The following is a 113,386-nucleotide window of genomic DNA, read 5'->3' as shown; positions in this document are numbered from 1 at the left end:
GAATCGCTTTTTGCTTGAGCGCGGGCGTCATGGTCGGGCTTGCCCCGACCATCTCGTGCGGCTTGGGCGAAGGCCCAGGTCACGAGATTCTCGGGTCGCCGCGGAGTTTATCCTTGGGCCGATCGAAGATCGGCCCCGAGGGCGGCGCCCGAGAATGACGGCTTCGTGGCTTACCGCTCAACCTCGCGGTTCCAGCGCTTGGTCCATTCCTCGCGCTTGGCGTTGGCGATGTCCCAATCGACCGCCTTGAGCTTCTTCACATCCTCGCCATAGGGCAGGCCCTTCTGCTCCGCGGTCGTCAGCGTCACCGTGGTGTTGGCCGGGCCGAAGCCGGCTCCGGTCGCCATCACCTTCTGGATCGGCGGCGAGAGCATGAACTGGATGAAGGCGTTGGCCTCGGCCGCGTTCTTGGAGCCCTCGATCGGGCAGGCGGCAACGCCGAGCGCATAGCCGCCTTCCTTGGGATAGACGAACTCGACCGGGAAGCCGGTATCGGCGAAGGCCTTGACGCGGCCCGAACCCCAGACGCCGAGCACGGCCTGCCCGTTCTGGAAGAGCTCGGTCATCTTCGCCGGAGAGGGCTCATAGGCGACGATGTTGGGGTTGATCTCGTCCTTGAAGGCCTTGAAGCCGGGCTCGATGTTGCCCTCGCCGCCGCCGCCGAGCTGCGCGAAGGCGATGAGGGCGTGCAGGCCGTAGGTGTTGTTGATCGGCGGGACCACGATCTTCTTGCCGTAGGTCTTGGCCTTGAGATCGTTCCAGGAGGTCGGAGCCGGCCATTTGTTCTCGTCGAAGACCTTCTTGTTGTAGAACAGCCCGGTGCCGACGAGGCCGAGCCCCACGCCCTTGTTCGACTTGAACTTCATCACCGGCGCGACGTCCTTGTAGACGGGGCCGTCGGTCAGCGTGCCGCAGAAGCCCAGCGCCACGGCCTGATAGGCCGGGCCGTCATCGACGATGGCGACGTCGATCTGCTGGTTGCCCTTCTGCGCCTGCAGCTTGGCCAGCGTGTCGGTGGAGTTGCCGGCGACGTATTCGATCTTGACGTTGGCCTGCTTCTCGAAGGCCGGAATGACCTCCTTGCGCATCGTCTGCTCATAGGAGCCGCCATAGCCGGCGACGAACAACGTCTTCTGCTGCGCCATGGCCGCTCCGGCCGTGCCGAGCGCCGTGGTGGTCAGCAGCAGTCCTACCCAAGCGAATTTCATAGACCCCTCCTCATTTTTTGAGTGATGCGGGAGGGTCTGCGACAGTTTCGACTTGGTCAAATCGAATGATTCGTTCAATCCATGCCAAAATGTTATGGTCTGTGGAGGGCTGGGTCGTCACATGCTAAATCCGCGCCAGATCGAGGCTTTTCGCGCCGTGATCGTCACCGGCGGCGTGACAGCGGCGTCGCGCGCGCTCCACATCACCCAGCCGGCGGTGACGCGGCTGATCCATGATCTGCAATATGCGCTCGGCCTGCGCCTGTTCGAGCGGCGCGGCACGCGCCTGGTTCCGACCAACGAGGCGCTCTCGCTCTATCGTGAGGTCGAGCGCCAGTTCGTCGGCCTGGAGCGCATCGAGAGCGCGGCGAAGAACCTGCGCGAAGGCCGCTCCGGGCGGCTGCGGATCGCGGCGCTGCCGACCTTCAATGTCGGATTCCTGCAGCGTATCGTCGGCATTTTCCTCAAGGAAAAGCCCGAGATCGAGCTCTCCATCTATGGCAGCATCTCGTCGCAGGTCGTCGAGTGGGTCGCGAGCGGTTTCTGCGATATCGGCTTTGCCCAGGGGCCGCTCGACTTCCCCAATATCGACGTCGAATGGCTGCCGCTGGTGCAGAGCGTGGCGGTCATTCCGGCCGGTCACAGGCTGGCGGCGAAGGCAGTGCTGGGGCCGCGGGATTTCGTCGACGAGCCTTTCGTCTCGCTCGAACAATCGACACAGACGCGCTACCGGATCGACGCGATATTCGCGAGCGCGGGCGTGACCCGGTTGACGCGGGTCGAGACGCCGCTGTCGATGATCGCGTGTTCGCTGGTGGCGGCCGGCGCTGGGCTCTCGATCGTCGATCCGTTCACGGCGGCCGAATACGACGGACGCGGTATCGTGGTGCGCCCGTTCACACCGGCGTTGAAATACGATATCGGCGTGGTCTGGGCGACCGGGCGCTTGCGGTCGGCGCTGGCGCTGGAACTCGCCGACAAGGTCCGCACGGCGATCGCCGAACTCGCGCGCGCTGCCGATGCCGGCGTTGCGGGACTGCCGCCCTCGGGCTTGCCTGTTTCCTGATTGGGGCGCCCCGCGCCATGCGCGGTGAAGCGGTCATTCCGCCGGTTCGTATTGTCGCAACGCGTCGCGGACGATCTGCAGGAAGCCGTCGACGAGGACATTGGCTTCGTGATGGGTCGGAAACAGCGCATTGCCCTCGAAGACGATCGCGGGCTTGAACGGTCGGAATGTGATCCCCGTATGCCGATAGTCGTCGGCGACGATCGGGTTGACGATGCCGATGCCGAGGCCCTGCCCGACCAACGCGCAGATCGTCGCCCCGAAGGGCGATTCCAGCGCGAGCTGGCGCTTGACGCCCAGCCGCTCGAAGACGCGGTCGACACGCGCCCGGGCGCCGTCCTCCAGCGCCAGCGAGATGAAGGATTCGCCCTCCAGATCCTCGGGGACGATGACCTCGCGGCTCGCCAGCCTATGTCCCGGCGGAAGGGCGCAATAGCCGGGCAGGCTGTAGAGATGGCGAACCTCGATCGAGGGCGACCCGACGATGTTGGCGACGAAGCCGATGTCGCAATAATGCGAGGACGACCAGCGCGTCACCGTCGCCTCGCTGCGCATCTGCAGCGAGATCGTCACATTCGGATAGCGCTCCTTGAAGACACGGATGCAGCGCGGCACGAAGCCCAGCGCCACCGCCGGCATCGCCGCGATGCGCAGACGCCCGGTGCCGAAGAAGCGGATGTCCTTGGCCGCCTGCGCCAGGTTCTCCAGGCCGAGGAAGCTGCGCTCGACCTCGCGGTAGAAGGTCAGCCCCTCGTCGGTCGGCGTCAGGCGGCCAGCCTTGCGCTCGAACAGCCGCAACTCGGTGGAGGCTTCGAGTTCGGCGATCAAACGGCTGATGCTGGGTTGCGAGGTGTGCAGCTCCTGCGCCGCCGCTGTCATCGAGCCGCGCAGCATGATGAGGCGAAAAGCCTCGACTTGCCTCAGGTTCATGCCGGACCCCATATCAAGAATGAATAGCAACCCGAAAAAATGAGATTTGACCAGATGGGGGCGGGCCTCAATACTTTTTACCCATGGTCATGCCCTCAGCCCAAGCCTTGGCCCCAGCCCGCAATCCGCGTTTGACAGCTCTGGCCTGTCTGCGCTGCGACCTGGCTTTGCCGGTCGCGACGCATGAGGGTGGCTGTCCACGCTGTGCGCGCGACGGGCACGCCTCCAATCTGCGCCTGGTCTATGCGCGGGATGGAGAGGCGCCGGCGACAGGGATCGCGCTGCCATTTCCCGAGGCGCTCTCGCTGGGCGAGGGCGGGACGCCCTTGGTCGAGGTCCCGGAGCTTGCCGCGGCTGTCGGCGTCGGCCGGCTGTCGCTGAAGCTCGAATGGTGCAACCCAACCGGCTCGCACAAGGACCGCATGAGCGCGCAATTGCTGGCGCGGGCGCAGGATCGCGGCGCGCGGCTGGTCGTCGCCGCGTCCAGCGGCAATGGCGGCTTGTCGGTCGCGGCTTACGCAGCGCGCGCCGGCCTCGCCGCCGAGATCGCGGCGACGGATGAGCTGCCGGCCGCCTATCGCCGGGCGATCGGCGCCTATGGCGCCGGCATCGTGACCTTCGCCGACAGCCTGGAGCGCTGGCGCCATCTCGCCATCCGCGTCGCAGAGGGGGCGTTCGCCGCGACCAATTATCATCTGCCGGCGGTCGGGACCGACCCGTTCGGGATCGAGGGATACAAGACGGTCGCCGCCGAGATCGCCGCATCCGCCATGCCCGATCTCGTCGTCGTTCCCTGCTCGCGCGGCGATCTGCTCTCGGGCCTGTCGCTCGGCTTCGCCGAGATCGGGCGCGGCATGCCGCGGCTGGTGGCGGCCGAGCCCTTCCCGCGGCTTTCGCGGGTGATGGCGGGCGAGGATTATCGCGGCGACTTTGCCGGCGAGACCACGCAATTCTCGATCGCCGGGAGCACCGTCACCTGGCAGGCCGTCCAGGCCTTGCGGGAGAGTGGCGGCTGCGCCGTCCCGGTCGGCGACGATGCGGCACGCGCGGCCGGCGCAAGACTTAGCGCGATCGGCTTCCATGCCGAGCTGTCGGCGGCAGCGGCACTGGCTGCGCTCACCGAACTGGCGCGGGACGGCTCGCTTGGCGGGCGCCACGCCGTGCTGGTCCTGACCGGATCGGGCTTCAGGGACCCGACGGGGACAGCGGACGACGATTTGGGCCTCCGCGCTGCGGATGGCGCGGCGAGCCGGCCTCAGTCGGAACGGAATCAACAACAGGCCAAATGGCCCAATCAGAGGGATAACGGATGACCATGACTCAGTTTCAGACTTGGACACAGTTTCAGAGCCGGATGCAGTCTCACAGCCGGCGCCTGCCGGTGCTTTCGACGCTCGCGGCCCTTGCCGCGACCGTCTTGTCCGCCGGGCTCGCGAGCGCACAGTCCCTGCCGCCGCTGCCCGCGGCGATCAAGGCCGCAGGCCTGCTCAAGGCTGGGGTGCGCTGCGACCAGCCGCCCTATGGCTACAAGGACGAGACCGGCAAATTCGCCGGCGTCGAGACCGACATGGCGATCCAGATCGCCGCCTGGGCCTTCGGCTCGCCCGACAAGATCGAATTGACCTGCGTGACCGCGGAGAACCGCATCCCGCAGCTCTCCGGCAAGAAGGTCGACCTCCTGATCGCGACGCTTGGCGTCACGCCCGAGCGCGCCCGCGTCATCGACTTCTCGAAGCCCTATCGCTGGGGCGGCAGCGACATGCTGGTCGCCAAGGACAGCCCGATCAAGAAGCTCGACGATGTCGCCGGCAAGATCGTGATCATGCTGAAGGGCTCGACCCAGGCGAAATGGTTCGAGGACAACATGCCGAAGGTCGACAACCTCAGGCTCAACACGGCTTCCGACGCCTTGCAGTCGCTGAAGCAGGGGCGCGGCGACGCCTATACCCATGACGCGGCGACGCTGATCGTGATCGCGGCCAAGGACCCGTCCCTGCGCCTCGTCGGGGAGCCCTTCGCGATTTCCGATGCCGCCGTCGGTGTGCGCAAGAACGAGGCGGAATGGCTTGCCTATGTCGATGCCGCGCTCGACCGGATGAAGGCCGAGGGCCTCTACGCGAAATGGGTCGAGAAGTGGATTCCGGCCGATATCCGGCCTTTCTACACCGAGGCCTTCGAGAAGCCGAAGCCGACCGCGCGCTGAGGCGCGATCGCGATTGCCGGGGCGGCGTCGTCGCTCCGGCCGTTTCTTCCGGCCTTCTCTTCGTCGCGCAGGGATATCCGCAGGATGGAATTCGACCTCGCCTATCTGATGGCGCAAGGGCCGGCGCTGATGCGCGGCCTGTGGCTGACCGTGCAGGTCAGCGCGATCTCCATCGTGCTGTCGATCGTCATCGGCTTGATGGGCGCGGCGGCCAGGGTGCTGAAGCTGCCGGTGCTGGACAAGCTCGTCATCGGTTACGTCGAGTTCATCCGCAACACGCCGCTGCTCGCCCAGCTCTTCTTCATCTTCTACGGTTTGCCGACGATCGGGCTCAAGCTCTCGCTGTTCTGGTCGGGCGTGCTGAGCCTGACGCTCTGGGCGGGCGCCTATCAGGTCGAGAACATCCGCGGCGGGCTGGAGACGGTCGCGAAAGGCCTGCGCGAGGCGGCCTTCTCGCTGGGGCTGACGCCCTGGCGCTTCTTCCGCCTGATCGCGGCGCCGATGGCGATCCGGGTCGGCCTGCCCTCGATGCTCAACACCTCGATCTCGCTGTTGAAGAACTCCTCCTATCTCCAGGCGATCGGCCTGGCCGAGCTGACCTATGTCGCGATCGACCGGATCTCGATGGATTTCCGCACGATCGAGATGTTCGCGGCGATCTGCGTGATCTATCTCGCGCTCGTCCTGGTGCTTTCCGTCTTCGCCAACCGCCTCGAGAACCGGCTGAACAAGCCGTTCCGGGTTTGAGGAGGCGAGCATGACACTCCTCGTCAAGAACCTGCCCTTCATCCTCCAGGGCATCGGCATGACCCTGGCGCTGGCGCTGGCGACGCTGCTGATCTCGACCGTGATCGCCTTCATCCTGGGCATCCTGGCGACCTTGCGCTTCCGCTGGCTGCGCTGGCTGGTCAAGGCCTATGTCGAATTGTTCCGCGACATCCCGCTGATCGTGAACATCTTCTTCGTCTTCTTCGTCGCACCGCTGTTCGGCATGGAGCTGTCGCCTTTCGCGGCCGTCACGGTCGGCCTCTCGCTCTGGGGCAGCGCCAACGGCACCGAGATCGTACGCGCCGGCTTCGCCGCGGTGCCCCGGCATCAGTGGCAAAGCGCAGCCGCGCTCGGGCTGAAGCCCTGGGAGGTGTATCTCTTCATCACCGGCCCGCAGGCGCTGCGCTCGATCCTGCCGCCCTTCGTCGGCTTGCTGACCTTGCTCGTGCAGGCGACCTCGCTGGGCGCCCTCGTCGGCGTCAGCGAGTTCTTCAAGGTCGGCCAGATCATCGTCGAGCGCACCACGATGATGGAAGGCTGGAATCCGGCCTTCACCGTCTATGGCGCGGTGCTGCTGATCTATTTCGTCATCTGCTCGGCGCTGACCTGGTTCGGCCGCTGGCTCGAACGCCGCCTGAAGAACGACCAGCGCAGGCCCGCCTCGGCGGGCCCGCTGCTCGTGAAGCCGCTGACGCAGCTGCCCTGACGCTCACCCGCACAACACGACAACGCCCGAGGATATCGCCATGGAATCGAAAGTCAGCCGCCGCTTGACCGAGACGGTCGCGCAGGAAGTCTGCGACCATATCTACGGGCCGCGCCTCGCCCGCGATTTCCGCGCCGTCTTCGGCTACATGACCGATCTCAACCAGGCCCATGTGCTGATGCTGGCGCGCTGCGGGCTGATCTCGCCAGATGCCGCCAGGACGCTCGCGGCCGGCCTGCTGCGCATGGAGGAGGAGGGGCCCGAGGTCGTCGAGCTCGATCCGCAGCGCGAGGATTCCTACTTCAACTATGAGGCCCATCTGATCAAGCTGATCGGCACGGATGCGGGCGGTCGCATGCATATCGCCCGCAGCCGCAACGACCTCACCGCCGGGCTCGATCGCTTACGCGCCCGCGATCTCCTGCTCGACGCAGGCCAGGCTTTGCTCCAGGTCGAGGAGCATGCGCTCGATGGCGCCTTTCGCTTCCGCGATGCGGTGATGCCGGGCTACACCCATCTGCAGCCGGCCCAGCCAGTGACCTATGGCTTCTATCTCGCCGGCGTGGCGCAATCCTTCGAGCGCGATTTCGGCCGGCTCTCCGACGCGTGGGCGCGCACCAATATCAGCCCGCTCGGTGCGGGCGCGCTCGCCGGCACGACCTTCGCCATCGACCGGCATGCGGTTGCAGCCACGCTCGGTTTCGAGGGGCTGATCGAGAACACGCTCGACGCGGTGGCGACGCGTGATTTCGGCCTCGAGATCCTGGCCGATCTCTCGCAGATCGCGATCGGCTGGAGCCGCGTCGCGCAGGATTATCACGTGCTGGTCTCGCATGAATTCCAGACGATCGAATTCCCCGATCGCGTCACCGGCACCTCCAGCATCATGCCGCAGAAGAAGAACCCGGTCGTGCTGGAGCACCTCAAGGGCAAGGCAGGCCATCTGCTCGGGCTCTATGTCGCCTCCGCCACGGCGGTGAAGGGCACGCATTTCACCAACACGATCGACGGCAACCGCGAGGGCATGCGCGGTGTCTGGGAGGCGGGCGAGGAAGCCCTGCGCTGCCTTGCCCTGTTCGACCTGATCATCGCCACCGGCCGGCCCAACGCCGCCCTGATGAAGCGCCGCGTCACCGAGGATTTCGCCTCGGCGACGGATCTTGCCGATGTGCTGGTGCGCGACGCCGACCTCTCCTTCCGCGAGGCGCATCACATCGTCGGCGCCGTCGTGCGCGCAGCGATGGACCGTGGGCTCGCGGCCGACGGTATCACGACCGAAATGGTCGATGACGCGGCCCGCGACCAGCTCGGCCGGCCGCTCGGACTGTCGCCGGAGCTCGTGCGCGTCAGCCTCGACCCGACCGCAAGCGTCGCGGCCCGCACCCTGCCGGGCGGCCCGGCGCCCGAGGCCGTGGCGCGCTCGGTCGAGGCGGCTCAAGTGCGGCTGGAGACGCGCCGCGCCGATCTTGCGGGCAAGCGCGGCCGCCTGCAGCAGGCGCGCGAGGCCCTGAAGCGCGACATGCGCCAGCTCGCCTCATGAGCAAGGCCAGCCCGCTGATCTCGCTGAAAGGCATCGGCAAGCGTTTCGGCGCCCATGCCGCGCTTCAGGGCATCGATCTCGATGTCGCGGCCGGCAGCGTCGTCGTGCTGATCGGGCCGAGCGGCTCGGGCAAGAGTACGCTGATCCGCTGCATCAACGGGCTGGTGCGGCCCGATGAGGGCTCGTTGACGGTCGCCGGCCGGGCCGTCGACATCCATGACGAGGGCGCCTGGCAGGGGCTGCGGACGCAGATCGGCATGGTCTTCCAGGACTATGCGCTGTTTCCGCATCTCACCATTCTGCGCAACATGACGCTGACGCCGCAGCGCCGCCGCAAACTGCCGCGCGCGGTCGCGGAGGAGGAGGCGCGCAAGCTGCTCGCGCGCGTCGGCCTCGCCCACAAGGCCGAGGACTATCCCTCGGCGCTGTCGGGCGGGCAGCAGCAGCGTATCGCCATCGTCAGGGCACTCGCCATGCAGCCCAAGGCGATCCTGTTCGACGAGCCGACCTCGGCGCTCGACCCCGAGACCATCACCGGCGTGCTCGACGTGATGCGCGATCTCGCCCGCGAAGGCACGACCATGGTCGTCGTCACCCATGAGATGGGCTTTGCCCGCGAGGTCGCCGACCGCGTCGTCTTCATGGCTGACGGGCGCATCGTCGAGCAGGGGCCGCCCGTCGAATTCTTTGCCAACCCACGGCATGAGCGCACGCGCGCGTTCCTGTCCAACATCAGATCTTTTGGGGAGGCGAACCATGCCTGACCAGACCAGCGTGCTGGCGCCGAACTTCACCACCGATCCCTATTGGTGGGATGCAGCCCCGCCCGAGGCTGCGCGCGATCCCTTGCCCACGCAGACCGACGTGCTCGTCGTCGGCTCCGGTTATTGCGGGCTCTCGGCCGCAGCCGAGCTTGCCCGCAACGGGGTCGACGTGACCGTGGTCGACGCCGAGGAATTGGGGGCGGGCGCCTCGACCCGCTCCGGCGGCATGGTCTCCAGCGGCCAGAAGCTCGTCATCGGCGGCGCGATCAAGGGTGTCGATGCCGCGCGGATGGAGCGGCTGCTGGAGGATTCGCTCGCCTCCTACGATCATCTGAAGACATTGATCCGCGAGCAGGGGCTCGATGCGGATCTCGCCGTGCTCGGGCGCTATTTCGGCGCGCATGTGCCCAGCCATTACGACCGCTTGCGCCGGCAGGGCGAACTCCTGGCGAAGCATACCGGCGTCACCGTCCACGACATCCCCAAGGCCCGCCAGCACGAGATCACCGCGACGGATTTCTATCATGGCGGCATCGTCATCGACGATTATGGCGGGCTTCACCCGGCGAAATACCACCGCGCGCTGCGCCACCTCGCCGCCGCCAATGGCGCGACCCTGCGCTCGCATGCGCCGGTGCTGAAGGTCGGCCCTGCCGAGGGCGGTTTCCACATGGTCGAGACCGGTCGCGGCATGATCCGCGCCCGCAACGTCTTCTTCGGGACCAATGGCTACACCGACAAGGCGCAACCCTATCTGCAGAGGCGCATCGTGCCGGTGCGCAGCTACCAGATCGCGACCGAGCCGCTGCCGCCGGAACTCATGGCCGAGATCAATCCCGGCCGGCGCATGATCACCGACAGCAAGCGCGAGCTGATCTATAGCCGCCCCTCGCCGGACGGCACGCGCATCCTCTTCGGCAGCCGGCCGGGCATGTTCAGCATGGCGGAGGGCGAGGCCGCACTGAGGCTCCATGCGATGATGCTGAAGGTCTGGCCGCAGCTTGCGGGCTACAAGGTCACGCATTGCTGGAGCGGCAAGGTCGGCATGACCGCCGACAAGATCGCCCATATGGGCCGCCGCGACGGCGTCGATTTCGCCATCGGCTGCAACGGCAACGGCGTCGCGCTGATGAGCTATCTCGGCCATCAATCAGCGCTGAAGCTGCTGGGGCGGCAGAACCGGGCCTGTGCCTTCGACGATCCGGCCTTCCCGGCGGTGCCGCTCTATAACGGCACGCCCTGGTTCCTGCCCATCGTCAGCGGCTGGTATCATCTGCAGGACGCGATCGACCGGCGCATGGCGCGGTTTTAGGGCGCGAGCAGGCCCTTAGAGCCATTGGCAACATCAGCCCATCCTGAGGAGCGCCGCAGGCGCGTCTCGAAGGATGCACCAGCTTGCACGGGAGCCTCCTGGAGCATCCTTCGAGACGCCATTCCCAGGGGAATGGCTCCTCAGGATGAGGGCTCACGGAGTTTCAAGCAGGCGCTCAGATGTGGATGGCGTGGCCCAGCGCCATCAAGGCCGCTTCCTGTACGGCTTCGCCGAGCGTCGGATGGGCGTGGATCGTGCCGGCGATGTCCTCCAGCGTCGCGCCCATCTCGATGGCGAGGCCGAAGGCCGAGGACAGCTCCGAGACGCCCTGGCCGACCGCCTGGACGCCAAGCACCAGCTGCGTCTGCGCCTGCGCGACGATACGGACAAAACCCTCCTCGCCATGACGAGTCATGGCCCGGCCATTGGCCGCGAACGGGAATTTCCCGGTCTTGATCTCGATCCCGGCCTTGCGGGCCTCCTCCGGCGAGAGCCCGACCGAGACGATCTCGGGGTCGGTGAAGCAGACCGCCGGAATGCAGCGCTTGTCCCAGGCGCGGGCCAAGCCGGCTGCGATCTCGGCCACCATCTCGCCCTGGGCCATGGCGCGATGCGCCAGCATCGGCTCGCCGGTGACGTCGCCTATGGCATGGATGCCGCGCATCGAGGTCTCGCAGCGCTCGCCGATGCGGATGAAGCGGCCATCCATGTCGAGCACGAGTTCCTCGAGGCCGAGCCCGGCGGTGACCGGCGCCCGGCCGACCGTGACGAGGACCTTGTCGGCTTCGATGCGCTTTTCTTCACCGCCTGCGGTTTCGATGAGCAGCGCGTCGCCCTTCGGCGTCATACCGCGGGCTTTCGCGCCGAGCAGCACCTCGACGCCGAGCGCGGCGAGATGTCTTGCGACGGGCGCGGTCAGTTCGGTGTCATAGAGCGGCAGGATGCCTGCCTGAGCCTCGACGACCGTGACTTTCGCGCCGAGCTTGGCGAAGGCCGTGCCGAGTTCCAGCCCGATATAGCCGCCGCCGACCACGGCAAGGCGCCTGGGAACCTCGGTCAGCGCCAGCGCCCCGGTCGAGGAGATGACATTGCCGCCGAAAGGCAGGAAGGGCAGTTCGACCGGAGCCGACCCCGTCGCGATCACGATCGTCTCGGCCTTGATCGTTCGCGGCCCGGTTTCGGTCTCGACGATGACGGTCTTGCCGTCGCGGAAGCGGGCGCGGCCATGGACGATCTTGACCTTGGACTTGCGCAGCAGCGCCGCGACGCCGTTGTTGAGGCGCTGGACGATGCCGTCCTTCCAGGCCACGGCCTGCTTCAGGTCGAGCTTGGGAGCCGAGGCCGTGAGGCCGAAGGGCGTCTTGCCAGCCGCGGCATGGGCTGCCTTCTCGAACTCCTCGGCGACATGGATCATCGCCTTGGACGGGATGCAGCCGACATTCAGGCAGCTGCCGCCGAGCTTGGTGCTCTCGACGATGACGGTGTCGAGGCCGAGCTGGCCGGCGCGGATGGCGCAGACATAGCCGCCGGGACCGGCGCCGATGACGAGCAGCTTGCAGGTGATTTCTGTCATGGCGCGCTTCCGTTATCCGAGGTCTCGCGGTCGTCCGAAGCTTTGCCCGTCATTGCGAGCGAAGCGAAGCAATCCGGAGGCGGCAGCGCTCCATGTCGCCCTGGATTGCTTCGCTGACGCTCGCAATGACGAAGGGACGCGCGGCATATCATCGAGGACGTCATCACTCAGACATCGATGAACAGCGTAGCCGGATTCTCCAGCAGCTCCTTGAGGCGCTGCACGAAGACGGCGGCGTCCCAGCCGTCGACGACGCGGTGGTCGAAGCTCGACGACAGGTTCATCATCTTGCGCGGCACGAAGGTGGTGCCGTCCCAGACGGGCCGGATCATCATCTTGTTGACGCCGATGATCGCGACCTCCGGATGGTTGATCACCGGCGTCGTCGCGATGCCGCCGAGCGCGCCGAGCGAGGTGATGGTGATGGTCGAGCCGGTGAGTTCGTCGCGCGTCGCGCTGCCGTCCCGCGCCCGCTCGGTGATGCGGTTGAGCTCGATGCCGCAGCCCCAGATGTCGCGCGCCTCGGCATGCTTCACCACCGGCACCATCAGCCCTGTCGGCGTCTGCGTCGCGATGCCGATATGAATGCCGGCATGCTGGTGGATGATGCCCGCATCGTCGTCATAGAGCGCGTTGAGGTTCGGCTGCTCGGAGATCGCCTTCACCATCGCCCGCATCAGGAAGGGCAGCAAGGTGAGCTTAGGGCGTTCGGGCGCAGGCTTCTTGTTCAACGTCGCGCGCAGATCCTCGAGCGGGGTGACGTTGATCTCCTCGACGATGGTGATGTGCGGGATGCGCGACTTCGACAGCGCCATCTTCTCGGCGATCCTGCGCCTGAGGCCGACGACCTTGATGTCGGTGACGGCACTCTTCTGGGACAGGCCAGGCGCGCGCTCGGCCTCGGGACCGCGCAGCAGGAAGGCGTCGAGATCCTCATGCAGGATGCGGCCGGCGGGGCCTGTGCCGGAGAGCTGGCGCAGATCGATGCCGGCCTCGCGCGCCTTCAGGCGCACCGCCGGCGAAGCGAGCGGCTTTTCGCCGGGCGCGCGCCGCGGTGCAGTGTTTTGGGCGGTCGCCTGGACTACGCCGCGCGTGGGCTTGGGCACCGTCATCGCCTTGGGCGGTTCGACGGTTGGTGCGGGTTTTGGCGCTTCGGCTTTCGCGGCCGGGGCTTCGGGCACTGCGACTGGTTTTGAGGCGGGCGTGGGCGCTTCCTTGGGCGCTTCGGGCTCGGCTGCCGGTTCCTCCGCGCCGGCTGCGCCCGCGACCTTGAGCTTCACCAGGGCCGAGCCGATCGCGACGGTGTCGCCGATCTCGGCGCCGATCCAGGTGACCTCGCCATCGACGGGTGAGGGAATCTCGACGGTTGCCTTGTCGGTCATCACGGCGGCGAGCAGATCGTCCTCGCGGATGATGTCGCCGATCTTGACGTGCCATTCGACCAGTTCGGCCTCGGCGATGCCCTCGCCGACATCGGGCAGCTTGATGATGCGCTCGGCCATCAGCGGCTCTCCATGATCTGGCGAAGGGCCGCCCCGACGCGGGCCGGGCCGGGGAAATAGTCCCATTCCTGCGCGTGCGGATAGGGCGTGTCCCAACCGGTGACGCGCATGATCGGCGCTTCGAGATGGTAGAAGCAGTGCTCCTGCACCAGCGCGGTCAGCTCCGCGCCAAAGCCCGAGGTCAGCGTCGCCTCATGCAGCACGATGCAGCGGCCGGTCTTCTGGACCGAGGCCACGATCGCGTCGAGGTCGAGCGGGAGCAGCGTGCGCAGGTCGATCACCTCGGCATCGATGCCGCTCTCCTCGACGGCCGCGAGCGCGACATGGACCATGGTGCCATAGGTCACGATGGTGACGGCTGCGCCCTCGCGGCGGATCGCGGCCTTGCCGAGCGGCAGGACGAAATGCCCGTCGGGCACCTCGCCCAGCTCATGCTTCGACCAGGGCGTCACCGGCCGGTCGTGATGGCCGTCGAAGGGGCCGTTATAGAGCCGCTTCGGCTCGAGGAAGATCACGGGATCCGGATCCTCGATCGCCGCGATCAGCAGGCCCTTGGCGTCATAGGGATTTGACGGCACCACGGTCTTCAGGCCCGAGACATGGGTGAAGAGCGCTTCGGGGCTTTGGCTGTGGGTCTGCCCGCCGAAGATGCCGCCGCCGGTGGGCATGCGGATGACCAGCGGGCAGGTGAAATCGCCGGCCGAGCGGTAGCGCAGCCGCGCCGCTTCCGAGACGATCTGGTCATAGGCCGGATACATGTAGTCGGCGAACTGGATCTCGACGCAGGGGCGAAGGCCATAGGCCGCCATGCCGATCGCGGTGCCGACAATGCCGGCCTCGCTGATCGGCGCGTCAAAACAGCGATTGACGCCATATTTCTGCTGCAGCCCATGGGTGCAGCGGAAGACGCCGCCGAAGAAGCCGACATCCTCGCCATAGACCACGACGTTCTCGTCGCGCCCCATCGCGACGTCCAGGCCTGAGCGGATCGCCTCGATCATCGTCATGCGCGGCATCAGACGAGACCTCCGTCGGTGAGCGCAACAGCCCCGTCATTGCGAGGAGCGAAGCGACGAAGCAATCCAGGCGGACGTCGAGTACTGCCGCTCCTGGATTGCTTCGCTTCGCTCGCAATGACGGGGAGGTTCACACGCGAAACAGCCATCTCACACCCCGATCTGCTGGCGCTGCCGGCGCAGATGCGGCGGCAATTCGGCGTAGACATCCTCGAACATGTCGCGGGCCGAGGGTTTCGAGCCGGAATGCAAGGTGCCGAAGCTCTCGGCTTCCTTCTGGGCTGCGATGACAGTCTCGAGGATCTCGGCCTCGGTCTGCTTGTGGCGCTCCTCCGACCAGGCCCCCGCCGCGATGAGATGGTTCTTCAATCGGATCAGCGGATCGCCCAGCGGCCAGCCATCCGATTCATGTTTCGGCCGGTAGGCAGAGGGGTCGTCGGAGGTCGAATGTGCGCCGGCGCGATAGGTCACGTATTCGACCAGCGTCGGCCCGAGATTGCGCCGCGCCCGCTCGACCGCCCATTGCGCCACGGCGTAGACCGCGAGGTAGTCATTGCCGTCGACCCGCAGCGCCGGGATACCGAAGCCAAGGCCCCGCGCCGCGAAGGTGCCCGAGCCGCCGCGCGCGATGCCCTGGAAGGTCGAGATCGCCCACTGGTTGTTGACGACGTTAAGGACGATGGGCGCCTTGTAGGTGGAGGCGAAGACGAGAGCGGCGTGGAAGTCGGATTCCGCCGTCGAGCCGTCGCCGACCCAGGCGGCCGCGATCCTGGTGTCACCCTTGATGGCCGAGGCCATCGCCCAGCCGACGGCCTGGACGAACTGGGTGGTGAGATTGCCCGAGATCGAGAAGAAGCCGTGCTCTTTCGATGAATACATCACCGGCAATTGCCGACCCTTCAGCGGGTCGCGCTCATTCGAGTAGATCTGGCACATCATGTCGACGAGCGGGTAGTCGTGGGCGATCAACAGCCCGGCCTGGCGATAGGTCGGGAAGTTCATGTCGCCGGGCGAGAGCGCAATGCGGAAGGCGCAGCTCACCGCCTCCTCGCCGGTGTGCTGCATGTAGAAGGAGGTCTTGCCCTGGCGCTGGGCCATCTGCATGCGGGCGTCGAAGCTGCGCAGCGTCATCATATGGCGCAGGCCGCGGATCAAATCGTCATGGCCGAGCTCCGGAACCCAGGGACCGACGGCCTGTCCCTCGCGATCGAGCACGCGGATGATCGAATAGGCGAGGTCGCGAATCTCCTTGGGGTCGACATCGACCGGCGGGCGGCGCACCGAGCCGGCCTCCGGAATCACGACATTGGAGAAATCGGGCTTGCCGCCGGGCCGGCTCGCCGGCTCCGGCACATGGAAATGCAAGGGCGTTTGCGAGCTGGGCGTTTGCGGGCTCATGGGTGTTTGCGAACTCATGGTCGCACTCCTGCAAGGGCGGGCAACATGCCTCGCCGCCGGTCCCGGGGCAGATCAAACGCCCGCTCACGGCCGATGTCCACGGGGACCGGCGCGACGCGGCGGCGTGGAATGGCGAGGGCAAAGCGTATGGTGTTGGTCGTGAACCACGCCGTCATTCCGGGGCAGGCCGTAGGCCTGAGCCCGGAACCCAGAGCCGATGCGCTTTGCCGCGGGGGCGATGATATCCACGAACCTCTCGAGCACCCGCATCGGTTCTGGGTTCCGGGCTCTTCGCTCCGCGAAGCCCCGGAATGACGGAGAGGTTCCACGACAAGACTGTAATGTCTGGAGAGGTGTGGGCAGACGACAGCGCGGTACGCGGCGTCGGCAGCGCTGCCGGCCGGTTCCATGATCACGATCCGCCTCTGCGTGCGCTTCGTCACCGTTCTCTCCCCTCGGCCAAAAGGCTAGCCCGTCCCAGGAAAAGAAACCTCCCGTAAATGCCCGCCTCATGGCATTCTGGCAGAATGATCTTCTGTAGCTTGCACTTTTGACAGAATGGATTTCCGATGGCTGCGAAACCCAAGCGCGCTGACGATCTCGACGCCATTGACCGGCGGATTCTGTCGGCGCTGCGGGCCGATGGGCGCCTGACCACGCAGGCGCTGGCGGAGAAGGTCGGGCTCTCGCCCTCGCCCTGCTGGACGCGGGTCAAGCGGCTTGAGGAGAGCGGCGTCATCGAGAACTATGTCGCGGTGCTCAACCACGGCGCGCTCGGGCTCAGCAACACCGTCTTCGTCGAAGTGACGCTCGACAAGCATGACGACAAGGTGCTCGACCTGTTCGGCGAGGCGCTGGCGCGGACGCCGGAGGTCGTCGAGGCCTATCTCGTCACCGGCGACTATGATTTTCTGGTCAAGGTCATGGTCAGCGGCACCGACCATTACGAGCGCTTCCTGCGCGAGACGCTCTATCGCCTGCCCGGCATCCGGCAGACGCGGACGACCTTCGGGTTGAGGGCGTTGAAGCGCGCCATCTCGGTCGACCCGCTGCAGATGCGTTGAGCGCCGATCTGCTTGGAAAGGTGAGCCCTCATCCTGAGGAGCCATTCCCAAGGGAATGGCGTCTCGAAGGATGTTCCGGGAGGCTCCGTAACCATCTGGAGCATCCTTCGAGACGCCGGCGCGCGGCTCCTCAGGATGAGGGCTCAGGACATGTCCAAACGGTTTCTGAGCGGCTTACGCCCACTCGCCTTGTCTGAAGACCGGCACGGCGGTGCCGTCGGTATGCAGGCCGTCGATGTCGACCTGGTCGGAGCCGATCATCCAGTCGATATGGATGAAGCTCTTATTGCCGCCCTGCTCGGCGATCTGCTCCGGCGTCAGCTTCGCGCCGTCGATGAAGCATTTCGAATAGCACTGGCCGAGCGCGATATGGCAGGCGGCGTTCTCGTCGAAGAGCGTGTTGAAGAACAGCAGCCCGCTTTTCGAGATCGGCGAGGAGTGCGGCACCAGGGCGACCTCGCCGAGGCGGCGCGAGCCCTCATCGGTATCGAGCACCTTGTTGAGGACCTCCTCGCCGCGCGTGGCCTTGGCCTCGACGATGCGGCCCTGCTCGAAGCGCACCGCGATGTTGTCGATCAGCGTGCCCTGATAGGAGAGCGGCTTGGTGCTGGAGACATGGCCCTGGACACGCCGGGCATGGGGCGTGGTGAAGACCTCTTCGGTCGGAATGTTGGCGTTGCAGGTGACGCCGTTCCTGGCGGTAGAGGAGCCGCCCTGCCATTCATGGCCGTCGCCCAGTCCGACCGTCAGATCCGTACCGGGCCCACGGAAGCGAAGCGCCTGGAAGCGCTGCGCGTTGAGCCATTCCCTGCGATGGCGCAGCGCGGCGTTATGGGCGGTCCAGGCCGCGATCGGATCGTCGAGATCGACCCGCGAGGCCGCGAAGATGGCGTCGGCGAGCTTGGCGACCGCGATCTCCTCGGCATCGCCGGGAAAGACCTGCCTGGCCCAGGACGCGCTGGGATAGGCGAGGATGTTCCAGTTGATGTCGAAGCCGGTGATCTTCTCCAGGGCGGGACGATAGGCGATGGAGTTGGCCTTGCTGGCGCGCCCGACCTTGGCTGCGTCCTCCCCCGAGAGCAGCATCGGATTGTCGCCGACGACGGCGAGCCGCGCCGTATTGCTGGCGAAGGCTTTTGCAACGCCCTCATAGAGCCAGCCGGCGGCACGGTCGAAGCTCTCATCGGGCGCGAAGCGGTAGCGCGCCAGCGTGATCTCCTCATCCGAGAAGATCGGCGTCACCAGGCCGGCGCCGGCCCTGTAGGCATGCTCGGCGATGCGGCGCACCAGCGGCAGCGCGGCGATCGGCGCCGTCAGGAACAGATCCTGGCCGGGCTGCAGGTTGAGCCCGACCCGGATGGCGACTTGGGCGAGCTTGTCGAGCTTCACGGGGTCGATCGCAGGAGAGGTGGCGGTCTGGTGCATGGTCATGAAAGATGGTCCGGCTCAGATTCGGGCAAGGCGCCCATTGCTCGTGGAAATCGCCGCGGGGTCAACCTCGCTGCGCCCCGGGCCGGCGGCTGAAAGGCGGCGCTGCGATGAAAAGCGCGTGAGCGCCGGATCAAGCGCCTTGTCGATGCGTTGCGTCTTCCGACAACTGAAATGCGCCGCGACGACTATCGAGGCGGACGCGCAGGGCCGGGCGGCGGAACAAACGAAGGCGCTGCCAGACAGGCGCAAAACAGGAGGCTCGGCATGGGGACGACACTAGCTGGGTGGAGCGAGGCGCGATGAGGCTGAAGCCCGCATTGTCGCTGGCGCTCTTGCTGGCGCTGTTCGCCGCGCTTCCGGCGACTGCGCAACTTGTCGGGACGCCTGGCAATGGTCCGCTCACGCCCGATGGACCTCGGCGCGGGCTCGGTCCGCCCTCGATCACCGATCATGTGCCTGATCTTCGATTGCATTCGGATGGAGGCGGCATTCCCGGCGCGGGGCCGCCGATCGATTACGGCCGCCGCGACAGCAGCCCCTATGGGCGCCCGCAATCGCTGGGGCATTTCGGCGCCGGGACAAACCAAGCCGCGCGGCTCGGTCGTCGCTGCCAGAGCGAGCGGCGGGTTTGCGTCCTGGCGAGCCCGGCGCCTGTCGGAACCGGATGCTCATGCCGTGTGCCAACTGGCGGGCGGGCGCGAGGTCAGGTTGTCCGGTGAGGTCTGGAACGTGGCCAGAGGTTCGCATCGGAGTCGAGCGGCGGCCGTTAAGGCGCAGGCCGCGCCGAGGTCACCAAATGAATGATTGTGAGATAGCGCACCGCTTGTGGAAGCCGCGTGGCGGACTATCTCTCATTCAAAGGGGTCACTTGGCGGAGGGATAGAATGCTCCACGAGAGACTGAGGGAGTTCCGGTGCAAATCGGTCGAGAAAGCGCGGGAAGCAGGCATCCCGGCTTATTTTCTCGATGAATCCGAGGGCGTTCTGCGTGTCCTGCCGGACGGCAGGAAAGAGCGCATCCTGGTCAGCGAAGGGCTGCCGGTCGTCCTGCCGGTAGGCCAGATGCCATTTCGGCAGGTCAGGCCAAGCTGATGGCCGTCAGCCCATAGCAGTGCTCTGCACGCGGCCGCGTGCGTCGTCGAGGTTCGCCTGTGACGGCGCAATTTGGCTAAAGAGAGAGGCGGGCTGCGAACGGCGACGATGGGCGCCATGTCTACGCTATAGGACCGGGAGGTAGCCAGGACGCTACTGTCTTTGGATCGATCAACCTGATGGCATGATAAAGAGGAAGCCGGGTGCGCGTAGCAATCGAGACACTCGGCACCAGAGGCGACGTGCAGCCCTATATCGCGCTTGCGTTGGGGTTAGTCGGGCGTGGTCATGAGGTACAGATAGCAGGACCCGTCCAGTTCGACGTCATGGTTCGCGAATACGGCATCGCCTTTGCTGCGCTTCCAGGTGAGTTCCTGGCGCTGATGGACTCGCCGGAAGGCAAAGCTGCGATAGCTGGCGGTCGAGGCTTCAGCGCCGGGCTCAAACTCTTGAAGCATGTGCGTCCGCTGATGCGGCGCCTGCTGGATGACGAGTGGGCCGCCGTCAAGGCTTTCGACCCCGATGTGATCGTCCACCATCCCAAGTCGATTGCGGCGCCACACATTGCCGAAGCCCTTGCATGTCCGCACATGCTTGCATCGCCGCTGCCGGGCTTTACGCCAACCTCGGCCTTTCCCAGCCCCATGCTTCCGTTTGCTTCCCTGGGGCCGCTGAACCGCGCCAGTCATGCGCTAGCGATCAAGGGGGCGGATTTCCTGTTCGGCAAGCAGATTCGCGACTGGCGGGAAACATCGCTGGGGCTCGCGCACCGCCGTTCTGATGCTGGCGCGTCCTTGGGCTCTCTCTATGCCTATAGTCCGCATGTCGTTCCGGTTCCGCCCGATTGGGGCCGCGATGTGCTCGTCAGCGGCTATTGGTTCCTCGACAGCGAGACGTGGCGACCGCCCGACGCGTTGACGGCATTCCTCGATGCCGGTGAGCCGCCGATCTATATCGGCTTCGGCAGCATGCCCGGGCTCGATCCCGGGAGAATGACTACGATCATCATCGAGGCTCTCGCGAAAACCGGCAAACGCGGTTTGCTAGCGACTGGTGGCGGGGCACTGGAGGCGCGGGACGTACCTGGCAACGTCCACATCATCGCTGGTGCGCCGCACGACAGGTTGTTTCCGCGGGTTGCAGCGACCATCCATCATGGTGGCGCTGGAACCACCGCGGCGTCTCTCCGCGCAGGTAAACCCACTGCCATCTGTCCGTTCTTCGGCGATCAGCCGTTCTGGGGAAGGCGTATCGCGGAGCTGGGCGTAGGCCCTCAGGTTCTCAACCGAAAAACTTTGTCAGTCGAAAGCCTCGCGGCGGCGATTGCCGCGATGGACGACCAGCAGATGCGCCACCGGGCATCCACTCTCGGCATCGCGATCCAACAGGAAGATGGAATCACCGCTGCGGTGAAATTCATCGAGAGCAGAGCAACCGGGCAAACCGTCTAACCAGCTGCCCATAAGACGGCGATCGGCAGTGAATGGCGGACAGGGAGGGATTTGAACCCCCGATACCCTTGCGGGTATGCCGCATTTCGAGTGCGGTGCATTCAACCACTCTGCCACCTGTCCGCGGTCGCACTTCGTCGAAGCGGGCTGGTTACTACACGCCACATCGGGCGGAGACAAGCCTAGGCAGCGTCATAAATCGGCAAGCTCGGCGTGCTTTTGCTTGACCTCGCCTAGCCCAAGGACTATCGAGCCTCGTCCGGCGTGGGGAAACCCGCGCCCGATCTCTTTTGGCGTTCTGGTTTCGCGTTTCGCGTGCCGCACCCGACAGAGCAAACCAAACCACGCAACCGACTGCCAAAAAGCTGTCCCGCGTGCGCCCCCTCCGGGGGCCATGACAGGGCAGGGCTGAACATGGAGAACAATGATGTTCGCAGTCATCAAAACCGGCGGCAAGCAGTTCCGCGTCGCCGCGAACGATGAAATCACCATCGCCAAGCTCGTTGGAGAGCCTGGCGACACCGTCGCCTTCGGCGAGGTGCTGATGCTGACCGATGGCGAGAAGTCGACCGTCGGCGCGCCCTTCCTCGGCGACATCACCGTCGCCGGCGAGATCGTCAAGCAGGCGCGCGGCGAGAAGGTCATCGCCTTCAAGAAGCGCCGCCGCCAGAACTCGAAGCGCAAGCGCGGCTTCCGCGCCGAGCTGACGATCGTGCGCATCACCGACATTCTCACCGGCGGCAAGAAGCCGGAGATGAAGAAGGGCGATGCTTCGGCTGTCGCGCTGAAGGCTGCCTCGCCCGCGACCAAGGGCAAGGCCGAGCCGAAGGCCGCCAAGAGCGCTGCCAAGGCCGAGGGCCTCGACGCTTCGAACCTCTCGCTGATCTCGGGCGTCGGCCCGACCATCGAGAAGAAGCTGCGCGCCGCCGGCATCGTCTCGTGGAACGAGATCGCCGCCTGGAGCGAGGCCGATGTCGCCAAGTGGGACGAGGAGCTGAAGCTCCGCGGCCGCGCCACCCGCGAAGAATGGGTCGAGCAGGCCAAGGAACTCCTGGCCGGCAAGCCCCCGCGGGCCAAGGCTGATCAGGCCGAACTGGCGTCCGGCGAGGATTACTGACAGCTCCTGTCAGGCATCCCCGCAGTTTCATCTCCGAACCCGGTGGCTTTTGCCGCCGATTCGGGTTAAGCAGGCTACAGAGTTTTTGAGGTAGGGCGTTATGGCTCACAAAAAGGCAGGCGGTTCGTCCCGCAACGGTCGCGACTCCGAAAGCAAACGCCTCGGCGTGAAGCGCTTCGGCGACCAGGCGGTCGTTCCCGGCAACATCATCATCCGCCAGCGCGGAACCAAATGGCACGCGGGCGTGAACGTCGGCATGGGCAAGGATCATACCTTGTTCGCGCTCACGTCCGGCCGCGTCCGATTCATTACGAAGCTCGGCCGAGCTTTCGTGAACGTAGTCCCGGCCCAACAGGCCGCAGAATAAACGGCGGATAGGGAATTTCCTCGATCCGCCGGTTCCACCGAACCGGATCGGATCAAGGGTCTAAACCCTAAGCGGGTTTCCCGAAGGTCAAGGAAAAGGGGAGGTGGGACAAAATCCCAGCTCCCTTTTTCGTTTGCGCCGACGGAGAGACCGATGTTCCCCGAATTGACCCGCGACGATGTCTTCCGGCTCGAGACCCGCCGTCTCTGGCTGCGCTGGACCCGCATGGCCGATGCGTCCGCCATCCTGCGTCTCGCGGGGGAAAAAGCCGTGGCCGAGATGACGGCCGCGATTCCGCATCCTTATCCGGTCGAGGCGGTCGAACCCTTCATCTTCGCGATGCGCAAGGGCAATGCGCTGGGTGAGCACCTCGTGCTGGCGATCACGCCGCGCGCCAAGCCCAACGAGCTGATCGGCATGATCGGCGCGCATAAGCAGGCGACGGGCATCCCCTTCATCGGCTACTGGCTCGGCACCCCGTATTGGGGCAAGGGCTTTGCGACCGAGGCCGTGCAGGCGCTGATCGACACGCTGTTCACGCTTGTCGACGTGCCGGCGATCGATGCCGACACCCGCGTCATCAACCCGGCCTCGCGCCGTGTGCTGGAGAAGTCCGGCTTCCGGCAGGAGGGCTCGTTCCTCAAGTCGCTGCCGGCGCGTGGCGGGCTCTTCCCCTGCGAGCAGTTCCGGCTCGACCGTTCGACCTGGTCGGCGCTGAAGAGCTGGGGCTCGAGCGGCTGGGCGCATGCGCCCGACCTGACGCCGGAGATCGAGGCGGCATCCGGCGAGCCCTGCCCGGCATGACAACAGGAAAGGCCCCGGAGCGATCCGGGGCCTTTCTCTTGCTTGGGTGCCTGACCTGCGCGGAGACAGGCGGCTTTACCTGACGAAGTTTCCGCCCAGTTCGTCCTCGATATGGATGCGGATGATCTCCTCGAAGCTCGATTCAGCGGTGAAGCCGAGCGCGGTCGCCCGCTGCGGATCGAAATTGCGCGGCCAGCCGGCGACGATGCCATCGATCACCGGATCGGGCACGCGCTTGATGCGCGCTACGACGCCATCACCCGCGACCTTGCGCAAGGCCTCGATCTGCTCGGCGACGGTGCAGGAATAGCCGGGCATGGTCAGGTTGCGGCGCGGGCCGATCGCGGCTGTATCCATCGTCGCGGCATGAGTGAGGAAGCCGACCGCCGAGCGCGGCGAGGCGTGCCAATGGCGCACCTGGTCGGAAACCGGCAACACGGCGTCGATGCCGTTGAGTGGTTCGCGGATGATGTTGGAGAAGAAACCGGAGGCCGCCTTGTTGGGCGTGCCCGGCCTGACGCAGATCGTCGGGAAGCGGACGCCGACGCCGTCGAAGAAGCCGCGGCGGCTATAGTCCGACAGCAGCAATTCGCAGATCGCCTTCTGCGTGCCGTAGCTCGTCAGCGGCGTGGTGAAGAACTCGTCTTCGATCTTGTCGTGGAAGGGCGCGCCGAACACGGCGACCGAGGATGTGAAGACCAGGCGCGGCTTGTAGCCGTCGCCGGCCTTGCGGATCGCCTCGAAGAGATGGCGCGTGCCGTCGAGATTGATGCGGTAGCCCTTGTCGAAATCGGCCTCGGCTTCGCCGGAGACGACGGCAGCAAGATGCACGATCAATTCCGGGCGCGAGGCGATCAGCGCTTCGGCCTCGCCCTCATTGGCGAGGTCGGAGACCACGGCGTCGAAGATGAAGGGGCAGGCCGCAGGCGCAGTCGCGGCGACGACGTCCTGCGCCGTGACCTTGTCGATCGGCTTGCCGCCGAGCTCGCCGCTATGGGCCAGGCGTTCGATGAATTTGCGGCCGACCATGCCGGCGCCGCCGAGAACGAGAATATGCATCGTCTTGTCCTTCAGTTCGTGCCGCGCGTCAGAGCGCGAAGCCGCCATCGGCAAGATGGATCTGGCCGGTGGTGTAGCTCGCCTCGTCGGAGGCAAGATAGACCGCAAGCCAGGCGATCTCCTCGGCCGTGCCGAGCCGGCCCATGGGCTGGCGATCGATGAAGGCCTGTCGGGCCGCAGCCTCGCTGGTCTTGGTCAGCGCAGCCAGGTCCTTGATGCGGTGATCGAGCGAGGGCGACTGGATCGTGCCCGGGCAGATCGCGTTGGCGCGAATGCCCTTCTTGATGTAGTCGGCCGCCACCGCCTTGGTCAGGCCGATCACGGCTGCCTTGGTCGCACCATAGACATAGCGGTTCGGAATGCCGCGCACCGAGCCGGCGCCCGAGGCGATGTTGACGATCGAGCCCTTGCCGGCGGCGAGCATGCCGGGGACGAAGGCCTTGATCGTGCGGTGCATCGACTTGACGTTGAGGTCGAAGGAGAACTCCCAGGCCTTGTCGTCGCATTCCAGGATCGTGCCGTGATGCACGAAGCCGGCGGCATTGACGAGGATGTCGATGGTGCCGACCTTCTCGGCGAAGGCCTCGACCGCCTTGGTCGAGAGCACGTCGAGCTTGCGCTTCTTCGCTTTCGGAATGCCCTCCAGCAAGGCGACATCCTTGTCGGTCGCATAGACCGTCGCGCCCTCGGCGACGAAGGCTTCGGCGATTGCGCGGCCGATGCCCTGTCCGGCCGCGGTGACGACCGCAACCTTGCCCTTCAAACGTCCTGCCATGGTATTTCGTCCCTGTTCAGCCGGCTTTTTGCAGTTGCTTGCGCATATGAGTGAGCCGCCGGTCGGCCAACTCCTGATGATGGGTGATCACGTAGCCGAGCCGCTCGTACCAGCTGATGCGCTGGGTCAGCTTGGCGTGGGTGTAGAGGTGGACCGCGTCGAATTGCAGCGCCCGGGCGCGCGCATCGGCAAAGTCCATGAGCGCGCGGCCGAGCCGGCGCCCGGCCGCTTCGGGCGCGACAGCGATGCTCCAGAGCGTGAACTTGCCGTCCTCGATCTCAAGCACGAGCGCCGCCTCGAGCCCGCTTGCACCGTCGGCCAGCCAGACTTCGTGCTCGGCGACGACCTGGGCATAATCGGCGATGCGCGGCAGCGAAGGCACGCCGATGATGCTCTCATTGGGCGTGTAGGCCGCGTTCTTCAGCGCCAGGATTGCCGGAATGTCGTTCGTGGTGGCGCGGCGCAGCGGGACCGTGCCGGCAAGCGCCGTCGGCTGGTTGAAGGCGGAGAGGGAGAGCTTCTGCGCGCCGTTCGCTTCGAAATTCTCCGGCGCGAGCCAGCGCCGGAAGCCCTGTGCGCGGACCGGCCACTCGCTGTCGAGGATCGAGAACCAGGCGGTGTCGCGGTTCCTGCCCTTGACCACCATGTGCTGGCGGAACAGCCCCTCATATTGGAAGCCGAAGCGCAAGGCGGCGCGCTTGGAGGGCTCGTTCAGGTTGTTGCACTTCCATTCGAAGCGGCGATAGCCGAGCGAGAAGCCGTATTCGCCGCAGAGATAGATCGCCTCGGTGGCGACGCGCGTCTTCTGCAGCAGCGGTGAATAGGTGATGTAGCCGACTTCGAAGACGCCGTGCTCGGGACGAATCTCCATCAACCAGAGATGGCCCTTGGCCTTGCCGTCAGCCTTGTCGATGACTGCGAAGGGCACGATGCCGGCCTTGCTCGCCATCATCTCGAGCAATTCGCGATAGCTCTCGCGCGATTGCGGCGGATGGGCCGGCATCCAGTCCCAGATGTGGTCGTGACCCTGGTTCACCGCCCAGATGTCGTCGAGATGGCGGGCGGGATCGATCGGCTCGAGCCGGCAATACTGGCCTTCGAGCACCTTGGCGGGCGGGAAGGGCGGGGCCTTCCAGTCGAGCAGCGTCGTCATGGTTGGGTCGTCTCCCGCCAGCCGTTCAAATCCGTCGTCACCGTCCAGCTCGCACCGAGCTCCTCGCGGATCGCCTCGGCCAGCGCTATGCCCTCGGCCTCCCAGGCCAATTGTTCGACGGCGTCGGGAAAGCGCGAGCGGGCTTCGTTGTCTTCTTCATAGATCGCGTCAAAGGCATCCATCCAGGCCTCCAGCCTGTCCGCAAGGTCCTCGGACAGGCCGATATCCTCGGCATCGACCGGTTTGCGCTTGCCCCTGGCGTCGAGCGTCCAAAGGCCGCTCAGGCCGAGCCAGGCCGGTGCGATCAACAGCGTGCCGCTCACGAGCGGGCCTTCAGGTCAGCGGTGAAGAACGGGTTCAACGGCGCGGAGGGCCCGTTGCCGGCAAAACCCTTGAAGCTGCCCTCGTCCCGAATCAGCCGGGTTGCCTCGATGAAGGCGGCCCAGGCTGCGCGCGCCAAGGCTCCGCCGATCGAAATGCGGCGAATGCCGAGCGCGGCGATCTCCGGCACGGTGAGGCCGAAATCGCCATAGATCAACTGGTTGACCGGCTTGCCACCGGCAGCCGCGACGATCGTCGCGATCTCGTCCTTCGTCTTCGGGCCCGGCGCATAGAGCACGTCGGCGCCGGCCTCGGCATAGGCCGCGATGCGCCGCGCCGCTTCGGTCAGCGCATCGGGGTGGCCGGTGAGGAAGCATTCGGCCCGTGCCGTCAGCACCACGCCGGAGCCGGTCTCGTCGATGGCCCGCCGCGCCGCCTTGATGCGCTCGAGCGCCAGTGCGAACGGGTAGAGCGGTTCATCCGGCCGGCCGGTCGCGTCCTCGATCGAGAGGCCGGCGACCCCGGTCGCGATGCACAGCTTGGTGTTGGCCGCGACGCCGTCGGGCGTATCGGCATAGCCGTTCTCGAAATCGGCATTGACCGGCAGATCCGGCACCGCCTTCACCATCTCGGCGATGTGGGCGAGCATCATGTCGCGCGGTACGTCCTGGTCGGCGCGGCCTTGCGTGAAGGCGAAGCCCGCGCTCGTCGTCGCCAGCGCCTTGAAGTCCTGGCCACGCAGCCAGCGCGCCGAGCCGAGATCCCATGGGTTGGGCATCACGAAGCAGCCGGCCTCGTGCAGCTTGCGAAAGGCGTCGACCTGAGGGGAGTAGGCCATTTTAAATCGTTTCAAATCGGCTTGTTCGGGGCAGCCATACTGTCCGGCAAGAGCGCTCTTGTCAGCCCTTCCTTTCATGCGCAAGCGCTCGCCCCGAATGCGCCTCAGGCATGAGCCTCAATAGGCGAGGATCAGATCATAGACGCTGCGTTCGAGCACCGGCCCACTCAGGCGATTGGCGATCGATTTGAGCGTGGCCGTCAGCCTGGCGCCATCGGTTCCGCTCAGCATCGCGGCCGCGTGCCGGACCGAGGCGGCGGGGTCGGGGGCGAAGGCGGGATGAGGCAGGGTGTCCTGGGAGGCTCCGATGCGCAGCGCGGCGATGCCGCTTTGCCCGATCATCGCCGCGAGAGCCGCGATGTCGTCCTGGACGCCATCCTCGCGCGCCACCCAGCGCAGAAAGCCGAGATGGCTGCCGCAGCCGGCGCCGAAGCGGGCGCGCTCGCGATAGACGAAGCGGCGGAAGTCGCCCATCAGCGGGCGCATGAGGCGCGAGGCCGGCGTCGGATTCGCCAGCAAGTGACGATATTCCGGGGTTTCCAGCGCGCCGGGGCTGTCGAGATCGTAGAGCGTCAGGAAGCGGCGGTCCTGTCCGCGGCCGCGCACGAAACGCCGGCCGCCGAGGAAGCCGGGCATGGTCAAACGCTCCGGCACATGCTCGAAGCTGTGCCAGGCCTCGTAGTCTGCGAGCGCCGCCGGCTCGACCGAATTGGCGATGACGAGGAAGCCGGCTCCGCGCCAGTCCATGCCAGCTCCGTTCGCGGTCATGGCCGCAGCATGATCTTGGAAGCGGATCGGTTCTTGGCGCGCGCGAAGGCAGCCGGCGCCTGCGCCAGCGCGACCTCCTCCGTGATCATGTGGGAGACGCGCGCACCATGCGCGGCGAGGTAGCCGAGCACGCGCGGCCATGTCGCCAGGGGCGCGCGATAGGAGCCGCGGATCTGCTGGTGGCGCCTGACCAATGTCGTCAGATCGACAGTGGCCGGGTTGTCATGGATGCCGCAGATCGTCAGGACCCCGCGCAAAGCGAGCAGGTCGAGCGCCTCGCCGACAAGCGTCGGCACGCCGGCGGCCTCGATGATCCGGTCATAGGACAATGGCAATCCGGCCCGTTCCAGGCCCTGGCGCAGCGAGATGCCGGCCGTGTCGAGCGTATCGCCGAAGCCCATCTCGCGCAGGGTCGCCAGGCGCGCGGCGTCGTCATGTCCGGCGATGACGATGCGGCTGGCGCCGGCCGCCTCGGCGAAGAGCGCGATGCCTTGGCCGATCGTGCCGGGGCCGATGATGAGCACGCTGTCGCCTTGCTTCACTCCGGCGGTATCGACAGCCTCGGCCGAGACGGTCATCGGCTCGGTCAAGGCGGCGAGCGCGTCGGTGAGTGCCTCGGGCACCGGCACGCAGTTCTCGGCAGGTATGCAGGCGAAGGCGGCGAAACCGCCGTCGCGCATGATGCCGATGCCGCGCCGCGTGACGCAATCCTCCGCCCGTCCGGTGCGGCAGCGCTGGCATTGGCCGCAGACCACAGAGGGCCGGATCACGACCCGGTCGCCGAGCTTGAGGTCCGAGACGTCCTCGCCCAGACGGGCGATGCTGCCGGCGAATTCATGGCCCATCGTCACCGGCATCGCCTGCGCCATCGCGGCATAGCCGGCGGTCCAGCCGGCGATGTGGAGGTCGGTGCCGCAGATGCCTGCGGCCGCGACCGCGACGACGACTTCGTCAGGGCCGGGCGCGGCCGGTTCGGGAACCTCGCACAGGGCGATCCCCGGCTCGGGCGCGAGTTTTCGAAGCGCTAGCATGCCCCCGTCCCTGTCGAAATCGCTCTAGGCCTTTGTTTGAACGCGTTTTCTTGACGCGAACCGGTATCCGCTTCGCGCGAAAACGCTCTATTCGCCCTTGATGCCGGCTGCCTTGATCACGCCGGCCCAGGTCTGCGCATCCCTAGCCATGAAGCTTGCGAGCGCCTCGGTGGTGTCGGGCGCAGGTTCCGCGCCGATCTCGATCAGCCGGGCGGTGATCTCCGGCTTGGCAAGGGCGCCGTTCACCGCCGCGTTGAGGGTCGCGACCACGGCGGGCGGCGTGTTCTTCGGCGCCACAAGCGCGACCCAGGCGGAGAGGTCGTAGCCGGCATAGCCCTGCTCGGCGACGGTCGGGATATCGGGCAGCAGGCGCGTACGCTTGGCCGTGGTGACGCCGAGCGCCCGCAAGGTCCCGGCCTTCACATGAGCGGAGGCGCCGGCCAGCGTCGAGAACATCACGTCGATATTGCCGCTCATCGCATCGGTCAGGGCCGGAGCCTCGCCGCGATAGGCGACATGCAGGACCGGAGCGCCGGAGACGAGCCCGAAGACCTCGCCGGCGAGATGCGCCACGGTGTTGGCGCCGCCCGAGCCGAAGGTGATCGGCGTGCCGCGCGTCTTGCCCAGCGCCTCGAGCTCCTTCATCGTCGTGGCCGGCAGTTTCAAGCCCGATGTCACCACGAAGGGCAGCTTGGCGATCATCGCCACGGGGACGAGATCGGTCTTCCAGTCGAAGGGCAGGCTGGTGCGCAACGCCGGGTTGATCACCATGGTGGTGGGCGCGGCGAGCAGCGTGTAGCCGTCGGGCTCGGCCTTGGCGACGGCCTGCGAGCCGAGCACCGTGCCGGCGCCGCCGCGGTTCTCGATGACGAGGCGCTGCTTGAGGATGTCGCCGGCGGCTTCCGCCACGACACGCACTACGACATCGACGCCACCGCCGGCTGCGAAGGGCACGATCAGCTGCATCACGCGCGTGGGATAGGTCTGCGCAAAGGCGGGCCGCGCTGTCGCGCTCCCCAGGATCGCCAGGGCGCCGGTCAGAGCCGCGCGGCGTGAGATCGTATTGCACCCATGGGCGCCGTCGCATTCGGTCATGGTCATCCTCCCCGGATCAGTTCTGTTTTTCGCTAGAACAATTTCCGATCCGATTGGATCATTCAGTTGCTCCAGCTCTTTGTTTTGACGCGTTTTCTTCACGCGAACCGGTGCCCACTTCGCTTGAAAACGCTCAAGAGCCGGATGATTTCAGCTGGGATCATCGAGTGATCTCAGCTGAAATCTGAATCCGTCTCTCATCTAAGAGTTAGAGCAGGATCGGTGCGAAAAACCGGTACCCACTTTTTCGCATCCTGCTCTAGCGGCGAGAAAGCCAGCGATGGCGAGTTGCTACAAGGGCGAAATCTGGAGTGCGATATAGCCAAAGGCTATGGTTGCGCGCTGAGTTCTGCCGCTTGTTGCCGCAAGGCCATCTCGAAATGCTGCATCAATTGGCTGCGCGCGCGCTCGATCGGCCGATGCAGATAGATGTCGTAGGGCGGGGGATGGTCGAGCCGCCTGACCGCGACCCGGCTCCGGTCGGCTGCGAGCGCGCTGAACGCATCGACGATCGCGACGCCGATGCCGGCTTCCGCCAGGCCGATCGCGGTTTCGGCGAAGCGCGCGACATGGGTGCGCGTCGGCGTGACGCCGCCCGCCCGCAAGACGGCGTCGACGGCGAGACCATGCACGGAATGCGGCTCGAACACGATGATCGGTTTTTCAGCCAGGCAGGACGGCGCCAGCAGGTCGTCGCCGGCCGGCAGCCAGTCCCTTGGCGCGACCGCCATGACCGGAGCCTTGGCGACAGGCACGCTGCGGATTCCGGCATGCAGGATCGGGAACAGGGTGACGGCGCATTCGCCCTGGCCCGAAAGCAGATAGTCCATCACCTGGCTGACGAAGAGGATATCGACATGCAGGCTCAGGCCCGGATGCTCCTTCAGCAGATCGGCTGTGGCGAGCGGGACCAGGAGCCGCCCGACGCTGGGCGAGGCTCCCAGGCGCAGAGAGCCGCCATCGGCGCGGGTGATGCGCAGGGCGCGGGCGAGCGCGCCCTCCATCTGCTCGAAGGCGAGATCGACTTCGCCGAGCAGCCGGTGCGCTTCCGCCGTCGGCACAAGCCGGCCGCCATGCCGGTCGAAGAGGGCGAGCGCGCAAACGTCCTCGATGCGCCGGATCGTCTTGGTTACGGTCGGCTGGGCGATGCGCAGCTCCCTGGCGGCGCCGACCACGGTGCGGCAGCGCATCAGCGCCCGGAACACCTCGATCTGGCGCAGCGTGAGCTGCATCGGGCAGGCCTCCGACGACGTTGAAGCGTTCCTGCACGGAAACACCGGGTCATCCCGGACAAGCCGCGTCGCGGCGTCGATCCGGGATGACGGTTTGGTTCCCCGTGATGCCGTTGACGTTCAGTGGTTGTCGCGCGGCACGCCGAACTTCTTGTGGATCTTCTGGTACTTGACCGCCGGCTTCAGCACCATGCCCTCGGAGAGTTCGCCGACGATCTTGCGCTGGATCTCCTGCCAGGGGGTCTGGCTCTTGGGGTATTTGTAGCCGCCGGCAGCCTTCAACGCGGCGCGGCGTTCCTCGAGCTCCTTGTCGGAGATCAGGATGTCGGCGCTGCGCTTGTTGAGGTCGATGCGGACCTTGTCGCCGGTCCTGAGCAGGGCGAGCCCGCCGCCGGTCGCCGCTTCCGGCGAGGCGTTCAGGATCGAGGGCGAGCCGGAGGTGCCCGATTGCCGGCCGTCGCCGACGCAGGCCAAGGCGGTGACGCCCTTCTTGATCAGGTAGTCCGGCGGCCGCATGTTCACGACCTCTGCCGCGCCGGGATAGCCGACCGGACCGACGCCGCGGATGAACAGGATCGAATGCTCGTCGATCGCGAGCGCCGGGTCGTCGATGCGGTGGTGGTAATCCTCCGGCCCGTCGAAGACGATCGCCTTGCCTTCGAAGGCGTTGGGGTCCTTCGGGTTCTCGAGATAGCGCTTGCGGAATTCCGGCGTGATCACGCTGGTCTTCATGATGGCGGAATCGAACAGATTGCCGCGCAGATTGAGGAAACCGGAATGGGCCTTCATCGGCTCGTCATAGGCCTTGATGACGCGGCGATCCTCGGCGAAGAAGCCCTCGCAATTCTCGGCCAGCGTCTTGCCATTGGCGGTGATGGCGGGTTTGATCTTGCCCTTGGCGACGAGCTCGGCGACCACGGCGGGAACGCCGCCGGCGCGGTAGTAATCCTCGCCGAGATATTCGCCGGCGGGCTGCAGGTTCACCAGCAGCGGGATGTCATAGCCGATTGCCGTCCAGTCCTCGTTGTCGAGGGGAACGCCGATGTGCTTGGCGATGGCGTTGACCGAGATCGGCGCGTTGGTCGAGCCGCCAATGGCGGAATTCACGACGATCGCGTTCTCGAACGCCTCGCGCGTCATGATCTTCGATGGGATCAAATTCTCCCAGACCATGTCGACGATGCGAAGACCGGTGAGATAGGCCATCTCATAGCGGTCGCGGTAAGGCGCGGGGATCGCGGCCGCGCCGGGCAGCGTCATGCCGAGCGCCTCGGCGATCGAGTTCATCGTCGTCGCCGTGCCCATGGTGTTGCAATGGCCGGCAGATGGAGCCGAGGACGCGACCAGATCGACGAAGCCCTTATAGTCGATCTCGCCGGCGGCCATCATCTGGCGCGCCTTCCAGACGATCGTGCCGGAGCCGGTGCGCTCGCCACGGAAATTGCCGTTCAGCATCGGGCCGCCGGGCAGGGCGATCGCCGGGATGTCGACAGTCGCCGCGGCCATCAGCTGGGCCGGCGTGGTCTTGTCGCAGCCGGTCGTCAGCACGACGCCGTCGAGCGGGTAGCCGTAGAGGATCTCGACGAGCGAGAGATATTGCAGGTTGCGGTCGAGGCTTGCGGTCGGACGCTTGCAGGTTTCCTGGATCGGGTGGATCGGAAACTCGAAGGGCACGCCGCCGCGCTCGCGGATGCCGTCGCGAACGCGATGGGCGAGCTCGATATGGTGGCGATTGCAGGGCGCGATGTCGGAGCCGGTCTGGGCGATGCCGATGATCGGGCGGCCGGACTGCAATTCGTCACGCGACAAGCCGAAATTCATGGTGCGCTCGATATAGAGCGCCGTCATGTCGGCATTGGCGGGGTTGTCGAACCAGGCCTTCGAGCGCAGCTGTTCGGGCTTGATCTTGCGGACCGGCTTCTTGCCGGCAGGTGCTTTGGCCATCCTCGTCTTTTCCTCTCGCGCGGCGCGGCGCTGATGGCCGCTTGCCGGTCTCTTTAAAACGATTTGAGACACGCAACTTTGCCGATGATCCGCGGCGCGGCAAGAGGCCTGGACGCAGATAATCATACTATTGGAGATTGCTGCATACAGCATGCAGAAACGCTCGCCAATGCCGGGCGCTCGATCTCGCGAACCTGCAGGAAAGGCCCGGCGGCCCAGCGTGACAAGTGCCGGGGATACGGGGGCGGGCCAGCGACTGGCGCAATCCTGCGGCTCGCATGCGCCACTTGCGTCGCACGCGGCTTTGCGGCCAAGACAAAGCCAAGGCCCCGATGAGAGCTGGCCGCATCGACCACTATCTGCCCTAAGGAAACGCCGTCATGACGCTCCATGTCGTCCCGTCCTTCGCCCGCCTCGGCGAGGAAAACGCCTTCGCCGTGCTGGCGCGTGCGACCGAATTGCAGCGCCAGGGCAAGGACATCATCAATCTCGGCATCGGCCAGCCCGATTTCCCGACGCCGGACCACATCGTCGAGGCGGCGGTGAAGGCTTTGCGCGACGGGCATCACGGCTATACCCCGGCCAACGGCATCCTGCCCCTGCGCGAGGCGGTCGCGGCCGATCTGTACAAGCGCTTCCAGGTCGAGGTCTCGCCGGAGGCAGTGATGATCGTGCCGGGCGGCAAGGTCACCATGTTCATGGCGATCCTGATGTTCGGCGAACCCGGCGCCGAGATCCTCTATCCCGATCCCGGCTTCCCGATCTATCGCTCGATGATCGAATACACGGGAGCCACTCCGGTTCCGGTGCCGATCCGCGAGGAGAACGGTTTTGCCTTCTCGGCGGAGGAGACGCTCTCGCTGATCACGCCGAAGACGCGGCTCCTGATCATCAACTCTCCGGCGAACCCGACCGGCGGCGTCACGCCGAAAGCGGAAGTCGACAAGCTCGTCGCCGGGCTGGCTGATTTCCCCGATGTCGCGGTGATGTCGGACGAGATCTACGACCAGATGCTCTATGACGGCGAGAAGCATGTCTGCCTGCTGAGCTATCCGGAAATCCGCGATCGATTGATCCTCCTGAATGGCTGGTCGAAGACCTATGCCATGACCGGCTGGCGCCTGGGCTTCTCGGTCTGGCCCAAGCCGCTTTACGAGAACGCCCGCAAGCTCGCGGTGAACTCGCATTCCTGCGTCAACGCGCCGGCGCAATGGGCCGGGCTCGCGGCCCTGACCGGCCCGCAGGACGCCGTCCATATGATGCTGGCCGAGTTCGATCGGCGCCGGAAGGCCGTGGTCAAGGGGCTGAACGCCTTGCCCAACGTCTCCTGCGCCGTGCCGAAGGGGGCGTTCTACGCTTTCCCGAACGTCTCGCAGACCGGCTGGAAGGCGAAGAAGCTGGCTTCGGCGCTGCTCGAGGAGGCTGGCGTCGCCACCATCGGCGGGCCCGATTTCGGCGTCCATGGCGAGGGCTATATCCGGCTGTCCTATGCGAACTCGCTGGAGAATATCGAGCGGGCGCTGGTGCGGATGGGCGACTTCCTCACGAGTGCGAAGGCGAGCTGACAATGATCACCTGCCATCTGCGCTATATCGTCGACCCCTATCAGCTGCCCGCCTTCGAGGCCTATGGCAAGCTCTGGATCCGCCTCGTCGAGAAATTCGGCGGCAAGCATCACGGCTATTTCATGCCGTCGGAGGGCGTCTCCAACGTAGCGCTGGCGATGTTCAGCTTCCCCTCGCTGGCAGCCTATGAGGACTATCGCAAGCGCTCCTTCGACGATCCCGAATGCCAGGCTGCCTTCGCGATGAACGAGAAGGACCGCTTCATCCTCAGCTATGAGCGCTCCTTCTTCAGGCCGGTCTTCGAGGATGATCAGGGCACGCGCCGCGCGCCTTGATCGTCCCACGGGTCGACGCAAGACATCGTCCCATGCCCGGATGTCCTGGGCGCTGATGGCTGCGCCTCTTCCTGAAGACCACCGAGCGCTCGCGGAAGCGGGCCAGGAGTTCGGCCGCATGAGCTATCTCTATCTCGCGATCGCCATCGTCAGCGAGGTCATCGGCACCTCGGCGCTGAAGGCGTCGAACGAGTTCACGCGGCTCGTGCCTTCGCTGATCACCGGGATCGCCTTCGCCAGCGCCTTCTACTTCCTGTCGCTGACCTTGCGCACCATCCCGGTCGGCATCGCCTATGCGATCTGGTCCGGCGTCGGCATCGTGCTGATCAGCCTGATCGCGCTCGTGCTGTTCGGCCAGAAACTCGATGCCCCGGCGATGATCGGCATGGCCATGATCGTCGCCGGGGTGATCGTCATCAACCTGTTCTCGGAATCCGCGGCCCACTGAGCCGCCAGTCGTCATTGCGAGGGGCTCGCGCGGCGAAGCCGTTCGGGGCGCCACGCGCACCGGAGTGACGCTTCGCCGGGCTTATGGCGCTCACTCCGCGGCCAAAGGCCGTCGCCCGACGCGTCCGGGCACCAGCCGCACATGTCGCGGCGCCGCCAGCCAGATCGCCGCCGCCGAGACGAAGCAGCAGGCGATCGCCAGCAGGAAGGCCAGGCGGTAGCTGCCGGTCGCATCGTGAATCGCGCCCGCCAGCCAGGGCCCGACAGCGCCGCCACCGAGCAGCGCCACGGTGACTGTCCCGAAGATCGCCCCGAAATGTGGCCCTTCGAAAATTTCGGCGACGATCGCGCCCATCACCGAGGCGAGTGCGTAACCCAGGAAACCCTGCGCGATCACCATTACATAGAGCAGGACGGGCGACGGGCTGTGCTCCAGCGCGATCAGCGCGGCATAGCAGATGGCGAAGCCCAGGCAGCCCACCATCCAGATCCATTCGCGGCCGATGCGATCGGACAGGGCGCCGAGGCCGATCTGACCGGGGATGGCGACGGCGCTGACCAGCCCGAGCGCCCAGGCGGCCGTGAGTGGGGTGAAGCCGACCTCGATCAGGTATTTGGTTTGATGGACCTGCACGGCATACCAGGCAACCAATGCGCAGAAATAGCCGAGCATGATCCACCAGAGGCGCGCCGTGCGCAGCGCCCGCGCCAGCGTCCATTCGCTGGCGACCCAGGCCGGATCGACCACGGCCGCCGCACGCCGCGCCGCGCCGGTGCCGGCTGTGCCCGTCTCGCCATCCGGCAGCAGGCCGAGATCCTGCGGCCGTCGCCGAACGAGCAGGTTGAGCGGACCGAGGACCAGCAGCACGAGCAGGCCCATGATCCAGCAGGCGGCGCGCCAACCCTCCCGGCTGATGATCGATTGCAGCCAGGGCAGCAGCAGCACCGCACCGACGCCGACGCCGGAAAAGGCGATGCTGATCGCAAAGGCCCGGCGGCGCACGAACCAGTTCGGCAGGAACAGCGACTGTGCCGAGAAGCTCATCAGATTGGCGCCGCAGCCGACGAGCACGCCGAGCGTCAGGTAAAGGTGCCAGGCCGCGCTGATCGCGGGTGCGACCAGCATGCCCGCTGCCAGCATCGCCACGCCTGTCTCGATCACGACGCGCGGGCCATGCTTGTCCATGACGCGGCCGACAAATGTGCTGGTCGCGGCCGAAAGCAGGAAGCCAAACGAGAAGGCGCCCGATGCCAGCCCGCGATCCCAGCCGAACTCGTCGATCAGCGGCGGCAGCAGCAGCGAGAACGCCGTGCGCGCGCTGACGGCGACCGCCATGGTGACGAAGGCGATGCCGATGATGAGCCAGCCATAATAGAATGGCAGGCGCGCCGACCAATGCGGGGAGGGGGGCTGCATCTCGCATAGGTCGGCCCGATCAGCCGGATGGTCAATCCGTGCTCGACGCACCGCGGATCTGCGTCGGCGGCTAGAGCCGGATGATGTCAGACGGGAGCGCTTGGTGATCCCACCTGACATCTGAATCCGTCTCTGATCAAAAGGTTAGAGCAGGATTGATGCGAAAACCGGTTCCCGCTTTTGCGCATCCTGCTCTAGACCTTCGCGGCGCTTGCGGCGGCGTCGATATTGGCGACCAGCTCGGCGTCGAGCCCGAGCGAGCCCGCCAGCCCGGCGAGGAAGTCCTTCTCCCTGGCCGTGTCGGGATTGATGGCGATGCGCGCCGCCGTATAGATCTGCGCCGCCAATTCGGGGCTGGTTGCACCCTCGACCAAGGTGTCGACCGAGGCCGGATGCGCCATTTCATTGGCGAGCCACTCATTGGCCTCGGGATCGAAGCCGGCTTCGCGCAGGCCACCGAGAATGCTCTTGCGCTCGTCTTCGTCTATCGCCCCGTCGGCGGCTGCCGCCGCGATCATCGCGCGGATGAAGATCAGCGCCGTCGCCTCGGTCGCCGCCGCGGGCTCGAAGCCGGTGCCGGCAGGAGCCGGCTGGACCGGCTCCTGCGTGTCGAGCAGTGGTTTGCCGGCCTGATGGTTCTGATAGGCCTTGTAGGCGAGCCCGCCGATCAGCGCGAGGCCGCCCAGCCTGGCGGCGGAGCCGACGACGGCCCGCCCCGCCGAGGAGCCGAAGACCAGCGCGCCGAGCCCGCCCAGCACCGCCGTCGCCACGGCCGGATTGGCGTTGAACATGCCCTTGGCCTGTTCGAGCAGCTGGTCCGGCGTCTTGCCGCCGGAGATCTGGCTCAGGATGTCGCTGGCCTTCTGCTGTGCGCCGGTCTGCTGTGCGGCGTCCTGCACGCCTTGCGTCGCCTGACCGAAGACGCTGCCGACGAGCCCGCCCAGGCCCCCGGCGCTGCCCGCCTGCTGCGCGAGATTGCCGAGCACGGCGCCGAGGCCCCCGGTCTGTCCACCTTGCTGGCCGGCCTGGCTGCCGGCGCTGACGAGCGCATCGAGAAGTGATTTCGCGTTGAACATGGTCGGCTCCTTCGCAAGGCTTTGGTCGACATCGTCATTCAGCCTGCACGCAAGCCAGGGCTCACACAACGGCCAGAAGAGTGGCAGCAGGATCAATGCGAAAAACCGGTTTCCGCTTATTTGCATTGACCTCGCTCTGGGCACGCCATGTGAAGGAAGCATGACGAGATCAAGGCCCGGGCAGCGGCAGCAGGCCAGGCTCCTTCAGGGTCTCCAGCGCGATTTCGGAGCGCAGGCGCGCCACGCTCTCATGCGGCATCAGGATCTCGTTGATGAAGCGCGACAATTCCTTGAGATCGCCGACGGCGACCTTGAGCAGGTAATCGGCTTCCCCCGTCAGGGCATGGGCCTCGAGGATTGCCGGCGTCAGCCGGACCAGGTCGCGGAAGCGCCGCGCATTGTCGCGCGAATGCGTGTTGAGCGCGACATGGATGAAGACGGTGATGCCGAGCCCGACGGCCGAAGGCTCGATCAGCGCGCGGTAGCCGCGGATCGTGCCGTCCTGCTCGAGCCTCTGCCGCCGCCGCGAGATCTGGCTCGCGGACAGGCCGACCTTCTCGGCCAGGGCGCCGTTGGTCAGCGATGCATCCTGCTGGAGCGCCTCGAGCAGGCGCCAGTCGAAGCTGTCGAGATTGGGCGGTATTTGCATCATGTCCCTCGCATGCGCGTATTCTGTGCGCAGCCTGCAGCTATGCAAGGGGCTTTGCACGCTTTGTGCCGAGTTCACGCGCGAGGATGATGGCAGGCAATCTGGAGGAGAATGTTCATGGGTCCGTTTCCGTTCGATGCTGCCCCGCCCGCCATCTCCGAGGCCAATCCGATGGGAACGGATGGCTTCGAATTCGTCGAATACGCTCATCCCGAGCCGGAGAAGCTGGGCGAGCTGTTCGAGAGGATGGGGTTCACGCGGGTTGCGCAGCACCGCTCCAAGAAGGTGACGCTCTACCGTCAGGGCGACGTCAATTTCGTCGTCAACGCCGAACCGAACTCATTCGCCCAGCGCTTTGCGGTCGAGCACGGCCCTTGCGCCTGCGCCATGGCCTTCCGCGTCGTCGACGCCAAACATGCCTTCGCGCGCGCGGTTTCGCTCGGCGCCGAGCCCTATGAGAGCAAGGTCGGCCCCGGCGAGCTGGCGATACCGGCGGTGAAGGGCATCGGCGGCTCGATCCTTTATTTCGTCGATCGCTATGGCGAGAAGGGTTCGATCTGGGACGTCGATTTCGAGTGGCTCGGTGAGCGCGACCCCCATCCCGAGCAAGCCGGGCTGTATTATCTCGACCACCTCACCCACAACGTCCATCGTGGGCGCATGGACCATTGGGCCGGCTGGTACGGCAAGCTGTTCAATTTCCGCGAGATCCGCTTCTTCAACATCGAAGGTAAATTGACCGGGCTGATCTCGCGGGCCCTGACCTCGCCCTGCGGCAAGATCCGCATCCCGATCAACGAGTCGCTCGACGACAAGAGCCAGATCGAGGAGTACCTGCGCCAATACAAGGGCGAGGGCATCCAGCATGTCGCGATGGGCGCGCGCGACATCTACGCCACCGTCGAGCAATTGCGCCGCAACGCGCTGCCTTTCATGCCGGCTCCCCCTGAGACCTATTACGAGAAGGTCGATGCGCGCGTGCCGGGCCATGGCGAGCCGGTCGAGCGGCTGAAGGCGAACGGCATCCTGATCGATGGCGAGGGTGCGGTCGCTCTCGGCGAGAAGGAGGGCCGGATGAGCAAGGTCCTGCTGCAGATCTTCTCCGGCACGGTGCTCGGACCGATCTTCTTCGAGTTCATCCAGCGCAAGGGCGATGACGGCTTCGGCGAGGGCAATTTCCGCGCCTTGTTCGAATCGATCGAGGAGGACCAGATCCGGCGCGGCGTGCTCACGGCTCCGCAGGCGGCGGAGTGAGGGGCGGCATGGCTGCGCTCTCTCGCGAGGCGCAGCCTTTCCCGTTCACGGCTTCCGGCGGCGCGGGCGTGCCAGCCCGCCATGCGGTTCGGCCGCGTCTGCGGCGTCGTGCAATATGATCGCATGCGCCTCCGACCAGCGCTGGATCGCCTCGAAAACCGGCCGCAGATCGAAGGCGGCTTTGGTGAGCTCGTATTCCACGCGCGGCGGCACCTCAGCATAGAGCGTGCGCTTGACGAGGCCGTGTCGCTCCAGCTCGCGCAGCTGAGCGGTCAGCATGTGCTGGGTGATGCCGGGGATCGCCCGGCGCAATTCGCCGAAGCGCAAGGTTCCCTGGGTGAGCTGCCAGAGGATCTCGCCCTTCCATTTGCCGGTCAGGATGCGCATCGCCGCCTGAAATTGCCGGACTGGCGGCGCGCCCTCGCAGGCCTTTGAATCCGTGTCGGATTCGGCGCTGTCGATCAGATCTGGGGTCCCAATAGTCTTGTTTTTCATACTACGTTACAAAAAGCATCCTTCTTGTGTTTTCAATCCTGCATCCGAATTGTGAGTGAAGGAAGTGGTCGGTCAAGGGCCGTTTTCCTCCCGGTTTCACCCCTATTCGGCAGGGATTCATGTCACTCACTCAGGTTGAGACGATGCCGCGCTGGCGGCGGATCGGTCTATGGAGCCTCAAGGCTCTGCTTGCCTTGGTCTTCCTCGCGGCTGGCGGCGCCAAGCTCGCAGGCGTGCCGATGATGGTCGAGAATTTCGAGCATCTCGGCTTGGGGCAGTGGTTCCGCTATGTCACCGGGACGCTGGAGGTGATCGGCGCGGTCATGATCCTGCTTCGGACCTTCGCCGCTTTCGGCGGCGTGCTTCTCGCCGCCATCATGGTTGGCGCCACCCTGGCTCATCTCTTCGCCATCCCGGGCTCGCCGATCCCGGCAATCGTGCTGTTCGGGCTTAGCGGACTCGTCGTGTTCGCGCATCGTGATCAGGTCGAAGGCTTTGCCCGCCGGGTCTTTGACGATCACGATTGAGACATCGCGGCCGGAGGCCGCTGCGGCCTTCTTCCTCAACCCCGGAGGTCAGCATGACACGCTTCATGATCGCGGCGCTGGCGCTGCTTGCGCTCTCCGCCTGCCACACGACCGAGGTCGGACGTCAGCTCGGCTGGCCCGCGCCCCAGCGCATGTCGGAGTGACCGCGGGCGGCGCCTGGCGCCGTCCGCAAGCAGCCAGGCGGTTTGGTTGGGGTATCTTGTCGTCCCGCCGAAATCGGCGTAGCGGCTGTCGTGATGCATCGGAACAGATGCGCGCCCGGAGGGACGGTCATGGCGACGGCAACTGCTGAAACTTTGCGCGGCCATCAAGGTCCCTGGTGGACCCATCTTTACGTGCAGGTCCTGACAGCGATCACGATCGGCGTTCTGCTCGGGCATTTCTACCCGCAGACCGGCGAGGCGATGAAGCCGCTCGGCGATGCCTTCATCAAGGCGATCAAGATGATCATCGCGCCGATCATCTTCCTCACTGTCGTCCACGGTGTCGCCTCGATGGACGACATGAAGAAGGTCGGCCGGGTCGGCCTCAAGGCGCTGCTCTATTTCGAGCTGGTCACGACGCTGGCGCTCGTCGTCGGTCTCGTCGTGATCAATCTCTGGAAGCCGGGCGTCGGCATGAATGTCGACGTCAACACGATCAACACCTCGGGCATCGCCGCTTTCACGGCCAAGGCGCACGACCAGAGCACGGTCGCCTTCCTGATGGCGATCATTCCCGAGACGGTGGTCGGGGCCTTCGCCAATGGTGAAATCCTGCAGGTTCTGTTCTTCGCCCTGCTCTTCGCCTTCGGCCTGCAAATGATCGGCGAGCGCGGCAAGCCGGTGCTGAAATTCGTCGACGACATCTCGCTGGTCTTCTTCAAGATCGTCGGCATCATCATGAAGGCGGCGCCGATCGGCGCCTTCGGCGCGATGGCCTTCACCATCGGCAAGTTCGGTGTCGGCACGCTTGTTTCGCTCGGCAGCTTCATGGCGGCCTTCTACACCACCTGCCTGCTCTTCATCTTCATCGTGCTGGGCACGATCGCGCGGCTGACCGGCTTCTCGATCATCAAGTTCATCGCCTATATCAAGGAAGAGCTCCTGATCGTGCTCGGCACCTCGTCGTCCGAGAGCGTGCTGCCGCGCATGATCGCCAAGATGAGCCATCTCGGCTGCAAGGAGAGCGTCGTCGGCCTCGTCATCCCGACCGGCTATTCCTTCAATCTCGACGGTACCTGCATCTACCTGACCATGGCCGCGATCTTCCTGGCACAGGCGACCAATATCGACCTGACGCTTTCGCAGGAGATCGGCATCATCGCGGTGCTGCTGCTGACCTCGAAGGGGGCGGCCGGCGTCACCGGTTCGGGCTTCATCGTGCTGGCGGCGACGCTGGCCTCGGTCGGCCATATCCCTGTGGCCTCGATCGCGCTGATCCTCGGCATCGACCGCTTCATGTCGGAGGCACGCGCGCTGACCAATCTGATCGGCAACGGCGTCGCCACCATCGTGGTCTCGAAATGGGAGAACTCGCTCGACGAGAAACGCATGTACGCGATTCTGGACAAGGAGACCGGGTTCGACGCCGAGGGCGAGCCGGCGCAAACTGCGGTTTGAGATAGGCAGAGACGCTCCTTCGCAGAACGTGCGCCGGCTCGTATTCAGCCGGCGCGCGTTCTGCTATTATCGGGGCGCGATGGGTTTGGAGTGAAAAGCCATGCCGCGCCTCAAGCTTCTGAGCCGAGAGACGAGCACACTCCAGATCATGTACCTCATCGACCTGGCTGTCGGTCGAGGCTGCCCCAACAGGCGGGGCGACGTCCTGCTCGTCCAGTTCTTCATCCGGCTGCTTCAGGATCAGCCGCAGAAGCTCGACGGCGAACAGTACAATTTCATTCCGAGCAGCGGCAGACAACTCAAGGTCGACGGCGTCTGCGGTGAAGAGACAATTCGGCATATCGCCCATTTCAAGCAGGAACACGATAAATCGGGCGCGGCCGGCGAGCAGGGGATGCTGAAGGATCTGCGCATCGACCCGATGCTGACGTCAAATCCCTTCGGCGTTCGGACCGGGCATGTCCTTTCGATCCTGAGATTGAATCAGGACGTCGCGGCATCGATTGGCGCCGAGCGCTTTCGAAAGCTCTATGCCGAGCGGCTTTTTCCGCAGGAACTGAGGAACGAGTTCTTCATCTGAGCGTAGATTCTTGCTTTGTTTCTTCACGCGAGCCGGTGTCCACTTCGCTCGAAAACGCTCTCGAGCCTTGCGCGAAACAGTGGGTGCCGATTTTTCGCGTGAGCAATGCTCTAAGCTCCTAGATCTAGGGCAGCTTGCGCATCATCAAGGGCGCGCCGACGGCGGGGTCCTTGCGCCATTGTCCGCCCTCGAAGACGAGATCGAGGCTGTGGCCCTTGCGCGCGACCAAGGTGAGCCGACCCGCCGCATAGCGCCAGCCGGTGGGATCGAAGATCGTCAATCCGGTATCCTGGCACGGCCCTTCCAAAGCAGCGGGGGCGCGGTCCAGCGGGCCGGGCGTCAGGACGAGCTTGCAGGCTTCGCGGTTCTGCTGGCGCATCACCGAATAGCGGCCGGGCAAGCTGTCGGCGGCAGGCGCACGCGCCGGATCGACGGCGGTGGGCCGCTGGGCCGCGATTGCGGCTGACTCGGCCGGGTTCGATGGGGCGCGGCGCGCCGCGCGCGGGTAACCCTTGGGGTCGAGCCAATATTGCTGCCCGTCCGCCGTCTTGCCCTGCAGCCCGGCCTCAGTGCCCGTCCGGCTGAAGGCGAGCACGGTCTTGCCGGAACTGTCGTCGAGGCGCGGGGCGCCCTCTGGCGTGACGGTCCAGGCGGCGACCTGGTCGAGCAGCGGGAGCGCCCGGCGGCAGGTCGCGGGAAAGCGCACCTGCCGGCCATTGCCGGCAGGCTCGATGCCGAGCGTGATGGTGCATTTGCGCGATGCGCCGACCCGTTCGAGATCCCAGGCGCCGAGCAGCGGGCGAAGGCTGTCGGGCGCCTTGTCGGCGCCGCGCGGCGGTGCCGGGGTCTGGGCGTGGGCGGCGCACGCGAATGCGACCAGGCCTGCCGCGAGCAACGGCAGGCCACGCGCCCGATGAGGCTTACGCTGCAAGCTCAGGCCTTTTTCCATGGCGTCTCGGGAACCGGCGTGAGCGGTCCCTTGCCATCGAACCATGAAACCAGATTGTCGACCACGAGCTGGCCCATCTGTTCGCGGGTATGCACCGAGGCCGAGCCGACATGGGGCAAGAGCACGGCGTGCTCGATCGCGATGAGCTCGGCCGGCACGCGCGGCTCGTCCTCGAAGACGTCGAGGCCGGCGGAGAGAATCGTCTTGTTCTGCAGCGCCTCGATCAGCGCCTTCTCGTCGATGACCGTGCCGCGCCCGACATTGACGACGATGCCGTTGGGGCCGAGCGCCTTCAGCACCTCGGCATTGATGATGTGATGGGTCGAGGCGCCGCCCGGTGCGACCGAGACCAGCGTGTCGACATCCGCCGCCATCTCGACCAACGAGGGGTAGTAGCGATAGGGCACATCGGCCTGGCGCGTGCGGCCATGATAGGCGATCGGCACGCCGAAGGCCTCGAGCCGGTGCGCGACCGCCTTGCCGATGCGGCCGAGGCCGACGATGCCGATCGAGCGCTTGCGCAGCGAGGTCGTCAGCGGATAGGCGCCCTTCAGCCACTTGCCTTCGCGCAGATAGCGGTCGACCTGCGGCAATTGCCGGATCGTCGAAAGCAGCAGACCGATGGTCAGGTCGGCGACCTCGTCGGAGAGCACGTCGGGCGTGTTGGAGACGACGAGGCCGCGCTTGCCGGCCTCAGCCGCATCGACATTGTCATAGCCGACGCCGAAATTCGCGATCATCTCCAGCTTGGGCAGCGCGTCGAACAGCGCGCCGTCGATCCTGATATGGCCGCCGCCGGCGATGCCTCGCACCCGCTCGCCGACATCGCGCAGGAAAGCAGCCTTGTCCTCGGCCTTCCAGAGTTCGTGCACGGTGAAGCGCGCCTTCAGCTGGTCGGCGGCATAGGCCATCAGCGGGCCCGTCATGATGATCTCGGTTGCGTTGGGCCGTGTCATGGCGTGCGTTTCCATCGTCTGGGGGAGAATGGGAGAAAACTTGATTCGGCGAATCTGAATCGATTAGATTGCGGCGTCGAGCGCTTCCGCGCGCAACCGCTGCTCATCTCTACACGCCCCGCGACGCGGGAAAAGCGTCGATGGGCGCATATGTAGTATGACTTATTCACGCGATTTTGTGGGTTTGCATGCTGCTGTTCGGCCCCAGAAAGGCCAGCGTCGAATTCAGAGCGTCGATTACCAGCGCCGTCATGCGCGAGGCTGCAAGGTCCCCGTCGCGCTGGATCACAGCCTCGAGCACCCGCTCGTGATCGACGAGCGATTCGACGAAGAAGTTGCGGTCATCTGCCGATTTGAGCAGCAGCGTCCATTGAATCGCCGCGGTGACGACGCTCGTCAGGCACTGCAGGGCGGAGTTCTGCGTCGCGGCGAAGATCGCCTCGTGGAAGGCGAGGTCGGCCCGGATCGTCGCCTCGGCATAGGGCGGGTTGTCGGTCATGCCGCGATAGGCGGCCTCGATGCGCGCGAGGTCGGCAGGAGAGCGGCGGATCGCGGCGAGCCGCGCGGCGCTCGGCTCGACGAAACGGCGCAACTCGAAGAGATCGCGGATGAATTTCTCGTTTGGATCGGCTTTGAAATGCCAGGACAGGACATCGGGGTCGAGCAGGTTCCAGCTTTCGCGAGGCGCGACGCGCGTGCCGCTTTTCGGCCGGGACTCGACCAGCCCCTTGGCCGTGAGCACCTTGACGGCCTCGCGATAGGCGGTGCGCGAGACCGAGATCTCGGAGCGCAACGCGTCCTCATTGGGCAAGAGCTCGCCGGCCTTGAACGTGCCGGAGATGATGGCGACAGCGAGTTTCTGCGCGACCTGCCCGAACAGGCGGTCGGCGTTCAAGGTCGTCGGCCGCGAAAAGTCGCGCACCCGCATCGTCTTGGCGTTCCTTCCGCATTGCAACAAAACGCGCCGGGAAACCCGGCGCCTTCGCTGCGCTTCCGGCGCTTGACACGCCTGTCCGTATCGTATGACTTTATCGCAGATGAAATTGGACGCAACAGGCGTGGCCTGGACTGCGGCCATTGGCATCGATCGGTCACAAGAAGCCGATAGAGCAAGCGGCGTGGAACGCTCGGGCCTTGGCCCGGACGGCACCATGTCCTCGGGGAAGCAAGTCCAAAGGAAGGCTCAAATGGCCTCAGTCCAGATTGCCGACGTGCGCAAGGCCTATGGCACGACGCAAGTCATCCATGGCGTCGACATCGACATCAGCGATGGCGAATTCGTCATCCTGGTCGGTCCGTCCGGCTGCGGAAAGTCCACCCTGCTGCGCATGATCGCTGGGCTGGAGAACATCTCCGGCGGCGAAATCCGCATCGGCCCGCGCGTCGTCAACGACGTGCCGCCGAAAGAGCGTGATATCGCCATGGTGTTCCAGAATTATGCGCTCTATCCGCATATGACGGTGGCCGACAACATGGCCTTCTCGATGAAGCTCCGCAAAGCTCCGAAGGCCGAGATCGACGAGCGCGTCGGCAAGGCGGCTGGGATTCTCGGGCTCGACAAATTGCTCGACCGCTATCCGCGCCAGCTCTCGGGCGGCCAGCGCCAGCGTGTCGCCATGGGCCGCGCCATCGTGCGCGATCCGCAGGTCTTCCTGTTCGACGAGCCGCTCTCCAATCTCGACGCCAAGCTGCGCGTGCAGATGCGCACCGAGATCAAGGAGCTGCATCAGCGCCTGAAGACCACCACGGTCTACGTCACCCACGACCAGATCGAGGCCATGACCATGGCCGACAAGATCGTCGTGATGCATGACGGCATCGTCGAGCAGATGGGCGCACCGCTCGATCTCTACGACAACCCCAACAACCTCTTCGTCGCCGCCTTCATCGGTTCGCCTTCGATGAATCTGCTGAAGGGCACGATCACGCCCGAGGGCTTCGTGACCGAAGGCGGCGTCACCTGGCCTATCGGCAAGCACCCGGCGGATTCGAACGGCAAGGCCGCGGTCTACGGTATCCGGCCCGAGCATTTCCGGCTCGATCCCAACGGCCTGAAGGCCGAGGTCGTGGTCATCGAGCCGACCGGCTCGGAGACGCAGGTGGTGGTGCGTTGTGGCGGCCAGGAGCTGACCTGCGTCTTCCGCGAGCGGATCGACGCGAAGCCCGGCGAGAACATCGGCATCACGCCCGACACCAATGTGACGCATCTCTTCGACGCGGCGACAGGCAAGCGGATCGACTGAGACCGGCTTCGCGAAGCCGGCAGCAAGCGGTCCACGCGATCAGGAGAGACTCTATACGACATCAAGCCCAGCTCGTTCCCTCGTGAACGGGCGGGCCGACAGGCAAACCGGATGATCCGGTTCAAGGCGGCCGAAAAGAGCTGCCGGACCCATATCCCCAGGGAGGATGAAGATGAATTTCGATCGTAGATCGCTGATCAAGGGCGGCGCTGCGCTGGGCCTCGGCGCCGGCACTAACCTGCTCGCCTATGCCAAGGCCTGGGCGCAGGCCTCGCCGTTCAAGGTGGAGCCGAACGCCAAGATCAACCTGATGCGCTGGAAGCGCTTCGTCGAAGCCGAAGATGTCGAGTTCATGAAGCTCGTCGCGGCTTTCGAGGCGGCGACCGGCGCCAAGATCACCGTCACCAATGAATCCTATGACGACCTGCAGCCCAAGGCCTCGGTCGTGGCCAATACCGGGCAGGGGCTCGATCTGGTCTGGGGTCTTTACTCGCTGCCGCATCTCTTCCCGCAGAAATGCCTCGATCTCTCGGACGTCTCGAAATATCTCGGCGAGAAGCATGGCGGCTGGTTCCCCTCAGCGGAGGCCTACGGCAAGCTCGGCAACAAATGGATCGGCATTCCGATCGCCGCCAGCGGCGGCCTGGTCAATTACCGCATCTCCTCGGTCAACAAGGCCGGGTTCAAGGAATTCCCCAAGGACTTGGCCGGCTTCCTCGATCTCTGCAAGGCGCTGAAGGCCAACAACACCCCGGCCGGCATGGCGTTCGGCCATGCCTCGGGCGACGCCAACACCTGGCTGCATTGGCTGCTCTGGTCGCATGGCGGCTACCTCGTCGACAAGAACGACAAAGTTATCATCAACTCGCCGGAGACGGCCAAGGCGCTCGAATACGGCAAGGCGCTCTACGACACCTTCATCCCCGGCACGGCCTCGTGGAATGATTCCTCGAACAACAAGGCCTTCCTCGCGGGCGAATTGCACACCACCGTCAACGGCATCTCGGTCTATGTCGCGGCCAAGAAGGAAAAGCCCGAAATGGCGGCCGACATCGACCACGCCTATCTGCCGATCGGGCCGGTGGGCAAGCCGACCGAGCTGCACCTGCCCTTCACGATGCTGGCCTTCCAGTTCACCAAGGTGCCGAACGCCTGCAAGGCCTTCATCGCCTTCATGCTGGATGCGCCGCAGTTCAACCCGTGGATCGGCGCCGCGCAGGGCTATCTGTCGCACTTCCTGGCCGAATACGACAAGAACCCGGTCTGGACCGCCGATCCGAAGACCACGCCCTTCCGTGACGTCGCCAAGCGCACGCTGACGCCGGCGGGCCTGGGCACGCTGGGCGAGAAGGCGGCCTCGGCGATCGCCGACTTCATCGTGGTCGATATGTTCGCGAACTACGCCACCGGTCGCGAAGACATCAAGGGTGCCATGGCCGGCGCCGAGCGACAGGCCAAGCGCATCTATCGCTGAGCCCGACAATTGCCTGCCACCGCCCGCTCCGGCGGGCTGTGGCAGGCCTCTCCTGGCGCAGCTTTCGCATCACAATCCGGCCCGCCTGGCCGGCCCGTTCTTCATCCTGACACCGGAATAGCGATGGCCAATTCAGCAATCGAGATGCCGGCCGGACTGACCAGGAGCAGGAGCGAGCGCTCCGCTTGGCAGAAGCTGTGCAGCAGCCGTAACTGGCTCGGATTCTGGTACATGCTGCCCGCTGCCGGCATCCTGATCCTGTTCCTGGCTTACCCACTTTTCCTCGGCGTCTGGCTCTCCTTCACCGACACCAAGATCGGCCGCGCCGGCGAGTTCATCGGCCTGGAGAACTATGAATGGCTCGGTGGTGACAGCGTCTTCTGGATGTCGGTGTTCAACACGCTGCTCTACACGGTGGTCGCCAGCGTCGCGAAATTCGCGATCGGGCTTTACCTCGCCTTGCTGCTCAACAAGCACCTGCCGTTCAAAGCCTTGATCCGCGCGCTGGTGCTGATCCCCTTCATCGTGCCGACGGTGCTCTCGGCCATCGCCTTCTGGTGGATCTACGATTCGCAGTTCTCGATCATCTCATGGTCGCTGCGGCAGCTCGGCTGGATCGACCACAACATCAACTTCCTCGGCGATCCCTGGAATGCGCGCTGGTCGACGATCTTCGCCAATGTCTGGCGTGGCGTGCCCTTCATCGCGATCACGCTGCTGGCTGGCCTGCAGACCGTCTCGCCCTCGCTCTATGAGGCGGCGACGCTCGATGGCGCCACGAACTGGCAGCGCTTCCGACACATCACCTATCCGCTGCTGACGCCGATCATCGCGGTGGTGATGACCTTCTCCGTCCTGTTCACCTTCACCGATTTCCAGTTGATCTGGGCGCTGACGCGCGGCGGCCCGGTCAACGCGACCCATCTGATGGCGACCTTGTCCTATCAGCGCGCGATCATCGCCGGGCAACTCGGCGAGGGCGCGGCGATCTCGACGGCTATGATCCCTTTCCTGCTCGCTGCCATCGGCATCGCCTGGTACGGGCTCCAGACACGCAAATGGCAGCAGGGCGGCAGCAATGACTAGCATCGACGCCGGCCACCGCGCCGCCACCCAGGACCATAGCGAGGGGATGGCCTATCTCGAGACGGTGCCGAGCCGCATCGTCACGACCTATATCCCGCTGTTCCTGATCCTCATCGTGCTGCTGTTCCCGTTCTATTGGATGGCGTTGACGGCGGTGAAGCCCGACGACCAGCTCATCGACATGGACAGGGTCAGCCCGTTCTGGACCTGGACGCCGACCTTCAAGCACATCCACAAGCTGCTGTTCGAGAGCGACTATCCGCGCTGGCTCTGGAATACGATGTTCATCGCCAGCTGCGCGACGTTCATCTCGCTGGTGGCCAGCGTGCTGGCGGCCTATGCGATCGTGCGCCTGCGCTTCAAGGGGGCCCAGACCGTCGGCGCACTGATCTTCCTCGCCTATCTCGTGCCGCCCTCGATCCTGTTCATCCCGCTGGCGACGGTGATCTACAAGGTCGGCCTGTTCGACACGCCGCTGGCGCTGATCCTGGTCTATCCGACGATCCTGATCCCGTTCTCGACCTGGCTCCTGATGGGCTATTTCAAGACCATTCCCTTCGAGCTTGAGGAATGCGCCCTGATCGACGGTGCCAATCGCTGGCAGATCCTGACCAAGATCATCCTGCCGCTGGCGGTGCCGGGGCTGATCTCGGCCTTCATCTTCTCGTTCACGCTGTGCTGGAACGAGTTCATCTACGCACTGACCTTCCTGTCCTCGACGCAGAACAAGACGGTGCCGGTGGCGATCGTCAACGAGTTCGTCGATGGCGACATTTATCGCTGGGGTTCGCTGATGGCCGGCGCATTGGCAGGCTCTTTGCCTCTCGTCATTCTCTACGCCTTCTTCGTCGAGCATTACGTGTCGGCCATGACCGGGGCGGTGAAGGAGTGATATTGCCGGGTCTCCGTTGCCCGTTGTTCCATCCGCGCCGTCATCCCGGACAAGCGGCCCTCGCGGCCGGCCTTTGGCCGACCCAAGGACTGGTTTTGCCGCACTGATCCGGGGAACCATCGTCAGAAGCTGCGCTCTACGATGGATCCTGGGTCTGCGCTGCGCTTGCCCGGACTGACGGTGGAGCTGAAAGAGCCTCACACGATGCCGACCACCCCCATTTCCATCGCCTTCGTCGGGCTCGGCGCCATGGGCGCGCCGATGGCCGAGAACCTCATCAAGCGGCAGTTTCGCGTCGCCGGCTTCGATATGCGCGAAAGCGCGCGTGACGCGCTGGCGGCCGCCGGAGGGCATGCCGCCGACAGCGCCAAGGCCGCCGCATCAGGCGCCGATGCGCTGGTGCTGATGGTTGTCAACGCCGCCCAGGCGCGCGCGGTGCTGTTCGAGGCCGGCGCGCTTGCCGCGCTCGCTCCCGGTGCGGTCGTCATGCTGATGGCGACCTGCCCGCCCGGCGAAGTCGAGGCGATCGCGGCCGAGGTCGTCGGATCCGGCCGGCATTTCGTCGATTCGCCTGTCTCGGGCGGCGTGGTCGGGGCAAGGGCCGCGACGCTCTCGATCATGGTCGGCGCACCACAGGAGAGCTTCGACAAGGCCAGGCCCGTGCTCGACGCGATGGGCGACAAGGTCTTCCATGTCGGCGAGAGGCCGGGGCAAGGCGCGACGGTGAAGACGGTCAACCAGCTGCTCTGCGGCGTGCATATCGCGGTTGCCGCCGAGGCCTTGTCGCTCGCGGAAAAGGCCGGAATCGACGGGCGCGTGCTGTTCGAGATCATGGGCGGCTCTGCGGCGTCCTCCTGGATGCTCAGGGATCGCGGCCCGCGCATGCATGAGCCTGATCCGGTCGTGGCCAGCGCCGTCGACATCTTCGTCAAGGATCTCGGCATCGTGCTCGATGCCGGGCGCGCCGCCAAGACGGCGCTGCCGCTGGCCGCCGCCGCCCACCAGATGTTCCTGGCGGCCTCGGGGCTCGGCCATGGCTCACGCGACGATTCGCAGGTGGTGCGGGCCTATCGTGCGCTCAACGCCAAGCCTGCGAATGATCCGTGAGGCCAGGCTCAGCGCCTGGGCGGAGCGGTCGTGGCGCGCAGCACGAGCTCCGGCGTCAGCAGCAGGCGCCGCGTCGGGGCACCGGGCTCGGCGATACGCTTGATCAGGAATTCCGCGGATTTGCGGCCCATCTCGTCCTGAAAATTCCTGATCGTCGTCAGGGCCGGATACCACTGCGCCGCCTCCTGAACGTCGTCGCAGCCGATCAGCGAGAAGTCGACGCCTGCCTCCAGGCCGCGATGGCGCAAGCCCATCATGGCGCCAAACGCGGTCAGGTCGTTGAAGCAGACGGCGGCGGTCGGCGGGTCGTCGACGTCCAGCACCGCCTGGATGCCCTTGAGGCCGTTCTCGCGCGTGCCATAGGCGGAATAGACGATGGCGGGGTCGAGCGGCATGTCGTGCCGCGCCAGCGTCCCGCAATAGCCGGCATAACGGTTGCGGCCGGTCGAGATGCTCTGGCTCTCGCCGAGAAAGGCGATGCGGCGGTGGCCGAGCGCGATCAGATGCTCCACGGCCAGAACCGTGCCCTGGCGGTCGTCGGAGCCGACGAAATCGAGATCGAGCCCGATGATCTCGCGCGAGAGCTGGACGAGCGGCACGCCGGCCGCGATCAGATGCTCGAACGCCGCGGGCGTGCTGCCGCCGGCCGCGCAGATGATCATGCCGTCGGGGCGGTATTCCTTCAGCGTGGAGAGCACGCGGTCCTGGCGCTCCAGGCTCTCGGCATAGGTGCCGAGCAGGATCGAGCGGCCATGGGCGGTGGCCGTCTCCTCGATCGCGGCCAGCAATTCGGCGAAATACGGGTTGGTGATGTCGTGGAAGCCGACGCCCAGGATGTTGGTGCGGTCGGTCCGCAAGGAGGCGGCGCTGCGGTTGTAGCTGTAGCCCATCTCGCGGGCGATCTGCTGGACGCGCGCGCGGGTCGCTTCCGCAACCAGCGGCGAGCCGCGCAAGGCCAGCGAGACCGTCGCGGTCGAGACCGCGAGATTGTCGGCGATGATCTGCAGGGTGACGCGCCCGCGGCCGTTGAGGACGGCCGGCGCGTTTACGGTCCTGCCGGGGGGCGTCGTTTCGGGCGGGGGGCTTTTGCCGGTCATGCGCGCTTCTCCGGAAGCGGAATCAAGACCTCACAGCCTGTCCCGGGCCCGGCCATTCCGTCACTCGATGATGTCATTCTCATAGAAACAGGAGAAATTGAAGATGAGCGCAAGCAAAGAGTCCATCGGTTTCATCGGCGTCGGCCTGATGGGCCAGGGCATGGCCCGCAATCTGGTGGATAAGGGCTTCCCGCTGACCGTAATGGGCCACCGCAACCGCAAGCCGGTGGAGGCGCTGGTCGCGGCCGGAGCGAAGGAGGCCAGGACACCGAAGGAACTGGCGCAGAACGCGACCATCATCTTCCTGTGCGTCACCGGCTCGACCCAGGTCGAGGCGGTCGTGAACGGCCCCGACGGCATCGCGGCCGGGGCCAGGCCCGGGACCGTGATCGTCGATTGCTCGACCTCCGATCCGGGCGTCACGGTTCGGCTCGCGGCCGAGCTGGAAGCGAAGGGCCTGCATCTGGCGGATGCGCCGCTCGGCGGTACGCCGGCCCAGGCGGCGCTCGGACAGCTCTCGGCGATGGTGGGCGCAGCGCCCGAGGTGTTCGCGCGGATCAAGCCGGCCTGCGAGGCCTGGGCGCAAAAGGTCGTGCATCTCGGCCCGGTCGGCGACGGCCACAAGATGAAGCTGCTCAACAACTTCCTCTCGATGGGCTATGCGGCGATCTATTCGGAGGCGCTGACGCTGGCGCAGAAGATCGGCATCACGCCGCAGACCTTCGACAGCGTTTTGCGCGGCAGCCGGATGGATTGCGGCTTCTACCAGACCTTCATGCAATATGTGCTGGAGCGCGACCGCGACGCCCACAAGTTCACGCTGGTCAATGCGCTGAAGGATGTCCGCTATCTCGAGAGCGTCGCGAATGCGGCTGGTGTACCCAACCCCATCGGCAATGCGGTGAAGAACGTGTTTGCATCGGCCGTCGCGGCCGGGAAGGGCGAGGATTACGTGCCGATGCTGTCGGACTGGGTCGCCTCGCAGAACGGCATCTCGCTGGCTGGGGAGGGCTGAGCGTTTAGCGCGAAAGCATGCGCCTCAGGAAGCATCATCCGCGCCGTCATCCCGGACGCAGCCCCGGGTCCGATCTTCGATCGGCCCAAGGATAAACTCCGCGGAGATCCGGGATCCATCATAGGGCGTCATTCTCGAGCTTGGCCCGAGAATCTCATGACCAGCGTGCTCTGGTTTACGAGATGGTCGGGTCAAGCCCGACCATGACGTGCCTGCCCGGGATGACGCTGTGCTTCCGAGGAAACCTGTCAGGGCTTCGCCAGCAGAGCTGCCAGCCGCTCTGACAAACCCTTGCTCCCGACGGGCGGCGGCAAGGCGAGATCTCCCGCTGCCGGTTTGTCGAAGCCGCCAGCCAGCGCCGCCAGAACGGCCTTCGCCCCGGTCTCGACCGAGCAGAGAACCGGGATGTCGACGAGGGGCTGGACGCGCGCCGCCAACCCCGCAAGCCCCGCTCCGCCGAGAATGACCGCGCCGGCGCCGTCGCGCTGAGCCGTCTTGCGACACGCCGCAGCAAGCAGCGCGATCGAACCTTCCGGATCGCGCGCGATGTCGGCGCCTGTCGGCGCGACCGTCTCCACGGCAGCCAGGCGCTCGCCGAGCCCAAGCATCGCGACGAATTCGTGCAGGATCGGGCCCCAGCGTTCGCCGCCGGTGACGATCGAGAAGCGCCCGGCCTTTTGCGCGGCGGCCTTGCAGCTCGCCTCGGCCATGCCGATGACGGGAATGGGCGCGAGCTCCTTCAGCGCGAACAGGCCGGGATCGCCGAAGCAGGCGAGATAGACCGCGTCGCAGCCCTCGCCATGCTCGGCATAGGCCTCGAGCGCGGCATGGGCGGCGATCGCTCCGGCGCTGCGGCTGGCGATGTATTGCGCTCCAAACCGCCCGGTGGCGGCTTTCAGGGAGACGCCTGGGAGATGCGGCGTGACGACGCGAACGACCAGATCGGTCATCTCCGGCATGGTGTTGGGATTGATCAGGAGGATGCGCAAGGTCGCTCCGGCATGGAAAGCCGGCTGATGGTGCCCCTGGCCGGAATCGAACCAGCACTCCTTGCGGAACTCGATTTTGAGTCGAGCGCGTCTACCAATTCCGCCACAGGGGCCCTTGCAGGCGGGCGGGACTATAGCGATCGAACGCGCGCGGTCAATGCGTCTGCTGCGTCGCGCGAAATTGCATATGACCCTGCGCAAACGCATGGACGAGTGATGAGCTCCACACTACTAAACCCGCCATGATCAAGCGCCTCTATGAATGGACCATGTCCCTCGCCGCCCGGCCGCGCGCCGAGCTCTGGCTCGCCGTGGTCGCCTTCGTCGAGAGTTCGTTCTTCCTCATCCCCGCCGACGTACTGTTCGTGCCGATGGCGCTGGCGCGGCCGGCCCGTGCCTATCGACTGGCGCTGGTCGCGACGGTCTTCTCCGTGCTCGGCGGCATCGCCGGTTATGCGCTCGGCTACTACGCCTTTGAAGCGCTGGCGCGGCCGGTGCTCGCCTTCTACGGCAAGCTCGGCGCTTTCGAGACCCTGCGCACTTGCGCCGGGCCCGACACCACGCTGATCCTGCTGACGACCTCGGGGCTGGCGCATCTGCCGCCGATCAAGGTGGTGACGATCCTGGCCGGAGCGGTGCATATCGGCCTTGGCTTTTTCATCCTGTCCTGCGTGCTGGCGCGCGGCGCGCGCTTCTTCGCGCTCGCCTTCCTGCTGCGTCGTTTCGGCGAGACGATCCGCCATTTCATCGAACGTCGCTTGAAAGTGATCGCTGTCGTTGCGGCTGCCTTGCTGATTGCGCTTTATTTCGGCCTTAAGCTGGTTGCAGGTTCCGGACAGTTCCTCTCCTGCTGAGCGCCTTGCCATGACAAGTTCGACCCTCGACCGACCCAGTGCCGGCAGCTCGGTCTCTCCGGCCCGCGTGATTCTCCTGATCGGGCTCGGCTGCCTCGCCTTGATCGCGGGCGCCTGGTTCTTCGAGCTGGTCCTGGGCCTGCAGCCCTGCAAGCTCTGCCTCGAGCAGCGCCTGCCGCATTACGCCGCGATCGGGCTCGCGACGGCGGGGCTGGTGCTGGCGCGTTCGCTTCGGCTGCAATGGCTGGTGCTGCTGGGGCTCGCGGGATTGATGGCGTGGAGCAGCTGGCTCGGTTTCCACCATGCCGGCGTCGAATGGGGCTGGTTTCCCGGTCCCACCGATTGCGCCGGCGCTGCGCCGAGCGCTGCCGGCGTGCAGGACTTCTTGAAGCAGCTGCAGACAGTGAAGGTCGTCTCCTGCACCGAAGCCGCCTGGCGCTTCCTGGGCCTGTCGCTGGCCGGCTGGAACGCGCTGGCCTCGCTCGTGCTGCTGGTCGCGGCCCTGTTCGGGCTGGCCCGGGCACGGAGCGCCTGAGGCGCTCCGCGGAAGGGGCTACTCTCAGGCGGCTGCGGCCTGCCAGCCCTGGCCGAGTTCTTCGCTGACGACGTTGACCCAGTAGCGAACGCCGTCGGGGATGATGGCGTCGTTGAAATCATAGCGCGGCGTATGCAATCCGGCGAAGGAGCCGTCCGCGGCGACGCCATTGCCGATCCGCATGAAGGCGCCGGGCTTGACCTCCATCATCTCGGCGAAGTCCTCGCCGCCGGTGCCGGGCCTGATCGCGCCGTTCACATTGGCCGCTCCGACCGAACTGGTCGCCGCCGCGACCGCGACCGCGACCTGGTCGGGCTGGTTGAGCAGGGCGCGCGGTCCGCGATGATAGGACGCCTCGGCGGTGCAGCCCCAGGCCTGCGCGGTGGCTTCGGCGAGCTCGGCGATGCGACGCTCGATCAAGGCGCGGACATCAGGCGAATAGCTGCGGGCCGTGCCGCCGATCGACAGTTCGGAGGGCACCACATTTGGCGCTTCCGTCGAGCCGGAGTGGATATAGCCGACGCTGATCACGGCAGTGTCGAGCGGCGCGACATTGCGGCCGACGATGCCCTGCAGCCCGAGCACGAAATGGGCCTGGGCGTAGGTGATGTCGGTGGAGAGATGCGGCTGTGAGCCGCCATGGCCGCCGACGCCGCGGAAGGTCACGGCCCAGCTGTCGGCCGCGGCCAGCATCGGGCCGTTGCAGGTGCCGAAATGCGCGACGGGCATGCCCGGCGTGTTGTGCAGGCCGTAGATCGCGTCGCAGGGAAAACGCTCGAACAGCCCGTCCTTCAGCATCGCGACCGCCCCGCCACGGCCTTCCTCGGCCGGCTGGAAGATGAGGTGCAGCGTGCCTCCGAAATCGGGATGGGCGGCAAGATAGCCGGCCGCGCCCAGCAGCATCGTGGTGTGGCCGTCATGGCCGCAGGCATGCATCTTGCCGGGATATTGCGAGGCGTAGGGGAGGCCGGTCTCCTCGGTCAGCGCGAGGCAGTCCATGTCGGCGCGCAGGCCGACGGCGCGCTGACCGGCTCTGCGGCCCCGGATGACGCCGACGACACCGGTGCCGCCGATACCCTCGGTGACCTCCACGCCCCATTCGCGCAGCTTGGCAGCGACCAGGGCGGCGGTGCGATGCTCCTCCAGGCCAAGCTCGGGATGGGCATGGATATCGCGCCTGATCGCTGTCAGTTCCGCATGATGCTGATCGAGCCACTGGTCCAGGGCAGTCTTGTGGTCCAGGACAGTCTTGGTCATCGTCATCCTCGGCTTGATCAGCGGCGTCCGCACGCCTGATTGTGCCGTGGATACAAGACGTTGCCTGGGCGGCCGTCAAGCCGGCTCACGGCTCCAGCTCGGAGTCCCAGTAGAGATAATCCAGCCAGCTCTCATGCAGGTAATTCGGCGGGAAGAGCTTGCCGTTGCGGTGCAAATCATTGACCGTCGGCGCGTAGGGCTTCTGCGTCGGGAACATCTCGATCGCCGCCGGCATCTTGTCACCCTTGCGCAGATTGCAGGGCGAGCAGGCCGCCACGACGTTCTCCCAAGTGGTGAGGCCGCCTCTGGAGCGCGGCACGACGTGGTCGAAGGTCAGGTCCTCGCGCGAGGCGCAGTACTGGCAGGAGAAGCGGTCGCGCAGGAAGACGTTGAACCGCGTGAAGGCCGGCGTCCGCGACGGCTTGATATAGGTCTTCAGCGAGACGACCGAGGGCAGCTTCATGTTGAAGCTCGGGCTGCGCACCACGGTGTCGTATTCGGAGACGATGTTGACGCGGTCCATGAAGACCGCCTTGATCGCGTCCTGCCAGCTCCACAGCGATAGGGGATAATAGCTCAGAGGCCGGAAATCGGCATTGAGCACGAGTGCCGGACAACCGTCCGGCGACGCCATCGGATGCATCACATGCGCCGTCAAACCCGCCGCACCTCCGCTAATCGGAACGGGACGAATCCCGTCACACGATCAATGTAAGCGCGAGACGACAGGAATGTGAAGAGGATGCGGCGTCAAGGCAGCATCCGCCGTCATGGGCGGCCTTGAGCCGCCCATCTCGTGGACGAGGATTTCGAAGAAGCGCCCGGGCAAACCCGAGCATGATGGTGCGGTTCAGCGCGTCGGAACCGGCTTCTCGCCGCGATAATCGTAGAAGCCGCGCTTGGTCTTGCGGCCGAGCCAGCCGGCCTCGACATATTTCACCAGGAGCGGGCAGGGGCGGTATTTCGAGTCGGCGAGCCCGTCATGCAGCACCTGCATCACCGACAAACAGGTGTCGAGGCCGATGAAGTCGGCAAGCTGGAGCGGGCCCATCGGGTGATTCGCGCCGAGCTTCATCGCGGTGTCGATCGCCTCGACCGAGCCGACGCCCTCATAGAGCGTGTAGACCGCCTCGTTGATCATCGGCAGCAGGATGCGGTTGACGATGAAGGCCGGGAAATCCTCCGAGACCGAGACGGTCTTGTGCAGCTTGCCGACGAATTCCTTGGCGAGCTCGAAGGTCTGGTCGTCGGTGGCGATGCCGCGAATCAGCTCGACGAGCTGCATCAGCGGCACGGGGTTCATGAAATGGATGCCGATGAAGCGCTCGGGCCGGTCCGTCGCCGCCGCCAGCCGCGTGATCGAGATCGAGGAGGTGTTGGAGGCCAGCATCGTCTCCGGCTTGATATGCTGGCAGACGGCGGTGAAGATCTTGCGCTTGGTTTCCTCGCTTTCGGTCGCGGCCTCGATGATGAGGTCGCAATCGCCGAGACCCGCCAGTTGCGGCGCGGCGAGGATCTTGGCCATGGCGTCGCGGCGAATCTCGTCGCCGATCGCACCCTTGGCGACCTGGCGCGCCATGTTGCCGTCGATGGTGGCGAGCGCCGCCTTGATCCGGTCCTCGGCGAGATCGTGCAGCCGGACCTCGAACCCGGCCACGGCCGCGACATGGGCGATGCCGTTCCCCATCTGGCCTGCGCCGATGATGCCGATCGTCCTGATCGCCCTGTCCGACATGGTCTGATCCATCTTTGGTGGCACCGCTTCCACTTCGGAAGCCGGTGCGGGCCGCCTTGACGGCAGCCCGGTTGTCATGTGCTGGCCGGCGCCAGCCTGGTCGCCGGCTTCCTTGTCAATCTACCCGGTCAATCGATTTGCCGCGCCTGCTATTTGCCGAGCTTGGCAAGCTCGGCTTCAAGCTCGGGCATGATCGTGAAGAGATCGCCAACGAGGCCGTAATCGGCGATCTGGAAGATCGGCGCTTCCTCGTCCTTGTTGATGGCGACGATGACCTTGGAGTCCTTCATGCCGGCGAGATGCTGGATCGCGCCGGAGATGCCGACCGCGACATAGAGGTCGGGCGCCACGACCTTGCCGGTCTGGCCGACCTGCCAGTCATTGGGGGCGTAGCCGGCATCGACCGCGGCGCGCGAGGCGCCCATGGCAGCGCCCAGCCTGTCGGCGACGGGCTCGATCACCTTGGTGAAGTTCTCCGCCGAGGCGAGCGCGCGCCCGCCGGAGACGATGATCTTGGCCGAGGCGAGCTCGGGACGATCGGATTTGGCGACCTCCTCGCCCTTGAAGCTGGAGACGCCGGGATCGCCCACCGCGGAGATGGTCTCGACGCCGGCCGAGCCGCCTTCGCCAGCCGCCTGGAAGGAGGCGGTGCGGATCGTCATCAGCGTCTTGGCTTCGGAGGACTGCACCGTCTGGATGGCGTTGCCGGCATAGACCGGGCGCTCGAAGGTGTCGGGCGAGACGATCTTCATCACATCCGAGATCTGCATCACGTCGAGCAAGGCGGCGACGCGGGGCAGCACGTTCTTGCCACCGGTCGTCGAGGGCGCGACGACGGCGTCATAGCCCTCGGCGAGCTTGGCGACGAGAGCAGCGAGCGGCTCGGCAAGGCCGTGGCCGTAGATCGCGGCATCGGCTAGCAGCACCTTCTCGACGCCGTCGAGCTTGGCTGCCGCATCGGCCGCGCCCTTGGCGCCTTCACCGGCGACGAGGATATGCACGGGGGCGCCCAGTGCCTTGGCGGCGGTCAGCGCCTTGGCGGTCGCGTCCTTGATGGTGGCGTTGTCGTGGTCTGCAATCAGCAGCGTGGCCATCACAGCACTCCCGCTTCGTTCTTGAGCTTGGAAACCAGTTCGGCGACGGAGCCGACCTTGACGCCGGCCGAGCGGCCCGCCGGTTCACGCGTATTCAGCACCTTGAGACGGGGGGCGACATCGACGCCCAGCGCCTCGGCCGAGGTCTCGTCGAGCGGCTTCTTCTTGGCCTTCATGATGTTGGGCAGCGAAGCGTAGCGCGGCTCGTTCAGGCGAAGGTCGGTGGTGACGATCGCCGGCAGCTTGAGCGAAACCGTCTGCAGGCCGCCATCGACCTCGCGGGTGACATCGACCGCGCTGTCGGACAGCGCGACCTTCGAGGCGAAGGTCCCCTGCGGCCAGCCCAGCAGGGCGGCGAGCATCTGGCCGGTCTGGTTGCAATCATCGTCGATCGCCTGCTTGCCGAGGATGACGAGCTGCGGGCTCTCCTGCTCGACCAGCTTCTTCAGGAGCTTGGCCACCGCCAGCGGCTCGACCACGCCGTCGACCTTGACCAGGATGCCACGATCGGCCCCCATGGCGAGCCCGGTGCGGATCGTCTCGGCGGCCTGCGCCGGGCCGATCGAGACCACCACCACCTCGGTCGCCTTGCCGGCTTCGCGCAGCCGCAGCGCCTCTTCGACCGCGATCTCGTCGAAGGGATTCATCGACATTTTCACATTGGCAAGCTCGACGCCCGAGCCGTCCGCCTTCACGCGGATCTTCACGTTGTAGTCAACCACCCGCTTCACGGGCACAAGGATCTTCATCGTCAAATCACCGTTCGGGAGAGATCAGTTGCGGGGCCGCGCCGCGTCAATCGGCGGGAAGGCGGCATCGCGGCTCTCGGCTGGAATGCGGAGGGACCGTAACGACGCCCGTTTGCGCTTGTCAACGCCGCAGGCGGGGCGTGCGAGAGCCGTCTTCACTTGCCTACCGGGCGGCCGAACAGCGCCACGCCGCGATGGATGAAGATCGGCGTCAGCGCCGCACCTGTGCCGAGCCCGCCGAGATGGGCCCACCAGCCGACATGGCCTTGCGGATCGAGAATTGCCGAGACGACCTGAAACAGGATCCAGCCACTGAGCGCATAGAGCGCCGTGATGTGCAGCGGGACCCAGTTGAAAGCCAGGCCCCAGATCCGGACGCGCGGATAGAGCATCAGATAGGAGGCGATCACACCCGAGATCGCACCGGATGCGCCGATCAATGGCTGGTCCGAGGCAGGGTTCATCAAGGCGTGTGTCAGCGAGCCGGCGAGCCCGCAGATGAAGAAGAACAGCAGGAAGCGCAGATGTCCCATCGCATCCTCGACGTTGTCGCCGAAGACCCAGAGGAACAGCATGTTGCCGCCGAGATGAGCGAAGCTCGCATGCAGCAGGATGTTGCTGAACAAAGTCACCCAGACCGGCGCCTGCAGCAGATCAGTGGGCAGTTGCGCCGTGCCGAACAATACGGATGGGATCAGCCCGAAGCCGGCTGCGACGGCAATCTGGGCGGTCTCGCTTTCGCGCAGCCACATCAGCAGGAAGAGGCCCAGGCAGGTCGAGACCAGGCCATAGGTGACATAGGGCGCGCGCATGAAGCGCAGCGGGACGCCATCATGCAGCGGCACGAACATGGATACGTCCTGTCAAGCGCAGCAGCGGGTTTCGCCGCTGCGGGATTCCTGTGAGAAACCGGCTTCCATTCTTTCGCATCGTGCCTCCAGAGCAGGATGCGAAAAAGTGGAAACCGGTTTTTCGCATTGATCCTGCTCTAACTTTTAGATGAGATACGGATTCAGATTTCAGATGGGATCACTCGGTGATCCCATCTGAAATCATCCGGCTCTAGCGATTCTGGCCCGGCACCCAGAGTACGTCGCCCCGCGCCTTGGCATTGAGGAAGCGGGAGGCGACGAAGAGGAAGTCGGAGAGGCGGTTGATGTATTTCAAGGCGGGTCCGGCCACGGCCTCGCCCTCGGTCTGGGCCAGTTCGACCATCAATCGTTCGGCGCGGCGGCTCACCGTGCGCGCGAGATGGAGATGTGTGGCGGCTGGTGTGCCGCCAGGCAGGACGAAGGAGCGCAGCGGCTCCAGGGTGGCGTTGAGCTGGTCGATCTCGGCCTCGACCCGGTCGACCTGGACCTGCGCGATGCGCAGCGGCTCGAAGGCCAGTTTCGCGCCGGTATCGGGCGTCGAGAGGTCGGCTCCGAGGTCGAACAGGTCGTTGCTGATGCGGCCGAGCATGGCGTCGACAGCGGCGTCCTCGGTCGCCGCATGCAGCCGGGCCATGCCGATGCAGGCATTGGTCTCGTCCACCGTGCCATAGGCGGCGACCCGCAAATCGAATTTCAGCCGGCGCGGCCCGGTGGTGAGGCCCGTCGTGCCGTCGTCGCCGGTGCGGGTGTAGATGCGGTTGAGCTTGACCATCGACGCGTTATAGCGCGGCGGTGACCGAGCGAAAGGGCTCGCATGCGGCAATCGCGCCGCCCGCCCGTTCTCAGAAGGTATAGCCGAGCTTGGCGCCGAAATTGGCCGGGCCGCGCGGCTTGTCGCGATCGGAGCAGCCGGCCGTGCTGAAATGCTCCAGCGTCGCGACCAGGCTCCAGCGGTCGTTGAGCCGCAGGCCGAGCGCGGCGGCCTCGCGCGAGCCGCTGTTGCAGCCGACATTGAGGCGGTTCTCGGGAACGACCGCGCCGGTCTTGCCGTCATTGAGGGCGGCGCCCAGGCTGGCCTCGACGAAGACCGCCTTGGTCAGGTCGACGGTCCAGGTCGCACCGGCATAGGCATAGCGCGTGCCGTTGAAATTGACGCTCGAACCAAGATGGAAGCGCGGCACGAAGGCTGCGGAGAAACGGTCGTTCAAGGTCGCGACGCGCGGCGTGACCACTTCGCCGCTGAAGTTGAGCAGGCCGCTTTCGCGCCCGCCCGGATTGGCGGCTGCGGCGCCGATGCGCGCTTCCCATGAGAGCGAGGGCGTCTCGGTCGCCGGAGCATAGCTGGAAACGCCGGCCGGGAGAGGCTGAGACTGCGCCCAAGCGGGGGCGGCTGCCATCATTCCGGCGAGGACCAACAATGCAACGCGAACCATGGGGGACTTTTCTTGTTGTCGGCGGAACGGTGTTAGTGAAGCGCAGAGACTCGTGTCGGGAATATGGCAGGATTGCGGCAATGGTCGTGTTGGAGTCGCGCCAGACGAAGCGAAACTCTGCAAAATCAATCGCTTAGAGAAAGGTAAACAAAGCGGGGACAGCGTCGGTCGCGACGGCTAAATCAGCCGCTGCGCCACCACATGATGCCGAGGATGACGAGGATTGCGATGAACTGCAGGACCACCCTGAGCCGCATCAGGTTCTGCGAGGTGCTGGGGCTGCCGCCGCGCAGCATGTTGGCCAGCCCGAGAAGCAGGACGATCGCAACAGCGCCGACCGCGATGGGAACGAGAGAGGCGGACAGGTTCATGGCCGACACTTAGTGCGCCGCAGATCGCTTGGCCAGCCGCCTTGAGCATCTCTGCGTTTCTCCGAACTGCGGAAATGCTCTACATCCTTGTCTGGTCGCATCTTCTTCACGCGAGCCGGTGTCCACTTCGCTCGAAGATGCCCTAGCGATAACGCCGCTGCACGATGAGATGGGCTGCGACCGTCAGCACGATCGTGGCGGTCATCAGGATGAAGGAGATCGCGCCGCCGAAGGGCCAGTTGTTCTGCTGCGCGAACTGGCCATAGACCAGCGGGCCCATCATCTGGAATTTCGGGCCGCCGAGCAGCACTGGCGTGGCATAGGCGTTCATCGCCAGGATGAAGGTCAGGATCGTGCCGGCGAGGATGCCGGGCAGGGCAAGCGGCCAGAGCACGCGGCGAAACATCGCGGCGGGGCCGGCGCCGAGGCTGAAGGCGGCTTCCTCGACATTGCGGGGAATGCCCTCGATCACGCTCTGCAGCGTCAGAACCATGAAGGGCAGGTTGACCGCGACGATGCCGATCAGCACGGCATTCTCGGTGAACATGATCTCGATGGGATGGTCGATCAGGCCCAGCCCCATCAGCGAGGCGTTGAGCGCGCCCTTGCTGCCGAAGGCGGTCATCCAGCCTGCCGCTCGCACCGCATTGCCGACGAAGAGCGGCAGCACGACGAGCATAATGAGCAGGTTCTTGAAGCGGCTCTGCATGCGCGCCAGCACATAGGCCAGCGGGAAGCCCATGATCAGGCAGGCGACCGTGCAGATCACCGCGACGCGCACCGTGCGCAGCAGCACGTTGAGGTAATAGCTGTCGGTGAAGAACTTGACGTAATTCTCGATCGTCAGCCCATCGACCATGAACTGGCCGGGAATGAACTGGTTCAGCGAATAACGGAACAGGATCGCGATCGGGCCCAGAAGCCCGATCGCGACGAAGATGGTCGCCGGCACGACCAGCGCGCCGGCAAGGCCGGTGCGGGCGCCAGCGACGGCCTCTGGAGCAGCCGTGCTCACGCCTTGAAGACCTTGTCCCACCACTCCTTCATGGCGGAATCGTTCTTGGCGAGGAAGGCGTAGTCGAGATCCTTGAGGCGCTTCTCCTCCTCGGGGGTGAAGCCGATGCGCTTCTGCAGATCGGGCGGGACATTGAGGCCGGTGACGGTGCCGTTATAGCCCATGTCGACGGCGAAGGCCTCCTGGGGTGCCTTCTCCAGCATCGCGTTCAAATAGGCGTAGGCGTTGTCCTTGTTGGGCGCGTTCTTCTGGATGACGAAGCCCGAGACATAGGCCGGGATACCCTCGACAGGCGAGACCGCCTCGCAGGGGATGCCGGCATTCTGCCACTGCACGACGCGGGCCTTCCAGATCGCGCTGATGCCGATCTCTTCGTTCTTCATCGCGGCGGCGAAGGCCTCGTTGGTCGGGTAGACGCGCGCGCCCGCCTTCTTCACGGCGAGGAGAACCTCCTTGGCCTTGTCGAGGTTGTTCATGTCCTTGCCGCCGGTCGCGGCCATCGAGGCCGCGATGAAGATCGACTGGTACTGGATGTCGATGAAGCCGATCTTGTCGCCCCATTTCGGATCGAGCCAATCCTTGAAGCCGGTCGGTGCGGGCGTGATCAGCTTGGGATTGTAGATGACGACGTTGCCCGAATAGATGTGCCCGATGCCGTAGGGGTATTTCATCGTCGGCAGCAGGTTCTTGGCGTTGGGAATCTTGGAGTAGTCGAGCTGCTCCAGGACGCCCGCCTCGTTCATCTCGAACATGTTGGCGGCCGAAAGGCCCTGCACATCGACGGTGCCGCGCGGAAGGCGCTTCTCAGCGGTCATCTTGGCGCGGCGCGGGGCGTCGCCCGCCTGGTCCTGCACGATCTCGATGCCCTTGGGCTTCAGGATCGGCTCGTCGATGTTCTTGGTCAGGAGGCGGGCATAGTCGCCGCCCCAGGTGCCGATCACGACCTTGCCGCCGGCTTGTGCGAAGGCTTGGTGGCTCATGGCCGGGGCCAGCGCCGCTGCGCCGGCCAGGCCCTTGATAACGGTCCGCCTATCGATCTTTGTCATGGTTGAAGTCCCCTGTTTTCGCCTGTTTGGTCAGGCTTCGCGCGGATAGACCAGCCCGGCGTCCTGCGCCCAACCGATCGTGATGGTCTCGCCCGGCTTCGGCTCGGCCACGCCGGCCCGGTTCGGGATCTGCAGCAGCATGCGGTCATGCTCGGACAGGCTGACATGGATGTCGAGCAGCGCGCCGAGATAGGAGGCGTGCTCGACCTTGGCCTCGTAATGATTGGGGCAACCCTGCGCCTCGCCGCCGACGGCGATCCGCTCGGGCCGCAATGCGAGGGTGGCGGATCCCATGCCGGTCGCGGCAGCGCAGGCGATGTCGAGCCCGCCCTTGGTGCGGAAGCGGCCATTGCCGGCGATCTCGCCGTCGAGGAAGGCGCTGCGACCGATGAAACCTGCAACGAAACGATCGGCGGGCTTCTCGTAGAGCTCGCGCTGGGTGCCGATCTGGCGGACCTGGCCCTTTTCCATGACGACCAGCCGGTCGGCCATGGTCAACGCCTCTTCCTGGTCATGCGTGACCATGATGGTGGTCAGGCCGAGCTTGCGCTGCAGGTCGCGGATCTCGACGCGGACCTCCTGCCGGAGCTTGGCATCGAGATTGGAGAGGGGTTCGTCGAGCAGGAGCACGTCGGGCTCCATGGCGAGCGCGCGCGCCAGGGCGACGCGCTGCTGCTGACCGCCGGAGAGCTGGCGCGGATAGCGCCCGTCGAAACCGGTGAGCTGGACGAGGCGCAGTGCCTCCGCGACGCGCATGCTGCGCTCGGCCTGCGCGACCTTGCGCATCTCCAGCCCGAAGGCGACGTTCTCCGCCACCGTCATATGGGGAAAGAGAGCGTAGCTCTGGAAAACCAGGCCGCAATTGCGCTTCCAGGGCGGCAGCGCCGTGACGTTGCGCTCGCCGATGCTGAGCTTGCCCGAGCTCGGCGGCACGAAGCCCGCGACCATGCGCAAGGTCGTGGTCTTGCCGCAGCCCGAGGGGCCTAGCAGGACGAGGAATTCGCCGTCGGCGATGTCGATGGTGACATCGTCGACGACGGTCAGGTCGCCATAGGATTTGCGGAGATGCTCGATCGAAAGCCGTGCCATTGTCTCAAACCACCCGGCTCAGCTTGACGTAACGATCCGTGACGACCATCGCCACGGCGATCAGGACGATCTGGATCAGCGAGGCCGCGGCCACGGTCGGATCGATCTTCCATTCGAGATATTGCAGGATTGCGATCGGCAGCGTGGTGCGCCCCGGTCCAACGAGAAACAGGCTCATTTCAAGATTGCCGAAAGAGGTGACGAAGCCGAACAGCCCGGCCGCGACGATGCCGGGCCTGATGCTGGGCAGGGTGACCCGCCAGAAGGTGGTGAGCGGGCCGGCGCCGAGATTCTGCGCAGCCTCCTCGATGGTGCGGTCGAAGCCGGTGAGGCTCGCCGTGACGAGCCGGACGACCCAGGGAATGACCACGAGGGTATGGGCGGCGATCAGGCCGCCAAGCGAGCCCAGCACCGGCAGGCCCGTGGCGATCTCGGTCTCGATCTGGAAGACGTAAAGCGCGGTGCCGAGCACGATACCCGGCATCACCAGCGGCAGCAGCAGCAGCGTGTTGACGGCGGGGCCGAGCGTGATGCGATGGCGCACCAGCGCCAGGCTCGCGGGCACGCCCAGCGCAAGCCCGATCAATGTCGCCAGCACGCCGACCTGGAGGCTGAGGATGAAGCCGTCGATGAAAGGCTTGTTGCTGGCCGCGGCCGAGAACCATTTCAGCGAATAGCCCTCTGGCGGGAAGGAGGGGATCTCCTGCCGGAAGAAGGCGAGCCAGGTGACGAAGATCAGCGGCAGCAGGATGAAGCCGAGCGAGAGGCAGGCGGCTCCGTTGAGCGCGAGACGGCCGAAGCTCGGGCGGGCGGCGGCGCTCAAGCCGGCGCTCCAAGGCGAGGCCGAGCCGCCACGGGGGCTTGCTGTGCATAGCCTGCCGCAAGCTGTCTCTTTTGCACGCGTGCCTGGCCTGCCACCACCACCTTATCCCGCCTCCCGTTCCAAACCCGCCGCAAGCTGCGGCTCCACTTACAAACAGTCAAGATTGTCTTTCTCTATCCGTCGCATCGTTTGTCGCTATTCGTCGCGGCGCGACCTCAGGCCTGCCGGAGCACTCTCCGATCCGATAGGATCGTTCAACAGCTCCAGCTCTTTGTTCTGACGCGTTGTCTTCACGCGAACCGGTGTCCACTTCGCTCGAAACGCTCTAGACTCAATGCAGCGTGTTCTTGTGGAACGCGCCGCCCTTCATGATCATCGTCAGGTGCTTGCCCTGTTCCTGGAAGAGTCCGAGGTTCTTCAGCGGGTCGCCATCGACGAGGATCATGTCGGCGAAGGCTCCAGCACGGAGCGTGCCAAGCTTGCCCTCCATGCGCAGAAGCTGCGCGCCGATCGTCGTTGCCGAGCGAATGATCTCGATGGGGGAGAGCACTTCGCTGCGCAGCAGGAATTCCCTGGACTGCTCGACCTGGAGCTGGCCGAGCAGGTCGCTGCCATAGGCGACGGGCACGCCGGCGCGCTTGCAGATCTCGAGCGAGCGCAGGCCGCCATCGATGACGAGATCGTTCTTGGCGAGCATGTCGCTGTTCATGCCGAACTCGGCGGCGCGTTCCTTCATCGCGTAATAGGCGACGAGGTTGGCGGTCAGGAACATGCCATTCTCGGCCATCAGCTTGGCCGAGGCGTCGTCGATCAGATTGCCATGCTCGATGGCGCGGACGCCGCATTGGGCTGCGCGCGTGATCGCCTCGGGCGTATAGGCGTGGGCGCAGACATAGCGGCCGAAGGCCTTGGCTTCCTCGACCGCCGTCTTCACCTCATCGACGCTGAACTGCATCGAATCGAGCGGGTCGTAGGGTGAGGCGACGCCGCCCGACATCATGATCTTGATGTGATCGGCGCCGAGCCGCATCTGCTCGCGCACCGACTTCTTCACCGAAGAGACGCCGTCCGAGACGTTCATGGTGTAGGCCATGGCGTTGCAGCAATGGCAGCGCGCGCCGAAATCGGTGCGCCGGCGCGGGTCGCTATGGCCACCGGTCGGACCGATCGCCGCACCGGCGATGAACAGGCGCGGAGCCGCGACATCGCCCTTGTCGACCGCTTCCTTGATGCCCCAGTCGGCGCCGCCGGTGTCGCGCACCGAGGTGAAGCCGCGGTCGATCATGCCCTTCATCAGGCGGACGGCGCGCGCCGTCATCAGCGTCAGCGGCATGCTCTCCATGGCGCGGATATAGACTTCGGAGAGGAAGACATGGACATGGCTGTCGATCAGGCCCGGCATCAGCGTGCGGCCGCCGCAATCGATCACATCGGCATTCGCCGCCTTGATCGGCTTGTCCGAGAGCTCGCGGATCGTCTCGCCATCGACCAGGAGTTCGTAGCCTAGGCGCAGTTCGCCGTGATCGGGTTCGAGCAGGGCGAAATTCTTGAAGTGCAGCGCCATCGCAAAATCCTTCCCTAGGAGCGCAGGCGCGGAGCGCCGTCCTCCTCCGATGGCTGATATATTGAGAAGTTTACCCCGGCCTGTCTACGCACTTGCGATGAGTCGTGAGCGCGGTTTTTGCAGGACGGGCCGGCTCCTCGCCATGGCTGCCGGCAGGCAGGCTCTCCCGAGTGTTCTCAACTTGCTTTTGCGATCGGTGCGGGCTCGGATGCTCGCCTGGAGCCGATCGGTTTTGCGCGCTTGCGCAGAGCAGGTTGGGCCTGTCAGCTCACCACGGCGGCGTTTTGCGCCAGGATTCTGCCGCGGACCGGCATCGAGAGGTCGTCGGCGAGTGCGCGGGCGACGGCCGGCAGGCCGTCGAGCAGGCTCGGGACGAAGGCCTGGGAGGGCGGCACGCGTTTGGGCAAGGCATGCAGCGCCGCAGCCATCACCAGCGGGTCGCGCGCGCCCTCGCCGTTCTGCGCGGGATCATGCAGGACATCGATGAGCTTCAGATGGTCGGCACGCTCGGCGCGTATGGCCTGTTCGAGCCGCGGCTTGACGCGCGGCACGATCAGCGCCGGTTTGTCGAAGGAGAGGATTTCGCAGAAGGTGTTGTAACCGCCCATCGCGACGACGCAGTGGGCGCGGTTCATCAGCAATTCGAGGCGCGGCTCGAAACCGAGGCTTTCCAGCTTCGGAATACGGGCGATGCGCTCGGCGAACTCCTTGCGGCGCTCGCGCGACATGAAGGGGCCGAACACGATCAGCGCCGGCAAGGCGATGGTCGGGTCGGCCTCATAGGCGGAGATCACCCAGTCGATCACGCCGGCCCCGTCGCCGCCGCCGCCGGGCGTCACCAGGATGAACGGCCCCTTGGTGATGCGCGGATAGCGGTTGGGTGGCATCGGGCTCGGCACGGCCCGCTTGAGATAGCCGGTATAGCGGATCTTGTCGGCGAAGAGGTGCTGGTTCGGCAGGCCGGCAAGCGGCTGGTAGATGCTCTCCAGCCCATAGACGAAGATGTCGTCATAGACCTGCTCCAGCGCCTCGATCGCTCCGGTATGGCGCCATTCCTCATAGAGCTTCGTCGGCTCGTCGAGCACGTCGCGCAGGCCGAGCACGATGCGCGCGCCGCGCCGGCGCAGGACTTCGAGCGCCGGGATCAATTCGCCGCGCAGGCCGACCGGCTCCTTGTCGACGATGACCACGTCGGGATCGAAGGAGAGCACGACCTGCTTGATGATGTCGGTACGCAGACGGATCGTGTCGGTGAGGTCGAGATTGAGATGATGAGGCCCATAACGGCCATCGCTCTGCTTCTCGACGCCGGGGATGCGGACATAGTCGACGCCGTCACCGAACTGGAAGCTTGAGATCACCGACGAGCCGGAGACGATGATCACTGATATATGAGGATAGTTGGCCACGAGCGAGTTGGCGATCGCCCGGCAGCGCCGGATATGGCCGAGGCCAAAGGTGTCGTGGCTGTAGATCAGGACGCGCGGCGCATGGGGGTCTCGCGGCGCGCGCTCGACGCCGGGAAGGTCGACGACGTTGAAAGACATGACTGCGTCGTCCTCCGCAGAAAGGCCAGACGACCCCCGTGGAGAGGACGAACGCACCCGGGAATGCAAGATGGGATCATAGCGTGGCGCAGGCTTCGATCCAAGTCCGCTCTTCAGGGCAACGAACGCCCCGAGCCTGAGTGCCGCATTTTTGCAGCGCACCGGTCCGAAAACAGCCGCGCGGGATCGGTGGTCACGATGACAGGATGCGCCGTAAGCGTCGCAAGCAGGGTCTGCAAGGTGGCCCAGGCGGTCTCGTCGTGGTCGCGGTGGTGCAGCAGCAGGCCGAGCGTGTCCGTGCCCTCCGATTGCTGGCGCCGTGCAGCGAGCCGGTCGCGGATCTCCAGGGCCAGGGCTTGCAAGGAGCGGCCGATCCGCCCGCCATGCCAGTCCATCACGTCGATGTCGCTGTTGACCAGGGCCGGGCCGTCGCCGCCGAGCCCGAAGCCGCGAAAGCAGGACAGGCCGGCGAGGCCGAATTCCGGCAGGGTCCGTGCCAGAGCGGGGTCGATGCGGTTCCAGGGCGGCACGAAGACGGGCAGCACGGCGGCCCCGAGCAGATCACCGAGCCGCTGCCGTCCGGCCGCGATATCGGCCTCGGCCTCAGCGCGCGCGCGGCCTGCGCCGAATTCGGATTTCTTCATGCCGATGGCGGCGTGGTTCTGGTGCCTGCAGCCATGCTGGCAAGGCAGGAGCGAGGGGGCCGCCCGCAGCGCCGCGGCCAGAGCCGGTTCGGCCAGCATCGGGATGACGGCCAGGAGCACGGGCAAGGCGAAGCGCTCGCTCAAGCCGGCGAGATGGTCCAGCGCCGGGCTTGGCGCGACGGCGTCGTCATCGCGCAGCCAGAGCCGGAGGGGCCTGCCGGCCTCGCTCCAGCAATCGAGCTCGGCGAGAAGCTCGTCCAGGGATGTATCGCTCATGGCATCGCCCTTGGGCGAGCCGAGGCGATGCGCGCAAAGCCTTGTGCCAGGATGGCGCTGGCCGTCTCCAAGGTGCGCTCGCTCCTGACGAAGGTCGCGGCGGCGCGGCCCATCCTGGCGCGCATGTCCGCGTCTGCGAGCAGCCGGGACAGCGCCAGAGCAAGTGCCGCTTCGTCGTTCTCGGGTGCGAGGAAGGCGGTTTCGTCCGGCCTGACAGTGTCGGGCACGCCGCCGCTGGCGAAGGCGATGACGGGCAGGCCGGCGGCCTGCGCCTCCAGATAGACCAGCCCATAGGCCTCGCCGAGGCCGGGCCAGATGAAGATGTCGTGGCTTGCGAGTTCAGCCGCGACCTGGTCATGGGCGAGCGCGCCCAGCCAGGTGACGCGGCCCGGCGGCAAAGCGGCGAAAGCCTGTTCGACCTCGGCGCGCAGCGGCCCGTCTCCGATCACTGTCAATGTCCAGGGCTTTTCGGCGAGCTGCAGCAATGTGCGCGCCAGGGCGAGATAACTCTCATGTTTCACGCCGGCGCGCATCATCGCGACGGTGGCGAGGCGTGGCGGGCCGGGTTGCGGCTCTGGCTGCGGCGCGCTGGCATCGAGCGCGATGAAGGGCGGGAAGGCGAGGAATTGCGTGCGCTCGCCGCACCAGAACTCGACGCCGATCCGGTCGCGCTCGGTGAAGCAGAGATGCAGATCGGCGCTCCCGAAGCTGGCGCGCGCCAGCGCGACATGCCGCGCCCATTCCCCTTTGGCGCGGCGCTCCGAACCGCTCGCCTCCGCAACGACATAGGGAATCGAGAGGTGTTCCGAGATGGCGGGCCCGAGCAGGTCTGGCGCCTTGTAGTAGCTGTGATAGGTGAACCAGAGGTCGGGAGGCGCTGCGCCCGCGCGCCAACTGGCGGCGAGCGCCTCGATCTTCGCCGCGGCCTGGGCGCGGTGGCGTTCCAGCAGCCCGAGATCCGGCGTCTTCATGTAGGAGCGGGCGTCGCGCACGGGTTCGACGACATGGCCAAGCTGTTCCAGGGCGGTCGCGATCTGCCGCGCCATGCGCCTGTCGCCGGAGATGCGGCCGTCCTCGAAGGCGTTGAGCGGCGTATGGAAGGCGATGCGCACCGTGTGGTGCTCCGCGTGCTGCTCTGCGGGCTTGCGCTCAGCGATAGGGATCGGCCGCGTCGCGCAGGCCATCGCCGAGGAAGTTGAAGGCCAGGATGATCAGGATCACCGGGACGACCGGATAGAGCAACCAGGGATAGAGCGCCACCACATTGATGTTCTGCGCCTCGTTCAGCATCACGCCCCAGCTGGTTATGGGGGGGCGCAGGCCCAGCCCCAGGAAGCTCAGCGCCGTCTCGCCCAGGATCGTCCTGGGAATGGTGATCGTCGCGGAGGCGATGAGATGGCTCATGAAGCCGGGCACGAGATGCAGGCCGATGATACGGGCGGGCTTGGCGCCCATCAGCTGGGCCGCGACGACATAATCCTCCTCACGCAGCGAAAGCAGCTTCGAGCGCACGGCGCGGGCCAGACCCGTCCAATCCATCAGGCCGAGGATGACGGTGATGCCGAAATAGACCAGCAGCGGGCTCCAGGAGGGTGGCATGATCGAGGCCAGCGCCAGCCAGAGCGGGATATGCGGCAGCGACTGCACGATCTCGATGATGCGCTGGACGACGAGATCGACCTTGCCGCCGTAATAGCCGGCGATGCCACCGATGATGACGCCGAGCACGAAGGAGACGAAGACGCCGAGCAGGCCGATCGAGAGCGAGATGCGCCCGCCATAGAGAATGCGCGAGAGCATGTCGCGGCCGAGCCGGTCCGAGCCGAGCAGGAAGAGCGTGCCGCCTTCGGCAGGGCAGACCAGGTGCAGATTGCCCGGGATCAGCCCCCAGAAATCATAGGCGTCGCCCCGGCAGAAGAAGCGCAGCTTCTCGGGGCGGCTGGTGTCGACATCATATTCGCGCTTCAGGTTCTCCATGTTGAGGCGCTGCGTGTAGGGGTAGACGAACGGGCCGACGAGGCTGCCCTGATGGAACAGGTGCACCTCCTGGCGCGGCGCGCGGATGAAGTCGGTGTTGCGCGTGGTGTAGTCGTAAGGGGCGAGGAACTCGCAGATCGCGACCATGGCGTAGATCGTCAGGATGACGACGCCGGAGATCACCGCGAGCTTGTGCTTGCGAAACTTCCACCACATCAGTTGCCATTGCGAAGCGAGATAGACCCGCTCCTGCTCGGGCGTCATCGTCTCGACCGCATAGGGCTCGAAGGGGGCGGTCGAGGCGGTATGCGGCAGGGGTGCGCCGTCTGCGGGAAGAGCGCTCACTTGGTCGCCGTGCCTTGCAGCCGGATCCGTGGATCGAGGATCGCGAGCGAGATGTCGGAGATCAGCACGCCGATCACGGTCAGGAAGGACAAAAACATCAGGAAGGAGCCGGCGAGATACATGTCCTGGCTCTGCAGGGCCCGGATCAGGAGTGGTCCTGTGGTCTGGAGCGAGAGCACGATCGCGACGATCTCGGCGCCCGAGACGATCGAGGGCAGGATGTCGCCGATATCGGAGACGAAGAAGTTGAGCGACATGCGCAGCGGGTATTTGCGCAGCGCCTTGCCCGGCGGCAGCCCCTTGGCGCGGGCGGTGACGAAATACTGCTTCTGCAATTCGTCGAGCAGGTTTGCCCGGACGGCGCGGATCATGCCGGCGGTGCCGCCTGCCCCGATGATGATCACCGGAATCCAGAGATGTTCGAGGATCGACCAGAGCTTGGCCCAGCTCATCGGCTGATTGAGATATTGCGGGTCGACGAGTCCGCCGATCGAGGTCCCGAACCAGACATTCGCCGCGTACATGAACACGAGCGCCAGCAGGAAATGCGGGATCGCCAGGCCGATCAGCCCCAGGAAGGTCAGCCCGTAATCGCCCCAGCTATATTGATGTGTCGCCGAATAGATCCCGATCGGGAAGGCGATCAGCCAGGTGACGATGATGGTGACGAAGGAGACCACCATGGTCAGCATCAGGCGGTCGCCGACGATCTCGCGGACCGGGCGCTGATACTCGAAGGAGTAGCCCATGTCGCCCTGGAGAAGGCCAGTGACCCACCAGAAATACCGTTCGACCGGCGGCTTGTCGAAGCCGTACTCCTTCTTCAGGAACTCGATGCGGCTGAGGTCGGCCTTTTCCCCCTGCGCCTGCATCTCGGCGGCGAGCGTCTCGAAATAATCGCCCTCAGGCAGGTTGATGACCGTGAAGATCAGCGCGCTGGTGACGAGCAGCGTCGGGATCATCACCAGAATGCGCTTGAGGATGTATTGCAGCAGCATGCTCAGACCTGCGCCTTGCTCGGGTCGAACCAGAAGGTGTCGGGCATGTAGCGGCCGAAGAAGGCGCCGGGCTCGAAGCTGTAGAGTCCCTTGTCGGGCACATTGTGCAAGGTGCGCGAGACCACGACCGGCTGCAGCGTGCCGTTGATGATGCCGATGGTGAAGAGCTGTTCGGCGTTGATCCTGAGCATGTCGCGCCAGATCTGCCGGCGCTGCTCATGCGTCGCGCTGCGGCGCCAGGCGTGATAGAGCCTGACGAGTTCCTTGACCTCGGGCATGTCGGGTTCCTCGCCCTCGCGGCCGCTGCTCTCCAGGTACTGGCCCCAGCGCGGCCAGTTGAACTGCGAGGCGGATGTGGGCGCCAGCGCATCGGGCTCCATCTCGGGAGCGACCAGGGCATTATCCATGCCGACCCAGGCGGACATGATGGTCTGGCCGGCCAGGATGCGGCGGCGGAAGACGTCGCGCTGCGTCGAGCGGGGATAGATCTTGACCCCGACCGCGACCAGATCCTGCTTGATCAGGTCGAGGATGTCGGTCTCCTCGGTGCTTTCGCCGGAGGTCTCGATGGTGAACTCGAGGCGGCGCCCGTCCGGCAGCAGGCGGATGCCTTCCAGATCGCGCTTCACCAGCCCGATCTCGTCGAGCAGGCGGTTGGCCAGCGCCTTGTCCTGCTCCATCCACAAGCCCGCCTGCTTGGCGTCGTAGAGCGGGCTTTCCGGCAAAGCGGTGTTGCCGCTCTCCTTGGCAAGACCGAAGAAGATGACCTTGTTGACGTCCTTGCGGTTGATCGCCACCGAGAGCGCGCGACGATAACGGACATCGCGGTTGAGGTCGCGCCAGACCGGGTCGATCGCGTTGAGGTTCGGCATCAAGGCGAACCAGGCGCCTTCCGCCCGCTTCCACAGCTTGACGTCGAAGTTCATCCGCTTCGAGGCGTCCTTGAGGAAGGTGTAGTTGTCGAAGCGGATATAGCGGGCCTGCAGATCGCTCTCGCCAGCGGCGGTCTTGGCGGGGATCAGCGAGTTGGTGCCGATCGTCAGCGTGACCTGATCGACATAGGGCAGTTGCAGACCGTTCTGGTCGATGCGGTGGAAATAGGCGTTGCGCTCGAAAGTGAACTGCTCGGCCGGCAGCGGCGTGGTGTTGCGCCAGGGATCGAGCGTCGGCAGCTCCGGGTTCTCCGGCCGGTACATCCGCGACATGCGCTCGTGCAGTGAACCCCAGTCCTTTACGCGCGCGGTCTTGACGCGCGAGACCAGCGTGGCCTTGTCGGCATAGCGCTCATGGAACTGCTTCAGATAGGCCGAGGGCATGTAGATATAGGCCGGCTGCGCTCCGGCGAGGGAAGGCAGGAAAACCGGGTTCGGCGCCTCCCAGCTATAGCGGATCACGGTCGGCGAGAGCACCTCGACCGTCGGCGTCTTGCCCGCGGCAATGAGCGCCTGGGACGGCCCGCCGGGCGAAAGCCGCTTGTTGTTGGCGACATCCTCCCACCAGTAGCGGAAATCCTCGGTGGTGAAGGGGGAGCCGTCCGACCAGCGATGGCCTGGGCGCAGTTTCAGCGTGAAGATGCGCCCATCCTCGACATCGTAACTCTCGAGGATATCGCTGGCGAGCTCGAGATTGTCGTCATAGACGACGAGGCGGGCGTAACCGTAGATCGTCATCATGCGGATGTCGCGCTGGTCGCCCATGAGCATGCGCATCGTACCGCCATGGCGGCCGGCTTCGCGCCCGTCTCCAGACACCGCGATGATGCGGGGAGAGCTTGGCGCGCGCTGGATGACGGGCGGCAGCGTGCCGTCCGCGACCTGCTTGGCGAAGAAGGGACTGTCGACCAGCGTCAGCGGCGTTTGCGGCTGGCCGAGCGCCAGGCGCGGCAGGCCAGCCGCGGCGATGGCAGCGGAGCCGAGTGCGAGGGCCGCTCGGCGCGAAGGCTTGCGCGGAAAGCCGTTCATCAGGCCACCTCCCTGACGGATGCGCCGGCCTGCGCGAGAACGAAATGCCCGTCGCCGAGCGGGAGATGCGCCAGCTCCGGGCCGTTCTCTTCCCGCCTGAAGGCAGGTGCCCAATGCGTGGAGTCCGAGGCGCCGCCGGGCGCGACCAGCTTGAAGTTGAGCTTGCGATCGAGATCGGCGAAAGGCACCGATTTGAGCAGCGCCTTGGTGTAGGGATGCACCGGCCTGGTGAACAGCGCGTGACGCGGCGCGATCTCGACGATACGGCCATTGGCCATCACGGCGATGCGGTCGGCCATGTAGTTCACCACGGCGAGGTTGTGCGAGATGAACAGGAAGGTCAGGCCGCGCTCGGCCTGCAGATCCTTGAGCAGATTGAGGATCTGGGCCTGGACCGAGACATCGAGCGCGGAAACCGGTTCGTCGCAGATGATCAGCTCGGGATCGAGCGCGAGTGCGCGCGCAATGCCGATGCGCTGACGCTGGCCGCCGGAAAAGGAATGAGGGTAGCGGTTGAGGAAGCGCGGATCGAGCCCGACATCCTCCATCAGCGCCCTGACGCGGGCGGTTTGCTCGGCTCCTTCGCCACGTCCGTGGACGACCAGCGGTTCGCGCAGGATGTTCATCACGGTCATGCGCGGCGACAGCGACGAGACCGGATCCTGGAAGATCATCTGGACCCTCGGCCTGAAGGCGCGCAGCGCCTCGCCCTGCAGCCCCAGCACATCCGTGCGGGCCTGGCCGTCATCGAAGATGATCTCGCCCTCGTCGGGCGTCACTGCCCGCATGATGATCTTGCTGACGGTGGTCTTGCCGCAGCCGCTCTCGCCGACGAGGCCAAGGCATTCGCCGCGCCTGATGTCGAAGCTGACATCGTCGACCGCGACGACGGTCGAGAGCGTGCCCTTGCCGAAGAACTTCCGCGAGCCGGTCGTATAAGTCTTGCGCAGATTGCGCACGCTGAGCAGTGGGGCCGCGTTCTTCGGCGCGGCCGGCCTCGGTGCGACGACGGGGCGGGTCCTTGCCTCGCGCAAGGCGACGAGACGCTCGCCCTCCTTCATGTCGAAATGCGGCGAGGCCTTGAGCAGGGCTTTGAGATAGGGGTGGCGAGGCCGGCGGAAGATGTCCTCGACCGGGCCGCTCTCCATGATCTCGCCATGGTAGATCACCACCACCTCATCGGCCATGTTGGCGACGACGCCGAGATCATGGGTGATCAGCAGGATCGCCATGCCCATCTCGGCCTGGAGATCGCGCATCAAGTCGAGCACCTGGGCCTGGATGGTGACGTCGAGCGCCGTCGTCGGCTCGTCGGCGATGAGCAGGGCGGGCTGGCAGATCAGCGCCATGGCGAGCATGGCACGCTGGCGCAGGCCGCCCGAAAGCTCGAACGGGTAGAAACCGAAGGCGCGATGCGGGTCCTTGAAGCCGACGCGCTTCAGCATGACCTCGATCAATTCGCGCGCCTGCGCCTTTGGCGTCGGCCGGTGCAGCTGCAGCGCTTCCTCGATCTGGTTGCCGATGGTGTGCACCGGCGAGAGCGAGGACATCGGCTCCTGGAAGATCATGCCGATGCGCCCGCCGCGCAGCGCCCGGATCTCGCGCCCTTCCGAGGGCAGTCCGGCGATGTCGATCGAGGTGCCGGGCTTCAGCGGATCGCGGAACAGGATCTCGCCCCCGGTGATCGCTCCGGCGCGCGGCAGCAGCCCCATGATCGCCTGCGAGATCACCGATTTGCCGGAACCGGACTCGCCGACGAGCGCAACGGTCTTGCCGGGCGGCACGCGCAGGCTGACGCCCTTCACGACATCGCGAGCAAGCCCGTGAATCGTGAAGCCGATGCGTAGATCGCTGATCCGCAGGATGTCCATACGTCACTAACGCCGATTTGCTTCCGAGGTTGCCTTACGTCCAGATGCGATCACTAGACGTTGAAAGAGCCGTGTTGCCAATGGGTTTCGACACAGCTTCATTCCGCAGGGCATTGCCCGGAACGGATGACGTCCGTGCAACGCGGCCCGCGCCGGAAATCGTCGAAAGTCAGGCTCCAGTTCTGCGGGTTGGGCGCGCGGTAGGGGCCGAACTTGAAGTATTGGTTCTTGTCGAGACCGGGTCCGCTATGGCCGATATGGCCCTTGACGGTGGCGACGTGCACGCCATCGGCGATGATTTCGACATGCCCATTGCCGGTCGGCCCCGGGCTCGAGCGGAACACGAAGTCGATCCAGCCCTTCCGTGCGGAAGGCAGATCGGCATGGCGCGTCACCACGATGCCTGGCGCACAGGCATCGAAATAGGCCGGATAGCTCTCGGCCGTCAGGCCGCTCTCGATCGCCACGAGAGCCCGCGTCTGCTGGACGTGCGGGCGGTTCAAGGCCAGAGCCTCTCCGGGAAGGCAGCCCTTGGGTCGAGCCGCACCGCCGATCGGAAAGGTCTCGATCATGTCAGTTTCGACGGTGACGCCGAGATGGCCCTCATAGAGCCTGAGCGCCAGGAAGGGTGAGTAGTCGCCTTTGGCTCCGGGAATGATCTCGCGCTTCCACTGGGCCATGACGTGACGGCCGTCATCCTGAGGCAGCGGATCGTCCATGAACATGGCAAAGCCGTACCAGACCGTCTGGTTATAGCTGGCGAGCACCCCGGGCGTTTCCCAGACCTCGGCGCGCTCGCTGCATCGCCTCTGCTGCGGCGGACAGGAAGGCTTGAGCGAAAGCGTCAGCGCGCCGTGGCCGGTCATGACATTGCGGCTCTGGAAGGTGACGCTGCCATTGTGCTGTTCCGGGTTCTCTTTGTAATACAGGCCGCCTTCAGGCGCGAAACGGCCGGCCTCGAAATCGTCCCTCAGGATAAGTTGGGCCGGATCGCTGCTGCTGTTGGCCAGCGCCGCCCGGCCCATGCCGCAAAGCGCGAGCGCAAGGCATAGCAGCCGGCACGCCCGGTCGATCGAACCCAGCCTCATAGAAGTCCTCCACAGATCGTGATCGAAACATGGCCGCATTGCCGGGGCAAGCGCCACTCGCACGACGCGCCCACATTGCACTGGGATAGTGGCTGACCACATATGGGGGGCAGAAGATGAGAAGACGGGCGCGGCCCGCCGGACAGGATCGCCGTTGGAGACCAACCTTTTCCGTTATGTCTGGCAGAAGAGCCGTGGCGACCAGATCATCGTCCTGCTCATCATCCTCGCCTCGATCGCCTTCTACTGGGCGTCGTTCGATGTGCCCAAGCGCATCGTCAACGATGCGATCCAAGGCGGCGCCTTCAAGAACGGCAAGACCACCGCGACCTTGCTGGAGTTCACTCTGCACATGCCGGGTTGGCTCGGCGGCGCCAGCTACAGGCTGTTCGATGGCTTCCAGGTCGGCCAGCTCGGGCTGCTGTTCGGGCTGAGCGGATGTTTCCTGGCGCTGGTGCTGATCAATGGCGCGTTCAAATACGTCATCAACCTGCGCAAGGGTATTCTCGGCGAGCGCATGCTCAGGCGCATGCGCTACGATTTGTTCAGCCAACTCATGCGCTTCCGGCCCGAGGAGATCCGCGCGGTCAAGCCCGCCGAGGTCGCCAGCATGATCAAGGACGAGGTCGAGCCGATCGGCGGCTTCGTCGGCGAGGCCTTCATCCAGCCCGTCTTCCTGCTCAGCCAGGCGCTGACGGCGCTGGTCTTCATCATGGCCCAGAGCATCTGGCTCGGCTCGATCGCGCTCGTGATCGTGCTGATGCAGGCGATCATCATCCCGATCCTGCGCAAGGAACAGCTCAGGCTCGGCCGCCAGCGCCAGATCGAGTCGCGCCAGCTCGCCGGACGCATCGGCGAGATCGTCGATGCCGGGCCGACGATCCAGGGCCATGGCGCGACGAATTATGTGCAGTCGGACATCGCCGGCCGGCTGGGGAAGCTCTTCGACATCCGCTACGCGCTCTACAAGCGCAAATTCGCGGTCAAGTTCCTGAACAACCTCCTGGCCCAGATCACGCCGTTCTTCTTCTACGCCGTCGGCGGCTATTTCGCTCTGCAGGGTCGGCTCGACATCGGCCAGCTGGTGGCTGTCATCGCCGCCTATCGCGACCTGCCGCCGCCGATCAAGGAATTGATCGACTGGGACCAGCAGCGCAACGACGTCACGATCAAATACGAGCAGGTCATCACCCAGTTCAACACCGACGAGGCGGTCGTGCTGGACGAAGCCGATGGGGTGAAGCCCCTACCGGAGACGGGGCAGATCCGGCTCGAGGCCGTGCAGATGCTCGACAACCGCGGCCAGCCCTTGCTGTCATCCTTGACGCTGCGCCTGCAGCGGCCGGGCGCGGTCGCGGTCATCGGCCCCAATGGCGGGGCGCGCGAGGTCCTGGGCCGCATCCTTGGGCGTCAGGCCATGGCCTATTCCGGGCGCGTCATGATCGATGCGAACAACCTCGCCCGGATGTCGGTCGAGCGCGCGAGCCACATGATCGGCTATGCCGGCAACGAGGCCGAGATCATCGCCGGCACGCTGCGCGACAACATCCTGCTGCCGCTGAAGCGACGCCGGCCGAGCATGAGGCCGACCGGCAAGGTCAGCCAGGAGGATCACCGGGTCTTCATGGAGTCGATCCGCTCCGGCAACACGCCGTTCTCCTTCACCGCCGACTGGACCGACTATGAGGGTGCAGGGGTAAGCGATGCCGCATCGCTGGAGGAGCATATCAAGGATGTGCTCGCGGTGCTGGGCTGCGCCGATGACGTTTATGAGCTTGGCCTCGACGGCAAGGTGCTGGCCTCTCTGAACGAGAACGCCAAGGAGCAGATCGTCCTGGCGCGGGGCGCCGTTGCCGAAGAGCTCGGCCGCAGCAAGCTCGCCGGGCTGATCGAGACTTTCGACCCGCTGCGCTACAACGCCAATGCCACTATCGCCGAGAACCTGATCTTCGGCGCGCGGCGGACGCCACGCTTCGCCAACGAGACGCTGCTGTTCGAGCCTTATGCCCATGCCATCCTGGCGGCGGAGGCGCTGGTCGCGCCGCTGATCGAGGTCGGCTCGCGCATCGTGGCGACGGTGGTCGAAATCTTCGAAGGCCTGCCGCAGGGCCACGCTCTGTTCGAGCGCTATTCCTTCAGCGCGAGCTTCGGCATGGAGCGACTGACCGAACTGTCCGCGACCTTGAGCAAGCATGATATGCGCGTACCGCTCGATTCCGAGACGGAGCGTGATCTGCTTGCGCTCGCGCTCGGCTATATCGAGCCGAAACACCGGCTGAACCTGCTCGACGACCGGCTGCAGCGGCGGATCATGCGGGCGAGGGCGAGCTTCAAGGTTCATCTGCCGGCGGACGCCGTCCATGACGTCGACTTCTACGATCCCGGCAAGGTGATGCTGGGCGCGAGCCTGCGCGACAATCTGATGTTCGGCCGCATCGGCTACGGCATCGCCGATGCGCGCAAGAAGGTCGCGGGAATCGTGCGGGCCGCATTGGCGCGGGCGGGCCTCGATGGCGAACTCTACCGGATCGGCCTCAACACCGATTGCGGCATTCGCGGGCGCTTCCTGCCCGGGCGTCTCAAGCTTGCGGTGCCCTTGGCGCAGGCCCTGATCAAGGCGCCGCAGATCGCGGTGCTCGATGTCGCGGCGCTGGCCGCGACCAGCCCGGAGCCCGAGGCGCTGATCGCCCGTCTGCGCGAGCATTGCGCCGGCATGACACTGTTCCTTCTTCTTGGGGATGCTAGTCTTTCAGCGGGGATCTCGCCGCGGATCGTGTTCAGCGGACCGTCTGGCGTGATTGAGGACGATGACCGGGACGGCGAGGACGAAGTCGCGGCAGAGCTGCCGCAGCGTCGGGATGCCGAACGGCTGGAGGCGCGACCATGACGCTTGAAACCGACATCACATGCCTGCGAAGGCTGCCGCTGTTTCGCTCGCTTCCCGGGCCCCGGCTGAAGCTCGTCGCGCTGATGGGCGAGCGTCTGCATTTCGATGCGGGAGCGCGGATCATTGCCGAGGGAGAGATGCCGGAAGGCGTCTATGTCGTCCTGGAAGGCGAGGTCGAGATCGCGCATGAACGGAGCGACGGACGCAGCAAGCGCTTCCTGCTGACCTCGGGCAGCATTATCGGCGACGTGCCGATCCTCTGCGGCCAGTCCTATGTCGGCGAGGTCACCGCCAAGAGCGATGTCAGCACGCTGCGGTTGCCGAAGGACCTGTTCTTCGAATTGCTGGAAACGATCCCCGATTTCAGCATAGCCCTGTCGCGCGATCTTGCCGCGCGGCTGTATCGCCTGGCCGATTTCGTGCTGCACAACGAGAAAGTCCATTGATGAGGCGGGTAGCGGCATGAGTTTGCCCTCGACGGCAGGAGCCAACAGGCAAGGCGCGGGTTTTGGAGCAGGCATGGACCAGGTCTCGTCCTGGAGCCGTGACATCCGCTTCGCATCGGGCATGGTGCTGCTCGCTTTCGCGGCGACGCATTTCCTCAACCATGCCTCCGGCATCGCAGGGCTTGAGGTGATGGAGGCCGTGCAGAACTGGCGCTACGGGTTCTGGCATTCCTGGCCTGGTACGGTCGCGCTCTACGCCGCGCTGATCGTGCATCCGCTGTTTGCGCTGCTGCGGGTGGCGCAGCGCCGCACCTTCAAGATGCCGGCGCGTGAAATGCTGCAGATCGGCCTCGGCCTCATGATCCCGCTCTTCCTCGTCGATCATATCGTCGGGACGCGGGTGATGGGTACGTTCTTCAATCTCGACGAGAGCTATCACGCGGTGCTGCGCCGCTTGTGGCCGAACCTGGCGCTTTCGCAAAGCATCCTGCTGCTGCTGGTCTGGACGCATGGCATCATCGGCCTGCATTTCTCGCTGCGCTCGCGCGAGAGCTATCAGCGCTGGCGCGACCCATTCATGCTGGCCGCGATCCTGCTGCCGATCCTGGCGCTGATCGGCTTTGCCGTTGCCGCGCGCGAGGCCGGGCACATGGAATTGCCGCCCGAGACGTATTCGGACGCAGCGGTCGCGATGTTCAACCAGAATGTGACCTGGGCGAAGAGGGCGTTCTATGGCCTCGTCGGCTGCTTCGTCGGTTTCGTCGCGATCCGCGAGATCAGGGTTCGCACCACCCGCCACATCACCGTGCGCTTCGTTGGCCATGGGGTGCGCAAGCTCACGCCGGGGCTGACCGTGCTGGAGATGTTCCGGCGCTTCGGTATTCCGCATGCGGCGCTCTGCGGCGGCAGGGCGCGCTGCGCGACCTGCCGTGTGCTGGTGCTCGACGGTGGCGACAAGCTGCCGCCGCCCGGACCGAACGAGGCCAGGCTGCTGCGCCGAATTGCGGCGCCGGATCGTGTCCGCCTGGCTTGCCAGATCAGGCCGAAGGATGATCTGCAGGTCCAGATCCTGCTGGCCTCGCGGCTGGGCGCCGCTACGCGCGCGACCGAGCCGGAGGCGACGGCCGGCAGGCGCGGGCTGACCGTGATGGTTGCCGATCTTCGCGCCTTCTCGGCCTTGTCCGAGCGGCAGTTGCCGCAGGAGCTGATCGGCCTGCTCAACCGATTCTTCGACGAGATGGCGCAGGCCATCGCTGCTCATGGCGGGCGGGTCGATGCCTTTTATGGCGACGGCTTCATGGCGGTGTTCGGGTTGGAGGGCACGCCGGCGCGCGCTGCTCAGGCCGCGATCAGCGCGGCCGGGGACATCGTGCGCGCCGTCGAGGCGCTGAACCGCGAGTTCGGAGCGGCGTTGCCCTTACCGCTACGGATCGGCATCGGCATCCATACCGGCCAGGCTGTCATCGGCGCGGTCGAGAGCGAGAGCCTCGGCCGGCGCGAGATCACGGTCGGCGAGACGGTGACGATCGCAAGCCAGCTCGAATCGGCGACGCGGCGCGTGCTGTCCGATCTCGTCGTGTCGGAAGAGACGATCCGCATCACGGGCCGTGGCTATCGCGGCACGATGCCGCTGAAGATCTCGATCAAGGGGCGCGAGAAGCCGCTGACTGCCTACGGCTTCGCCAGCGCTCCGGAGCTGGCCGAACGCGATGGCGATGATCAGGAGCCCGCTCCCGCCGTCGAGACGGATTCGACAGGCTTGCGGGAGCCGGCCACCGCCCCCGATGCATGGGCCATGGAGGTCGTCATCGAGCGCGAGCCCTTGTCCGGGGCTGGCACTCCGCAGCCGGAGCCCGCGCCGCAGCCTCCCGCGAAGCGAGGCCGCAGGTCCAGGGCCGGGACGTCGGCTGCATCGGAAAACACCAAGAAGCCGCCGCTCTAAGCCCGCGTGGACGGCTGGCCTTTGCCGCCGGGCTTGCCTATGGTCCCGCCGATTTTGTCCCGCTTTGACAGAGACGGCATGACCCAGGAGCCTTCGGAGGCCTTTCACGACATCCTGCGCGGTGTCGCGGCGCTGACGCGCAATCCCGTGGCTGCCGACATCGCGCGGCTCTACGGCAAGGGCGCGCCGGCCGATCTCTCGATCGCCGTCAACCACAAGCAGATCGCCTCGAAGCAATGGCTGGTCGAGACGCTGGCTGCGACCTTGCCGCGTCCCGACGGCCCCGTCTGGGTGCTTGGCGCCTGGTATGGCGTGCTCGGCGCGCTGCTGCTGGACGAGCCGCGGTTGGCGATCAGCGAGGTCGTGAGCCTCGATATCGATCCAGGCTGCGCCACCGTCGCCGAGACGCTGAACCATCGCCATGTCGCGGCCAAGCGTTTTCGCGCAATCACCGCCGACATGACCGGCCTCGATTTCGTGGCTCTGGAGAAGCGGCCCGGCCTCGTCATCAATACGAGCTGCGAGCATCTCGAGGATGTGCCGGCCTGGCTGGCGAGCTTGCCGGCAGGCCTGCCCCTGCTGCTGCAATCGAACGATTATTTTCGCGAGCCCGACCACCGCAGCTGCGTCGCCTCGCTCGAGGCGTTCCGACAGCAGGCGAACCTGTCCGAGACCTGGTTTTCTGGCGCGCTGCCGACGAAGAACTATACGCGCTTCATGCTGATCGGCGCGCGATGAGCACCGCGCCCGAGCCGCTCGTCGCGATTGCGATGAAGGGCTATCCGCGCCTGTCGGAAACCTTCATCGCCCAGGAGCTGCTCGGACTGCAGCAGCGCGGCCTGCCCTTCGCCATCTGGTCGTTGCGTCATCCCACCGATGCCGATCGCCATCTGATGCACAAGCAGATCACAGCGCCGGTGACGTATCTGCCGGAATATCTGCATGACGATCCCCGCCGCGTTCTGCGCGGCGCCTTGAGCGCGCTGCGACGGCCGGGGGTGCTCAGGCTCGCCGCCGTCTTCCTGCGCGACCTTGCGCGCGATCCCACGCGCAATCGCCTGCGCCGGCTCGGCCAGGCCTGTGTGATGGCGCATGAGTTGCCGGCAGGCATCGCGCATCTGCATGTGCATTATCTGCACACGCCGGCCTCTGTGATCCGCTATGTGGCGCTGCTGCGCCGGCTGAGCTGGTCATTCTCGGCCCATGCCAAGGATATCTGGACGACGCCGGATTGGGAGAAGCGCGAGAAGATTGCCGCTGCGGCCTGGGGCGTGACCTGCACGCGCGACGGCCATGCCGAGCTCGCGCGCCTGAGCGACCGGGCCGACAAGGTCGCGCTGGTCTATCATGGGCTCGACCTCGCCCGCTTTCCGCCTCCACCGTCGCGCCTGGGGCGCGATGGCGGCGATCCGGCCGATCCGGTGCGCTTCGTCACCATTGGCCGCGCGGTCGAGAAGAAGGGCTTCGACGATCTCCTGTCGGCGCTGGCGCGCTTGCCGGCCACGCTGCATTGGCGTTTGACCCATATCGGCGGCGGCGAGAAATTGAAGGGGCTGAAAATACTGGCCGAGGTGCTCGGGCTGTCGGAGCGCGTCACCTGGGCAGGGCCGCAGGCGCAGGCTGCGGTCGTGACCGCCTTGCGTGAGGCCGATCTCTTCGTGCTGCCTTCAAAGCAGGCCGATAATGGCGACCGCGACGGCCTGCCCAATGTCGTGATGGAAGCGGCGAGCCAGGCGCTGCCGATCGTCGCCACGGATTTCGCCGGCATTCCCGAATTCATCGGCGATGGCGTCGAGGGTGTGCTGGTTGCGCCGGGCGACGTCGCTGCGCTGGCACAGGCCATGGCCGAGCTTGCGATGGCACCGGAACGGCGTGCGGCGCTGGGCGCTGCGGCGCATGCAAGGCTGACGCAGGAATTTTCGGCGGCAGCCGGGCTCGACCGCATCTATCGGAAGCTGCTGAGCTCAGCGCGGGCAGGCGGGCGCGGTTGATGCCACGCATCCTGATCGCGGTGACGCATCTCCTGGGCAGCGGCCATCTCGTGCGGGCGCGGCATCTGGCACGGGCGCTGGCCGGAGCTGGACATGAGGTGACGCTGGCGAGCGGCGGCATGCCTCTGGCCACGCGCCAGGACGAGCCCTTCGCTTTCGTGCAGCTTCCTCCGGTCAAGGTCGAGGGCGTCGATTTCCGCAATCTGCTCGACGAGGCCGGGCAACCGATCGGTTCGGAACGTCGCGCGACACGGCAGGCGATGCTGAGCAGCCTTGCGACGTCGCTGCGGCCCGATATCGTCGTCACCGAGCATTTCCCGTTCGGGCGGCGGCAACTCGCCGGCGAGTTCATGGAGCTGATTGCCGCGGCGAAGGCGGCGAATCCGCAACTCCTGGTGCTGTCCTCGATCCGCGACGTGCTGGTCGCCCCGCGCACTGAGCGGATCGCCGAGGCGGAGCAGCGCATCGCCAGCCATTTCGATGGGGTGCTGGTGCATGGCGATGCCGCCTTCCTGCCGCTGGAGGCATCCTGGCCGGCCTCGCCGGAATTGGCCGGACGGCTGCATTACACGGGCTATCTGGCGGATGCGGCGGCGAAAGTCGCCGCGATCGATCATGGCGAAATCATCGTCTCCGGCGGCGGCTCGGCGGCTGCGCTGCCGCTGTTCGAGCTCTGCGTCGCTGCCGCCGGCCTGCTCGGCCAGGCTCGGGGCTGGCGCATTCTCGTCGGGCGAGGCGTATCCGAGGCAGCATTTGCGGGCCTGCGTGATTCAGCGCCCGCCCATGTGATCGTGGAATGGGCGCGGCCGGATTTTCCGGCGCTGCTTGCCGGCTGCGCGCTGTCGATCAGCCAGGCCGGCTACAATACGGTGCTCGATCTCGTGGCGGCCGGCCGGCCGGCCCTCGTCGTGCCGTTCGATGCCGGCAACGAGACCGAGCAGGCGATACGCGCGGAGGCGATGGACCGGGCGGGGCTGGCGCGTTGCCTGCGCCTCGATGGTGAAACGCCACTCACGCCAAGGCTGCTGAAGCAGGCCGTCGAATCGATGCTGACCGATGCTCCCGAGCGGAGCGTGACGATTGACCGCAGCGGTGGCGCTGCTGTTTGCGGCATCGTGGCGCGGCTTCTCGGCGGGCGGGGCTAGGTTTTTCGCATTGATCCGGCTCCAACTCTCGGATGGGAGACGGATTCGGCGCTTTCTTCGGATGAGCGGGCCCTGCTGGCACGTCCGTTGCGAATCCGACATGTCCGCCGGGAATTCCCGCCCCGGCGGTTTGCGAATTGCCGCTGCCGGTCTTTCGCTTTAGTTAGACAGCGTACGCCTCCCTTTTCGGTCGGCTCTTGGGACAACCGGTCCTCTCCCGGACCTGTCCCATGCCCGGAGACAAGCCAGATGACGACGACGACCACCCAAGGCCTTCCCGACATGAAGTTGTCGGTGCGTCAGACCTTCGGGATTGATTCAGACCTCGAAGTGCCGGCCTATTCCAAGGTGGAGGCGCATGTTCCCGATTTCGATCCGGATTACCGCTTCGACCGCGACACCACGATCGCGATCCTGGCCGGCTTTGCGCATAACCGGCGCGTGATGATCTCGGGCTATCACGGCACCGGCAAATCGACCCATATCGAGCAGGTTGCCGCTCGCCTGAACTGGCCCTGCGTGCGCGTCAACCTCGACAGCCACGTCTCCCGGCTCGATCTCGTCGGCAAGGACGCGATCGTGCTGAAGGAAGGCAAGCAGATCACCGAGTTCCAGGACGGCATCCTGCCCTGGGCCTTGCAGAACAACATCGCGCTGGTCTTCGACGAATACGACGCCGGCCGCCCCGATGTGATGTTCGTGATCCAGCGCGTGCTCGAGCAGTCCGGCAAGCTGACGCTGCTCGACCAGAAGCGCGTCATCCGCCCGCATCCCTGCTTCCGCCTCTTCGCCACCGCCAATACGGTCGGCCTCGGCGACACCTCGGGCCTCTATCACGGCACGCAGCAGATCAACCAGGGCCAGATGGACCGCTGGTCGATCGTGACCACGCTGAACTACCTGCCCCATGACAACGAAGTCGCGATCGTGCTCGCAAAGTCGAAGCACTATCAGGCCACGCCGGAGGGCAAGGACATCGTCAACAAGATGGTGCGCGTCGCCGATCTCACCCGCAACGCTTTCATGAACGGCGATCTCTCGACCGTGATGAGCCCGCGTACCGTGATCACCTGGGCCGAGAACGCCGCGATCTTCGGCGATATCGGCTTCGCCTTCCGGGTGACGTTCCTGAACAAATGCGACGAGATGGAGCGCACGCTGGTGGCCGAGTTCTTCCAGCGCTCCTTCGGCAAGGAGCTGCCGGAGAGCGCGGTGAACGTGGTGCTGAGCTGACAGGAGCGGCCGGTCATGGGGAGCGCGCGCTACGAGGGAAGCTGCCATTGCGGCCGCGTCGCCTATGAGGTCGAAGTCGATCTCGACAAGACGATCACCTGCAACTGCTCCTATTGCCAGCGCCGCGGCTCGGTGCTGGCCTTCAGTCCGGCGCAGGCCTTCACCCTGTTGAAGGGAGAAGAGGCACTGACCGAGTACCGCTTCAACACGCAGAAGATCCAGCATCTGTTCTGCGAGAGTTGCGGCATCGAATCCTTCGCGCGCGCCAGTTTGCCGGATGGTACGCCGATGGTCGCGATCAATGCGCGCTGCCTGAGCGGCGTCGAGCCGGCCGAGCTGCAGCCGACATTGTATGATGGGCGTTCGCGCTAGGAGCGAAGATGGTCGCGATCGTCGTCGAACCGGACCAGGACGAGACCCGCGCCGCGGTTCTGCGCGGCCTGTCCGCCTTTAACGAGGCGAAGATCGGTCCGCGCAATACGAAGCCGCTCGCGATCAGCCTGCGCGACGAGAGCGGGGCGATTGTCGGCGGGCTCGTCGGCGAGCTGAAATGGGAGTGGCTTCATGTCGACCTGCTCTGGGTCGATGGGAGCCGTCGCGGCGCCGGCTTTGGCGAGGCGCTGGTGGCGCAGGCCGAACAGACCGCGCGGGACCATGGCGCGCGCGGCGTCTATCTGAGCACGATGAGCCTGCAGGCCCCGGATTTCTATCCTCGGCTGGGCTATCGCGAATGCGGCCGGATGGAGGACTATCCGGTAGCCGGTCATCGCATTCATCACTTCACGAAGGCGCTATGAGCATCTCCAATCGCAAGCCCGGCCAGACCAAGGAAGCGCCAGCGGAGCCGCTGAAGCGCGCCATCTCCGGCGCGATGAAGGCGATCGCGCGCAAGCCCGAGATGGAGATCGTCTTCGCGGCCGACAAACCCTCGCTCGTCGGCGAGCGCGCCCGCCTGCCCGAGCCGCCGCGCAAGCTCACCGCCCAGGATGTCGCGATCCTGCGCGGCCATGCCGATTCGATGGCGCTCAGGCTCGCCTGCCATGACGCGACGGTGCATCGCCGCGCCGCGCCCGAAGGTGATGCGGCGCGCGCTGTGTTCGACGCCGTCGAGCAGTCGCGCGTCGAATGCGTCGGTTCGCGCCGGATGAGCGGCATGGCCGGCAACATCACCGCCATGCTGGAGGACCGCTACCATCGCGGCGGGCGTTATGAGGAGATCACCGACCGCGCCGACGCGCCGCTGGAGGATGCGCTCGCCTTGATGGTGCGTGAGCGCCTGACGGGGCTGAAGCCGCCCAAGGCTGCCGAGAAGCTGGTCGATCTCTGGCGCGAGCAGATCGAGGCCAAGGCCGGGGCCGATCTCGACCGTCTGGCGAAATCCGTCGAGGATCAGCGCGCCTTCGCCCGTACCGTGCGCGATATGCTGGCCTCGCTCGACATGGCCGAGCAGACCAGCCAGGGCCAGGACGACGAGCAGGACGAGGACAACCAGGACCAGTCCTCCGACGAGCAGCAGCAGCAGGACGGCGAGGCCGAGCAGGAGAGCCAGGGCGAGCGTTCCGAGGTCGAGGTCAGCGATGACGCGACCGAGGAGTTGCAGGAGGGCGCCTCGGAGGCGACCGACGCGCCGGCCGGCGACTGGGAGGACGAGGACGAGAATTCCGAGTCCGAGGAAGCCGGCGAAGCGCCGCGTCCGCGCGAGGGCAAGCCGAACGACCGCCCGGTGACGGACTACAAGGCCTATACGCAGAAATTCGACGAGGTCGTCACGGCCGAGGAGCTCTGCGACGCCGAGGAGCTGACGCGGCTGCGTGCCTATCTCGACAAGCAACTCGCCCATCTCCAAGGCGTCGTGGCTCGCCTCGCGAACCGGCTCCAGCGCCGGCTGATGGCGCAGCAGAACCGCTCCTGGCAGTTCGATCTGGAGGAGGGCGCGCTCGATCCCGCCCGCCTGCCGCGCATCATTATCGATCCCTACCAGCCGCTTTCCTTCCGCCAGGAATCGGACGTGAATTTCCGCGATACGGTGGTGACGCTGCTGATCGATAATTCCGGCTCGATGCGCGGCCGGCCGATCACGGTCGCGGCGACCTGCGCCGATATCCTGGCGCGCACGCTGGAGCGTTGCGGCGTCAAGGTCGAGCTTCTGGGCTTCACCACCCGGGCCTGGAAGGGCGGGCTTTCGCGCGAGGCCTGGCTGCAATCGGGCAAGCCGGCGGCTCCCGGCCGTCTCAACGACCTGCGCCACATCATCTACAAGGCAGCCGATGCGCCCTGGCGCCGGGCGCGCAAGAATCTCGGGCTGATGATGCGCGAGGGCCTGCTCAAGGAGAATATCGACGGCGAGGCGCTGGACTGGGCGCATAAGCGCCTGCTGGCGCGGCCCGAGCAGCGCAAGATCCTGATGGTGATCTCGGACGGCGCGCCGGTCGATGATTCCACGCTTTCTGTCAATGCCGGCAATTATCTCGAGCGGCATCTGCGCCATGTCATCGCCGAAATCGAGACGCGTTCGCCGGTCGAGCTGATCGCCATCGGCATCGGCCATGACGTCACGCGCTATTACCGCCGCGCCGTTACCATCGTCGATGCCGAGGAGCTGGGCGGCGTCATGACCGAGAAGCTGGCCGAGCTCTTCGAGGAGGATGGCGGGCTGGCGACGAAATCGCGCGGGGCGCGGCGGCTGCAGTGAAAACCTCGCCGGCTGCATTGGCACGCGCGGGGAACCCTCTCCCGAAGGGAGAGAGCAGGGTGAGGGGTCGGCCGTTTGACGCCTTGGCGGCGACCCCACGGCTACCTCGCTGTAAGATGCGAAACCAACTGGTCCAGGGGCCGACACCTCACCCCTGCCCCTCTCCTTACAGGAGAGGGGTTCCCCGCGCCGTCATCGCCTTGCTCTGATGCGTCTGACTCGTCGCCAAGCGCTCGCGGGGATATCCTCGCTCGGCCTGGCTCCGCCCACTCTCGCCCAATCCTCCGAGCAGCCGCTCATTCCGATTGCGATCTCGGCGCGTCCGATCAAGGCGTTCGAGCCGCGCAGCCCCGAGAAGACGCGTTTCGGCCAGTTGAACTTCCGCGGCGGGCTCGTCCTGACCGCAAACCATCCGCGTTTTGGCGGTTTTTCCGGACTGTGGCGCTCACCGGGCGGGGTTGAGCTTGTCTCCATCACCGATAATGGCTTCTGGCTGACGGCGAGGCCGCGCTCGCAAGGTGGCCGTATCGTTGCGCTCGAAGGGGCGGAGCTTGCGCCCATCCTCGGGGCGTCCGGCAAGCCGCTGCACCGCTCGCGCTATTACGACACGGAGAGCCTGACGATCGCGGACGGCGTCGCCTATATCGGCGTCGAGCGGACGCATGACATCCTGCGCTTCGACTGGGCGAAAGAGGGCGTCGCGTCGCGCGCCCGCATCGTGCCGGTGCCGCGCGAGGTCAAGCGCCTGCCGAGCAATCGCGGGCTGGAGGCGATCGGCGTCGCGCCAACCGGCCATCCGCTTGCGGGCGCGCTCGTCGCCATCGCCGAGCGCTCGGGCGGCGAGCTTGATCCGACGCTCGGCATCATCCTCGGCGGCCGGCAGCCGGGCCTGTTCCAGCTCGCGCGCCATGACGGCTTCGACATCACCGATCTCGCCTTCCTGCCCGGCGGCGACATGCTGGTGCTGGAGCGCTGGTATCGGCCGCTGCGCGGCGTCGGCATGCGCATCCGCCGGATCGCCGGGGCAGGCATCAAGCCCGGAGCGGTGCTCGACGGCCCCTATCTGATCGAGGCCGATCTCGGCCAGGAGATCGACAATATGGAGGGCTTGGCCGTCCATCTGGAGCAGGGCAAGACGATCCTGACGCTGATCTCGGACGATAATTTCTCGTTCCTGCAGCGGACGATCCTGCTGGAATTCGAGCTGGCTTGAGCAGTTGCCGTCATGGTCGGGCTTGCCCCGACCATCTCTGAAGGAGGACCCTCCGGGCAGAGCGTCTCGGATTTCCGCGGAATTTATCCTTGGGCCGATCGAAGATCGGACCCGGGGGCTGCGTCTGCGAATGGCGGGGCCTCAGCTCAAACGAAAAAAGCGGCCTTCCGGCCGCTTCATTCAATCGCGAAGGACTCGATCGCTCAGGCGGTGGCGAGCTTCTTCTCGATGTCGCGCTTCAGGGTCAGGGCGCCAGCCGAAAGGTCGGCGGCCGGAGCCTTGACCAGGAAGGCGTCGAGGCCGCCGCGATGGTCGACCGTGCGCAGGGCATTGGCCGAGACGCGCAGACGAACCGAACGGCCCAGCGCATCCGACTGCAGCGTGACCTGCACGAGGTTGGGACGGAAAACCGTCTTGGTCTTGCGGTTCGAGTGGCTGACGAGGTGCCCGGTCAGGGTACCTTTCCCGGTCAGTTCGCAACGGCGGGCCATGTCATCGTTCCTTGCTGCAACCGGTTCGCTCAAACAAAAATGCCGACACGCGACGTGCCGGACATGAGCACCGGAAGTCAAATTGAAGTCGCGGTTCCATAGCCAAGGCAGGCGGCGGCGTCAAGGAGAACTCGCCGATAGCGGCGCGTTGCGGCCGACGGCAACGGGAGAAAGAGGTCGGACCGGCGCGCGGCTCGCCAAATGCCGCGAAACAGGTCACGATTCAGACCGATTCGCAGTGCATTGCACATCATACCCGAAGCTCGGAGGAAACGGATGAAACCCGCCATCGCGCCGTCCCTGGCCGGGTTGTCCCTTGTCGCGATGCTGGCGGCGACGAGTCTGCCGGCGCAGGCCGCCTCGCTCGACGCGAAATACCAGGTCTCGCTGCTGGGACTGACGCTCGGCACGGCGAATCTCAGCGGCGGCATCGATTCCAGCGGCTACAAGCTCGACATCGTGGCGAAGCTGACCGGCTTGGTCGGCGGCTTCACCGGCGGGCGCGGCTCGGGCGCGGCGACCGGCAATATCAATGGCGGCAAGCCGATGGCGGCGACCTTCGCGATCAGCTCCGCCAGCTCCAGCGAGAGCCGGACCGTGCGCATGGCGCTCGGCGGCGGCAATGTCCAGGCGATCGAGATCGTTCCGCCGATCGACTTCAAGCCGGACCGCGTACCGCTGACGGACAGCCACAAGCGCAATATCCTGGATCCGCTCAGTGCCTTCCTGATGCCTGTCGACGGCAAGGGCGGCAGCGCGAGCGCCTGCAACCGCACGCTGCCGATCTTCGACGGGGCGGCCCGCTATGACATCAAGATGAGCTATGCCGGCTCCCGGGAGGTCAAGCTGGACGGCTATGGCGGCCCGGTTGCGATCTGCCAGGTGCGTTATGTGCCGATCGCCGGCCACAGGGCGCTGCGGCCCAGCACCAAGTTCATGGCCGAGAACAAGGACATCAGCGTCTGGCTCGCGCCGGTGGCGGGGACGAATGTGATGGTCCCGGTGCGCATTTCGGTGAAGACGATGATCGGCACCGCCGTGGTCGAAGCCTCGAGCTTGAAGGTCGACCCCGGCGTGACGGCGAGCACTGCCGGAAATTGAGGCTCAAGCAGGATGCGAAAAAGTGGGAACCGGTCTTTTGCGCCGATCCTGCTCTAACGTCTTGATGAGAGGCGGATTCAGATTTGAGATGGGATCACTTGGTGATGCCATCCGAAGTCATCCGGCTCTCGGCGCGCTGCGTGCGGGCGAATGCGCTCGAGCCGCCTGTGGAGAACCGGCGCCGCAAGGGCGTCATGCTCCCCAGCCGATTGCGGCGGCGACGGAGCCGGCGCTACGCTGACGCTACTGCCTGCGCCAGAAAGACGCCATGACCGCCGATTTCACCGCTCCGCCGGGTCTGCGCCATCGCCAGATCGTTGTCCGCGACACCACGCTGCATGTCGCCGAGATCGGCGATGGCCCACCTGTCCTGTTGCTGCATGGCTGGCCGGAGTTCTGGGCGACCTGGCTGCCGCTGATCAATCGCCTGCATGGCGAGTTCCGATTGATCGCGCCTGATCTGCGCGGTTTTGGCGACAGCGCCAAGTCAGCGGCGCCGCGCAGCGATGTCGGCGCCAATTGCCATGCCGACGACATGGCGGCGCTGCTGCATGCGCTGGATCTCGATGCGGTGGGCGTCGTCGGCCATGATGTCGGGGCCTATGCGGCGCAGGCGCTGGCGCGCCGGCATCCCCAGGCGGTCGAGCGATTGCTGTTCTTCAATTGCCCCACAGCGAGCGTCGGCGGGCGTTGGGTCCATGACGGGCATGTCAACGAGGTCTGGTACCAGTCGTTCCAGCAGCTCGGCCTGGCCGAGGCGCTGGTGGGTTTGAGCCGCGAGGCCTGCTCGCTCTATCTCGGGCATTTCCTGACGCATTGGTGCCACCGCAAGGACGCTTTCGAGCCGGCCTTCGAGGTCTGGGTCGATAATTTCATGAAGCCCGGCAATCTGCGCGGCGGGTTCGACTGGTATCGCAGCCAGAACGCGCTGCGGCTGGCGGCGATCGACGGCCACGCACCGCCATCCGTGCGGATTCACCAGCCGACGCGGGTACATTGGGGCCGGCATGACCCGATCCTGAAATCGGAATGGGCGGCTTTCGTGCCGGAGCATTTCGACGAGGCCAGGGTCACCTTCTGCGAAAGCGCCGGGCATTTCGTGCATGTCGAGGCGCCCGACGAGGCGGCCGAGGTGTTCGTCGACGTCTTCGGCTGATCACGCCAGACCGAATCGACGGCGATCTTGACCATCGTGGCGGCGCACCCTCTCGTTTCGGCGCGGGAAAGACCTAAATAGGCTGAAGGCGCGATACGGCCCAGGGCCGCGTCAGCCGCGCGAGAGGACAGACGATGCCGGTGCTTCGATTCCAGATGGGGTGGTCGCGTTCACCTGAGCCGCGATACCGTGCCGGGAACGAAACCGGATTCAGGCCGAGTCAGCGATTCGGGCTTGCTTCGTTCAGGACTCGTTCTATCCCCTGATGCCTCGTCGTCGCCCCGAGACCGTCCGGCGCAGCCGCGCGCCGGATGGCGGGGCGGGCGGTCACGATCGGTCGCGTTTTGATTTCAGCTCGTCCCTTGCCTCGCTCCGTCCGTGCAAACGGCGTCACCGCGGTTCTCGGCCCCACCAACACCGGCAAGACGCATCTGGCGATCGAGCGGATGGTGGCGCATCCGACAGGCATGATCGGCTTGCCGCTCCGGCTGCTGGCGCGCGAGGTCTACAGCCGCGTGGTCGAGAAGGTCGGCGCGGAGGCTGTAGCGCTCGTCACCGGCGAGGAGAAGATCAAGCCGGAGCGGCCGCGCTTCTGGGTCTGCACGGTTGAAGCGATGCCGCGCGATCTTGCGGTCGATTTCGTCGCGATCGACGAGATCCAGCTCGCCGCTGATCTTGATCGCGGCCATGTCTTCACCGACCGGCTCCTGAACCGGCGCGGCCGGGCCGAGACCATGCTGATCGGGGCCGGCACGATGAAGCCGCTGATCGAGCAGCTCATCCCCGGCGTCCACGTCGTCACGCGCCCGCGCCTGTCGCAATTGCTCTTCGCCGGCGACCGCAAGATCACCAGGCTGCCGCCGCGCTCGGCCATCGTCGCCTTCTCGGTCGAGGAGGTCTACGCCATCGCCGAGCTGATCCGCCGGCAGAAGGGCGGGGCGGCCGTGGTGCTGGGTGCCTTGTCGCCGCGGACACGCAATGCGCAGGTCGAGATCTACCAGTCGGGCGATGTCGACTATCTCGTCGCGACCGACGCGATCGGCATGGGCCTCAATCTCGATGTCGACCATATCGCCTTCGCAGCGGACAAGAAGTTCGACGGCCATCATGTCCGCAAGCTCAACCCGGCCGAATTCGGCCAGATCGCGGGGCGGGCGGGGCGGCATCTGCGCGACGGCACCTTCGGCACCAGCGGACGTTGCCCGCCCTTCGAGGCCGATCTCGTCGATGCGATCGAGAACCATCGCTTCGAACCGGTTCGGCAGTTGCAGTGGCGCAACACCGATCTCGACCAGCGTTCGATCGAGAGTTTGCTCGACAGCCTCAATATCCAGCCTTCGGAGCCGGGGCTGACGCGGGCGCTGATCGCGGAGGACATGACGACGCTGGAAATCCTGGCGAAGGACCCCGACGTCAAGGCGCTGGCTCAGGGGCGTGCTGCGGTCGAGCGGCTCTGGGAGGTGTGCGGACTGCCCGATTACCGCAAGATCGCGCCCATGCAGCATGCGGACCTCGCGACCACGCTTTATCTGCGCCTGATGCGCCATGGCCGGCTCGATCTGGACTGGTATCACGCCCAGCTTTCGGCGCTCGACCGCACGGATGGCGAGATCGATACGCTGTCGGCGCGCATCGCGCAGGTGCGAACCTGGACCTTCGTCGCCAACCGTCCCGACTGGTTGCCTGATCCTGAGCATTGGCAGGGGGTGGCGCGTCTTGTAGAGGACAAGCTGTCGGACGCTTTGCACGAGAGGCTTGCCAGCCGTTTTGTGGATCGGCGCACGAGTGTGCTGATGCGTCGTTTGCGGGAGAATACCATGTTGGAGGCTGAGGTCACCACGGCGGGCGATGTGCTCGTCGAGGGCCAGCACGTCGGAATGCTGCAGGGGTTTCGCTTCACGGCGGACCCGAAGGCCGGCGGGCCGGAGGCGAAAGCCCTGAATATGGCTGCGATGAAGGCGCTCGCCAGCGAGATCGAAGCGCGCGCCGCGCGCGTCGTTCTGGCCGGCGACGATGCTTTCGTGTTGTCGCATGACGGTTTGCTGCGCTGGGTCGGCGAGCCGGTGGCGCGCCTGGTCGCGGGCGAGAAGGCGATCGAGCCGCGCCTGCGCCTGCTGGTCGAGGAACATCTGACGGGGCCGGCGCGCGAGCAGGTCGAGACGCGCCTGACGCTCTGGCTGAAGAATCACGTCACCCGCCTGCTCGGTGCGCTGCTGTTGCTGGAGGATGCGGCGACGCTGACCGGCATCGCGCGCGGCATCGCCTATCAGGTCGCCGAATCGCTCGGCGTGCTCGAGCGCACCAAGGTCGGCGAGGAGATGAAGGCGCTCGACCAGGAGGGCCGTGCCGCCCTGCGCCAGCTGGGCATCCGTTTCGGCGCGTTCCATCTTTATGTGCCGGCGCTGCTGAAGCCGGCACCCCGCGCGCTCGCGGCCCAGCTCTGGGCCCTCAAGCACGGTTCGCCGGAGATGAGCGGGCTCGACGACATTGCCCACCTCGCGGCTTCGGGCCGGACCTCGTTTGCCGTCGACAAGGCGGTTCCCAAGGGGCTCTACCGCGCTGCCGGCTATCGCGTCTGCGGAGAGCGTGCCGTGCGCGTCGACATCCTGGAGCGCCTGGCCGATCTGATCCGGCCGGCGATCGCCTATCGCCCGGGCCTCACCCAGGGCACGCCGCCGAGCGGCGCCGCCGACCAGGACGGTTTCGTCGCCACCGGCGCGATGACCTCGCTCGTCGGTTGCGCCGGCGAGGATTTCGCCTCGATCCTGCGCTCGCTCGGCTATGTCTCGGTTAAGCGTCCGGGCCCGGCCATCACCGTGCCGTTGGCTGCGCCCCCGGCGCCGAAGCCGGAGCCGGTCAAGGTCGATCAGACTGTTGTTGCCACTGAGGCTGCCGAGCAACCGGCGGAGGGCGTCGTCTCCGACGAGCCCGCTTCTGTCGCCGAGGATGTGGCGTCCGTATCCGAGGTGACGGAGGCCGTCGCGCCGCTCCCGGCGGAAACCGAAGCGGCGCCAGCTCCCGAGCCGGAACCCGTGGCCGTTCCCGCTGATCTGATGTCGGCCTTGCCGGACGCCGCCGAAGAGCCTGCTGAGCAAGCGCCGGCGGAGGCTGCTGCCGAGGCGACAGAGGCGGCTGCGACCGCAACGCCTGCGCCAGCGGCCGAGCCGGAATTGATCGAGGTCTGGCGGCCGCATCGCCACCAGGGCGGGCGCAGGCCCGAACAGGCTGGCCGTGGCGCCCCGCGCGAGGGCGCGCCCGGTGAACGCCAGCCGGGCGGTCGTCGCGGCGACAGGCCCAACCGCGGCGGGCGGCCCGATGACAGGCGGCGCGAGGGTGGGCCGGATCGCCCGGCCGTGGCCGCGGCAGCCGGTGCCGAGACGGCTCCCGCTGCGCCGCGCCCGGAGCGGGGACCACGGCGCGACGATGCGCCGCGCCAGGGGCAGCCGCCACGCGGCGGGCGTCCCGAGCAGGGTCGCGGCCCGCGGCCCGAGTTCAAGCGCGATCAGCGGCCGGGCGGGCCGCGTCGCGAGGATCGCGGTGGCGAGCGTTTCCAGCAGCCGCAGCGCCCGAGGCCGGCCGAGCGCGAGCCCGATCCGGATTCGCCCTTCGCCAAGCTTGCCGCGCTCAAGGCCCAGCTCGAGGGGCGCAAGACGTGAGCGGGCGATTCCAGGGCATTTTCGAGCGAAGCGGACACCGCTTCGCGTGAAGACAACGGGATAAGACAAGGAGATCGAGTCTTTCCGCGGTTCGGGGAAACGCGGAAGGACTCTGAGGCCACGACGCTGAACGGAAAGGCGGCCCTTGCGGCAGGATCGGCAACGCCTCGACAAATGGCTCTGGTTCGCGCGCTTCGCCAGGACGCGCCCGGCTGCGGTGCGCCTGGTTGAGGATGGGCATGTCAGGGTCGAAGGGCGCAGGATCGAAAACGCCGCGCATGGGCTCAAGCTCGGCGACGTGCTGACCCTGGCGCTGCCGCATGCCACGCTCGTCGTGCGGGTCCTGGATCTGGGCACGCGGCGCGGTCCCTACGAGGAGGCGCGGCTGCTCTACGAGCCGTTGAACGGCGCGGCGCGCGACGATCCGTCGCTTGCCGAGGGGAAACCGGGCGGCTAAGCTGAATATTCATTTGTGTACATATGATTGTCACTGATCGGTACTGGGAATTTCCATCTCCGCGCGGCGCTCCGGGTAGAAATTCCTACTGCCGAATGGGCTGAAAACGGCCTTGAAACCCGCGCCCTTCGGCGCTTTATGAGGCGGCCGCGCGCGGACGAAGAAGGACGGACGACATGACCTATGTGGTCACCGAGAACTGCATCAAGTGCAAGTACATGGATTGCGTCGAGGTCTGTCCGGTCGACTGCTTCTATGAAGGCGAGAACATGCTCGTCATTCATCCCGATGAATGCATCGATTGCGGCGTCTGCGAGCCGGAATGCCCGGCCGAGGCGATCAAGCCCGACACCGAGCCGGGGCTCGAAAGCTGGCTGCAGCTCAACTCGAAATATGCTTCGTCCTGGCCCAACATCACCCAGAAGAAGGACGCGCCGCCGGATGCGAAAGCCTTCGACGGCGTCGCCGGCAAGCTCGAAGAGCATTTCTCGCCGAATCCCGGCGAGGGCGACTGAATCTGCCGTCACCTGAACAGGGGTGAGTGCTGACTTGCTTGGCTGCATTGCGCGCCAAGCCGAGGTGAAAACGCGTTTACCTTTGATTCGGCGTGTTTTTTGTGCTATGCATATCAGCACAGTCGAATTCGTTCCGCATGCCCCTGCGAGGTTTCACGAACGGGGCGCCCCCTTCGATACGAACGATCCCAGCTCCCGGTGCGTTGCCGGAGCGAAGTCGTCCGTTGTCTTTGAGTGCGTATGAAACGGTCGGCTGAGGGACGCGTGAGGCATTTGGACCGATCCTGATGATCGGTCCGTTCGCATCAGGCAGAGCGCCTCCGGTCATCCCGTCCGGAGGCGGACAACGTCAAGCCGCGTCAAGCGGTCCGGTCAGGAGTCGTAACGGCATGTCCATGGTGAAGAAAGCTGTTGTGCGCCTAGGTTTCAAGACGGGCGAGTTCGTCGTCTACCCGTCTCATGGCGTCGGCCAGATCACGGCGATCGAGGAGCAGGAAGTCGCTGGCTTCAAGCTCGAGCTCTTCGTCGTCAGCTTCGCCAAGGACAAGATGACCCTGCGCGTTCCCACGGCCAAGGCCGCCAGCGTCGGCCTGCGCAAGCTCGCCGATGCGGAGAGCGTCACCAAGGCCCTGACCACGCTGACCGGCCGCGCGCGCATCAAGCGCACCATGTGGTCGCGCCGGGCGCAGGAATACGAGGCCAAGATCAATTCGGGCGATCTCGTCGCGATCGCCGAGGTCGTGCGCGATCTCTATCGCTCCGAGGCGCAGCCCGAGCAGTCCTACTCCGAGCGCCAGCTCTATGAGGCGGCCGTCGATCGCATGACCCGCGAGATCGCCGTCGTCGACGACGTCACCGAGACCGAGGCCCTGAAGAAGATCGAGGCCCAGCTCGCCAAATCGCCGCGCCGCGCCGCCAAGGGCGAGGCGGCCGAGGCTGAAGCCGAGATCGAAGGCGACAATGACGACATCCAGGAAGAAGCCGCCTGAGGCTCCTTTCCCTGCGAGTTTAAGAGAAACCCGGCGGGCGACCGCCGGGTTTCTTCGTTTCGGCGACTTATGGCTGAGGCTGCGCCGTCATTCCGGGCTCAGGCCTTCGGCCTGCCGCGGAATGACGGCAAAGAATAACGCCATCGCTCATCGCTAGGACCTCGTTTGGACACTCCGCGAGCCCTCATCCTGAGGAGCCATTTCCGAGGAAATGGCGTCTCGAAGGATGCTCCAGGAGGCTCCGCAACCTCTGGAGCAACCTTCGAGACGCCGCTGACGCGGCTCCTCAGGATGAGGGCTGGAGGTTCCAGACGGACTCTAAAGGCCGTCAGTATCAGAGCGTCGCGGCCGGTCGCTATTCCGCGACGATCTTGTAGCGCTGCCCGGGCGTCAGCGGGCCGCTGCGATCCAGCCCGTTCAGGACCAGGAAGAGCTCCTGCGCCCGGTCCAGGCCGGGCATGCGCGCCGCCATGCTGGCCGCGGTGTCGCCGGCCGCGGCGGTGACGATGTGGATCTGCATCGGCCTGGCGGCCTGCGCTTCCGCCGCTGTCAGGGCGCGGAAGCTGTCGATCACGGCACGCATCGGCCGCTCCGGGTCGCTTGCGCCCTTCGCTGCCAGGATGAAGCGATAGACCCGCCCGCCGGCCTGGATCGCCGCGAGCCTGAACGTCCAGTCGGTGCCCCTGCCGGTGGTGACGACGGCGGGCTGGCCTGCAACGTCGAGGGTCTCGACCGCGCCGGTCTCGACGCCGTCGATCCAGCCGGAGGTGACATAGGCTTCCAGCGTCTGGCCCGGTTTCAGGCTGACTGAATCGAAGCGCAGCGCCTGGTTGCCGTTGGCGCTGACGCCGATCACCATGTCGCGCGCCGATTCCAGGCTGAAGCCGTCCGGCGCGGTGAAGGCGATGCGCAGCGCGCTGTTGAGATAGCGCTTGCCGCGCACCACGCCGTCGCGCGGGTCGTCGCCATAGGCGATGCCGTCGATCGCGGCGAGCCAGCGGGCGGCGTCGCGCTCGCCGATGCCCGGCGCGCCGATCTGGCGGGCGCCGGCGGTCACGGCGGCGACGCGCTCGGGCGTCGCGGGATGGCTGGAGAGAATGTCGAGCCGCTTGTCCTCGGCGCTCTGGCCCTGGCCGGCATTGCGGAAGGCGGTGTTGCGGCCGAGCGCTGCGAGGAAGCGGCCGGCGCCATAAGGGTCGTAGCCGGCGCGCGAGATGTTGCGCACGCTGATCTGGTCGGCAGTCAGCTCCTGCTGGCGCGAGAAGCGCGCGAGCGAGAGCTTCGAGCCCGCCTGCACCGCCGCGCCCGCGGCGGGATCCTTCAGCACCTGCGAGACGACCTGGCTGACCAGGGCGGATTCGAGCTCCTTCTCGGCGCGCTCGACCGCGTGCTGCGCCGTGACATGGGCGATCTCATGGGCGAGCACCGAGGCGATCTCGGCGGTGTCGTTGGCGAGCGCCAGCAAGCCGCGCGTCACATAGAGCCGGCCATTGGGCAGGGCAAACGCGTTCACCACCGGCGAATTCAGGATGGTGATCTCATAGGCGCCGATCTGGCCCTCGCTCGCCTTGGCCAGCCGCTGGACCACCTCGTCGAGCGCGGCCCGGGCGTTGGGCGCGCGATACTCGCCGCCGAAGGCCGTCAGCAGCCGCTGATGTTCGCTGTCCGAGGCGCGCTGGATCGCGTTGACGCGCGGCGCCAGCTCGCCGCCGGTGGTCTGCTGCGGCAGCAGGGCGCTCTGGTCGTTGGTGCAGGCCACGAGCAGAGCGGCCGGCAAGGCCAGCGCGATGAGCCGCTTGGGAAGAGCGCGGTATGCGTGTCGCCAGAACGCCAGCATGCTGTCAGTCGATCAGCTCCAGGGCGGCGGCCGAAGACGCCTCGAGCAGGGTGCCATCCTGTCCAGATAGCACACCGCGTGCCCGCACGCGTTTACCGGTCAGACCGCTCGCGGTCCAGCCGGAAGCCTGGAGTTCGCGCCATTGCGTGCGCGACAGCATGATCGCGCCGGCCTCGGCGCGCCGCCTTGAAAAATTCAGATAGGTGCGTTGCGCCCGTTCGCCCACGGAAGCCACCCGTCCCTCTACCACGACGAAGCGTCCCGCTTGCGCCTTCAAGGCGGCAATATCGTGACCGTCGATGGCATCTCCGACCAGAGCGGGCCCCGCTTGCGCCGGGCTGCGCGCGGCTGAGGGGCGCGCAGCCGGTGTCGCGCCGCATTCGGGAAAGGCCGCCTCCGGCAAGCGCTGCCCGGCGCCGTTGCGCAGCAGGGCGGCGGCAAGGTTCGTCGGTTCTGAACCGGCGGCCTCGGCGGGCACAAACAGCCGCGCCGGCAAGCGGCCCCAGCGGTCGCTCCCGGCCAGGATGACGAGCTTCAGCTCGCGCTCGCGCCACTGTGCGATTTCGCTGGCGAAGCGCGCCGCTTCCGCCGCGGTCTGGCGCGGCGCGATGCCGACGAGCCGCAGGCTGCGGCCATCGGCCAGGACGGGGTCGCCGGCCGCATCGACGCCGGCCAGCCGCACGCTCGGCGCGTCCGCCGGCAGCTGCGTGCAGGGCGCGGCAGCCCTGGCCGCGCTGAAAGGCGCCGCCACGACGACAAAAACGACGAGAAGAGGCTTCACCGGCATGGCGATTATGCTACACGGTTTTTCGTGCGTCCCGGTAGCTCAGCAGGATAGAGCAACGGTTTCCTAAACCGTAGGTCAGGGGTTCGAATCCCTTCCGGGACGCCATTTTCCCCAACTTCGGTCATGCCTCGCTCGTCTCGACGGGCATGACCCTTGACGACTCAGGCCTTGCTGCGGCATCCCGCGCCGCTCGAATGCGGAGGCGGTTATGCGGGTGTGGGTTGTTGCGGGCTTGATGGCTTTGGCTGGCGCGGCAAGCGCTCAGGACGGGGCCCGCGTCGTCACTCTCGCGAAGATCAGGGACCACCGGGCCGCGGGAGAGTTCATCCGGGTCGAAAACGTCACGATCGTGCGGTTCTCGACGTCCAAGGGCGGCGTGGCGAGCGACGCCACGGGCAGCGTGCGCTTCGATGACATCGGCATGCCGCCGCGAACGGTCAGCCATCTCGAACGCTATTGCAGCGGTGCCCATAGCGGCCAGGATCGTGGCGAATGCCGCGGCGCGCTGGAGTTCACGATCAATCCGCGCGACGGCGACCGCGGCAATTTCACGATCAGCGACGCCGATTTCATCCCGGAGAATTGAGCGGCCGCATCAGGCCGTGTGTGTCAGTCGCTGACGTCAGCCGCCGACCTTGAACGAATAGGTCGCGCCCAGGCCGAAGGTCACCTGGTCGCGCTGGCCCAGCACGCGCACGATCGGAGAAGTGTCGGCGGAATCGAGAAGCCGCTCATATTTGACGAAGGTGGTCGTCCTCCAGGCCGAGGACCAGTCATAGTCGAGCGCCGCGCCGACGCCGGCTGATTTGAGGCCGCCCTGGGGGCGGTACGCCGTCAGCCAGCCATTCGCGGCCGCTTCTCCTGCGCTGACGCCGAAATTCTTGCGCATGAAGGCCTTGTCGCCCAGCGAAAGCCGCGGGCCGCCCGAAAGCGTGAAGGCGCCGAATTTCTCGACCCAATCCGCCGAGAGATCGGCGACGACGCCGTGATGGCCGTGGAAGCCCTGGCGGATCTCGATGCGCGTGCGCAGGCGGTCCTGGATCGGCCAGAACTCGGCGAAGGCGCCGGCCTCGATCGTCCAGGGCACGTCCCTCAGGCCGGTGAGCTTGACGTCGGTGCCGCTGTAGCGGCCGGAGCGGAAGCTGGCGACAGGGCCGAAACTGAAGGTCTTGGTCTCATAAAGCGCGTAGTCGAGCCCGTCATCGGGGCTGCTGAAGCTGGCGGCCTCGCCGGCGCGGCGCCAGTTGATCGAGGGCATGCCGGACAAGCCGGCCTTGCTCGCCCCGTCATATTTCGGGCCGAGCTGGGCGGTGCCGCCGAGCGAGACGATCCAGCCGGAGGCGGGCTCGGGATTGAGGACCGGGGCTACGGGATCAGCCGCCAGCGCGCCGCTCGTCGCGGCGCAGAGGCCAGCCAGCAGGGCCATCGGCAATGTTGAACGAGCCAAGCGGAAAACTCCCGTAACACTTCGCTAGGGGCATGACACATCGGCGCCCTCAGGCCAACGCCTTCCCCTGCATGGGCCTCATTCGGCGACGCGGCGATTGACCTTGATGTCGAGCTTCTTGATGCGGTGCCAGAGGCTGCGCTCGGCAATTCCCAGCAGTTGCGCGGCCTGGACCTGCTTGCCGTCGGTGCGGCGCAGGGCCTCGATGATGAAGCGCCGCTCGATCTGCTCGAGCTCGGCGTCGAGATCATGGGGCAGATCGTCGAGCTCGCGCTGGCGCGCCGGCACGTCGAACAGGTCGCGCGGCAGGTCGGGTGCATCGATCGTCGGCGATTTGGCGACGATGACGGCCCGCTCGACGCAGTTCTGCAGCTCGCGGATGTTGCCGGGCCAGGAATAGCCGCTCATCGCCGAGAGCGCGCCGGGCGTGAAGCCGATGACGCGCTTGCCGACGCTCTCGGCCAGCTGGCGCAGGAAATGCGCGGCCAGGATCGCGATGTCCTCGCGCCGCTCGCGCAGGGCCGGCAGCTGGATCGGGAAGACGTTGAGGCGATAATACAGATCCTCGCGGAACTGGTTCGCAGCCACCGCCTGGCGCAGATCCTTATGGGTCGCGGCGATGATGCGGACATCGACGCTCTGGCTCTGGTTGCCGCCGACGGGCTCGAAGCTGCGTTCCTGGATGACGCGCAGCAGCTTGGCCTGGATCGCGATCGGCATATCGCCGATCTCGTCGAGGAACAGCGTGCCGCCATCGGCGGCGGCGAAACGGCCGACCCGGTTGGCGAGCGCGCCGGTGAAGGCGCCCTTGACGTGGCCGAACAGCTCGCTCTCCAGCAAGGCCTCGGGGATCGCCGCGCAATTGACCGCGACGAAGGGGCGCTTGCGCCTGGGGCTGTTGAAGTGGATGGCACGCGCCACGACCTCCTTGCCGGTCCCGCTCTCGCCATTGAGCATCACCGTGGCGCGCGTCTCGCAGACCTCGGTGACCTGTTCGATCACCCTGCGAAAGGACGGGCTGTTGCCGATCAGGTTCTCGAAGCTGTAACGGCCCTCGAGCTCGGTGCGCAGGCGTTCATTGTCGCGCACGACCTCGCTCAGGCGCAGCGCCCGGCCGATCGTCGCCGCGACGTCGTCGATTTCGAAGGGCTTTGCGATGTAGTCGAAGGCGCCTTCCTTGACGAGCTCGACAGCGTCGCGCACCGCGGCGAAAGCCGTGATCATCACCACGGGAATGTCGGGCCAGCGCCGGCGCACCTCGCGCATCAGGGTCCGGCCGTCCATGCCCGGCAGGCGCAGATCGGTGAGAACGAGATCGATCCGCTCCCGATCGAGGATCGCGAGCGCGTCCGTGGCGCTTTCGGCCGCGATGGCGCGGTAGCCGAAATCCTCCAGCGCGGCGGTCAGCACGTCGGCGAGGCGGGTCTCGTCATCGACGACGAGGATCGTATGCGTCATAAGGGCACCCTCGCATCGGTCTTCCCCGTATCGGACTTCTCCGCACCGGTCTTGGGCGCGCCGCCGGGCAGGGCATCGGGCGCAGCGACGGGCAAGGCGATGGTGAAGGAGGCTCCTTGCCCTTCCCGGCTCGTGCAACGCGCCGTGCCGCCATGGGCGGCGGCGACGGACTGCACCTTGGCGAGGCCCAGGCCCGTGCCCTTGGCCTTGGTGGTGAAGAACGGGTTGAAGATCTGGCCGATGATGGCGGCGGGAATGCCTGGCCCGCTGTCGGAAATCGTCAGCGACGCCTGCATGTCCTCGACGGCGAGGCTTGCGGTGATCGTACCGCCCGCGGACATCGCATCCATGGCGTTGAGCACGAGATTGAGACAGGCCTGGTGGAGCTGGTCGGGATCGCCCGAGATCAGCACGCCGTTGCTCTCATCCTGGATATCGAGGGCGATATGGCGCTTCGCCAGCTCCGGCGCGGCGAAGGATGCGACCCGGTCGATCACGGAGCGCAGCTGGAACACCGATTTGCTCGGTTCCTTGGGCTGGGCGAAGTCGAGGAAATCGCGCACCAGCGTCTCGATGCGGCGGACCTCGTCGATGATGTAGCCGAGCATGCGATCCTCGGAGGGGCCGAGCTTGGCGCGGTTGCGCACCACCTCGGTCGAGGTCTTGATGATGCCGAGCGGATTGCGCACCTCATGCGCGATCACCATCGCCGCCTGCCCCAGAGCCGAGAAGCGGTCGCGCCGGCGCAGTTCGGCCTCCAGGGCCTGAACCTTGCCGAGCTGCTCGGCCATGATGTTGAACCCGGTCGCAAGTTCGGCGATCTCGCGGCCGCCCTGGGCCGGTACGCGCTGCCTGTAGTCGCCCGCGGTGATCGACCTGACGCCGCGCGTCAGCGCCCGCAACGGCTTGACCAGGATGCCCGACATCGCGACGCCGACGATGATGGAAAGCGCGGAGCCGAACAGGAAGATGCCGACGAAAAGCCGCCAGCGGCCGATCTGCTCGAAGAAGCCGGCCCGGCTTGTCAGCCCGATGAAGGCGACGGCGACGAGCTTGCCGTCGAAGCCGTGAAAGCCGGTATAGACCGCGCGATAGGCGCCTTCATCGGCCTGGCTGTCGAAGATCGTCTTGGCGCCGGCTTCGAGCTTGTCGCGGATCGCCTGGGGAATCGGCCGGGCCGCGGCGGCGGAATGGGTCAGCAGGATCGGCACGAAGCCCGCGCCCGTATCGGCGAAGAGCCTGACATCGAGCGAGGTCACGACCTTGATGCCGCCGAGATACTGGTCGTCGAGCCAGGTGCCGACGATGACATGCGCCGTCTTGCCGAGCAGCTTCACGGTCTGGACGGCGCCGGCCATGATGTAGTGCTTGCCGTCGGTTTCGATCTTGAAGATGCCCTGCACGGTCTGTCTCGGCAGGGTGTCCGCGGCCACGATGTTGCGCGAGGCGTAGAGCATCTCGTGCTCGTCGGTGTAGATCGCGATCAGGTCGTAACCGACCGAGCCCAGCACGGCGAGGTCGTTCTCGATGATCGTGGGATGCCGCAACTCGTCTTCGGTCACGGTTTCGAGACGCATTGCGATCACGCTCGCGACGCGCTGCGCCTCAAGCGTCGCCTCGCGCACCTCCAGCTTGAAGTAGCGCGAGGTTTCACCGAGCCATTGCTCGACATTGCTTTCGAACGCGTTCGAGATCAGCCGTGCGGCGACATAGGCCGAAGCCAGCATCGCCGGCACGCTGACCAGCAGAAAGCCGATCACGAGCCGCAGTCTCAGTGTCGTCATGCGGGCTCGCATCATGAGACGATCATCCCGCGCTAGAGCAATTTCCGATCCGATCGGATCGTTCAATTGCTCTAACATTTTGTTTCAACGCGTTTTCTTCACGCGAACCGGTGCCCACTTCGCTCGAAAACGCTCCAGCTGCGCTGGACGCGGGCTGGAAAGGCGGCAGGGCGCGCCGCTTCATGGACGCCTCGTCCAGATGTCGTCGTCGCAGATGAGCCCGCCCATCACGCATCCCTTGATCGAAAGAGTCGTCTTCGATTTCAGCTCCAGCGTGGTCTTGTAGCTGCGGCCGTCCTCGGGGTTATAGCCGTCTCCGCTGAATGTGGCAGCAGCGGGATCGGGCTTGAAGCCGCTGAGCACGCGCAGGCCGAGAAGCGGGCGCCCCCGGTTCGCGGGGTCGGGGTTGGCGGAGTCGATGCGCGGCTGCTTGAGCCAGACGATCGTGCCGCACAGCGCCGGACCGCAGCGGGCGATCTCGATCTCGGATTCTCCGTCGGAATCGCGCCAGCGGCCGATGATGTCGGTCAGCGAATCCGCCATGGCGATCTGCGCGAAGAGCAAGGTGGCGACGGTGCCCAAGGCGAGGGAGAGAGCTCTACGCATGGTCCCCATCCGTTTCTCCCGATCCCAGGAGAAGAACGCCTGCGATGATCGTGGCGATTCCGCCGGCCTGCACGAGGCTGATGCGCTCGCCGAGCACCGCCCAGGCGAGCAGCGGCACGGTGACATAGGCCAGGCCGGTCATCGGGAAGGCCCGGCTCAGCGGCGTGGTCCGCAGGATCATCATCCAGACGACGAAGGTGCCGCCATAGCCGAGCGCCGCCAGCCAGACGCCCGGCAGCGTCAGGGCCCGGGCGATCATCGCCAGCCCGAAATCGAGGTCGGCGAGCCCGTCCGCCCCCCATTTGAAGGCGATCTGCGTGCCCGTATCGAGTGCGATGAACAGAGGCCAGATCACGAGCGCGCGCCAGGGCACTCCGGTCGACGGCATTTCAGTGGCGCTCATGGTGACACCTGTGCGTGCTGTTGGAGGCGATGGGCTTTCAGGTCAGGGTCGAGCCTGTCGAAGGCGATATAGGGGCTGATCGCGCGCAGGGCCCAGTTCAGCACGCCTTGCCGGTGCCGGAAGAAGACCACCGAGGGCACGAGCCGGCTGCCGAAGCGCAATTTCGAGGCATAGGCGGTCTGCCCGCTCTGCAGCCGACTGATGCCATGGGCGAGGCAGTACCGCACATTGGTCATCCAGCTCAGCGCGTAGAGGTTGTGCTCGCGCGCCAGCGGGTAGCGCATGCCGAGAAACTTATCGATGACGCGCTCGCGCTCGATCAGCAGCAGGTTGAAGGCTGCAAGCGTCGTCCCGACCCAGTACAGGACGAACAGCACCCGTTCGCCCAGCGCTGCGGCGATCCCGGAAAAGTAGCCCGGCGGCAGCTTTTCGAGATCGCCATAGTCGAGGCCGCTTTGCGCCCGTGTCGATTCGTAGAGCGCGACGATCTCGGCTTCGATGTCGGCGATCGAATGGCGCATCTCGATCCTGACAGTTCCGGCCTTGGCGAGCTTGCGGCGGATATCCTTGCGCGTCGCGGCCGAGAGCGCGGCGAGATAATCGGCCTCGCTGGCGAAGGGCAGATCGAGGACCGCGACCGGCAGGCTGCCGAGGCGAATGAAGCCATCGCTCTTCAGGATGTCCTCGAAGGCCTCGGCATCGTCGGGGGCGAGATCCTTCCAAGCGATGATGTGGACGCCCTCATTGCGGCCATGGGCGTCGATCGCCTCCCGCAAGGCAAGCCGGGCCTGTTGCCGCTCCTGCGCGTCGAGCGCGGGCGACAGGCCGATATGGCAACGCTCCGCATAGGGCGAGCCGACGCACAGGACCCGCAGCGAGACGAGCCTCGGCGCATGCCGGAACAGATAATCGCCGAGCGCGCGCAGGGGCCCCTGCAAGGGCGTGTCCAGCCGGTAGTCGATCAGGAAGAACGGCGCGACCGCGATCGTCTCGCCATCGCGCTCGATAGAGGCGGCGGAGGTGACGAGTTCCGCGCCGCTTGCGAGCGCGGCAGTTTCGCAGGCGGTGTAATAGGCATGGTTTTCCGCCTCGCCCGGGAAACAGGCGTCCCAGGCGTCGGCACGAATCTCGGCGACGCGGCTGGCGATATGCGTGCGCAGGGTATTCATTCGGCGGCGACGGCGCAGGCGCCCGCGCTTTCCCTGGCGGCGAAGGCGGCCGTGAGGCGCTGCGCGAGGCCCAGGCTCCGTTCGACGACGATGTCGTTCTGTCGGTCGATCGTGACGAGATGGTAGCAGTCGTCGAGCACCACCGTGTCGACGATCCCGCCGAGATGGCGCTGGATATGGACTGCGTTGGACAGGCTTGCGACGTCATCCTCGCGCGCATGCACGATGAGAGCCGGCTGCCTGATCGTGCCCATGCTGCGGCGGGTTTCCCTGATCAGCCCCCACATCTGCTTGACCGCGCCCGACGGCGTTCCGAGCAGGCCGGCGGCGGCGCTGTCACCGCGCCCCATCGCATGCACGATCATCGCGCGAATGCGCGGATCCTTGATGCCATAGGGCTCGCGCTCGACGAAGCGGAAGCGGCGGCCCATCGGCGTATCGATCAGCAGCTTGAGCAGGAAGCTGTACCAGGGGATGGACCAGCCATCATACCAGAGCGTCGGCGCATAGAGCGCCAGGCCGTCGATGTCCTGCGGGCGCTTGGCGGCAATGTACATCGCCATCACCGCGCCCATGGACAGGCCGCCGATGATGATCGTGTCGCATTGTGTCTTCATGCGGTCGAGCGCGGTCTCGACGCTGGCGATCCAGTCCTGCCAGTTCGTCGCGAGCAGATCGGCCTCGCTGCCGCAATGGCCGGCGAGCTGCGGACAATGCACGGTATGGCCGCCGCTCCGGTGCAGGGCCCGGGCGACGAGGCGCAGTTCCACCGGCGTTCCGCCCAGGCCGTGGATGAGCAGGAAACCGGTGCGGTTGCCGGCGAAGCGGAGGCTGTGATCAGCGAGGGGCACGGTCGCTCCGTCAGGCTGTGCGGGCGACGACGACGACGCCCAGGGTGATCAGGATCGCGCCGAGCCATTGCAGGCGGCTGACGGATTCCTTGAGGAAGACATGGCTGGCGAGCGTCACGCCCAGGAAATTCAGGCTGGCGATCGGGAAGGCGATGGAGAGCGGGACTTCCGCCAGGATGCGCAGCCAGACGAAGATCTCGACGATGTAGATCAGGACGCCGCCCGCGACCCAGGCCGAGCAGAGCAGCGCCATGGCCAGTTCGCGGCCCTGGACCTCGGGCAGGTTGTCGGCGCCGCGCTTGAGGCAAAGCTGCCCGGCGACGTCGCAGATCACGGAGAAGGCGAACCAGAGGATCAGCGACAGGCTCATGGCAGCACCCGTTCGAAACAATCCAGCAGGGTGGCGTTGACCTGCGCATTGATCGCCAGATCCTCTGCCGTGGGCGTGAAGCGCGGCGGATGATCGAAATAGGCCAATGTCGCCCGCAAGGGGTCGGAAAAGACGGCGCGGGAATAGTCGCCGCAGATATCGATCCCGAGGACATCGCACTGCGCGGCCAGCCGCTCGACGGCCAGGAGCAGCCGGGCAAGCGGCATGTCGCCCTGGTCCCAGTTGGTCACGGCGTCGCTGCGGCCGAGCACATCCTTGTCGATGGTGATCCAGATCGCCTTCGTCGGCAGCCC

106 protein-coding genes, 3 tRNA genes and 1 pseudogene are annotated in these 113,386 nt (G+C 66.0%); 48 read left to right on the top strand and 62 right to left on the bottom strand.

All coding sequences use genetic code 11. The annotated features are described in order from the left end of the window. Positions 1-170: 170 nt before the first annotated feature. Positions 171-1,208 carry an ABC transporter substrate-binding protein gene (locus CYD53_RS12485; protein ID WP_103718416.1) on the bottom strand — a complete coding sequence of 346 codons (1,038 nt, stop codon included), beginning with the start codon at positions 1,206-1,208 and terminating at the stop codon, positions 171-173. A 121-nt stretch (positions 1,209-1,329) separates the two neighbouring features. Between CYD53_RS12485 and CYD53_RS12480 the strand changes: the two genes are divergently transcribed. Continuing rightward, on the top strand, positions 1,330-2,274 hold the full coding sequence (locus CYD53_RS12480) for a LysR substrate-binding domain-containing protein (protein ID WP_103718415.1): 945 nt from the start codon (positions 1,330-1,332) through the stop codon (positions 2,272-2,274). 33 nt (positions 2,275-2,307) lie between these two features. Here the strand turns inward: CYD53_RS12480 and CYD53_RS12475 are convergent, their stop codons facing one another. Then, on the bottom strand, positions 2,308-3,204 hold the full coding sequence (locus CYD53_RS12475) for a LysR substrate-binding domain-containing protein (RefSeq protein WP_103718414.1): 897 nt from the start codon (positions 3,202-3,204) through the stop codon (positions 2,308-2,310). 131 nt (positions 3,205-3,335) lie between these two features. Between CYD53_RS12475 and CYD53_RS12470 the strand changes: the two genes are divergently transcribed. The 7 genes from CYD53_RS12470 (at position 3,336) to CYD53_RS12440 (ending at position 10,497) form a co-directional block, all read left to right on the top strand. Then, positions 3,336-4,517: a PLP-dependent lyase/thiolase gene (locus tag CYD53_RS12470; protein WP_210202335.1), complete on the top strand. Its 1,182-nt coding sequence runs from the start codon at positions 3,336-3,338 to the stop codon at positions 4,515-4,517. Between the two features lie 41 nt (positions 4,518-4,558). After that, positions 4,559-5,407 carry a transporter substrate-binding domain-containing protein gene (locus CYD53_RS12465; protein WP_103718413.1) on the top strand — a complete coding sequence of 283 codons (849 nt, stop codon included), beginning with the start codon at positions 4,559-4,561 and terminating at the stop codon, positions 5,405-5,407. Between the two features lie 84 nt (positions 5,408-5,491). Then, on the top strand, positions 5,492-6,154 hold the full coding sequence (locus CYD53_RS12460; protein ID WP_103718412.1) for an amino acid ABC transporter permease: 663 nt from the start codon (positions 5,492-5,494) through the stop codon (positions 6,152-6,154). 10 nt (positions 6,155-6,164) lie between these two features. Next, positions 6,165-6,881 (top strand): amino acid ABC transporter permease, encoded by a 717-nt coding sequence (locus CYD53_RS12455; RefSeq protein WP_103718411.1) that lies wholly within the window; start codon positions 6,165-6,167, stop codon positions 6,879-6,881. A gap of 40 nt (positions 6,882-6,921) precedes the next feature. Continuing rightward, entirely contained in the window at positions 6,922-8,421 is a 1,500-nt protein-coding gene (argH, locus tag CYD53_RS12450) for an argininosuccinate lyase (RefSeq protein ID WP_103718410.1), read from the top strand. Continuing rightward, the gene (locus CYD53_RS12445) at positions 8,418-9,185 is read left to right on the top strand and encodes an amino acid ABC transporter ATP-binding protein (protein ID WP_103718409.1); all 768 of its coding nucleotides are present in this window, start codon (positions 8,418-8,420) and stop codon (positions 9,183-9,185) included. The genes argH and CYD53_RS12445 overlap by 4 nt, the downstream gene beginning before the upstream one ends. After that, positions 9,178-10,497 (top strand): NAD(P)/FAD-dependent oxidoreductase, encoded by a 1,320-nt coding sequence (locus CYD53_RS12440; protein WP_103718408.1) that lies wholly within the window; start codon positions 9,178-9,180, stop codon positions 10,495-10,497. The genes CYD53_RS12445 and CYD53_RS12440 overlap by 8 nt, the downstream gene beginning before the upstream one ends. A 175-nt stretch (positions 10,498-10,672) precedes the next feature. On the opposite strand, the gene lpdA is transcribed toward CYD53_RS12440, so the two are convergent. From lpdA to CYD53_RS12420, 4 genes are all read right to left on the bottom strand, one after another. After that, positions 10,673-12,070: a dihydrolipoyl dehydrogenase gene (gene lpdA, locus CYD53_RS12435; protein ID WP_103718407.1), complete on the bottom strand. Its 1,398-nt coding sequence runs from the start codon at positions 12,068-12,070 to the stop codon at positions 10,673-10,675. A 167-nt stretch (positions 12,071-12,237) separates the two neighbouring features. After that, positions 12,238-13,572: a dihydrolipoamide acetyltransferase family protein gene (locus CYD53_RS12430; protein WP_103718406.1), complete on the bottom strand. Its 1,335-nt coding sequence runs from the start codon at positions 13,570-13,572 to the stop codon at positions 12,238-12,240. Then, the gene (locus tag CYD53_RS12425) at positions 13,572-14,588 is read right to left on the bottom strand and encodes an alpha-ketoacid dehydrogenase subunit beta (protein ID WP_103718405.1); all 1,017 of its coding nucleotides are present in this window, start codon (positions 14,586-14,588) and stop codon (positions 13,572-13,574) included. Before CYD53_RS12425 ends, CYD53_RS12430 begins: the two co-directional genes overlap by 1 nt. Before the next feature lie 150 nt (positions 14,589-14,738). Beyond that, the gene (locus CYD53_RS12420; protein WP_245928211.1) at positions 14,739-16,004 is read right to left on the bottom strand and encodes a 3-methyl-2-oxobutanoate dehydrogenase (2-methylpropanoyl-transferring) subunit alpha; all 1,266 of its coding nucleotides are present in this window, start codon (positions 16,002-16,004) and stop codon (positions 14,739-14,741) included. A 551-nt stretch (positions 16,005-16,555) separates the two neighbouring features. Here CYD53_RS12420 and CYD53_RS12415 point away from each other — a divergent pair. Then, complete coding sequence (locus tag CYD53_RS12415) at positions 16,556-17,050, top strand: Lrp/AsnC family transcriptional regulator (protein WP_103718403.1); 495 nt, start codon at positions 16,556-16,558, stop codon at positions 17,048-17,050. A gap of 174 nt (positions 17,051-17,224) precedes the next feature. On the opposite strand, the gene CYD53_RS12410 is transcribed toward CYD53_RS12415, so the two are convergent. Continuing rightward, the gene (locus tag CYD53_RS12410; RefSeq protein WP_103718402.1) at positions 17,225-18,481 is read right to left on the bottom strand and encodes an aminopeptidase; all 1,257 of its coding nucleotides are present in this window, start codon (positions 18,479-18,481) and stop codon (positions 17,225-17,227) included. 884 nt (positions 18,482-19,365) lie between these two features. Here CYD53_RS12410 and CYD53_RS12405 point away from each other — a divergent pair. Together CYD53_RS12405 and CYD53_RS12400 are read left to right on the top strand one after the other, a co-directional pair. Beyond that, positions 19,366-19,572, top strand: coding sequence for a hypothetical protein (locus tag CYD53_RS12405; protein WP_103718401.1), 207 nt, complete (start codon positions 19,366-19,368; stop codon positions 19,570-19,572). Positions 19,573-19,775: 203 nt separating this feature from the next. Continuing rightward, on the top strand, positions 19,776-21,023 hold the full coding sequence (locus CYD53_RS12400) for a glycosyltransferase (RefSeq protein ID WP_103718400.1): 1,248 nt from the start codon (positions 19,776-19,778) through the stop codon (positions 21,021-21,023). Positions 21,024-21,056: 33 nt separating this feature from the next. Here CYD53_RS12400 and CYD53_RS12395 read toward each other — a convergent pair. Next, positions 21,057-21,146, bottom strand: a tRNA-Ser gene (locus tag CYD53_RS12395). Between the two features lie 304 nt (positions 21,147-21,450). Between CYD53_RS12395 and CYD53_RS12390 the strand changes: the two genes are divergently transcribed. From CYD53_RS12390 to CYD53_RS12380, 3 genes are all read left to right on the top strand, one after another. Further along, complete coding sequence (locus CYD53_RS12390) at positions 21,451-22,140, top strand: 50S ribosomal protein L21 (protein WP_103718399.1); 690 nt, start codon at positions 21,451-21,453, stop codon at positions 22,138-22,140. A 100-nt stretch (positions 22,141-22,240) separates the two neighbouring features. Continuing rightward, positions 22,241-22,507, top strand: coding sequence for a 50S ribosomal protein L27 (rpmA, locus tag CYD53_RS12385; RefSeq protein ID WP_092171825.1), 267 nt, complete (start codon positions 22,241-22,243; stop codon positions 22,505-22,507). A gap of 153 nt (positions 22,508-22,660) precedes the next feature. Next, positions 22,661-23,311 carry a GNAT family N-acetyltransferase gene (locus CYD53_RS12380; RefSeq protein WP_103718398.1) on the top strand — a complete coding sequence of 217 codons (651 nt, stop codon included), beginning with the start codon at positions 22,661-22,663 and terminating at the stop codon, positions 23,309-23,311. A 75-nt stretch (positions 23,312-23,386) separates the two neighbouring features. Here CYD53_RS12380 and denD read toward each other — a convergent pair whose 3' ends face one another. The 10 genes from denD to CYD53_RS12330 form a co-directional block, all read right to left on the bottom strand. Continuing rightward, positions 23,387-24,370 carry a D-erythronate dehydrogenase gene (gene denD / locus CYD53_RS12375; RefSeq protein ID WP_103718611.1) on the bottom strand — a complete coding sequence of 328 codons (984 nt, stop codon included), beginning with the start codon at positions 24,368-24,370 and terminating at the stop codon, positions 23,387-23,389. Positions 24,371-24,398: 28 nt separating this feature from the next. Then, a complete protein-coding gene (locus tag CYD53_RS12370) occupies positions 24,399-25,145 on the bottom strand; it encodes an SDR family oxidoreductase (protein ID WP_103718397.1) in 747 nt (248 codons plus the stop codon). 16 nt (positions 25,146-25,161) lie between these two features. Further along, entirely contained in the window at positions 25,162-26,298 is a 1,137-nt protein-coding gene (locus CYD53_RS30255) for a GNAT family N-acetyltransferase (protein WP_181011838.1), read from the bottom strand. Next, on the bottom strand, positions 26,295-26,621 hold the full coding sequence (locus CYD53_RS12360; RefSeq protein ID WP_103718396.1) for a hypothetical protein: 327 nt from the start codon (positions 26,619-26,621) through the stop codon (positions 26,295-26,297). The genes CYD53_RS30255 and CYD53_RS12360 overlap by 4 nt, the downstream gene beginning before the upstream one ends. Next, a complete protein-coding gene (locus CYD53_RS12355) occupies positions 26,618-27,457 on the bottom strand; it encodes an isocitrate lyase/PEP mutase family protein (protein WP_103718395.1) in 840 nt (279 codons plus the stop codon). Before CYD53_RS12355 ends, CYD53_RS12360 begins: the two co-directional genes overlap by 4 nt. 117 nt (positions 27,458-27,574) lie before the next feature. After that, positions 27,575-28,204, bottom strand: a complete 630-nt coding sequence (locus CYD53_RS12350) for a hypothetical protein (protein WP_103718394.1) — start codon at positions 28,202-28,204, stop codon at positions 27,575-27,577. 17 nt (positions 28,205-28,221) lie between these two features. After that, positions 28,222-29,256, bottom strand: a complete 1,035-nt coding sequence (locus CYD53_RS12345; protein ID WP_103718393.1) for a zinc-dependent alcohol dehydrogenase — start codon at positions 29,254-29,256, stop codon at positions 28,222-28,224. Between the two features lie 87 nt (positions 29,257-29,343). Beyond that, on the bottom strand, positions 29,344-30,351 hold the full coding sequence (locus tag CYD53_RS12340) for a Bug family tripartite tricarboxylate transporter substrate binding protein (protein WP_181011837.1): 1,008 nt from the start codon (positions 30,349-30,351) through the stop codon (positions 29,344-29,346). A gap of 329 nt (positions 30,352-30,680) precedes the next feature. Next, complete coding sequence (locus CYD53_RS12335; RefSeq protein ID WP_103718391.1) at positions 30,681-31,583, bottom strand: LysR family transcriptional regulator; 903 nt, start codon at positions 31,581-31,583, stop codon at positions 30,681-30,683. Between the two features lie 120 nt (positions 31,584-31,703). After that, positions 31,704-33,527 (bottom strand): IlvD/Edd family dehydratase, encoded by a 1,824-nt coding sequence (locus CYD53_RS12330; RefSeq protein ID WP_103718390.1) that lies wholly within the window; start codon positions 33,525-33,527, stop codon positions 31,704-31,706. Between the two features lie 380 nt (positions 33,528-33,907). Here CYD53_RS12330 and CYD53_RS12325 point away from each other — a divergent pair, with 380 nt between their 5' ends. From CYD53_RS12325 to CYD53_RS12315, 3 genes are all read left to right on the top strand, one after another. Continuing rightward, on the top strand, positions 33,908-35,092 hold the full coding sequence (locus CYD53_RS12325) for a pyridoxal phosphate-dependent aminotransferase (RefSeq protein ID WP_103718389.1): 1,185 nt from the start codon (positions 33,908-33,910) through the stop codon (positions 35,090-35,092). 2 nt (positions 35,093-35,094) lie between these two features. Beyond that, positions 35,095-35,427, top strand: a complete 333-nt coding sequence (locus tag CYD53_RS12320) for an NIPSNAP family protein (RefSeq protein WP_103718388.1) — start codon at positions 35,095-35,097, stop codon at positions 35,425-35,427. A gap of 118 nt (positions 35,428-35,545) precedes the next feature. Beyond that, positions 35,546-35,875, top strand: coding sequence for an SMR family transporter (locus CYD53_RS12315; protein ID WP_103718610.1), 330 nt, complete (start codon positions 35,546-35,548; stop codon positions 35,873-35,875). Between the two features lie 90 nt (positions 35,876-35,965). Here CYD53_RS12315 and CYD53_RS12310 read toward each other — a convergent pair whose 3' ends face one another. From CYD53_RS12310 to CYD53_RS12300, 3 genes are all read right to left on the bottom strand, one after another. After that, entirely contained in the window at positions 35,966-37,291 is a 1,326-nt protein-coding gene (locus CYD53_RS12310) for an MFS transporter (RefSeq protein ID WP_103718387.1), read from the bottom strand. Between the two features lie 194 nt (positions 37,292-37,485). Beyond that, a complete protein-coding gene (locus CYD53_RS12305) occupies positions 37,486-38,367 on the bottom strand; it encodes a tellurite resistance TerB family protein (protein WP_181011836.1) in 882 nt (293 codons plus the stop codon). 169 nt (positions 38,368-38,536) lie between these two features. Continuing rightward, positions 38,537-39,016 carry an Lrp/AsnC family transcriptional regulator gene (locus tag CYD53_RS12300; RefSeq protein ID WP_103718609.1) on the bottom strand — a complete coding sequence of 160 codons (480 nt, stop codon included), beginning with the start codon at positions 39,014-39,016 and terminating at the stop codon, positions 38,537-38,539. A gap of 117 nt (positions 39,017-39,133) precedes the next feature. Here CYD53_RS12300 and hppD point away from each other — a divergent pair, with 117 nt between their 5' ends. Further along, complete coding sequence (gene hppD / locus CYD53_RS12295) at positions 39,134-40,270, top strand: 4-hydroxyphenylpyruvate dioxygenase (RefSeq protein WP_103718608.1); 1,137 nt, start codon at positions 39,134-39,136, stop codon at positions 40,268-40,270. Between the two features lie 45 nt (positions 40,271-40,315). Here hppD and CYD53_RS12290 read toward each other — a convergent pair whose 3' ends face one another. Further along, positions 40,316-40,657, bottom strand: a complete 342-nt coding sequence (locus tag CYD53_RS12290; RefSeq protein ID WP_210202334.1) for a winged helix-turn-helix transcriptional regulator — start codon at positions 40,655-40,657, stop codon at positions 40,316-40,318. A gap of 227 nt (positions 40,658-40,884) precedes the next feature. Here CYD53_RS12290 and CYD53_RS12285 point away from each other — a divergent pair, with 227 nt between their 5' ends. The 3 genes from CYD53_RS12285 (at position 40,885) to CYD53_RS12275 (ending at position 43,494) form a co-directional block, all read left to right on the top strand. After that, positions 40,885-41,292, top strand: coding sequence for a DoxX family protein (locus tag CYD53_RS12285; RefSeq protein WP_103718384.1), 408 nt, complete (start codon positions 40,885-40,887; stop codon positions 41,290-41,292). Between the two features lie 293 nt (positions 41,293-41,585). Continuing rightward, a complete protein-coding gene (locus tag CYD53_RS12280) occupies positions 41,586-42,914 on the top strand; it encodes a dicarboxylate/amino acid:cation symporter (RefSeq protein WP_181011835.1) in 1,329 nt (442 codons plus the stop codon). Positions 42,915-43,014: 100 nt separating this feature from the next. Further along, a complete protein-coding gene (locus CYD53_RS12275; protein ID WP_103718382.1) occupies positions 43,015-43,494 on the top strand; it encodes a hypothetical protein in 480 nt (159 codons plus the stop codon). Between the two features lie 124 nt (positions 43,495-43,618). On the opposite strand, the gene CYD53_RS12270 is transcribed toward CYD53_RS12275, so the two are convergent. The 3 genes from CYD53_RS12270 to CYD53_RS12260 all read right to left on the bottom strand — a co-directional run bounded on the left by CYD53_RS12270 (position 43,619) and on the right by CYD53_RS12260 (position 46,327). Further along, on the bottom strand, positions 43,619-44,425 hold the full coding sequence (locus CYD53_RS12270) for an AprI/Inh family metalloprotease inhibitor (protein ID WP_103718381.1): 807 nt from the start codon (positions 44,423-44,425) through the stop codon (positions 43,619-43,621). A gap of 2 nt (positions 44,426-44,427) precedes the next feature. Beyond that, entirely contained in the window at positions 44,428-45,399 is a 972-nt protein-coding gene (locus CYD53_RS12265; protein ID WP_103718380.1) for a 2-hydroxyacid dehydrogenase, read from the bottom strand. 166 nt (positions 45,400-45,565) lie between these two features. Further along, positions 45,566-46,327: a FadR/GntR family transcriptional regulator gene (locus CYD53_RS12260; protein ID WP_181011834.1), complete on the bottom strand. Its 762-nt coding sequence runs from the start codon at positions 46,325-46,327 to the stop codon at positions 45,566-45,568. 259 nt (positions 46,328-46,586) lie between these two features. Between CYD53_RS12260 and CYD53_RS12255 the strand changes: the two genes are divergently transcribed. The 5 genes from CYD53_RS12255 to CYD53_RS12235 all read left to right on the top strand — a co-directional run bounded on the left by CYD53_RS12255 (position 46,587) and on the right by CYD53_RS12235 (position 52,201). Further along, positions 46,587-47,642, top strand: coding sequence for an ABC transporter ATP-binding protein (locus CYD53_RS12255; RefSeq protein WP_103718378.1), 1,056 nt, complete (start codon positions 46,587-46,589; stop codon positions 47,640-47,642). 172 nt (positions 47,643-47,814) lie between these two features. Further along, positions 47,815-49,116 (top strand): ABC transporter substrate-binding protein, encoded by a 1,302-nt coding sequence (locus tag CYD53_RS12250; protein ID WP_103718607.1) that lies wholly within the window; start codon positions 47,815-47,817, stop codon positions 49,114-49,116. Between the two features lie 123 nt (positions 49,117-49,239). Beyond that, positions 49,240-50,202: a carbohydrate ABC transporter permease gene (locus tag CYD53_RS12245; RefSeq protein WP_103718377.1), complete on the top strand. Its 963-nt coding sequence runs from the start codon at positions 49,240-49,242 to the stop codon at positions 50,200-50,202. Further along, positions 50,195-51,094 (top strand): carbohydrate ABC transporter permease, encoded by a 900-nt coding sequence (locus CYD53_RS12240; protein ID WP_103718376.1) that lies wholly within the window; start codon positions 50,195-50,197, stop codon positions 51,092-51,094. The genes CYD53_RS12245 and CYD53_RS12240 overlap by 8 nt, the downstream gene beginning before the upstream one ends. A 204-nt stretch (positions 51,095-51,298) precedes the next feature. Then, positions 51,299-52,201 carry an NAD(P)-dependent oxidoreductase gene (locus tag CYD53_RS12235; protein WP_103718375.1) on the top strand — a complete coding sequence of 301 codons (903 nt, stop codon included), beginning with the start codon at positions 51,299-51,301 and terminating at the stop codon, positions 52,199-52,201. An 8-nt stretch (positions 52,202-52,209) separates the two neighbouring features. On the opposite strand, the gene CYD53_RS12230 is transcribed toward CYD53_RS12235, so the two are convergent. Further along, positions 52,210-53,298 carry a LacI family DNA-binding transcriptional regulator gene (locus CYD53_RS12230; protein ID WP_103718374.1) on the bottom strand — a complete coding sequence of 363 codons (1,089 nt, stop codon included), beginning with the start codon at positions 53,296-53,298 and terminating at the stop codon, positions 52,210-52,212. Between the two features lie 103 nt (positions 53,299-53,401). Here CYD53_RS12230 and CYD53_RS12225 point away from each other — a divergent pair, with 103 nt between their 5' ends. Further along, positions 53,402-54,313 carry an NAD(P)-dependent oxidoreductase gene (locus CYD53_RS12225; RefSeq protein ID WP_103718373.1) on the top strand — a complete coding sequence of 304 codons (912 nt, stop codon included), beginning with the start codon at positions 53,402-53,404 and terminating at the stop codon, positions 54,311-54,313. Positions 54,314-54,561: 248 nt separating this feature from the next. Here CYD53_RS12225 and CYD53_RS12220 read toward each other — a convergent pair whose 3' ends face one another. Both CYD53_RS12220 and CYD53_RS12215 read right to left on the bottom strand, forming a co-directional pair. Next, positions 54,562-55,302 carry an aspartate/glutamate racemase family protein gene (locus CYD53_RS12220; RefSeq protein WP_103718372.1) on the bottom strand — a complete coding sequence of 247 codons (741 nt, stop codon included), beginning with the start codon at positions 55,300-55,302 and terminating at the stop codon, positions 54,562-54,564. 28 nt (positions 55,303-55,330) lie between these two features. After that, positions 55,331-55,415 (bottom strand) — tRNA-Leu (locus CYD53_RS12215). Between the two features lie 129 nt (positions 55,416-55,544). Between CYD53_RS12215 and CYD53_RS12210 the strand changes: the two genes are divergently transcribed. Both CYD53_RS12210 and CYD53_RS12205 read left to right on the top strand, forming a co-directional pair. After that, positions 55,545-56,156 carry a YqaA family protein gene (locus CYD53_RS12210; RefSeq protein ID WP_103718371.1) on the top strand — a complete coding sequence of 204 codons (612 nt, stop codon included), beginning with the start codon at positions 55,545-55,547 and terminating at the stop codon, positions 56,154-56,156. A gap of 10 nt (positions 56,157-56,166) precedes the next feature. Then, complete coding sequence (locus tag CYD53_RS12205; RefSeq protein WP_103718370.1) at positions 56,167-56,691, top strand: disulfide bond formation protein B; 525 nt, start codon at positions 56,167-56,169, stop codon at positions 56,689-56,691. 24 nt (positions 56,692-56,715) lie between these two features. Here CYD53_RS12205 and CYD53_RS12200 read toward each other — a convergent pair whose 3' ends face one another. The 22 genes from CYD53_RS12200 to CYD53_RS12095 form a co-directional block, all read right to left on the bottom strand. After that, positions 56,716-57,948: an amidohydrolase gene (locus tag CYD53_RS12200; protein ID WP_103718606.1), complete on the bottom strand. Its 1,233-nt coding sequence runs from the start codon at positions 57,946-57,948 to the stop codon at positions 56,716-56,718. A gap of 85 nt (positions 57,949-58,033) precedes the next feature. Next, complete coding sequence (locus tag CYD53_RS12195) at positions 58,034-58,591, bottom strand: HNH endonuclease (RefSeq protein ID WP_103718605.1); 558 nt, start codon at positions 58,589-58,591, stop codon at positions 58,034-58,036. Positions 58,592-58,798: 207 nt separating this feature from the next. Continuing rightward, positions 58,799-59,683, bottom strand: a complete 885-nt coding sequence (locus CYD53_RS12190) for a 3-hydroxybutyryl-CoA dehydrogenase (protein ID WP_103718604.1) — start codon at positions 59,681-59,683, stop codon at positions 58,799-58,801. A 149-nt stretch (positions 59,684-59,832) separates the two neighbouring features. Then, entirely contained in the window at positions 59,833-60,777 is a 945-nt protein-coding gene (locus tag CYD53_RS12185; RefSeq protein WP_103718369.1) for an electron transfer flavoprotein subunit alpha/FixB family protein, read from the bottom strand. Further along, entirely contained in the window at positions 60,777-61,526 is a 750-nt protein-coding gene (locus CYD53_RS12180) for an electron transfer flavoprotein subunit beta/FixA family protein (RefSeq protein ID WP_103718368.1), read from the bottom strand. The genes CYD53_RS12185 and CYD53_RS12180 overlap by 1 nt, the downstream gene beginning before the upstream one ends. A 155-nt stretch (positions 61,527-61,681) precedes the next feature. Then, positions 61,682-62,377 (bottom strand): rhomboid family intramembrane serine protease, encoded by a 696-nt coding sequence (locus tag CYD53_RS12175; RefSeq protein WP_103718367.1) that lies wholly within the window; start codon positions 62,375-62,377, stop codon positions 61,682-61,684. A gap of 211 nt (positions 62,378-62,588) precedes the next feature. After that, positions 62,589-63,170 (bottom strand): cob(I)yrinic acid a,c-diamide adenosyltransferase, encoded by a 582-nt coding sequence (locus tag CYD53_RS12170; RefSeq protein WP_103718603.1) that lies wholly within the window; start codon positions 63,168-63,170, stop codon positions 62,589-62,591. Positions 63,171-63,240: 70 nt separating this feature from the next. Next, positions 63,241-63,831, bottom strand: a complete 591-nt coding sequence (locus CYD53_RS12165) for an acyloxyacyl hydrolase (RefSeq protein ID WP_103718366.1) — start codon at positions 63,829-63,831, stop codon at positions 63,241-63,243. A 182-nt stretch (positions 63,832-64,013) separates the two neighbouring features. Then, positions 64,014-64,202 carry a twin transmembrane helix small protein gene (locus CYD53_RS12160; protein ID WP_181011833.1) on the bottom strand — a complete coding sequence of 63 codons (189 nt, stop codon included), beginning with the start codon at positions 64,200-64,202 and terminating at the stop codon, positions 64,014-64,016. A gap of 142 nt (positions 64,203-64,344) precedes the next feature. Then, positions 64,345-65,217: an ABC transporter permease gene (locus CYD53_RS12155; RefSeq protein ID WP_103718365.1), complete on the bottom strand. Its 873-nt coding sequence runs from the start codon at positions 65,215-65,217 to the stop codon at positions 64,345-64,347. Beyond that, positions 65,214-66,263, bottom strand: a complete 1,050-nt coding sequence (locus CYD53_RS12150; RefSeq protein WP_103718364.1) for an extracellular solute-binding protein — start codon at positions 66,261-66,263, stop codon at positions 65,214-65,216. Before CYD53_RS12150 ends, CYD53_RS12155 begins: the two co-directional genes overlap by 4 nt. A gap of 30 nt (positions 66,264-66,293) precedes the next feature. Then, a complete protein-coding gene (locus CYD53_RS12145; protein WP_103718363.1) occupies positions 66,294-67,352 on the bottom strand; it encodes an ABC transporter ATP-binding protein in 1,059 nt (352 codons plus the stop codon). Between the two features lie 4 nt (positions 67,353-67,356). After that, positions 67,357-68,175, bottom strand: a complete 819-nt coding sequence (locus CYD53_RS12140) for an ABC transporter permease (protein ID WP_103718362.1) — start codon at positions 68,173-68,175, stop codon at positions 67,357-67,359. A gap of 331 nt (positions 68,176-68,506) precedes the next feature. Continuing rightward, positions 68,507-69,739: a metal-dependent hydrolase family protein gene (locus CYD53_RS12135; protein ID WP_103718361.1), complete on the bottom strand. Its 1,233-nt coding sequence runs from the start codon at positions 69,737-69,739 to the stop codon at positions 68,507-68,509. Between the two features lie 263 nt (positions 69,740-70,002). After that, positions 70,003-71,286: a glycosyltransferase family protein gene (locus CYD53_RS12130; RefSeq protein ID WP_092171712.1), complete on the bottom strand. Its 1,284-nt coding sequence runs from the start codon at positions 71,284-71,286 to the stop codon at positions 70,003-70,005. Positions 71,287-71,399: 113 nt separating this feature from the next. Next, complete coding sequence (locus CYD53_RS12125; RefSeq protein WP_103718360.1) at positions 71,400-72,206, bottom strand: polysaccharide deacetylase family protein; 807 nt, start codon at positions 72,204-72,206, stop codon at positions 71,400-71,402. Next, the gene (locus CYD53_RS30870; RefSeq protein ID WP_181011832.1) at positions 72,203-73,318 is read right to left on the bottom strand and encodes a glycosyltransferase family 4 protein; all 1,116 of its coding nucleotides are present in this window, start codon (positions 73,316-73,318) and stop codon (positions 72,203-72,205) included. The genes CYD53_RS12125 and CYD53_RS30870 overlap by 4 nt, the downstream gene beginning before the upstream one ends. 37 nt (positions 73,319-73,355) lie before the next feature. Continuing rightward, on the bottom strand, positions 73,356-74,528 hold the full coding sequence (locus tag CYD53_RS12115) for an ABC transporter permease (protein ID WP_181011831.1): 1,173 nt from the start codon (positions 74,526-74,528) through the stop codon (positions 73,356-73,358). After that, a complete protein-coding gene (locus CYD53_RS12110) occupies positions 74,525-75,523 on the bottom strand; it encodes an ABC transporter permease (protein ID WP_069693309.1) in 999 nt (332 codons plus the stop codon). The genes CYD53_RS12115 and CYD53_RS12110 overlap by 4 nt, the downstream gene beginning before the upstream one ends. 5 nt (positions 75,524-75,528) lie before the next feature. Next, complete coding sequence (locus CYD53_RS12105; protein WP_103718358.1) at positions 75,529-77,487, bottom strand: ABC transporter substrate-binding protein; 1,959 nt, start codon at positions 77,485-77,487, stop codon at positions 75,529-75,531. Further along, entirely contained in the window at positions 77,487-79,358 is a 1,872-nt protein-coding gene (locus CYD53_RS12100; RefSeq protein WP_103718357.1) for an ABC transporter ATP-binding protein, read from the bottom strand. Before CYD53_RS12100 ends, CYD53_RS12105 begins: the two co-directional genes overlap by 1 nt. Before the next feature lie 98 nt (positions 79,359-79,456). Then, positions 79,457-80,446, bottom strand: coding sequence for a polysaccharide lyase family 20 protein (locus tag CYD53_RS12095; RefSeq protein ID WP_245928210.1), 990 nt, complete (start codon positions 80,444-80,446; stop codon positions 79,457-79,459). A gap of 154 nt (positions 80,447-80,600) precedes the next feature. On the opposite strand from CYD53_RS12095, the gene CYD53_RS12090 reads away from it, so the two are divergent. The 11 genes from CYD53_RS12090 to CYD53_RS12040 all read left to right on the top strand — a co-directional run bounded on the left by CYD53_RS12090 (position 80,601) and on the right by CYD53_RS12040 (position 93,995). Beyond that, on the top strand, positions 80,601-83,333 hold the full coding sequence (locus CYD53_RS12090; protein WP_103718356.1) for an ABC transporter ATP-binding protein/permease: 2,733 nt from the start codon (positions 80,601-80,603) through the stop codon (positions 83,331-83,333). Beyond that, positions 83,330-83,779 (top strand): cyclic nucleotide-binding domain-containing protein, encoded by a 450-nt coding sequence (locus CYD53_RS12085; protein ID WP_103718355.1) that lies wholly within the window; start codon positions 83,330-83,332, stop codon positions 83,777-83,779. The genes CYD53_RS12090 and CYD53_RS12085 overlap by 4 nt, the downstream gene beginning before the upstream one ends. Positions 83,780-83,852: 73 nt before the next feature. Continuing rightward, positions 83,853-85,721, top strand: a complete 1,869-nt coding sequence (locus CYD53_RS12080) for an adenylate/guanylate cyclase domain-containing protein (RefSeq protein ID WP_181011830.1) — start codon at positions 83,853-83,855, stop codon at positions 85,719-85,721. Between the two features lie 78 nt (positions 85,722-85,799). Continuing rightward, the gene (locus tag CYD53_RS12075) at positions 85,800-86,459 is read left to right on the top strand and encodes an SAM-dependent methyltransferase (protein ID WP_103718353.1); all 660 of its coding nucleotides are present in this window, start codon (positions 85,800-85,802) and stop codon (positions 86,457-86,459) included. Next, positions 86,456-87,712 (top strand): glycosyltransferase, encoded by a 1,257-nt coding sequence (locus CYD53_RS12070; protein ID WP_103718352.1) that lies wholly within the window; start codon positions 86,456-86,458, stop codon positions 87,710-87,712. The genes CYD53_RS12075 and CYD53_RS12070 overlap by 4 nt, the downstream gene beginning before the upstream one ends. Further along, positions 87,712-88,857 carry a glycosyltransferase family protein gene (locus CYD53_RS12065; RefSeq protein WP_103718351.1) on the top strand — a complete coding sequence of 382 codons (1,146 nt, stop codon included), beginning with the start codon at positions 87,712-87,714 and terminating at the stop codon, positions 88,855-88,857. The genes CYD53_RS12070 and CYD53_RS12065 overlap by 1 nt, the downstream gene beginning before the upstream one ends. A 249-nt stretch (positions 88,858-89,106) precedes the next feature. Beyond that, a complete protein-coding gene (gene cobS, locus CYD53_RS12060; protein ID WP_103718350.1) occupies positions 89,107-90,090 on the top strand; it encodes a cobaltochelatase subunit CobS in 984 nt (327 codons plus the stop codon). A 15-nt stretch (positions 90,091-90,105) separates the two neighbouring features. Next, positions 90,106-90,462 (top strand): GFA family protein, encoded by a 357-nt coding sequence (locus tag CYD53_RS12055; RefSeq protein ID WP_103718349.1) that lies wholly within the window; start codon positions 90,106-90,108, stop codon positions 90,460-90,462. 8 nt (positions 90,463-90,470) lie between these two features. Beyond that, positions 90,471-90,887 carry a GNAT family N-acetyltransferase gene (locus CYD53_RS12050; RefSeq protein ID WP_103718348.1) on the top strand — a complete coding sequence of 139 codons (417 nt, stop codon included), beginning with the start codon at positions 90,471-90,473 and terminating at the stop codon, positions 90,885-90,887. After that, positions 90,884-92,782, top strand: coding sequence for a cobaltochelatase subunit CobT (gene cobT / locus CYD53_RS12045; protein WP_103718347.1), 1,899 nt, complete (start codon positions 90,884-90,886; stop codon positions 92,780-92,782). Before CYD53_RS12050 ends, cobT begins: the two co-directional genes overlap by 4 nt. 208 nt (positions 92,783-92,990) lie before the next feature. Further along, positions 92,991-93,995 carry an esterase-like activity of phytase family protein gene (locus tag CYD53_RS12040; protein ID WP_103718346.1) on the top strand — a complete coding sequence of 335 codons (1,005 nt, stop codon included), beginning with the start codon at positions 92,991-92,993 and terminating at the stop codon, positions 93,993-93,995. Between the two features lie 203 nt (positions 93,996-94,198). Here CYD53_RS12040 and rpmB read toward each other — a convergent pair whose 3' ends face one another. Next, the gene (gene rpmB, locus CYD53_RS12035) at positions 94,199-94,486 is read right to left on the bottom strand and encodes a 50S ribosomal protein L28 (protein WP_103718345.1); all 288 of its coding nucleotides are present in this window, start codon (positions 94,484-94,486) and stop codon (positions 94,199-94,201) included. Positions 94,487-94,762: 276 nt separating this feature from the next. On the opposite strand from rpmB, the gene CYD53_RS12030 reads away from it, so the two are divergent. The 6 genes from CYD53_RS12030 (at position 94,763) to CYD53_RS12005 (ending at position 102,360) form a co-directional block, all read left to right on the top strand. Further along, the gene (locus CYD53_RS12030) at positions 94,763-95,587 is read left to right on the top strand and encodes a DUF3108 domain-containing protein (protein ID WP_245928209.1); all 825 of its coding nucleotides are present in this window, start codon (positions 94,763-94,765) and stop codon (positions 95,585-95,587) included. Positions 95,588-95,855: 268 nt separating this feature from the next. After that, positions 95,856-96,743: an alpha/beta fold hydrolase gene (locus tag CYD53_RS12025; protein ID WP_103718343.1), complete on the top strand. Its 888-nt coding sequence runs from the start codon at positions 95,856-95,858 to the stop codon at positions 96,741-96,743. A 347-nt stretch (positions 96,744-97,090) separates the two neighbouring features. Further along, positions 97,091-100,399 (top strand): helicase-related protein, encoded by a 3,309-nt coding sequence (locus CYD53_RS12020; protein ID WP_103718599.1) that lies wholly within the window; start codon positions 97,091-97,093, stop codon positions 100,397-100,399. A 145-nt stretch (positions 100,400-100,544) separates the two neighbouring features. Then, positions 100,545-100,856, top strand: a complete 312-nt coding sequence (locus CYD53_RS12015; protein WP_103718342.1) for an RNA-binding S4 domain-containing protein — start codon at positions 100,545-100,547, stop codon at positions 100,854-100,856. A 176-nt stretch (positions 100,857-101,032) separates the two neighbouring features. Beyond that, positions 101,033-101,371, top strand: a complete 339-nt coding sequence (gene fdxA / locus CYD53_RS12010; protein WP_103718341.1) for a ferredoxin FdxA — start codon at positions 101,033-101,035, stop codon at positions 101,369-101,371. A 389-nt stretch (positions 101,372-101,760) separates the two neighbouring features. Beyond that, a complete protein-coding gene (locus CYD53_RS12005; RefSeq protein ID WP_092171656.1) occupies positions 101,761-102,360 on the top strand; it encodes a CarD family transcriptional regulator in 600 nt (199 codons plus the stop codon). 355 nt (positions 102,361-102,715) lie between these two features. Here the strand turns inward: CYD53_RS12005 and CYD53_RS12000 are convergent, their stop codons facing one another. Together CYD53_RS12000 and CYD53_RS11995 are read right to left on the bottom strand one after the other, a co-directional pair. Continuing rightward, positions 102,716-104,197, bottom strand: a complete 1,482-nt coding sequence (locus CYD53_RS12000) for a M48 family metalloprotease (protein ID WP_103718339.1) — start codon at positions 104,195-104,197, stop codon at positions 102,716-102,718. A 4-nt stretch (positions 104,198-104,201) separates the two neighbouring features. After that, entirely contained in the window at positions 104,202-104,984 is a 783-nt protein-coding gene (locus tag CYD53_RS11995) for a hypothetical protein (RefSeq protein ID WP_103718338.1), read from the bottom strand. A 28-nt stretch (positions 104,985-105,012) separates the two neighbouring features. Between CYD53_RS11995 and CYD53_RS11990 the strand changes: the two genes are divergently transcribed. Together CYD53_RS11990 and CYD53_RS11985 are read left to right on the top strand one after the other, a co-directional pair. After that, positions 105,013-105,089: transfer RNA gene (locus tag CYD53_RS11990), tRNA-Arg, on the top strand. A 103-nt stretch (positions 105,090-105,192) separates the two neighbouring features. After that, entirely contained in the window at positions 105,193-105,570 is a 378-nt protein-coding gene (locus CYD53_RS11985) for a hypothetical protein (protein WP_146055906.1), read from the top strand. Positions 105,571-105,606: 36 nt separating this feature from the next. Here CYD53_RS11985 and CYD53_RS11980 read toward each other — a convergent pair whose 3' ends face one another. The 9 genes and pseudogenes from CYD53_RS11980 to CYD53_RS30250 all read right to left on the bottom strand — a co-directional run. After that, positions 105,607-106,431, bottom strand: coding sequence for a MipA/OmpV family protein (locus CYD53_RS11980; RefSeq protein WP_146055905.1), 825 nt, complete (start codon positions 106,429-106,431; stop codon positions 105,607-105,609). 78 nt (positions 106,432-106,509) lie between these two features. Beyond that, on the bottom strand, positions 106,510-107,889 hold the full coding sequence (locus CYD53_RS11975) for a sigma-54-dependent transcriptional regulator (protein WP_103718335.1): 1,380 nt from the start codon (positions 107,887-107,889) through the stop codon (positions 106,510-106,512). Then, complete coding sequence (locus tag CYD53_RS11970; protein ID WP_181011829.1) at positions 107,886-109,673, bottom strand: sensor histidine kinase; 1,788 nt, start codon at positions 109,671-109,673, stop codon at positions 107,886-107,888. The genes CYD53_RS11975 and CYD53_RS11970 overlap by 4 nt, the downstream gene beginning before the upstream one ends. Positions 109,674-109,853: 180 nt before the next feature. Further along, complete coding sequence (locus CYD53_RS11965; protein WP_181011828.1) at positions 109,854-110,279, bottom strand: DUF2147 domain-containing protein; 426 nt, start codon at positions 110,277-110,279, stop codon at positions 109,854-109,856. Then, entirely contained in the window at positions 110,272-110,682 is a 411-nt protein-coding gene (locus CYD53_RS11960; protein ID WP_103718332.1) for an EamA family transporter, read from the bottom strand. The genes CYD53_RS11965 and CYD53_RS11960 overlap by 8 nt, the downstream gene beginning before the upstream one ends. Continuing rightward, entirely contained in the window at positions 110,679-111,851 is a 1,173-nt protein-coding gene (locus CYD53_RS11955) for a GNAT family N-acetyltransferase (RefSeq protein WP_103718331.1), read from the bottom strand. The genes CYD53_RS11960 and CYD53_RS11955 overlap by 4 nt, the downstream gene beginning before the upstream one ends. Then, positions 111,848-112,702, bottom strand: coding sequence for an alpha/beta hydrolase (locus tag CYD53_RS11950; RefSeq protein ID WP_103718330.1), 855 nt, complete (start codon positions 112,700-112,702; stop codon positions 111,848-111,850). The genes CYD53_RS11955 and CYD53_RS11950 overlap by 4 nt, the downstream gene beginning before the upstream one ends. A 10-nt stretch (positions 112,703-112,712) precedes the next feature. Then, the gene (locus CYD53_RS11945; RefSeq protein WP_092171629.1) at positions 112,713-113,072 is read right to left on the bottom strand and encodes an EamA family transporter; all 360 of its coding nucleotides are present in this window, start codon (positions 113,070-113,072) and stop codon (positions 112,713-112,715) included. Then, positions 113,069-113,386: pseudogene (locus CYD53_RS30250) on the bottom strand (arginase); the annotation flags it as partial. The pseudogene CYD53_RS30250 and the gene CYD53_RS11945, both read right to left, overlap by 4 nt.

This window comes from Allobosea psychrotolerans, assembly GCF_002917105.1.
GTDB classification, from domain to species: Bacteria; Pseudomonadota; Alphaproteobacteria; order Rhizobiales; family Beijerinckiaceae; genus Allobosea; species Allobosea psychrotolerans.
The sequence above is the reverse complement of the archived record's forward strand: the minus strand, read 5'-3'. Positions and strand labels throughout refer to the sequence as shown.

Coding starts and splice junctions, on each gene's coding strand:
- CYD53_RS12175 (WP_103718367.1), bottom strand. CDS start 62,377: ATGTTCGTGCCGCTGCATGATGGCGTCCCGCTGCGCTTCATGCGCGCG.
- CYD53_RS12195 (WP_103718605.1), bottom strand. CDS start 58,591: ATGCATCCGATGGCGTCGCCGGACGGTTGTCCGGCACTCGTGCTCAAT.
- CYD53_RS12075 (WP_103718353.1), top strand. CDS start 85,800: ATGACCCAGGAGCCTTCGGAGGCCTTTCACGACATCCTGCGCGGTGTC.
- CYD53_RS11975 (WP_103718335.1), bottom strand. CDS start 107,889: ATGACGCATACGATCCTCGTCGTCGATGACGAGACCCGCCTCGCCGAC.
- CYD53_RS12465 (WP_103718413.1), top strand. CDS start 4,559: ATGCAGTCTCACAGCCGGCGCCTGCCGGTGCTTTCGACGCTCGCGGCC.
- CYD53_RS12125 (WP_103718360.1), bottom strand. CDS start 72,206: ATGAGCGATACATCCCTGGACGAGCTTCTCGCCGAGCTCGATTGCTGG.
- CYD53_RS12290 (WP_210202334.1), bottom strand. CDS start 40,657: ATGCGCATCCTGACCGGCAAATGGAAGGGCGAGATCCTCTGGCAGCTC.
- CYD53_RS11960 (WP_103718332.1), bottom strand. CDS start 110,682: ATGAGCGCCACTGAAATGCCGTCGACCGGAGTGCCCTGGCGCGCGCTC.
- CYD53_RS12050 (WP_103718348.1), top strand. CDS start 90,471: ATGGTCGCGATCGTCGTCGAACCGGACCAGGACGAGACCCGCGCCGCG.
- CYD53_RS12255 (WP_103718378.1), top strand. CDS start 46,587: ATGGCCTCAGTCCAGATTGCCGACGTGCGCAAGGCCTATGGCACGACG.
- CYD53_RS12005 (WP_092171656.1), top strand. CDS start 101,761: ATGTCCATGGTGAAGAAAGCTGTTGTGCGCCTAGGTTTCAAGACGGGC.
- CYD53_RS12095 (WP_245928210.1), bottom strand. CDS start 80,446: ATGAGGCTGGGTTCGATCGACCGGGCGTGCCGGCTGCTATGCCTTGCG.
- cobS (WP_103718350.1), top strand. CDS start 89,107: ATGACGACGACGACCACCCAAGGCCTTCCCGACATGAAGTTGTCGGTG.
- CYD53_RS12130 (WP_092171712.1), bottom strand. CDS start 71,286: ATGTCTTTCAACGTCGTCGACCTTCCCGGCGTCGAGCGCGCGCCGCGA.
- CYD53_RS12315 (WP_103718610.1), top strand. CDS start 35,546: ATGAGCTATCTCTATCTCGCGATCGCCATCGTCAGCGAGGTCATCGGC.
- CYD53_RS12190 (WP_103718604.1), bottom strand. CDS start 59,683: ATGTCGGACAGGGCGATCAGGACGATCGGCATCATCGGCGCAGGCCAG.
- CYD53_RS12310 (WP_103718387.1), bottom strand. CDS start 37,291: ATGCAGCCCCCCTCCCCGCATTGGTCGGCGCGCCTGCCATTCTATTAT.
- CYD53_RS11970 (WP_181011829.1), bottom strand. CDS start 109,673: ATGACGACACTGAGACTGCGGCTCGTGATCGGCTTTCTGCTGGTCAGC.
- fdxA (WP_103718341.1), top strand. CDS start 101,033: ATGACCTATGTGGTCACCGAGAACTGCATCAAGTGCAAGTACATGGAT.
- CYD53_RS12185 (WP_103718369.1), bottom strand. CDS start 60,777: ATGGCCACGCTGCTGATTGCAGACCACGACAACGCCACCATCAAGGAC.
- CYD53_RS12070 (WP_103718352.1), top strand. CDS start 86,456: ATGAGCACCGCGCCCGAGCCGCTCGTCGCGATTGCGATGAAGGGCTAT.
- CYD53_RS12305 (WP_181011836.1), bottom strand. CDS start 38,367: ATGTTCAACGCGAAATCACTTCTCGATGCGCTCGTCAGCGCCGGCAGC.
- CYD53_RS30255 (WP_181011838.1), bottom strand. CDS start 26,298: ATGACGACGCTGCTCGACTGGAAGGCCCCGCCCTTCCCGCCCGCCAAG.
- CYD53_RS12065 (WP_103718351.1), top strand. CDS start 87,712: ATGCCACGCATCCTGATCGCGGTGACGCATCTCCTGGGCAGCGGCCAT.
- CYD53_RS12205 (WP_103718370.1), top strand. CDS start 56,167: ATGACAAGTTCGACCCTCGACCGACCCAGTGCCGGCAGCTCGGTCTCT.
- rpmB (WP_103718345.1), bottom strand. CDS start 94,486: ATGGCCCGCCGTTGCGAACTGACCGGGAAAGGTACCCTGACCGGGCAC.
- CYD53_RS12230 (WP_103718374.1), bottom strand. CDS start 53,298: ATGACCGGCAAAAGCCCCCCGCCCGAAACGACGCCCCCCGGCAGGACC.
- CYD53_RS12280 (WP_181011835.1), top strand. CDS start 41,586: ATGGCGACGGCAACTGCTGAAACTTTGCGCGGCCATCAAGGTCCCTGG.
- CYD53_RS12135 (WP_103718361.1), bottom strand. CDS start 69,739: ATGGCGCTGCACTTCAAGAATTTCGCCCTGCTCGAACCCGATCACGGC.
- CYD53_RS12455 (WP_103718411.1), top strand. CDS start 6,165: ATGACACTCCTCGTCAAGAACCTGCCCTTCATCCTCCAGGGCATCGGC.
- CYD53_RS12480 (WP_103718415.1), top strand. CDS start 1,330: ATGCTAAATCCGCGCCAGATCGAGGCTTTTCGCGCCGTGATCGTCACC.
- CYD53_RS12370 (WP_103718397.1), bottom strand. CDS start 25,145: ATGGCAGGACGTTTGAAGGGCAAGGTTGCGGTCGTCACCGCGGCCGGA.
- CYD53_RS11945 (WP_092171629.1), bottom strand. CDS start 113,072: ATGAGCCTGTCGCTGATCCTCTGGTTCGCCTTCTCCGTGATCTGCGAC.
- CYD53_RS12345 (WP_103718393.1), bottom strand. CDS start 29,256: ATGCTAGCGCTTCGAAAACTCGCGCCCGAGCCGGGGATCGCCCTGTGC.
- CYD53_RS12350 (WP_103718394.1), bottom strand. CDS start 28,204: ATGGACTGGCGCGGAGCCGGCTTCCTCGTCATCGCCAATTCGGTCGAG.
- CYD53_RS12170 (WP_103718603.1), bottom strand. CDS start 63,170: ATGGTCAAGCTCAACCGCATCTACACCCGCACCGGCGACGACGGCACG.
- CYD53_RS11985 (WP_146055906.1), top strand. CDS start 105,193: ATGCGGGTGTGGGTTGTTGCGGGCTTGATGGCTTTGGCTGGCGCGGCA.
- CYD53_RS11965 (WP_181011828.1), bottom strand. CDS start 110,279: ATGCGTAGAGCTCTCTCCCTCGCCTTGGGCACCGTCGCCACCTTGCTC.
- CYD53_RS12200 (WP_103718606.1), bottom strand. CDS start 57,948: ATGACCAAGACTGTCCTGGACCACAAGACTGCCCTGGACCAGTGGCTC.
- CYD53_RS11955 (WP_103718331.1), bottom strand. CDS start 111,851: ATGAATACCCTGCGCACGCATATCGCCAGCCGCGTCGCCGAGATTCGT.
- CYD53_RS12300 (WP_103718609.1), bottom strand. CDS start 39,016: ATGCAAATACCGCCCAATCTCGACAGCTTCGACTGGCGCCTGCTCGAG.
- CYD53_RS12330 (WP_103718390.1), bottom strand. CDS start 33,527: ATGGCCAAAGCACCTGCCGGCAAGAAGCCGGTCCGCAAGATCAAGCCC.
- CYD53_RS12425 (WP_103718405.1), bottom strand. CDS start 14,588: ATGCCGCGCATGACGATGATCGAGGCGATCCGCTCAGGCCTGGACGTC.
- CYD53_RS12105 (WP_103718358.1), bottom strand. CDS start 77,487: ATGAACGGCTTTCCGCGCAAGCCTTCGCGCCGAGCGGCCCTCGCACTC.
- CYD53_RS12325 (WP_103718389.1), top strand. CDS start 33,908: ATGACGCTCCATGTCGTCCCGTCCTTCGCCCGCCTCGGCGAGGAAAAC.
- CYD53_RS12210 (WP_103718371.1), top strand. CDS start 55,545: ATGATCAAGCGCCTCTATGAATGGACCATGTCCCTCGCCGCCCGGCCG.
- rpmA (WP_092171825.1), top strand. CDS start 22,241: ATGGCTCACAAAAAGGCAGGCGGTTCGTCCCGCAACGGTCGCGACTCC.
- CYD53_RS12340 (WP_181011837.1), bottom strand. CDS start 30,351: ATGACCGAATGCGACGGCGCCCATGGGTGCAATACGATCTCACGCCGC.
- CYD53_RS12415 (WP_103718403.1), top strand. CDS start 16,556: ATGGCTGCGAAACCCAAGCGCGCTGACGATCTCGACGCCATTGACCGG.
- CYD53_RS12265 (WP_103718380.1), bottom strand. CDS start 45,399: ATGACACGGCCCAACGCAACCGAGATCATCATGACGGGCCCGCTGATG.
- CYD53_RS12380 (WP_103718398.1), top strand. CDS start 22,661: ATGTTCCCCGAATTGACCCGCGACGATGTCTTCCGGCTCGAGACCCGC.
- lpdA (WP_103718407.1), bottom strand. CDS start 12,070: ATGACAGAAATCACCTGCAAGCTGCTCGTCATCGGCGCCGGTCCCGGC.
- CYD53_RS12420 (WP_245928211.1), bottom strand. CDS start 16,004: ATGAGTTCGCAAACACCCATGAGCCCGCAAACGCCCAGCTCGCAAACG.
- CYD53_RS12260 (WP_181011834.1), bottom strand. CDS start 46,327: ATGCGGGTGCGCGACTTTTCGCGGCCGACGACCTTGAACGCCGACCGC.
- CYD53_RS12000 (WP_103718339.1), bottom strand. CDS start 104,197: ATGCTGGCGTTCTGGCGACACGCATACCGCGCTCTTCCCAAGCGGCTC.
- CYD53_RS12250 (WP_103718607.1), top strand. CDS start 47,815: ATGAATTTCGATCGTAGATCGCTGATCAAGGGCGGCGCTGCGCTGGGC.
- CYD53_RS12030 (WP_245928209.1), top strand. CDS start 94,763: ATGAAACCCGCCATCGCGCCGTCCCTGGCCGGGTTGTCCCTTGTCGCG.
- CYD53_RS12225 (WP_103718373.1), top strand. CDS start 53,402: ATGAGCGCAAGCAAAGAGTCCATCGGTTTCATCGGCGTCGGCCTGATG.
- CYD53_RS12040 (WP_103718346.1), top strand. CDS start 92,991: ATGCGTCTGACTCGTCGCCAAGCGCTCGCGGGGATATCCTCGCTCGGC.
- CYD53_RS12475 (WP_103718414.1), bottom strand. CDS start 3,204: ATGAACCTGAGGCAAGTCGAGGCTTTTCGCCTCATCATGCTGCGCGGC.
- CYD53_RS12025 (WP_103718343.1), top strand. CDS start 95,856: ATGACCGCCGATTTCACCGCTCCGCCGGGTCTGCGCCATCGCCAGATC.
- CYD53_RS12390 (WP_103718399.1), top strand. CDS start 21,451: ATGTTCGCAGTCATCAAAACCGGCGGCAAGCAGTTCCGCGTCGCCGCG.
- hppD (WP_103718608.1), top strand. CDS start 39,134: ATGGGTCCGTTTCCGTTCGATGCTGCCCCGCCCGCCATCTCCGAGGCC.
- CYD53_RS12335 (WP_103718391.1), bottom strand. CDS start 31,583: ATGCAGCTCACGCTGCGCCAGATCGAGGTGTTCCGGGCGCTGATGCGC.
- CYD53_RS12410 (WP_103718402.1), bottom strand. CDS start 18,481: ATGACCATGCACCAGACCGCCACCTCTCCTGCGATCGACCCCGTGAAG.
- CYD53_RS11995 (WP_103718338.1), bottom strand. CDS start 104,984: ATGCCGGTGAAGCCTCTTCTCGTCGTTTTTGTCGTCGTGGCGGCGCCT.
- CYD53_RS12430 (WP_103718406.1), bottom strand. CDS start 13,572: ATGGCCGAGCGCATCATCAAGCTGCCCGATGTCGGCGAGGGCATCGCC.
- CYD53_RS12405 (WP_103718401.1), top strand. CDS start 19,366: ATGCTCCACGAGAGACTGAGGGAGTTCCGGTGCAAATCGGTCGAGAAA.
- CYD53_RS12150 (WP_103718364.1), bottom strand. CDS start 66,263: ATGACAAAGATCGATAGGCGGACCGTTATCAAGGGCCTGGCCGGCGCA.
- CYD53_RS12445 (WP_103718409.1), top strand. CDS start 8,418: ATGAGCAAGGCCAGCCCGCTGATCTCGCTGAAAGGCATCGGCAAGCGT.
- CYD53_RS12165 (WP_103718366.1), bottom strand. CDS start 63,831: ATGGTTCGCGTTGCATTGTTGGTCCTCGCCGGAATGATGGCAGCCGCC.
- CYD53_RS12460 (WP_103718412.1), top strand. CDS start 5,492: ATGGAATTCGACCTCGCCTATCTGATGGCGCAAGGGCCGGCGCTGATG.
- CYD53_RS12245 (WP_103718377.1), top strand. CDS start 49,240: ATGGCCAATTCAGCAATCGAGATGCCGGCCGGACTGACCAGGAGCAGG.
- CYD53_RS12160 (WP_181011833.1), bottom strand. CDS start 64,202: ATGAACCTGTCCGCCTCTCTCGTTCCCATCGCGGTCGGCGCTGTTGCG.
- CYD53_RS12440 (WP_103718408.1), top strand. CDS start 9,178: ATGCCTGACCAGACCAGCGTGCTGGCGCCGAACTTCACCACCGATCCC.
- CYD53_RS12275 (WP_103718382.1), top strand. CDS start 43,015: ATGCCGCGCCTCAAGCTTCTGAGCCGAGAGACGAGCACACTCCAGATC.
- CYD53_RS12235 (WP_103718375.1), top strand. CDS start 51,299: ATGCCGACCACCCCCATTTCCATCGCCTTCGTCGGGCTCGGCGCCATG.
- CYD53_RS12320 (WP_103718388.1), top strand. CDS start 35,095: ATGATCACCTGCCATCTGCGCTATATCGTCGACCCCTATCAGCTGCCC.
- CYD53_RS12080 (WP_181011830.1), top strand. CDS start 83,853: ATGGACCAGGTCTCGTCCTGGAGCCGTGACATCCGCTTCGCATCGGGC.
- cobT (WP_103718347.1), top strand. CDS start 90,884: ATGAGCATCTCCAATCGCAAGCCCGGCCAGACCAAGGAAGCGCCAGCG.
- CYD53_RS12055 (WP_103718349.1), top strand. CDS start 90,106: ATGGGGAGCGCGCGCTACGAGGGAAGCTGCCATTGCGGCCGCGTCGCC.
- CYD53_RS12145 (WP_103718363.1), bottom strand. CDS start 67,352: ATGGCACGGCTTTCGATCGAGCATCTCCGCAAATCCTATGGCGACCTG.
- CYD53_RS12285 (WP_103718384.1), top strand. CDS start 40,885: ATGTCACTCACTCAGGTTGAGACGATGCCGCGCTGGCGGCGGATCGGT.
- CYD53_RS12485 (WP_103718416.1), bottom strand. CDS start 1,208: ATGAAATTCGCTTGGGTAGGACTGCTGCTGACCACCACGGCGCTCGGC.
- CYD53_RS12355 (WP_103718395.1), bottom strand. CDS start 27,457: ATGGCCTACTCCCCTCAGGTCGACGCCTTTCGCAAGCTGCACGAGGCC.
- denD (WP_103718611.1), bottom strand. CDS start 24,370: ATGCATATTCTCGTTCTCGGCGGCGCCGGCATGGTCGGCCGCAAATTC.
- CYD53_RS12100 (WP_103718357.1), bottom strand. CDS start 79,358: ATGGACATCCTGCGGATCAGCGATCTACGCATCGGCTTCACGATTCAC.
- CYD53_RS12085 (WP_103718355.1), top strand. CDS start 83,330: ATGACGCTTGAAACCGACATCACATGCCTGCGAAGGCTGCCGCTGTTT.
- argH (WP_103718410.1), top strand. CDS start 6,922: ATGGAATCGAAAGTCAGCCGCCGCTTGACCGAGACGGTCGCGCAGGAA.
- CYD53_RS12240 (WP_103718376.1), top strand. CDS start 50,195: ATGACTAGCATCGACGCCGGCCACCGCGCCGCCACCCAGGACCATAGC.
- CYD53_RS12180 (WP_103718368.1), bottom strand. CDS start 61,526: ATGAAGATCCTTGTGCCCGTGAAGCGGGTGGTTGACTACAACGTGAAG.